Source organism: Chitinophaga sp. RAB17 (assembly GCF_052114225.1).
GTDB lineage: Bacteria > Bacteroidota > Bacteroidia > Chitinophagales > Chitinophagaceae > Chitinophaga.
Genome location: NZ_JBFREI010000002.1, coordinates 1,326,168 through 1,441,510 on the forward strand (window position 1 = coordinate 1,326,168; position 115,343 = coordinate 1,441,510).

General features: G+C 43.6%; 83 protein-coding genes and 2 tRNA genes (2 of these 85 cut by a window edge). 51 read left to right on the plus strand and 34 right to left on the minus strand.

What is annotated here, in order from left to right; genetic code table 11:
• From AB4Z08_RS11380 to AB4Z08_RS11390, 3 genes are all read right to left on the minus strand, one after another.
• Nucleotides 1-11, minus strand: the start of a protein-coding gene (locus AB4Z08_RS11380; RefSeq protein ID WP_441573851.1) for a helix-turn-helix domain-containing protein. 1,198 nt of this gene lie to the left of the window's left edge; 11 of the gene's 1,209 nt are visible here — the first part of the coding sequence; its start codon is at nucleotides 9-11; the stop codon falls past the left edge of the window.
• Between the two features lie 104 nt (nucleotides 12-115).
• Nucleotides 116-3,067, minus strand: coding sequence for a sensor histidine kinase (locus AB4Z08_RS11385; RefSeq protein ID WP_441573852.1), 2,952 nt, complete (start codon nucleotides 3,065-3,067; stop codon nucleotides 116-118).
• Nucleotides 3,060-3,857: a LytR/AlgR family response regulator transcription factor gene (locus tag AB4Z08_RS11390; RefSeq protein ID WP_441573853.1), complete on the minus strand. Its 798-nt coding sequence runs from the start codon at nucleotides 3,855-3,857 to the stop codon at nucleotides 3,060-3,062. The genes AB4Z08_RS11385 and AB4Z08_RS11390 overlap by 8 nt, the downstream gene beginning before the upstream one ends.
• Before the next feature lie 420 nt (nucleotides 3,858-4,277).
• On the opposite strand from AB4Z08_RS11390, the gene AB4Z08_RS11395 reads away from it, so the two are divergent.
• The 4 genes from AB4Z08_RS11395 (at nucleotide 4,278) to AB4Z08_RS11410 (ending at nucleotide 6,253) form a co-directional block, all read left to right on the plus strand.
• Nucleotides 4,278-4,469, plus strand: coding sequence for a class I lanthipeptide (locus tag AB4Z08_RS11395; protein WP_441573854.1), 192 nt, complete (start codon nucleotides 4,278-4,280; stop codon nucleotides 4,467-4,469).
• A 27-nt stretch (nucleotides 4,470-4,496) separates the two neighbouring features.
• Nucleotides 4,497-4,688, plus strand: coding sequence for a class I lanthipeptide (locus AB4Z08_RS11400; protein WP_441573855.1), 192 nt, complete (start codon nucleotides 4,497-4,499; stop codon nucleotides 4,686-4,688).
• Nucleotides 4,689-4,715: 27 nt separating this feature from the next.
• Nucleotides 4,716-4,898, plus strand: a complete 183-nt coding sequence (locus AB4Z08_RS11405; protein ID WP_441573856.1) for a class I lanthipeptide — start codon at nucleotides 4,716-4,718, stop codon at nucleotides 4,896-4,898.
• A gap of 152 nt (nucleotides 4,899-5,050) precedes the next feature.
• Entirely contained in the window at nucleotides 5,051-6,253 is a 1,203-nt protein-coding gene (locus tag AB4Z08_RS11410) for a lanthionine synthetase LanC family protein (RefSeq protein WP_441573857.1), read from the plus strand.
• A 217-nt stretch (nucleotides 6,254-6,470) separates the two neighbouring features.
• Here the strand turns inward: AB4Z08_RS11410 and AB4Z08_RS11415 are convergent, their stop codons facing one another.
• Nucleotides 6,471-7,757, minus strand: a complete 1,287-nt coding sequence (locus tag AB4Z08_RS11415; protein ID WP_441573858.1) for an EndoS/ChiA family endoglycosidase — start codon at nucleotides 7,755-7,757, stop codon at nucleotides 6,471-6,473.
• A gap of 749 nt (nucleotides 7,758-8,506) precedes the next feature.
• On the opposite strand from AB4Z08_RS11415, the gene AB4Z08_RS11420 reads away from it, so the two are divergent.
• From AB4Z08_RS11420 to AB4Z08_RS11460, 9 genes are all read left to right on the plus strand, one after another.
• The gene (locus AB4Z08_RS11420; RefSeq protein WP_441573859.1) at nucleotides 8,507-9,088 is read left to right on the plus strand and encodes an RNA polymerase sigma-70 factor; all 582 of its coding nucleotides are present in this window, start codon (nucleotides 8,507-8,509) and stop codon (nucleotides 9,086-9,088) included.
• A gap of 165 nt (nucleotides 9,089-9,253) precedes the next feature.
• The gene (locus AB4Z08_RS11425) at nucleotides 9,254-9,805 is read left to right on the plus strand and encodes an RNA polymerase sigma-70 factor (protein WP_441573860.1); all 552 of its coding nucleotides are present in this window, start codon (nucleotides 9,254-9,256) and stop codon (nucleotides 9,803-9,805) included.
• Nucleotides 9,806-9,916: 111 nt separating this feature from the next.
• A complete protein-coding gene (locus AB4Z08_RS11430) occupies nucleotides 9,917-11,083 on the plus strand; it encodes a FecR family protein (RefSeq protein ID WP_441573861.1) in 1,167 nt (388 codons plus the stop codon).
• Nucleotides 11,084-11,228: 145 nt separating this feature from the next.
• Nucleotides 11,229-14,660 (plus strand): TonB-dependent receptor, encoded by a 3,432-nt coding sequence (locus AB4Z08_RS11435; protein WP_441573862.1) that lies wholly within the window; start codon nucleotides 11,229-11,231, stop codon nucleotides 14,658-14,660.
• 12 nt (nucleotides 14,661-14,672) lie between these two features.
• Nucleotides 14,673-16,229, plus strand: a complete 1,557-nt coding sequence (locus AB4Z08_RS11440; protein WP_441573863.1) for a RagB/SusD family nutrient uptake outer membrane protein — start codon at nucleotides 14,673-14,675, stop codon at nucleotides 16,227-16,229.
• Nucleotides 16,230-16,244: 15 nt separating this feature from the next.
• Nucleotides 16,245-17,357: a DUF6528 family protein gene (locus AB4Z08_RS11445; RefSeq protein WP_441573864.1), complete on the plus strand. Its 1,113-nt coding sequence runs from the start codon at nucleotides 16,245-16,247 to the stop codon at nucleotides 17,355-17,357.
• A 4-nt stretch (nucleotides 17,358-17,361) separates the two neighbouring features.
• Nucleotides 17,362-18,414, plus strand: coding sequence for a DUF6528 family protein (locus tag AB4Z08_RS11450; RefSeq protein ID WP_441573865.1), 1,053 nt, complete (start codon nucleotides 17,362-17,364; stop codon nucleotides 18,412-18,414).
• Nucleotides 18,414-20,327, plus strand: coding sequence for a beta-N-acetylhexosaminidase (locus tag AB4Z08_RS11455; protein WP_441573866.1), 1,914 nt, complete (start codon nucleotides 18,414-18,416; stop codon nucleotides 20,325-20,327). Before AB4Z08_RS11450 ends, AB4Z08_RS11455 begins: the two co-directional genes overlap by 1 nt.
• A 9-nt stretch (nucleotides 20,328-20,336) precedes the next feature.
• Nucleotides 20,337-23,474 (plus strand): glycosyl hydrolase, encoded by a 3,138-nt coding sequence (locus AB4Z08_RS11460; protein ID WP_441573867.1) that lies wholly within the window; start codon nucleotides 20,337-20,339, stop codon nucleotides 23,472-23,474.
• Between the two features lie 220 nt (nucleotides 23,475-23,694).
• Here the strand turns inward: AB4Z08_RS11460 and AB4Z08_RS11465 are convergent, their stop codons facing one another.
• On the minus strand, nucleotides 23,695-25,893 hold the full coding sequence (locus AB4Z08_RS11465; protein WP_441573868.1) for an alpha-galactosidase: 2,199 nt from the start codon (nucleotides 25,891-25,893) through the stop codon (nucleotides 23,695-23,697).
• Between the two features lie 482 nt (nucleotides 25,894-26,375).
• On the opposite strand from AB4Z08_RS11465, the gene AB4Z08_RS11470 reads away from it, so the two are divergent.
• Nucleotides 26,376-27,407, plus strand: coding sequence for an alpha/beta hydrolase family protein (locus AB4Z08_RS11470; protein WP_441573869.1), 1,032 nt, complete (start codon nucleotides 26,376-26,378; stop codon nucleotides 27,405-27,407).
• Nucleotides 27,408-27,776: 369 nt separating this feature from the next.
• Nucleotides 27,777-29,993: a hypothetical protein gene (locus AB4Z08_RS11475; RefSeq protein ID WP_441573870.1), complete on the plus strand. Its 2,217-nt coding sequence runs from the start codon at nucleotides 27,777-27,779 to the stop codon at nucleotides 29,991-29,993.
• Between the two features lie 462 nt (nucleotides 29,994-30,455).
• Here the strand turns inward: AB4Z08_RS11475 and AB4Z08_RS11480 are convergent, their stop codons facing one another.
• Nucleotides 30,456-31,199 (minus strand): hypothetical protein, encoded by a 744-nt coding sequence (locus tag AB4Z08_RS11480; RefSeq protein WP_441573871.1) that lies wholly within the window; start codon nucleotides 31,197-31,199, stop codon nucleotides 30,456-30,458.
• A 545-nt stretch (nucleotides 31,200-31,744) separates the two neighbouring features.
• Between AB4Z08_RS11480 and AB4Z08_RS11485 the strand changes: the two genes are divergently transcribed.
• From AB4Z08_RS11485 to AB4Z08_RS11510, 6 genes are all read left to right on the plus strand, one after another.
• Nucleotides 31,745-32,056, plus strand: coding sequence for a hypothetical protein (locus tag AB4Z08_RS11485; protein WP_441573872.1), 312 nt, complete (start codon nucleotides 31,745-31,747; stop codon nucleotides 32,054-32,056).
• Nucleotides 32,057-32,560: 504 nt separating this feature from the next.
• On the plus strand, nucleotides 32,561-34,546 hold the full coding sequence (locus AB4Z08_RS11490; RefSeq protein ID WP_441573873.1) for a glycoside hydrolase family 2 protein: 1,986 nt from the start codon (nucleotides 32,561-32,563) through the stop codon (nucleotides 34,544-34,546).
• A gap of 75 nt (nucleotides 34,547-34,621) precedes the next feature.
• The gene (locus tag AB4Z08_RS11495) at nucleotides 34,622-36,202 is read left to right on the plus strand and encodes a right-handed parallel beta-helix repeat-containing protein (protein WP_441573874.1); all 1,581 of its coding nucleotides are present in this window, start codon (nucleotides 34,622-34,624) and stop codon (nucleotides 36,200-36,202) included.
• 11 nt (nucleotides 36,203-36,213) lie between these two features.
• The gene (locus AB4Z08_RS11500; protein ID WP_441573875.1) at nucleotides 36,214-37,251 is read left to right on the plus strand and encodes a hypothetical protein; all 1,038 of its coding nucleotides are present in this window, start codon (nucleotides 36,214-36,216) and stop codon (nucleotides 37,249-37,251) included.
• A gap of 201 nt (nucleotides 37,252-37,452) precedes the next feature.
• Nucleotides 37,453-37,617 carry a hypothetical protein gene (locus AB4Z08_RS11505; RefSeq protein ID WP_441573876.1) on the plus strand — a complete coding sequence of 55 codons (165 nt, stop codon included), beginning with the start codon at nucleotides 37,453-37,455 and terminating at the stop codon, nucleotides 37,615-37,617.
• A complete protein-coding gene (locus AB4Z08_RS11510) occupies nucleotides 37,614-39,806 on the plus strand; it encodes a glycoside hydrolase family 95 protein (protein ID WP_441573877.1) in 2,193 nt (730 codons plus the stop codon). The genes AB4Z08_RS11505 and AB4Z08_RS11510 overlap by 4 nt, the downstream gene beginning before the upstream one ends.
• Nucleotides 39,807-40,123: 317 nt before the next feature.
• Here the strand turns inward: AB4Z08_RS11510 and AB4Z08_RS11515 are convergent, their stop codons facing one another.
• On the minus strand, nucleotides 40,124-40,360 hold the full coding sequence (locus tag AB4Z08_RS11515) for a hypothetical protein (RefSeq protein ID WP_441573878.1): 237 nt from the start codon (nucleotides 40,358-40,360) through the stop codon (nucleotides 40,124-40,126).
• A gap of 56 nt (nucleotides 40,361-40,416) precedes the next feature.
• On the opposite strand from AB4Z08_RS11515, the gene AB4Z08_RS11520 reads away from it, so the two are divergent.
• Entirely contained in the window at nucleotides 40,417-42,513 is a 2,097-nt protein-coding gene (locus AB4Z08_RS11520) for a golvesin C-terminal-like domain-containing protein (protein ID WP_441573879.1), read from the plus strand.
• A 103-nt stretch (nucleotides 42,514-42,616) separates the two neighbouring features.
• A complete protein-coding gene (locus AB4Z08_RS11525; protein WP_441573880.1) occupies nucleotides 42,617-42,826 on the plus strand; it encodes a hypothetical protein in 210 nt (69 codons plus the stop codon).
• A gap of 78 nt (nucleotides 42,827-42,904) precedes the next feature.
• Here AB4Z08_RS11525 and AB4Z08_RS11530 read toward each other — a convergent pair whose 3' ends face one another.
• The 3 genes from AB4Z08_RS11530 to AB4Z08_RS11540 form a co-directional block, all read right to left on the minus strand.
• Complete coding sequence (locus AB4Z08_RS11530) at nucleotides 42,905-45,124, minus strand: substrate-binding domain-containing protein (protein ID WP_441573881.1); 2,220 nt, start codon at nucleotides 45,122-45,124, stop codon at nucleotides 42,905-42,907.
• Nucleotides 45,125-45,246: 122 nt separating this feature from the next.
• Nucleotides 45,247-45,471: a hypothetical protein gene (locus AB4Z08_RS11535; RefSeq protein WP_441573882.1), complete on the minus strand. Its 225-nt coding sequence runs from the start codon at nucleotides 45,469-45,471 to the stop codon at nucleotides 45,247-45,249.
• A complete protein-coding gene (locus tag AB4Z08_RS11540) occupies nucleotides 45,468-46,040 on the minus strand; it encodes a helix-turn-helix domain-containing protein (protein WP_441573883.1) in 573 nt (190 codons plus the stop codon). The genes AB4Z08_RS11535 and AB4Z08_RS11540 overlap by 4 nt, the downstream gene beginning before the upstream one ends.
• A 649-nt stretch (nucleotides 46,041-46,689) precedes the next feature.
• Between AB4Z08_RS11540 and AB4Z08_RS11545 the strand changes: the two genes are divergently transcribed.
• Entirely contained in the window at nucleotides 46,690-48,165 is a 1,476-nt protein-coding gene (locus AB4Z08_RS11545) for a hypothetical protein (protein ID WP_441573884.1), read from the plus strand.
• A 170-nt stretch (nucleotides 48,166-48,335) separates the two neighbouring features.
• On the opposite strand, the gene AB4Z08_RS11550 is transcribed toward AB4Z08_RS11545, so the two are convergent.
• A complete protein-coding gene (locus AB4Z08_RS11550; RefSeq protein ID WP_441573885.1) occupies nucleotides 48,336-48,599 on the minus strand; it encodes a hypothetical protein in 264 nt (87 codons plus the stop codon).
• A 239-nt stretch (nucleotides 48,600-48,838) separates the two neighbouring features.
• Here AB4Z08_RS11550 and AB4Z08_RS11555 point away from each other — a divergent pair, with 239 nt between their 5' ends.
• The 3 genes from AB4Z08_RS11555 to AB4Z08_RS11565 are packed head-to-tail and all read left to right on the plus strand — an operon-like array spanning nucleotide 48,839 to nucleotide 54,363.
• A complete protein-coding gene (locus tag AB4Z08_RS11555; RefSeq protein ID WP_441573886.1) occupies nucleotides 48,839-50,167 on the plus strand; it encodes a TolC family protein in 1,329 nt (442 codons plus the stop codon).
• A gap of 6 nt (nucleotides 50,168-50,173) precedes the next feature.
• Complete coding sequence (locus tag AB4Z08_RS11560; protein WP_441573887.1) at nucleotides 50,174-51,232, plus strand: efflux RND transporter periplasmic adaptor subunit; 1,059 nt, start codon at nucleotides 50,174-50,176, stop codon at nucleotides 51,230-51,232.
• A gap of 11 nt (nucleotides 51,233-51,243) precedes the next feature.
• Complete coding sequence (locus AB4Z08_RS11565; RefSeq protein WP_441573888.1) at nucleotides 51,244-54,363, plus strand: efflux RND transporter permease subunit; 3,120 nt, start codon at nucleotides 51,244-51,246, stop codon at nucleotides 54,361-54,363.
• Between the two features lie 106 nt (nucleotides 54,364-54,469).
• On the opposite strand, the gene AB4Z08_RS11570 is transcribed toward AB4Z08_RS11565, so the two are convergent.
• Entirely contained in the window at nucleotides 54,470-55,195 is a 726-nt protein-coding gene (locus AB4Z08_RS11570) for a LytR/AlgR family response regulator transcription factor (RefSeq protein ID WP_441573889.1), read from the minus strand.
• Nucleotides 55,192-56,271 carry a sensor histidine kinase gene (locus AB4Z08_RS11575; RefSeq protein ID WP_441573890.1) on the minus strand — a complete coding sequence of 360 codons (1,080 nt, stop codon included), beginning with the start codon at nucleotides 56,269-56,271 and terminating at the stop codon, nucleotides 55,192-55,194. The genes AB4Z08_RS11570 and AB4Z08_RS11575 overlap by 4 nt, the downstream gene beginning before the upstream one ends.
• A gap of 304 nt (nucleotides 56,272-56,575) precedes the next feature.
• Here AB4Z08_RS11575 and AB4Z08_RS11580 point away from each other — a divergent pair, with 304 nt between their 5' ends.
• A complete protein-coding gene (locus AB4Z08_RS11580; protein WP_441573891.1) occupies nucleotides 56,576-57,589 on the plus strand; it encodes a hypothetical protein in 1,014 nt (337 codons plus the stop codon).
• Nucleotides 57,590-58,314: 725 nt separating this feature from the next.
• Here the strand turns inward: AB4Z08_RS11580 and AB4Z08_RS11585 are convergent.
• The 8 genes from AB4Z08_RS11585 to nfi form a co-directional block, all read right to left on the minus strand.
• Nucleotides 58,315-58,836, minus strand: coding sequence for a cupin domain-containing protein (locus tag AB4Z08_RS11585; protein ID WP_441573892.1), 522 nt, complete (start codon nucleotides 58,834-58,836; stop codon nucleotides 58,315-58,317).
• Between the two features lie 40 nt (nucleotides 58,837-58,876).
• Nucleotides 58,877-60,352 carry an FAD-binding oxidoreductase gene (locus tag AB4Z08_RS11590; protein ID WP_441573893.1) on the minus strand — a complete coding sequence of 492 codons (1,476 nt, stop codon included), beginning with the start codon at nucleotides 60,350-60,352 and terminating at the stop codon, nucleotides 58,877-58,879.
• 31 nt (nucleotides 60,353-60,383) lie between these two features.
• Nucleotides 60,384-61,097: a hypothetical protein gene (locus AB4Z08_RS11595; RefSeq protein WP_441573894.1), complete on the minus strand. Its 714-nt coding sequence runs from the start codon at nucleotides 61,095-61,097 to the stop codon at nucleotides 60,384-60,386.
• A 56-nt stretch (nucleotides 61,098-61,153) separates the two neighbouring features.
• Nucleotides 61,154-63,037, minus strand: coding sequence for a GMC family oxidoreductase (locus tag AB4Z08_RS11600; RefSeq protein WP_441573895.1), 1,884 nt, complete (start codon nucleotides 63,035-63,037; stop codon nucleotides 61,154-61,156).
• A 38-nt stretch (nucleotides 63,038-63,075) separates the two neighbouring features.
• On the minus strand, nucleotides 63,076-63,549 hold the full coding sequence (locus tag AB4Z08_RS11605) for a hypothetical protein (RefSeq protein ID WP_441573896.1): 474 nt from the start codon (nucleotides 63,547-63,549) through the stop codon (nucleotides 63,076-63,078).
• Between the two features lie 25 nt (nucleotides 63,550-63,574).
• On the minus strand, nucleotides 63,575-64,900 hold the full coding sequence (locus AB4Z08_RS11610; protein WP_441573897.1) for a hypothetical protein: 1,326 nt from the start codon (nucleotides 64,898-64,900) through the stop codon (nucleotides 63,575-63,577).
• Nucleotides 64,901-66,700: 1,800 nt separating this feature from the next.
• Nucleotides 66,701-66,774: transfer RNA gene (locus AB4Z08_RS11615), tRNA-Asp, on the minus strand.
• Nucleotides 66,775-66,861: 87 nt separating this feature from the next.
• On the minus strand, nucleotides 66,862-67,515 hold the full coding sequence (nfi, locus tag AB4Z08_RS11620; protein ID WP_441573898.1) for a deoxyribonuclease V: 654 nt from the start codon (nucleotides 67,513-67,515) through the stop codon (nucleotides 66,862-66,864).
• 104 nt (nucleotides 67,516-67,619) lie between these two features.
• Between nfi and AB4Z08_RS11625 the strand changes: the two genes are divergently transcribed.
• From AB4Z08_RS11625 to AB4Z08_RS11680, 12 genes are all read left to right on the plus strand, one after another.
• Nucleotides 67,620-69,020: an ATP-binding protein gene (locus tag AB4Z08_RS11625; RefSeq protein ID WP_441573899.1), complete on the plus strand. Its 1,401-nt coding sequence runs from the start codon at nucleotides 67,620-67,622 to the stop codon at nucleotides 69,018-69,020.
• 10 nt (nucleotides 69,021-69,030) lie between these two features.
• Complete coding sequence (locus AB4Z08_RS11630) at nucleotides 69,031-70,689, plus strand: FAD-dependent oxidoreductase (RefSeq protein ID WP_441573900.1); 1,659 nt, start codon at nucleotides 69,031-69,033, stop codon at nucleotides 70,687-70,689.
• A 9-nt stretch (nucleotides 70,690-70,698) separates the two neighbouring features.
• Nucleotides 70,699-70,962 (plus strand): UBP-type zinc finger domain-containing protein, encoded by a 264-nt coding sequence (locus AB4Z08_RS11635; RefSeq protein ID WP_441573901.1) that lies wholly within the window; start codon nucleotides 70,699-70,701, stop codon nucleotides 70,960-70,962.
• A gap of 381 nt (nucleotides 70,963-71,343) precedes the next feature.
• Nucleotides 71,344-71,943, plus strand: a complete 600-nt coding sequence (locus tag AB4Z08_RS11640) for an RNA polymerase sigma factor (RefSeq protein ID WP_441573902.1) — start codon at nucleotides 71,344-71,346, stop codon at nucleotides 71,941-71,943.
• 47 nt (nucleotides 71,944-71,990) lie between these two features.
• Nucleotides 71,991-72,947 carry a FecR family protein gene (locus AB4Z08_RS11645; RefSeq protein ID WP_441573903.1) on the plus strand — a complete coding sequence of 319 codons (957 nt, stop codon included), beginning with the start codon at nucleotides 71,991-71,993 and terminating at the stop codon, nucleotides 72,945-72,947.
• Between the two features lie 33 nt (nucleotides 72,948-72,980).
• On the plus strand, nucleotides 72,981-76,367 hold the full coding sequence (locus tag AB4Z08_RS11650; protein WP_441573904.1) for a SusC/RagA family TonB-linked outer membrane protein: 3,387 nt from the start codon (nucleotides 72,981-72,983) through the stop codon (nucleotides 76,365-76,367).
• A 17-nt stretch (nucleotides 76,368-76,384) separates the two neighbouring features.
• On the plus strand, nucleotides 76,385-77,980 hold the full coding sequence (locus AB4Z08_RS11655) for a RagB/SusD family nutrient uptake outer membrane protein (protein WP_441573905.1): 1,596 nt from the start codon (nucleotides 76,385-76,387) through the stop codon (nucleotides 77,978-77,980).
• Between the two features lie 134 nt (nucleotides 77,981-78,114).
• Nucleotides 78,115-79,542, plus strand: a complete 1,428-nt coding sequence (locus AB4Z08_RS11660) for a hypothetical protein (RefSeq protein ID WP_441573906.1) — start codon at nucleotides 78,115-78,117, stop codon at nucleotides 79,540-79,542.
• A gap of 39 nt (nucleotides 79,543-79,581) precedes the next feature.
• Nucleotides 79,582-80,355 carry a patatin-like phospholipase family protein gene (locus AB4Z08_RS11665; protein ID WP_441573907.1) on the plus strand — a complete coding sequence of 258 codons (774 nt, stop codon included), beginning with the start codon at nucleotides 79,582-79,584 and terminating at the stop codon, nucleotides 80,353-80,355.
• Nucleotides 80,356-80,418: 63 nt separating this feature from the next.
• A complete protein-coding gene (locus AB4Z08_RS11670) occupies nucleotides 80,419-81,594 on the plus strand; it encodes a sialidase family protein (protein WP_441573908.1) in 1,176 nt (391 codons plus the stop codon).
• Between the two features lie 210 nt (nucleotides 81,595-81,804).
• Complete coding sequence (locus tag AB4Z08_RS11675; protein WP_441573909.1) at nucleotides 81,805-82,248, plus strand: SRPBCC family protein; 444 nt, start codon at nucleotides 81,805-81,807, stop codon at nucleotides 82,246-82,248.
• Nucleotides 82,249-82,513: 265 nt separating this feature from the next.
• Entirely contained in the window at nucleotides 82,514-84,892 is a 2,379-nt protein-coding gene (locus tag AB4Z08_RS11680; RefSeq protein WP_441573910.1) for an ABC transporter permease, read from the plus strand.
• 3 nt (nucleotides 84,893-84,895) lie between these two features.
• On the opposite strand, the gene AB4Z08_RS11685 is transcribed toward AB4Z08_RS11680, so the two are convergent.
• From AB4Z08_RS11685 to AB4Z08_RS11695, 3 genes are all read right to left on the minus strand, one after another.
• Nucleotides 84,896-86,050 (minus strand): TlpA family protein disulfide reductase, encoded by a 1,155-nt coding sequence (locus AB4Z08_RS11685; RefSeq protein ID WP_441573911.1) that lies wholly within the window; start codon nucleotides 86,048-86,050, stop codon nucleotides 84,896-84,898.
• 149 nt (nucleotides 86,051-86,199) lie between these two features.
• Nucleotides 86,200-87,105, minus strand: a complete 906-nt coding sequence (locus tag AB4Z08_RS11690; RefSeq protein WP_441573912.1) for a metallophosphoesterase family protein — start codon at nucleotides 87,103-87,105, stop codon at nucleotides 86,200-86,202.
• 146 nt (nucleotides 87,106-87,251) lie between these two features.
• Complete coding sequence (locus AB4Z08_RS11695) at nucleotides 87,252-88,007, minus strand: hypothetical protein (protein WP_441573913.1); 756 nt, start codon at nucleotides 88,005-88,007, stop codon at nucleotides 87,252-87,254.
• A gap of 525 nt (nucleotides 88,008-88,532) precedes the next feature.
• Here AB4Z08_RS11695 and AB4Z08_RS11700 point away from each other — a divergent pair.
• The gene (locus AB4Z08_RS11700; protein WP_133809298.1) at nucleotides 88,533-88,724 is read left to right on the plus strand and encodes a cold-shock protein; all 192 of its coding nucleotides are present in this window, start codon (nucleotides 88,533-88,535) and stop codon (nucleotides 88,722-88,724) included.
• Between the two features lie 117 nt (nucleotides 88,725-88,841).
• Here AB4Z08_RS11700 and AB4Z08_RS11705 read toward each other — a convergent pair whose 3' ends face one another.
• From AB4Z08_RS11705 to AB4Z08_RS11720, 4 genes are all read right to left on the minus strand, one after another.
• The gene (locus tag AB4Z08_RS11705; protein WP_441573914.1) at nucleotides 88,842-89,618 is read right to left on the minus strand and encodes a hypothetical protein; all 777 of its coding nucleotides are present in this window, start codon (nucleotides 89,616-89,618) and stop codon (nucleotides 88,842-88,844) included.
• A 182-nt stretch (nucleotides 89,619-89,800) separates the two neighbouring features.
• Nucleotides 89,801-90,451, minus strand: coding sequence for an immunoglobulin-like domain-containing protein (locus AB4Z08_RS11710; protein WP_441573915.1), 651 nt, complete (start codon nucleotides 90,449-90,451; stop codon nucleotides 89,801-89,803).
• Nucleotides 90,452-90,522: 71 nt separating this feature from the next.
• A complete protein-coding gene (locus tag AB4Z08_RS11715) occupies nucleotides 90,523-91,977 on the minus strand; it encodes a SusD/RagB family nutrient-binding outer membrane lipoprotein (RefSeq protein ID WP_441573916.1) in 1,455 nt (484 codons plus the stop codon).
• A gap of 28 nt (nucleotides 91,978-92,005) precedes the next feature.
• Nucleotides 92,006-95,266 (minus strand): SusC/RagA family TonB-linked outer membrane protein, encoded by a 3,261-nt coding sequence (locus AB4Z08_RS11720; RefSeq protein WP_441573917.1) that lies wholly within the window; start codon nucleotides 95,264-95,266, stop codon nucleotides 92,006-92,008.
• 1,406 nt (nucleotides 95,267-96,672) lie between these two features.
• Between AB4Z08_RS11720 and AB4Z08_RS11725 the strand changes: the two genes are divergently transcribed.
• Complete coding sequence (locus AB4Z08_RS11725) at nucleotides 96,673-97,326, plus strand: hypothetical protein (protein ID WP_441573918.1); 654 nt, start codon at nucleotides 96,673-96,675, stop codon at nucleotides 97,324-97,326.
• Between the two features lie 54 nt (nucleotides 97,327-97,380).
• Here AB4Z08_RS11725 and AB4Z08_RS11730 read toward each other — a convergent pair whose 3' ends face one another.
• Nucleotides 97,381-98,268: an archaemetzincin gene (locus AB4Z08_RS11730; protein ID WP_441573919.1), complete on the minus strand. Its 888-nt coding sequence runs from the start codon at nucleotides 98,266-98,268 to the stop codon at nucleotides 97,381-97,383.
• Between the two features lie 182 nt (nucleotides 98,269-98,450).
• Here AB4Z08_RS11730 and AB4Z08_RS11735 point away from each other — a divergent pair, with 182 nt between their 5' ends.
• The 7 genes from AB4Z08_RS11735 (at nucleotide 98,451) to AB4Z08_RS11765 (ending at nucleotide 108,622) form a co-directional block, all read left to right on the plus strand.
• The gene (locus AB4Z08_RS11735) at nucleotides 98,451-99,008 is read left to right on the plus strand and encodes an RNA polymerase sigma factor (protein WP_441573920.1); all 558 of its coding nucleotides are present in this window, start codon (nucleotides 98,451-98,453) and stop codon (nucleotides 99,006-99,008) included.
• A 140-nt stretch (nucleotides 99,009-99,148) separates the two neighbouring features.
• Nucleotides 99,149-100,114 carry a FecR family protein gene (locus AB4Z08_RS11740; RefSeq protein ID WP_441573921.1) on the plus strand — a complete coding sequence of 322 codons (966 nt, stop codon included), beginning with the start codon at nucleotides 99,149-99,151 and terminating at the stop codon, nucleotides 100,112-100,114.
• A 50-nt stretch (nucleotides 100,115-100,164) separates the two neighbouring features.
• A complete protein-coding gene (locus AB4Z08_RS11745; protein WP_441573922.1) occupies nucleotides 100,165-103,668 on the plus strand; it encodes a SusC/RagA family TonB-linked outer membrane protein in 3,504 nt (1,167 codons plus the stop codon).
• 18 nt (nucleotides 103,669-103,686) lie between these two features.
• On the plus strand, nucleotides 103,687-105,087 hold the full coding sequence (locus tag AB4Z08_RS11750) for a RagB/SusD family nutrient uptake outer membrane protein (RefSeq protein ID WP_441573923.1): 1,401 nt from the start codon (nucleotides 103,687-103,689) through the stop codon (nucleotides 105,085-105,087).
• 11 nt (nucleotides 105,088-105,098) lie between these two features.
• On the plus strand, nucleotides 105,099-105,845 hold the full coding sequence (locus AB4Z08_RS11755) for a DUF4843 domain-containing protein (RefSeq protein ID WP_441573924.1): 747 nt from the start codon (nucleotides 105,099-105,101) through the stop codon (nucleotides 105,843-105,845).
• A gap of 41 nt (nucleotides 105,846-105,886) precedes the next feature.
• Entirely contained in the window at nucleotides 105,887-107,332 is a 1,446-nt protein-coding gene (locus AB4Z08_RS11760; protein ID WP_441573925.1) for a PKD-like family lipoprotein, read from the plus strand.
• A gap of 96 nt (nucleotides 107,333-107,428) precedes the next feature.
• Nucleotides 107,429-108,622, plus strand: coding sequence for a thioredoxin-like domain-containing protein (locus AB4Z08_RS11765; protein ID WP_441573926.1), 1,194 nt, complete (start codon nucleotides 107,429-107,431; stop codon nucleotides 108,620-108,622).
• A 93-nt stretch (nucleotides 108,623-108,715) separates the two neighbouring features.
• On the opposite strand, the gene AB4Z08_RS11770 is transcribed toward AB4Z08_RS11765, so the two are convergent.
• Both AB4Z08_RS11770 and AB4Z08_RS11775 read right to left on the minus strand, forming a co-directional pair.
• Complete coding sequence (locus AB4Z08_RS11770; RefSeq protein ID WP_441573927.1) at nucleotides 108,716-109,669, minus strand: hypothetical protein; 954 nt, start codon at nucleotides 109,667-109,669, stop codon at nucleotides 108,716-108,718.
• A gap of 39 nt (nucleotides 109,670-109,708) precedes the next feature.
• Nucleotides 109,709-109,909 (minus strand): hypothetical protein, encoded by a 201-nt coding sequence (locus tag AB4Z08_RS11775; protein ID WP_441573928.1) that lies wholly within the window; start codon nucleotides 109,907-109,909, stop codon nucleotides 109,709-109,711.
• A gap of 268 nt (nucleotides 109,910-110,177) precedes the next feature.
• On the opposite strand from AB4Z08_RS11775, the gene AB4Z08_RS11780 reads away from it, so the two are divergent.
• Entirely contained in the window at nucleotides 110,178-111,251 is a 1,074-nt protein-coding gene (locus AB4Z08_RS11780; protein WP_441573929.1) for a heparin lyase I family protein, read from the plus strand.
• A gap of 1,003 nt (nucleotides 111,252-112,254) precedes the next feature.
• Here the strand turns inward: AB4Z08_RS11780 and AB4Z08_RS11785 are convergent.
• A tRNA-Asp gene (locus AB4Z08_RS11785) sits at nucleotides 112,255-112,328 on the minus strand.
• A gap of 506 nt (nucleotides 112,329-112,834) precedes the next feature.
• Between AB4Z08_RS11785 and AB4Z08_RS11790 the strand changes: the two genes are divergently transcribed.
• Nucleotides 112,835-113,677 (plus strand): rhomboid family intramembrane serine protease, encoded by an 843-nt coding sequence (locus tag AB4Z08_RS11790; protein ID WP_441573930.1) that lies wholly within the window; start codon nucleotides 112,835-112,837, stop codon nucleotides 113,675-113,677.
• A gap of 102 nt (nucleotides 113,678-113,779) precedes the next feature.
• Here the strand turns inward: AB4Z08_RS11790 and AB4Z08_RS11795 are convergent, their stop codons facing one another.
• Both AB4Z08_RS11795 and AB4Z08_RS11800 read right to left on the minus strand, forming a co-directional pair.
• On the minus strand, nucleotides 113,780-114,817 hold the full coding sequence (locus tag AB4Z08_RS11795; RefSeq protein ID WP_441573931.1) for a family 16 glycosylhydrolase: 1,038 nt from the start codon (nucleotides 114,815-114,817) through the stop codon (nucleotides 113,780-113,782).
• Between the two features lie 3 nt (nucleotides 114,818-114,820).
• Nucleotides 114,821-115,343 carry the 3' portion of a PKD domain-containing protein gene (locus AB4Z08_RS11800; RefSeq protein ID WP_441573932.1) on the minus strand. Its footprint extends 368 nt past the window's final position, so only the last 523 of its 891 coding nucleotides appear in the window; the start codon falls outside the window, past its right edge; its stop codon occupies nucleotides 114,821-114,823.

A 115,343-nucleotide genomic window follows, 5' to 3' on the forward strand; every position in this document is an offset into this window, starting at 1 on the left:
ATATACTTCATGACATCCCCGTTTATATGATGATTTTCAGGCGTGAAGCTACATAACCATTATTAAGAAATTATTACCAATGTCTTTGGGGAAAAATACCTGGTCGGGGAGGCATTTATATAATGCCTATTGTTACAAGCGCCAATGTGCCCAGTGATTCCCCATTGTCACCATTAATATTATTGATCTCCAGTGATATGGGCATGCCATACATTTCCCGTAGCTGGGTAATGCGCTGCCGGATATTTTCCAGGGCAAATGACTGATGAGAAGTAAGCATGCTTTCCTTTTGATGGTTGATGCCGACACCATTATCTGCTACTTCAATAAACAGGGTATCTCCTTTTTCATATATGCTTATCCGGACCATATTTTCGGCAGACTGCCTGGGAAGCAGTCCATGCCTGATCGCATTTTCCACCAGGGGCTGTATTAGCAGGGGAGGGACTGTAATGATATCGGTGTCTACTTCCTCGTCCACATCAATGGTATAATTCAGTAAGTTTTTAAAGCGCAGTTTTTCCAGCCGGAGATAGTTATGGAGGAGGGTGATTTCTTTTGAGACCGGGATCAGTTCTCTGCTCACGTTATGCATATTCTGGCGGATCAGGTTGGAGAAGATCTGCAGATATTCATTTGCCGGACGTTTGTCATCATTGTTGATCAACCCCTGTATATTATTCAGGCTGTTGAATATAAAGTGTGGATTCATTAGTGCATTCAGCGCTTTATACTCGGATTTCATGAACCGGATCTTTGCTGCGTGTGCAAGTTCCCGTTTGCGGACTATATATTTTGTGGTATAACGGAATATAAGCAGCAATAATCCAATGGCGCCAATGCCCAATGGCAGCAGGAACCAGGGCGTTGTCCAGAAAGGACGGGTAACGGTGAGCCGCAATGATACCGGAACGCTGTAATTGCCGGATGCACTACGGCACCTGATCCTGATCATATGGTCACCATATCCGGGGCTAACCAGGTTGATCTCTGTGCCTTTTATAGGTTGCCAGTTATCTTCTCCGCTTTTTGAAATGCTGTATTCGTAGTATATGAGTGGACTGCCAAAAGAAAGTGCAGAGAAGGTAACGGAGATGTTATCGGCATCCCGGTAGGGTATGATAAAATTGTCTGTGGTAATGTGGTGTACCTGTCCGTGGATTTTAATATGTGTAAAGAAAATGCGTTGCACGGTGTTATTATTTAACAGGAGGTTAACCGGTATGGCGGTGATTTTTCCTTCTTTAAAAAAATAACAGGTAATGGAATCAGTAGAGATATAGGATACTTGTTGTGGTATAAAGATGTTTTCTACTGTAGTAAGTGTATTTTTATTCTCCCCGAAACTAAGTATGCTGTATTGGTTATTGCTGCTGAGCAATACATGGTCTTTATCCAGTCTGTACATCCTATTCCAGATACAGGGCTGTTCCGGAAGGGTGTCTATCCTGATATTGCCATAAATATTACTGCAAACGATTAATTTGTTGTTATGGGTAATACCGGTAAGATGATCACCGAATATATAGCATCTTTTAAAGGAGATATGATTAAAAGCGGGCAATGTGATGATCTTCAGTTGATCCGTCATCACGTACATGGTGTCGTTGGTATTGTACCAGATCCGGTCATGTCGGTCCTTTGCCATTCCGTATATCCGTTGTTTTCCGTTGATGGTTGTCGGGGTTTCAAATATAGTGGTATGGCTGGTTTTAACGGCTTTCCTGTTGATACGGATAATTCGGTTGCCCGACTGAAGTGCATAAAAATATCCGGAAGTTTCCGCCATTACTTTGAACCCGGTTCCTGCATTTTGCAGATCAGGGCTATGTGAAGGCTGTATTGTATTCCTTCTGATATCGGGCAACGGAGCATGCAGGTGCTGTAGTACCAGGTGGTCGTTATTATAAAAGTTGTGGTATTCTCCATCAGCATAAATAAATCCTGCTTCATCCTGTATAGTATATTTTTTTGGATGGTACCTGTTGTAATGCAGTATGCAGGTGCTTTTCCCTTTATGGAACCGGTAGAGATTATTATCGCTGTTGGTGTAAAACAGTGTGCCATTATCGGTAAATGCAAATTTTATTTTACCGGGATAATCAGCCTGGTGGGTATTGCTGCGGATGAAATCTTTCCCGATAAGATAAATGCCTTCATTCAGGGTGGTGAGCCAGTAATTGCCGGTGATATCCTGCGTAATACCACTGAACTTGCCACTGGGAAGAACGGGAGTATGGTGATTGATAAACAGGCCCTTGTCGGTGGTGGTAATAAATACATTGCTGTCTGATAGGTGGCAGTGTGTGATGTTGTTTCTATTGATCTGCCCTGGTTTAAATGAAAATACAGGTTGTCCGCTGCTGGTAACGATGGTATGATTGCTTAGCAAGGCATATTTTCCTTCCGGCTCCTGTAGCTCTTTGAGGGGGCCGGGAATACCGGTGGGAGTAATTTTTAGTATTTGTCTGCTGGTGTCGATAAGGATAGTCCGCTTGTTGGTATATAGTTCGTAAGTACCACGGGGCTGCATTTGCAGGTTAATAACATATTCGCCGGGACTTTTATTCCAGTCAGGGAACTGGTATACGCGGCAGGTGTCATCCCTGATATTGATAAATTCATTGTTGGCCGAACGGAGAATAGTAATGGAGCTGTCTTTTTCAGTCCTGATGATGTTGACGGGGGCAGATGTTATCTTCACCCGCAGGAAGGGAGTGTTGGCGGGGGTATGAAACACCCCGTCTTTGTAATAGCACAGCTGGCCATTAAAGGTTTGTATCCAGAGGCGTTGGTGATGATCTTCCAGGATGTAGAAAATTTCATTGTCGGGTGCACCATCGAAAGTGGTAAAGGTTTCAAACCTGATACCATTGTACATGACGAGGCCTTTGTCTGTTCCGAACCACAGCAATCCTTTACGGTCTCTGTAGCTACAGTATACAATATTGGACGGGAGTCCGTTTTCCGTAGTATAATGTACTACGGGCAGGTCCTGGGCTGCACATAACAGGGAGATGCCTGACAACAGCCATATTACAATGGTTATAAGCAGGCGTTTACACATCCGGGAAGTTATTGTTCTTTAAATAGAAGAGCAGTCCTTTGTAACGTCTTCGGCCTACTGGCAGCCGGTACCTGTTATCCAGGAGTATCATCGGGGTTTCTTCCTTCAGTATTTTTCTGATATGTCTGCAGTTAACCAGATATGATTTATGTATACGATAGAATAGTGTATCGGGCAGCAATGCTTCATACTCTGAAATGGAATGACTCATCACAATGCTTTTGGGAATACTATTATGCTGAAAAAATACTTTGGAATAATTACCATTAGCTTCTATATAAAGCAGGTCTTTAAAATCTACTATTTCGATCTGCAGGTGATTCCTGAGTGTGATCTGATTAGGCTTTGCTTTGCTGGGCGCCTGTGTCTGCCAGTCATGGGCTATCTTCCTGTAGTGACATTTCTCTTTCAGTTTCTCTACAGCGTTGGTGAGTTCTGTTGTATCAATAGGTTTGAGGATGTAATCCACCGCATTAAGCCTGAATGCTTTTACGGCATATTCGTCATAGGCACTTACAAATATGACCTCGAAATTCAATGGCTTTAACCGTTCCAAAAAATGGAATGCATCTTCTCCGGGCATTTCGATGTCAAGGAAAACAGCATCCGGTTGATGCGTTCTGATCAGCTTTTCCGCTTCCTGCGTATTGTATGCCATACCTTTTATAGCAATACGCGCGTCTATATAAGTGAGTAACAAATGACGGAGGTTCCTGCACGCGTCTTGTTCATCATCAACAATAATGATGTTGATGTCCTTTTCAGGTATATCATGTATCGGGCTAAACATGGGCTGGAAGTTAAAAAAGAACAGTGGTGGTAATTACAATAAGGGTAAGCACCGGGTTAAGTTTGCTCGTATTATTTTCATAAGAATACTTTACCGATCAGGTAGCAGCGCTACATTAGCAATATAATGAATAAAGTGATAATCCGGTAGAGAATGTGATGAGCTGCCGTTAGTGAAAAATATAGTACCATTTATGGACTTTCAAAAGAAAGTGATTCCGAATCTTTTAACTTTATTTTGTTACAATATTTATCGTAAGCCCTGGACAAATAAAACCCACAGACCTGTAATTTAACCATGACAATAGCACCTTCGCCTGATCTGTAATAATGTTGTAAACACTGATACCCAAACATTTAACCTGTAATTACGGGCAGATAGCCATTTGCCCAAATTTTCTCACATCAAAAAAAGTAATGTATGAAAAAGAAAAAAGCTGATCTGAACCAGAAAATTTTCCTGCAAAAGGAAATTGTTGCAAATCTGAGTATACCGCAGCAACAGGGTATACAAGGCGGTGTTGGATTCACCCTCAATCCTCCAACTAAGATATCAATGCAGCAACCGCCTAATTGCCTTTGTTGTGTTACAGATCCAACCAGTGGTTTATAAATATCAATACTCACTTAAAAGTACAGTATGAAAAAGAAGAAAGCTGATCTGAATCAAAAAATTTTCCTGCAAAAGGAAACGGTTGCCAATTTGAGCGTACCACAGCAACAGCATATACAAGGTGGTGCTGGTTTCACAATAAATCCAATAACCGCGCCATCCAGGCAGAGCCCACCTAATTGTCTTTGCTGTGTTACTGATCCAACCAGTTCCTTATAAATAACAATACTCACTTAAAGGCATAGTATGAAAAAGAAAAAAATATCCCTGCCCACAAAACTGGTGCTGCATAAATCTACCGTTGCTGAGCTTAACAGGCAGGAACAATCGCAACTGGTTGGCGGAGCGGCCATGCAGTTTGTGGCTACCAGGTTCGTTACCTGCGAAACATATGTATCTCCCACCAGGTGTGTAAAATGCGCTGACTGATATCAGTGTTGGGAGCACTTTTATGGCGTTGCCGCTAATATACAGCGGCAGCGCTTTTTGCATAGGTAGCCGTGCGCTTTTACATGCAACAGGAATATACCTGTTCTTTTTGCCTTCCCGGATTTTCTGTTTTATTAAATCAATACCTGTTCATGAAATTAAGAGAGATACAAACTGCTATCTACAAGGATATGATAGCATTACTGGAACAGAAAAAGTATGATCCATCCTATGAAAACAGCTTGTTTAAAGGCCCATGGGGCGCATTGTTTTATTTGTTCTATTATGAGCAATATGTAGATGATAACGAAAACAATGCGGTGAACTTCCTGGAGAAATTATATGATGCTTTTGATCCGACAGCCGCTACTAATTATTCATATAGCATAGGAAATACAGGTCCGTTCTGGCTCATGCATCACCTGAGCAAACATGACTTTATTGATATCGATATAGATCATCTCTCTGCGGGTTTTATTGCTGCCGCTATCATGGAAAGTGAAGCCTGCATTGCACAGCGTAACTTCGACTTTATGCATGGAAGTGGAGGCATATGTACATTCCTCGTTGAATATGCCCACAGGAAAGAAGTGAAAGCACTCCTGGAAAAATTTGTCACCGGACTTTTGGATATCAGCAGGATGACAGATAAGGGTCGCAGTATACCTGTATTTTTAATAACGGAACCAGCCGAGAAAGCCAGTACCGATGCATTCAGTCTGGCTCATGGCGTATGCTCATTGCAGATACTGTTGCTCAGAATTCATGAAGCCGGCATTATGCAGGAAGCCTGTAAACAGCTGGTGTCGGAAAGCATCGACTTTGTCATTAGCCATAAAAACATCGCTATCCCGGATGCCCGCTGGGGCCTGTATCCAGGTATCCTGGATGGAATGAGTACCTATAGCCGCTTATCCTGGTGTTATGGAGATCTTAATGTGGCATTGGCATTATGGTATAGCGGAAAATACTTTAAAGAAGATAAATGGACGAGAGAGGCACTGGATATCATGCACTATAATATCAGGCGTAATACCGATGAAACTGCCGGTATCCTGGATTCCTGTTTGTGTCATGGATCCAGTGGCATCGCCGCTTTCTACCGGAGGTTCTGGCATGAAACCAATGATAAGGCTTTCTATAAATGTGCAGAACACTGGCATAACAATACGCTGCAGAAATTAGTATTTCCGGAAGAGAGAGGTGTTCATGGAATCCGGACCTGGCAGGGAACAGATACGCAATGGGCATATTGCTGGGATCTGTTGGATGGCAGCTGCGGTGTGGGTTTATCCCTGTTGTCGCATGATTCTGCAGCGCCTTTGCCATGGGATGAATTTTTGCTACTGTCGTAAGTAATTGAATGTCCTGTTTTCTTTTTCCGGGAATTCTCTGACAAAAGCATCATCGGTTAGCTGCTGATTACATGGTCTATTTCTTCCATCTGCGCCTGAATCAGGCCAATCGCGTTACTGAAAAAATGAAACCCGCTCATTAACTTTAAAGAAAGTCCAGGTCGCGGGTTTAGGTGAATTTATAAGGATGGTAAGAACAACATTCTGAGAATAAGCACTACTGGATTTTTACCGAACTCATTTTATCATTCGCATTGGGAGACAGTCCTCCAAGCCAGCTGTTATTACTGGTAAGTGTCCATGAGGTACCGGAAAAGTTATCATCTGCATACATGATGACAGTCCAGCCGGAAGGAATCTTTACCGAAGAAGCCCAATCATTCACCACTCCCATTGCCTGTAATTGAGATAAAGTATAGTTGCCTTTAACAATTGGCTGTGAAGCTGCGCCCCCATAGTTGGAATCCTGGTAGAATATCACTCCGGTTGTTCCACTGCCACCGCCGGCGGGGTTCATGATCTGGATCAGCTGTTTGCTTACGATGTAAGTAGGTGCATAAGCGGTGTTGTCGGTAGAGGAGGTTAATGGTGCATCTCTGTCTATCGCATAGCTGAATACGCCGCCTTTTTTGCCGGTACCGGGTTCCCAGCGTGCATAGTCATACGCACGGCCGGTACCGTTTACCGGGTAGGTTACATCATACCATACATTGGAGGGATATCCTCTTTCTTCATAAAAAGAAAAACCGGGTATGAACTGGGTTGATGTAATATAAGGAGAGAAGGTGGTCCATGTTGATTGCAGTGTACCGGCACCACGTCCATAGGCCTGCAGCCACACATAGTCCACCATTGTATATACCTTTTGGAAAAGGCTGTTGTTTCCGTTCTGATTGGTATCAAACGTGAGTAGCTTTCCAGTACCGGATTTTGGGCCAAGATACCTGGAAAGTGCCTTATATACACCGGCCATATCTGTCAGCGTTTGGCCGGACGGATTATTTTCTATATCAATGTCATACCCGTCAAAGCCATATTTATTTACCGTACTGTCCATGATATGTTTTGCAGTCATGGCATAACCAATAGAATCATGTGTAGCATTGGGAACAAGGTCTAATCCACCTGTCAGAATCACTTTGGTGCCTTTGGTATGAAGTGTATTGATCCATCCGGGTACCTGGCCTGCTACCGGAGAGCTGGGAGAGAAACAAAACAGGATTAATATATCCAGACTGTCGGGTACCTGGGAAAAATTGGTATTAAATGGGGCTGGACCATAACAGGGCCCTTCGAGGCGATAAAAAGCTGCATAAATTTCATGGGGACGGCTTTTATATGCCAGCAGGCTGTCTGAGGTAACGGAGGCAACAGCTCCGGTAGCCATGGTAAATTCACTGTGAGGTAATACTTCTGAAGAACGTAATTCTTTTGTGCAGCTGGCGCTGGAGAGCAGGATAATAAATGCGGTTACTAATTTGGACGATAAACACTTCTGTTTCATTTGGATGAATTTTATGGTGAACAATAATGTCCTGCGGTAAAATCACAACCTAACATTGATCACTTCAACACCATCTCCTTTGTGTGCTGTATAACGGGTGTGATAATTAATTGTATTTGTCTGGGTGACTGATGCCACTGCTCAGATGACTTATTTGGGCAACATACCGGTTTACATAACATTGGAATACTGGTTCTAGGCGGCACTTCAGCGATATCTATTTTGTTGTTTCTGAATGTGTAACGCCGGCCAGTGATAACGCATTGCGCTTTAATAGTTAGATAAAGCATAACAATGCCGGGTTGGGCTATACTTCATTATTCATGGAATCATTTTTATGATAACGGCTCTCTTTAAGATAGATAAAATGGGTTCGACAGATGACTGTAATTTACATTAAAATCATATGCAAATGCGCGATTATATTTTGAATGAAGAAAGTAAGATAAGCGTTCGGTAATGATATTAATTTTCAGTCGAATTAAAAAAGCGATAATTCGGCGCGAGGAAAATAGTTTAAATAAAGAGAATGCCCGTTAACGGGCGTTTTTCCTGAAGGGGCTACTGAAACATTTTGCGGAACGGAAGTAATGCTATATGCTACAGCAACTGGGTTTTTCCAGTATTTAAGGTTGCTTACGTGAATCCGGGGTAAGCCGTTAAGTATCATTTTTTCTCAATATTATTATTCTGTGTACTGATATAAAAGCTCGATTTATTTTTATATTCTTGCGTACCATACTAATTGCATGAATCGGTACCAGCAACAAACTGATGCAGACTTAATAATGCTCCTGCGCGAGGATAAGAGGGATGCTTTTGCTGAAATTTACAACCGCTATTGGAAGAAATTACTGGCTGTGGCATATCGTCATTGCAAGGATAAAATAATTGCGGAGGAAATTGTGCAGGAGGTCCTTATCAGCCTGTGGAACAGGCGGAAGGAGCTTTATATTGAGAATGTAAATGCTTATCTTGCTACTGCAGTGAGATTATCTGTATTTAAACAATATGTGCGACAGAAACGAAGGGAGCAGATAACAGCGCAAGTCGCCGATCCCATAATAACCTCCTGGGACGAAGAAATGATCTACACCAGATTTCTGCAGCAACATATTAATGACATAGTGGAAATTTTGCCGGAGAAATGTCGGCTTGTATTTAAACTAAGCAGGAACGAAGGTTTAAGTATACCAGTAATCGCCCAAAGAATAGGTGTTGCCGAAAAAACGGCAGAAGCACATCTTACCAAAGCATTGAAAATACTGAAAAACAAATTGAATCGCCCCTTTTTATGGGTGATCCTCATCTTTCAAATGCTGACTTCTTAAGCGTTTTAAAAAAAATTATTCCGCCACTAAGGGTAAAGGTGATCCTTATGGTACATATCTGTGTAACCATAATATCCATGTTATGATGAGCAATGTATTGGAGGGGATCGAAGAAGGGGTGTGTACGGCAGCAAATAACGCAGGTAGTAGAAACTTACCCGTTGTATGAGCCGGTACCAGCAACAAACAGATGCTGACTTAATGGTGTCCTTGTGCGAGGGCAATGGGCATACTTTTGCCGAAATTTATGACCGTTATTGGAAAAAATTACTGGCCATCGCATATGCTCATTGCCGGAATAAAATAATTGCGGAGGAAATTGTACAGGAAGTTTTTATCAGCCTTTGGAAAAGGCGCCAGGAGCTTTGTATCGATAATATCGATGCTTATCTCGCTACAGCAGTTAGATTGTCCGTTTTTAAACAGTACCTGCGGCAGAAGAGGAGAGACCAGATAATTGAACAGACTGCTGATCGGGGGATAGTTGCCTGGGATGAAGAAAAGATTTATACCAGGTTTTTGCAGCAACAAATTAATGGTATCGTGGAAACACTACCGGATCAATGCCGCCTGGTATTCAAATTAAGCAGAGTGGAAGGTCTCACCATACCGGAAGTTGCGCTAAAGATGGGTATTGCAGAGAAAACGGCAGAAGCGCATCTTACCAAAGCATTGAAAGTACTGAAGCTTAAGTTGAATCGTCCCTGCTTATGGTGATCATTTTTACTCAGGTGCGAATGCTATAAATCCGGCTAATAAAATATTCAATTCCGTTAAGGGTAAACGGAAAGTTATGGTACATCTCTTTATAACGATAAAACCTACACGTTGAAGGACAATCTATATCACCTGATCGAAAAATACCTGGATGGCACGATTACGCCAGCTGAAGAGGAGACGTTAATGGCCTGGTACCAGGATCATAACGAAGCCGATATTGAATGGCTGTCAGATAATGTTGATGAAGAAGAGGAAGTACGTCTGCGTATGTTCACGCACCTGCAGCAACAAATTAATTTACCGGTGACGAGGGCGATCAACACAAGGCGCCGTTGGTACTACCTGTCAGCCGCAGCATCCGTTCTGTTCATACTTGGATTAGCCGCATATTTTTATTTCCCGCAGTTGCATCGGCCACCACAGCAAACCAATATTGTTCAAACCCTTAAAGACATTGTCCCGGGAGGCAACAAAGCGATATTAACATTGGATAACGGTGATAAGGTGGTGTTGGAAGATACCAAAAACGGCGTTATCACGCGGCAGGGTAATGCCTCGGTGAATAAGACAGATAGTGGTAGCCTGTTATATGATAATTTGACCAGTACTACAGCAGCCACCATTGCTTATAATACCTTGAGTACACCCTATGGCGGCCAGTATCAGATGACCTTGCAGGATGGAACCAAAGTGTGGCTCAACGCAGGTTCTTCACTGCGTTTTCCTGCATCATTCCCTGGAGACGAAAGAAAGGTAACACTTACAGGAGAAGCATATTTTGAGGTGGCGAAGGATATAGCCAGGCCATTTTTTGTAACGGTAAATGCAGGATCAGGTACCCCTATGACAGTAAGGGTGTTAGGGACACATTTTAACATTAATGCTTACCCCGATGAACAGCACAATGTTGTTACGCTGCTGGAAGGTTCTGTAAAGGTAAACTGTGGTCCCGAAAATGCCCTGTTGGTTCCCGGTAAGGAAGCCATACTAAATAGAGCTGCCGGCAAAATCAGTATAAAAAATGGAGACACGGAAGCCGCGATTGCATGGAAAAATGGCTACTTCTTATTTGATAATGAAAAGGTAGAAAGTATTATGAGGCAGATCAGCCGGTGGTATGATGTAGAAATCAGTTATCAGGGTGATGTTTCCGGAAAAGCTATTGGTGGTAGTTTATCGCGGTCGAAAAACGTTGCTGAAGTATTAAATATGCTGGAATTAACAGGTACCGTACACTTTAAAATAAACGGAAGGAGGATCACAGTTATGCCATAAAAAGTATCTGAAAAAACAGGGAGCAATAAAAAACCGGGAGCGTTGCTGCGCCCCCGGACAGTTTGAGCTTACCCTGTGAAAAACAAGTTTCGAAAGCTAGTGTAGTCACAGTTATCTGATTATTAAACCCAAACATCCAAATGTAATGAAATTTTACATACCTGACGTGTGCCAGGTACAAGCCGGCACTATGCATAAAAAAATCCTGTTGATGATGAAACTGACCTTTGTTTTAATGATCGCAGCGTTAATGGAAGTCAGCGCCTCAAGCTATGCCCAAAAGGTAACGTTATCATCTGAACAGATTACGCTTAAAGAGGTATTCCGTCAGATCCGCAAACAAACCGGTTATAATGTTTTGTGGGACGCCGAAATTTTGAAGGATGCCAAACCGGTAGCCATACAGGTAACCAATGCAACAGTGGAAGAAGTATTGCGAAAAAGTTTTGCCGGTCAACCTTTTACTTACACCATTCATCAAAATACGATCGTGGTGACGCGTAATCCCGAACCAACGATAGTGACTGTTACCATTAAAGGGCGAGTTACCGATATCAATAATCATCCATTGCCCGGGGTGGCGGTAAGGCTCAGGGATTCCCAGATCGGAACAGCCACACAAACTGATGGCACGTATACGCTTAATATACCGGATGCCGGCGGAGTACTGTTATTTAAATATCTTGGTTATACTCCTAAAGAAGTACCTATCAATGGTCAGACTGTTATCAACGTGCAGCTGGAACAAACATCTTCGCAATTGAACGAAGTAGTAGTGGCTTACGGTAAACAAAGTTCGCGTGATATTGTGGGGTCAGTGGCAACGCTGTCTTCTGTTGATATTAAGGATCAGCCTACGGGTACCTTCGCGGAAAGATTACAGGGCAAGCTGCCAGGCGCCCAGGTGGCGCAAACCAGCGGACGACCCGGACAAGGAATGGACCTCCGTATACGGGGCGCTGCCTCACTCACCTCCAATGTACGACCATTGGTGGTAGTAGACGGGCAGCCCATGCCCGGCAATCCCGATAATATTAACAACATTAACCCGGATGAAATCGAGTCCTTTACCCTCCTGAAAGATGCCGCATCCACTGCTTTATACGGTTCACGTGCTGCAAATGGGGTGGTCATCATTACTACCAAAAGAGGAAAATCCGGCGCTACGCAGATAAATTTTAATTCCTATTACGGAAGTGCCTCATTAATGCGCGAACTGATACCATCAGTTATGAATGCTACCCAACTGGCTACTTACATGAAGGGGTTTTATGAAGATAAGATCAAATACGAAGGCTATACCGGTGGTATACCAGCTGTATATCAAAACCCGGAACAATATGGCGAAGGTACCGATTGGTTCAGTGTACTGACCAGGAATGCGCCTGTGCAAAACTATAGTCTCTCTATCAGTGGGGGCAATGATAAGGCGGCTTTCAGTGTTGTTGGGGGCTATTTTAATCAGCAGGGTATTCTTGTAAATACCGGCTATAAGCGTTTTTCCTTGCGCGCAAACGGTGATTTCAACCTTGGCAAACGTGTAAAGGTGGGCGTTAGCGTTGCGCCATCCCTGCAGCTGGAGCATAACAACAGGCAGGGGACAGGATTTAATGTGGATGGTCAGCGCGCCATTTTTGCCGCTGCCTCTATGATGCCTACCATGGGCTCACCTTATAATCCGGACGGATCACTGGCACTTGGTATTTCAGGATTTACCAATCAGTTCGTATGGGCGAATCCATTAAGACAACTGCTCGAAGTGAAGGACGATGCTAACCGGTTACGTGTATTGGCAAATGTGTTTGCAGAAATAAAACTCACAGATCATCTGACTTTCCGCACATCTGGAAGCACGGATGTTGGTAACATGACCCGCAACAGGTTTATTCCATCTACTTCCGTGGGGGGCTTTAACGCGTTGCCGATGGAAAATCCTCCGCCAGGAAATAATACTGCTTTAGGCCAGACAATGGTTAATAACGATTATACCTGGCTGAATGAAAATACGCTTAACTACCAGCAGCAATTTGGCAAAGATCATTCGCTGGGGTTACTGGGTGGCTTTACCCTGCAGCGTTCTACAGGTTTTGCAAGCGATATGGTGGGCCGCGATTTTCCGGATAACAGCGTCACTTATCTGAGTGCGGCTACCCGTTTTACTACCAATACTTCCGGCTTCAATGCCTGGACAATGGCGTCATTACTGGGTCGTTTAAATTATAGTTACAAGGACCGTTACCTGCTGCAGGCCACTATAAGACGGGATGGATCGTCACGTTTCGGAGACAAAAATAAATGGGGTACTTTCCCCTCCATAGGTGCAGGATGGGTAGCGAGTGATGAAGCCTTCCTCAGGAACGTATCACCAATAAGTTTACTGAAACTAAGGGCCACCTTTGGTTTAACGGGTATGGCCGAAATAGATAATTATACTACAGCAGCAGGTATTGGTAATGCCAATTATTCTTTTTCAGGTAGCCTGGCGCCGGGAAAAGTACAAAATTCATTGGGGAATCAACGCCTGGCCTGGGAGCGTAACCGGCAATTTGATGCTGGCTTTGACCTGGGATTGTTTAACAACCGGATCAATTTATCTTACGATTATTACAATAAACAAACAACAGGATTGTTGTTTGTATTACCTGTTCCGCAATCTTCGGGTTTCTCTACTGTGCAGGATAATCTCGGTGATATCAGTCAATGGGGGCATGAGATTACAATCAGTACTAAAAACCTGGTCGGAAAACTCAAATGGAATACAGACTTTAATATCTCGTTTAACAGAAACCTTGTCAAACGGATCGGTTTAAATAATATTTCCTTTGCCGACAATCCCACTATAACATTATCTGAATTCACTGACTACCGCACACTTGTTGGCCAACCTGTTGGGCAGTTTTATGGTTATGTGTTTGATGGTATATTCAAAACGCAGGCGGAAGCCGATGCAGGACCTAAATATTATGGAACAGGTTCCACCACGCTTTCTCAGGCAGGAACAGTCAGGTTCAAAGATTTAAATGGTGATGGCAAAATCACTTTCCCCGATGATCAAACCGTGATCGGAGATCCTAACCCCACATTTATATTTGGTCTCAGCAATACGTTTCAGTACAAAAACTTCGATATGAACATTGCGGTGTCAGGGACTTACGGCAATAAACTGAAAAATGGTATGCAGGAAAGTACCTACAACCTGGATGGTGTGTTCAACGGTCCACCGGAGTTGCTCGATCGCTGGCGTTCTGAGACTAATCCTGGTAATGGACGGGTGGCACGTACCCTTGCTAACACTACTGCGGCCTACCGTACAGACAATACACTGTTTATCCATGATGCTTCACATCTCACTATCAACAATATCACCCTCGGGTATATGCTGAGAAAATTCAGGACACCTTATATCAAGAGCTTCAGAGTGTATGCATCTGCACAAAACGTGTACATTTTTACCAGTTATCCGGGCAATCCTGAGGTAAGTGCAGGTGGACTGGCACGTGTTACACAGCAGGGACAGGACCTGGGCGCTTATCCCCTGCAAAGAACATTTACGTTTGGCTTGAACCTTGGCCTTTAAAAATCAGTAAAAATGAAAAAGATTTCCTGTTTAATATTAGTGATACTGAGTCTGACCGAGATATCCTGTAAAAAATTTCTGACCGAAGTCAATCCCAATAATGTAACCCTGGGGAGCTACTTTAAAACCCAGAGTGATTTTGATCTGGCGGTCAACGGCGCCTATAACCAGTTGCGCGGGTTTTATAATAACAAAAGTGCCTGGATCATGGGGGAGATGCGTTCTGATAATACGCACTATGACTATAAATCATCTGACCAGGCAGTAGCTACTGTGAACCGTTATGCTGTCGCCGATTTTCTGGATGATAAATATAATAACCAGACACCTGTAAAGTGGAATGCTGGTTTTAACACAATATCAGCTGCGAATGTGATCATAGATCATATCGATGATATCAGGTTGTCCGATGCCAGCCGCAACGCCATTCTGGGCCAGGTAAAGTTCATCCGCGCGCTTGTGTACTTCGACCTGGTGCGTTTTTATGGCGGATTGCCCATCTATAAACATGCGCCACTTACGCGTGAAGAGACTTATATCCCGCGTTCTTCCGTGCAGGAAGTATATGATCTTATCATAGCCGATGCCACCGATGCCGCGGCCAAGCTGGACGCACCTGCATTTCCGCAAACCGGGCGCGCTACAAAAGGTGCAGCGTTGACACTGCTGGGCGATGTATACCTGACCCTGAAAAAATATGACCTCGCGGAAGCTGCCTTAAAACAGGTCACTGCAATGGGTTATACGCTGTTCCCTAACTATGGCGATGCGTTTCAACTGAGCAACAAAAACGGAAAGGAGTCTGTATTTGAGATTCAGTTCAACACGGGCCTATCCGTGCCACAGGCTAATACAGATGCTTCTGTTTACAATTTCTTACCGCGTATGGCCAACACCACGGTGGTAACAGGTGTAAACTTCAACAACATTACAACAGTGGGTGGTTTTAACACCCCTACGCAGGATCTGATCAATGCATATGAAACAGGTGATCTGCGGCTCGATGCATCTATTGCTATTGCTGAGGGTACCTTTAATGCTACGGATGATTTTACGGCAACGGCAGTTCAATCAGCCGTAGGTTATACCGCGCCGGCAGGCAAGGTAGGGCGGCCATTTCCCAGGAAATACCTGCATACGCATGCTATCGGTAATCAAACCAATGATGACTGGCCGGTGTATCGCTATTCAGAAGTTTTATTGCTGTTGGCAGAAAGTCTGAATCAACAAGGGAAATCAGGTGATGCATTGCTTTATCTGAACACGGTGAGAGCAAGGGCCTTTGGTGATGCATTGCATAATATCACTATCACTGATCAGGCGGCACTGCAAACAATTATTTTAAAGGAAAGAAGAGTGGAACTGGCTTTTGAAAATAAACGCTGGCTCGACCTGGTGCGCACCGGTAATGCCATTAAAGTAATGACCGACTTTGGTGTTAAACAAAAGGCGCAGTATCCTTATCTGCAGGCGGGAAGCTATAATGTTACACAAGACAGGCTGCTGTTTCCGATACCTAACGCCGAAATATTATTGAATGATAAATTGACTCCTAACCCAGGATACTAACTAAAATTCATCATCATGAAAAACATCAGAAGCATAGCAGGTATTTCCTGCTTACGGGCTACCCGTGTTTATTTGACAGCATTTGTATGTTTGGTATTGGCGGCTTCCTGCACCCGGCAGGAGGAACAAAAAATGCCCGTCAAAGATAAAATACCCGAAAGCCGGCAGGTAAAAACAGAACTGGCTACCTGTTGCTGGGTCGCTATTACCAATCAATCCACGCAGAAAGTGGAGGTATATGATCCGGCAGATGCTTCCTGGACTACGCCTAAATGGAGCTGGATGCCTACTACCGCATTGTCGTATAATGCTACCAGTGAAATACCTCTTTGGGAAACGCCTACAGATATCAAGGTCCGGAATAATACCGTTTTTGCCAGCACCGCACAGGTGATCACTGCCACCTCGTACAGATTGGCCACCATTGCACGTTATACGGGCACAGGAACACGGGGGCAGAAGTTGTGGGTAATGGGTTTTAACGATACCACAAGTTTGCATGCGATGGAAATATTACCTGATGGCAATTGCGTGGTAGCCAGTGCGGGCACTGCGTGGCCGCAGGGCTGGATCCGTATCTATTCATCGTCACAGCCCTCGCCCAATCACGGGGTATATACACAATACTATTTTGCCTCCGCTCACGCGGTGCTTTGGGATGCCACGCACCAGGTGCTCTGGGCGCTGGGAAATGGGCTGAGAAAATATACTTATAATGCTGCCGGATCCGGCGGCACCATCGCAAACCCCAAGTTACATTTGGATACTTCTTATGACTCTTTGCCAAGTCCCTGGGGCCACGACCTTGCTGCCGATGTGAATAACCCGGACCAGCTGCTGGTCACCACCAATGGCGGCGTTTATATTTTTCATATATCCACCGGAACCTTCAGCGACATGCCCGGAGCGGCATATGGAACCTTTGTTAAAGCTATCAGCAGTCAACCTGGTCAGAATACGCTTGTAGAAACACGCCCCAGCACAGGTTGCCCGCTGTATCCTGCCAATTCCTGGTGTACCTCAGTCGTCAATTTTTACAACGCCGCCACTGGTGCCGCTACTGGCTCCCGTACCGTGAGCGGGGCGGCTATTTATAAAGGAAAAACATTTGATCCAAACTATTATTGATCCTATGAAAAGAATAATGTTGATGGGGGCTGTCATCTCTTTGATCATTTTTCAAATAGCCTGCAGTAAAAAAACGGGCGTGGATACAGCTCCCGGCCCCAACACTAATCCGCCGGCCGTGCAGTCCTATCCGGGGTTTCCGCTGGCCTTAACCAACGATGCCAGCAAGCAGATAGAGCTCTATGATCCCATGATGACAGACTGGAATTCCAGCAACGCAAAAAAGTGGAGCTGGTCACCAACCACTACATTGGGCTTCAGTACAAATGATATCAGGACATTTGGCGGCGGTACTGATTTCAAAGTGCGGAAGATGAAAATCCGGGAGGATGCCAGCTATGCAGCTATCAGCGATAATAGTTTTGCAGCTTTGATTGCCTATCCATCCGGACAGCGTGTATGGTCGAAGATAATCAACGGGAATCTGCATGCTGCAGAACTGCTACCCAACGGTAACATCGCCCTGGCGGCATCTGATGGTAATTGGGTCCGGGTGTACGCGTCTTCGCAGGGAGCTGATAACAACACCTATGCGGAGTTTTCTTTAGGCGCAGCACATGCCGTATTATGGGATCCGGCCATTAATGGATTATGGGTTACCGGACAGGACTTATCCAATAATGCGCACATCCTGACAGCCCTGGCGGTTGGTGGAAGCGATGCTAATCCTGAGTTAACAGAATTAAGGCAGTACCGGGTTACACTGCCTACTGCCTGGGGCCATGAAATAAGTGCATACTATGGCAACAATAATCTGCTGTGGGTAACTACCAATGGAGGAGAATATGTGTTCAATAAAACGACAAAAGCTTTCTCTATTTCACCTACCAACAACCTGACCTTTGTAAAAGGAATGGGGAATCAACCCAGTGGACAAATTGTATTGGTGCGTCCCGATGCTAATAAAAACCCGCGTCCTGCAGTCAACTGCTCGCTCAATAGCTGGTCTGCCAGCACTGTTGATTTCTATACATCAGGTGGGCAATGGCAGGGATCGAGAATAGTAAATGGTGCCTGTTTTTATAAAGTAAAAATAGTTTACGACAATTATCAGTAATGTACTTTAGCAAATACGTAAAAATATATACCTGTTGCCTGGCCTTACTGGGCTTTGGTGTGGAGAATACTGCCGGGCAGCAAAATACGCCGGCGCTGATTCCCATGCCACGTTCACTAAAGATGGATACAGGCAACTTTGTTTTCGATTCTAATACTGTGATCCGGACTGATGTCAGGGAAAAGCATGTTGTTGAGTATTTCACGGACCGTTTGTTCAGCACCGGGAAGTTCAGAAACAAGATGATAACAGCTGCGGCAAAAGCATCAGAAGTGCTCATAACTAACAGCGGTGCAGAACACCTCCCAAAGGAAGGATATCGGTTGTCGGTAACACCCGCCCGCATTACCCTAACCGGCAATAACGCTGGTTTGTTCTATGGTATACAAACCCTATTGCAGTTGTTCTCTGCACCTGAGAACGGAGCGGCTACGGTTCCCTGTCTCACCATAGAAGACGCTCCTCGTTTTGGCTACCGTGGACTCATGCTGGATGTTTCCCGGCATTTTTTTACAGTCGCACAGATTAAAGACCTGCTCGACCTGATGGCTTACTATAAACTGAACCGTTTCCACTGGCACCTTACCGATGACCAGGGGTGGCGACTGGAAATCAAAAGCTACCCTGCACTAACGAAGGTGGGTGCCTGGCGTGTGCCACGTATTGAGTTCAGTGGCAATACTTTGCCACCGCAACCTGGCGAACGCGCTACGGATGGCGGTTTTTATACCCAGGAGCAGGTGAAGGAAGTAATTCGCTACGCTGCTGAAAGACATATCGAAATACTACCCGAAATAGATGTGCCAGGACATTCTATGGCCGCCATAGCAGCATATCCTGAGTTGTGTGTAACGCACAGTGCGGATACCAGGGTGAATCCGGGAAGTCCCTTTGCTAAATGGTTCTCCACGGGTGGTTTTGAAATGTATGTAGACAATTCACTCAATCCCACAGATGAACGGGTTTACCAATTTCTTGATAAAGTATTTGGAGAAGTAGCCACTTTATTTCCATACCCCTACATTCATATAGGTGGTGACGAATGCTACAAAGGTTATTGGGAGAAGGATGCTGCTGTGCAGACCTTTATGAAGCAACATCAAATCCCTGACACTCACGAGCTGCAAAGCTATTTCATTTCAAGGTTGAACAGGATCATACTGTCTAAACAGAAAAAGCTGATTGCCTGGGATGAGGTAGCAGCAGGCAATGTCAGGGAGCGGATCACGGTGATGAGCCGCTTTGGTGAAAAGGCAGCTATTGAACAAATTGGAAAAGGACTGGACATCGTATTGGCTCCTGGTAATAACGGGCTGTATTTTGATTATGCTCAAAGTGCTTCAGATCAGGAACCATCCAGCCATGGCGGTGATCAGCCGGCACAGAATGCCTATCAGTATAACCCGGAATACCCTGCATTATCTGCGGAAGAGCATAAACATATTATGGGCGTGGAAGCTTGTATTTGGACAGAAAACATCCCCGATGTTTCCAAACTGCAATACATGATGCTGCCGCGTATGCTGGCGCTGGCGGAAACAGGATGGTCAGATGAAACGGCCAAAGATTATCCACGTTTCGCCGGCACAGCATTACCATTACATCTGGAGCGCTTCGACAAAGCTGGTATTAACTACTGTGTGCCTGCGGTTTTTCATTACACGGATACAACAATCCTGACTGATACTTTCAGGTTTGAAGTAGCGCAGCCTTCTGTGCGGGGAGCCAGAATATTTTATACGCTGAACAACCGACCGCCGGGAGACTATGATCACGAATACAAAGGACCCATAATCATTGCAATTCCCCGGGGGAAGATAATCAACCTGAAAACCATTGTTATCACTCGTGCGGGGCGCAGAAGTATCATCACGCGCACCGTACTGGATAATAGCAAAAAATCTGAAAATTAATATTCACCTATGCAAAAAAGCATCTGCCAGTTCTTGCACTGTGCCTGGATCCTCGCTGTTGTATTTGTTGCTTCCAATGTAAAAGCACAACAATCATTGGAACGTTTTGAAGAGGTGGCTGCCGGTTTTAAAAACCCCGGCAGGGATTATGGAACGGTGCCTTTCTGGGTATGGAATACGAAAGTTTCCAAAAGTAATATCGATTCTATGCTGAATGATTACCGGAAAAATGATTTCGGTGGCGTAATCATTCATCCACGTCCGGGACTAATTACTGAATACTTATCAAAAGAGTGGTTCGATTTATTTGAATATGCGCTTCAGAAGGGAAAAAAATTGGGACTGAATATCTGGATATATGACGAAAACTCTTACCCTACAGGTTTTGCTGGTGGATTGGTAGGGGAACAAATGCCGGAAGCGTACAACCAGGGACAAATGTTGTATATGGAAGAAGTAACCCAACTTCCTGCTGATCTTGCTGCATTCTTTTTCTATCTTAAAGAAGAGAACGGAACTTATAAAGATATTACCAATCATGTGCAGGAGGAAGCAGGTAAAAGCGGACGTTATCAGTTATTCAGAAAAGTAAATTATCAAAGATCGAACCGTGGCTCGGTGGCAGGCCCTATAGGTGTGTCTTATGTAGATCTGATGGCTAAAGGAGTTACCGATAAGTTCATTGATATTACCTACAAAGGTTATGAAAAAGCAGTAGGCAAGGAATTTGGTAAAACAATTAAAGGCGTTTTTTCTGACGAACCAACCATCATTAATGAAGGGCACAACAGTGTACGCTGGACTCCTGAACTATTTGATAGTTTTTATAAGAACTGGGGGTACGATCTGCGGTTACATCTGCCATCCTTGTTTAAAGAAGTCGGCGATTGGAAACGGGTTCGTCATAATTATTACCAGGTCTTGCTGGAATTATTTATTGCACGGTGGTCGAAACCTGTATCTGCATATATGAGCGATCATCAACTTACCTGGACCGGACATTATTGGGAACATGGTTGGCCAAGCCCCTACCATGGACCAGATAATATGGCCATGTATGCATGGCATCAAATGCCAGGTATTGATATGCTCTTCAACCAGTTTAATGAAGATAAACCTGTGCAGTTTGGCAATATACGCGCTGTTCGGGAATTAGGGAGTGTGGCCAATCAATTGGGTAAAACACGTACGCTGTCTGAAACTTATGGTGGTGCCGGATGGGAACTTACCTTTAAGGATATGAAACGCCTGGCCGATTGGGAATTTGTATTAGGAGTTAACTTTCTGAATCAGCATTTATCGTTTATGACGCTAACGGGAGCACGAAAATATGATTATCCACCAAGTTTCTCTTATCATGAACCCTGGTGGCCCTATTACCGTTTTATGAATCATTACTTCACACGGCTGTCTTACCTGTTATCCAAAGGACAACAGTATAATAATATCCTCGTCATTGAACCCACCACCTCGGCCTGGATGTATTACGCCAGGGATGGTGAAAACAAGCGTTTTTTCGATATCACCAAAAGGTTTAATGATTTTGTGACTTTGATGCAAAGAAACTATCTGGAATATGATTTAGGTTCAGAGCATGTGATCAAAGAGAATGGGCGTGTTGATGGGAATAGCTTTGTTGTTGGAAAACGGGCATATCGGGTGGTAGTGATACCGCCAGGCATGGAAAATATAAATAGTGCTACGTTCCGTTTGCTGAAAGAATATATCGCAGCAGGGGGGCAGGTGATCTGTTTTGAACAATTGCGATTGGTAGATGGTGCTGTCAGCAGGGAGCTTTCCACCATCACCCAAAAGATCCATGATGTAAACCGGGATGCCTTGCTGCATCTGTTCCACAATGAAGGGTTTAGTATATCCGTGGGAAAAGGCGACAGTATCGGAGGCAACATTTATCACCAACGCCGCAAACTGGCTAATGGTGAGTTATTGCTATTAACCAATGCCAGCATGACCGGGTCATCTCGGGGAAGGATCAATATGCCCGGTCAGGATGTGTTACAGATGAATATGAATTCAGGAAGTATTTCCCGCTTTAACTATTCGTTGCTTAACCAGGAGGTGCATTTCGACTTTGATATTCCCCCTGCCGGAAGCCTGATGCTGTTTGTTGCTGATAAAAAAATGCCCCGATATAAAATGGCTGCCCGACCAATGGAATGGACTAACGTGAATGCCTCAACGACAAAAGTAAGCAGACCGTCAGACAACATGCTGACGATTGATTTTTGTGATCTTCATTTACATCAGCCGGATTCAAACTATAATAATATACACGTAGGTGTAGCTTCCAATACGGCATTCAAACACCATGGATTTACAGATGGGGTGGGCAACCCATGGAATAACCGTACCCAGTTTAAAGATAACATCATTAAGCGTGATACTTTTTCTACAGGAACCGGGTACACTGTTGTGTATCATTTTACGCTGAAAGATAGTGTTGATTTCCGAAGCATTAAAGCAGTGATAGAGCAACCTGGACTTTGGCATGATGTGAAAATTAATGGCATGAACATTAAAAATGAACCAGGACAATGGTGGCTGGACCGCTCCTTTGGGGTGTACAAGATTGGCCGCTATTTAAAAGCCGGAGATAACGAATTGGCTGTAACTGTTTCTCCCATGAGCGTTTATGCGGAAATAGAACCGGTTTATATTTTGGGTGATTTTAACCTGGAATCAACACAATGTGGCTGGAGTATTGTAAAGTCGCAACCATTACAGCCCGGCTACTGGAGCAGGCAGGGATTGCCGCTGTATGGTCACGGTATCACCTATACGAAGACATTTACGGTGGCTGATCCTGCCAAATCATATGCGGTGGAATTAGGTAAATGGAAAGGTACTGTGGCCGCTGTAAAGGTCAATGATGTATTTGCGGGCATCATCATATCAGAACCCAATACACTGACTATCGGTGAATTCGTAAAAAAAGGCAATAATAAGATCGAAGTAACAGTAATCGGCAGTTTGAAGAATGTTTTAGGGCCATTTTACAACAAGCCGGCTCCTGGCCTGGTTGATCCTGGTAAATGGTATAATATTAAAATGCAGCCGTCTGGGAATGAATACGATATTTATGATTACGGATTGACCACTGATTATGAAATTAAGGTGATGCGCTAATCTAAATTACAAGGTCACATGACTATTAACTTAGATGACATCTCTCTTACTGTTGGCAGGGGAGAAGGGGAAATCTGAAATTGCAATCGTGTCTCAGTAAACGATAGGTAACCTAAATAAAGCAGCATAAAGAAGCCCGCCTGATTAATCAGGCGGGCAGAATAGTATTCGAACCTATCGGCAAATGTATTGTTCTATTGGATCAGTAGTAATTATTATTTTAAATTGCCTCCAGTTCCAGTACAGAGCTGGTTTCTATTTTCTTCATGTACCATTTCAGTCCCTGGTACATCAGGGCTTCACCACTGAAAATCTTACCACTTTCGGGAAACTGAGGTGGGACATCTTTCAATAAATTTATTTCTGTAACCCTGTAGTTTTTCTTTGGATCCAGGCCATTGAATTTCCATTCCGGCCAGGTGTCCTGCTGCATTGTTTCCATATTATAGGCAAATACCACGGCTTTGTTCTTCGTGCTGTCTACGTACATCAACGATGAAAAATTAGTAGTATAGGGAGATACGAGCCGGTACAGGGAGCCGTAATTGATCACATTTTGCAGCCGGTGATAATTGTCCACCGTTGTGTGGGCAAGTGCCAGCTCCTGATCATTTAGTTTTTTTACAACAATATCAAAACCCAGCTTACCTGCCATTGCTACATCCATTTTATATTTCAGTGATTCACGACCGGCAGCGGTTACATGTGCACATACGGTAAGAGCGGGATAGAAATAGGAAGTGGCCCATTGCAGGCGTATCCTGTCTACAGGATAAGTATTATCACTTGGCCAGAACTCCTGGAAGTACTTCATCGCACCGAATTCTACCCGACCACCACCACTGGCACAAAGCATCATATCGAGATCGGGATACTTATTGCGGATGCGTTCCAGTATGCTGTACCAGGCTTGTGTGTAACGTATATACAAACTGTTTTGGTCTTTTTTTAAATAGGGGCTATAAGCATTATCCATAGAACGGTTACAATCCCATTTTATATAGGCAATTCCCGGTGCTTCTTTCATCAGGTTGTCAACTACGTCAAATACATAATCCTGTACCCTGGGATTAATCAGGTCCAGTAGCAACTGCGTACGGTACAAATGCTGCGGGCGGTTAGGGGCTATCATCAGCCAGTCCGGATGCTGCTCATACAATTCACTCTTAGGATTTACCATTTCAGGCTCTATCCATATGCCAAACTGAAGCCCTTTGTTTGTTGCTTCCTTTACCAGGTGCCCAATACCTCCTGGCAATTTCTTTTTGTTAACCTGCCAGTCACCCAGCCCTGCGCGGGAATTATCACGTGGATATTTGTTTCCAAACCAGCCATCATCCAGCAGAAATAAATCAACACCTAATTTAGTGGCGTCGTCAAAGAGATTTACAATCGTATCCTGGTTGAAGGCAAAATAAGTTGCTTCCCAATTATTAAGAAGTGTCGATCGTTTTTGCCGTCCGTTCCAGATACCATAATCGATCGCCCAGCGATGGAAATTGCGGCTGACCTGGCCGGTACCGCTACTGGAATAGGTAAAGATGAAGTGTGGCGTTTCGAATTTTTCCTTTGGTTTTAATGCGTATGAAGACGCATACGCATTGATTCCCGGTATAATTTTTAATGTATTGCCCATATCAATATTCAGTTTCAGCGTTTCAAACTGTATATTGAAATTTCCGCTATAGGCAAGCGTTCCGGCGAAAACTTCCCCGGTATTTTCTGTAACACCTGTTGACGGCGAAATAAGAAATGATGGATTATAGTTGCAGGCGGTACGTACTCCCAACTTGGATTGTATGCTAAATATGCCCGGCTGTAGCAACGACTGTTTCATTTCCATTTCTTTTTCGTACTCACCATAGAAATAGGTGAGATGGTTTTCGGGCCATAGAATGTTGATAAAAGCAGAGGCATACCGGTTTAGAACCACTTTGTCTTCTTCTCCATGTGAAATAGTAGTCCAGGTATCAATAATATCTTCTGCCTGGAAAGATTTATAGTGCAGCGTTACGAAGAACGGGTAAGCCGGATCCTGCAGCTGTATATCTGTTTGGACAATGTCCGGTGATAAATTTTTGGACTGGTGTGAAACATAATTTAACGCCAATGACATATTTCCGTCTGCATGCATCACTTCAATAGCTGGCTCGTTCAGATAGGTGGAACCGCCGGTGGCATAGGCTGTATTCAACGTTGAATTTTCATTTCGGTAGTCCGGATTTACATCACGATATACTGATGTATTGCTTAGCCTGGGGCCGAGGTATATTTGTTGTACCTGTTTATTGGTATCTACTTCAAAAACAATGGCAGTGTGATTGGTTGTAATGGCAATGGTTTGGGCCTGACTTATTTTAAAGGAACTGATGGCCAGAATAAGAAACAAATATTGTTTTGCTGCTGCTGAAATGTGCATATGATTTGTTGTATAGAATAAACTGTTTTTGAATGGCTATTTATGATCTTTAGTTGATTTGCATAACAATCATAAAACCGTTTACATTCTTTCAAAGTGTAGGTTACGCTAATTGCCTGGTATTGACGAAAATATGCAAAGGAAATCGTACTTGCATTTAGGAGTTAAAAATTGCAAAGAATTGGTGAAAATATGATGAATGCATGCTTCATGAACGGGTTTCTTCGCTTTTCTACAGACTGGGCGGCTTTAGAAAGTAAGCGTCAGTGCCATCGTAAAACGGTCCCAAAAGTAAGTATTTCCGGAGGGGAATTAAGCAATAAGTGCGACCATGATGCAGTGCATATGGCAGTAGCCATTTTAGTGTAGATATATTGGCGGGTTGGAATTTTAAACATATTGTAAACCTTGATAAGGTTAAACCGTATAATTCCATAAATTTATGAATAGGTATCCTTTAATTGAAATTTCATTTATAGCATATGATACATAGAAAAATTCTCACCATACTATTACTACTTATTCACCTGAGTATTTTTGCGCAGCAGACACCATCCTTTAATATAGGCCAGCGCACTTTTCATTTTAAAGATGAAAAGCGTAACCGGCCTATAGTTACGGAGGTATGGTATTCAACAACGGATACACTTAAAGTAAGCGATAAAAAATATTCTCCTTTTTTACGCAATTATACGGTGCGCGATGGAAGTCTGCCAACAGGTAAGTTGCCCCTTATTATGGTTTCACACGGAACGGGTGGGAGCCGGCTTTCTTTGGAATGGCTGATACAAAATTTGGTTCAATCTGGTTTTATTGTAGCTGCTGTCGATCACTGGGGCAATACGGCGGATAATAAAATCGCGGTTGAATTTTTAAAGGGATGGGAAAGGCCGCAGGATATCAGCTTTGCGCTTACTCAGCTGCTGAAGGACAAAGATTTTAATACAGTGATAGATTCACAAAAGATTGGCGCATTGGGCTTTTCATTTGGGGGTTATACCGTGATCGCTTTGGCTGGTGGAGTAGTTGATTATCCGGTCATGTTACATTATTACCGCACCATAGGTCACCGGGAGATGGAGGTGCCCGAATTTCCGGGGTTGGGCCGCTTACTGTATGACAGTACTTTGCTGGCCGCCACTAAGCATGTTCCTGATTTAAAAGATAGCCGCATCAAAGCCTTCTTCGCCTTATCGCCAGGCACGGGACCGGGCTTTGTCCGTAAACAGCAGTTTGAAAATGTTCATGGACCTGTTTTTATTACCGGCTCACTGGCGGATAGTATGGCACCTGTTAAAACAAATGCGAGGGTATATCATCAGCTGATCAGAGGTGCTGGTTATTATGAGTTCGGCGGTAAAGTCGGGCATTATGTAATGTTGGGCGAAGCAGATAACGAATTAAAGAAAGAAGCGCCGATTCCATTTGTGGATGATCCTTCTGTAAACAGGCACCAGGTACATTTAAAAGTAGACAGTCTCGCTACTGATTTTTTTAAGAGAAATTTGAAATGATGTTTATAAGTGTAACAGGCTAATAAAAGACCATCTCTTGCCCCGCCGGTGGTTATTCAGACTTGTAATCAATCAGGCAATAAAACAAAGCCGTTTGAGTCGATTCTCATCTTATGAAACTATTTAGCATCATGCAATGAAAATAATGAGGGGTAAACATCGGGTGATATCATGAATGACAGATGGAGGGGCAATATAACATCAATGGAGGGCAAATTTGAGGTTGTTTTTCCTTTTTAGCAATTGGATATTTACATGTTTAGTTTTAGTTAAATATTTTGCCTTGATTCATTGTTGTAAATATGGTGAATCCCTGATATCATAAGTATCGTCACCTTTTTTTTAGTATATATTATTTAGAACATTGCAATGAAAAAAATTAATTGCAGGAAGCAGATGCTGATAGCATTAGGATTCCTCTTTTCTTCGCTGATACTCGCAAAGAGTACCATGGCTCAGGATATCAGGTTGTCTACAAAGTACGCGGCACTGGTGGTTAACAAAGACGGTTACATTGTCAGTATCAAAGACCGTATTACCAACAGGGAGTACAATCCAGCCGGACTTAGCTCCCCACTGCTGGCATTAGAGAAAGATAAACATACGATTTATCCTTCCGCTGCAAAGTGGTTGAAAAATGAAAACCATTTGCAACTTACTTATCCCAATGGATCTGTAGCCATTTTAAAGGTAGACTCCAAAGGAGATTATCTCCGCTTTGAACTGCTTTCACTTACTCCTGCAAATGGAGTGGATAATGTGGTGTGGGGCCCTTATAAAACCAGCATAAAGAAATATATAGGAGAAATCATTTCAGTGGCAAGAGATGATAATTTTGCTATTGGAATGCTGGGCCTCGATGATAATACAACCAGTGGGCCTCCATGCGATGGGGACATGTCTCAGGCAAGTTATATTATTCATACCCCGGATCCTGTGAAATATCCATTGCMTGCTGATTTGAAGGAAGGGCAACGGTTCCGCATCGGTGGTGATGGCAACAACGACGTAGCCTTCTATTCGCATCCAGAAGAATATTACAGGTACATGAATGGGAATGGTGCACAACTGGACCCTGCTTATGGCATCTCCATCGTCATGCATGCCCGCAATCGCAAGAAACCATTTACCATCTTCTACCCGCTCTTCAACGACTTTCCGGGTATTAAGGCGCCMCGGCATATGGAACTGACGCCGGTGAATGTAGATTATATTGGCTCTTCTATCGCATTATATGCATGCCCGGATTCACTGGGCCTGAAAGTAATAGAAAAAGTAGTGAAGAATGAAGGCCTGCCTTATGTTACCCGGAACGGCAAATGGGTAAAAGATCCATCAAATTTTGAAATTGACCTGGCCTGGTCCGGCCCACACGACAGCCTTGTATCCTATGCTAATCAGCTTGGGCTGAAAGCGGTACAGGATGAAGGGTTGGGAGAATATTATGTTAATCCTGCAGACAGATGGGCTGGAAAATATGTGCGGCTTAATAACGAAAAGCGTCCTATTAAGGATTTAACAGACCTCACCAACAAACATGGTATTGCGTATGGTCTTCATACACTGACGGAGTTTGTACAGCCTCACAGCAGTGATGTGCACCCGGTACCTAATGAGGGATTATGTACGGTATTGACCACGCAGATTATCAACCAGGTGTCGGCAGCTGATACCACTATACAAGTGGCTGATACCAGCTATCTGAATGAACGGGGTGGCTGGGATCAGAATACTGTGAATGCGCTGAGGGTTGGTCAGGAATTGATTGAATACAGGGGCGTCACTACCACGAGGCCCTATACGTTAACCGGTGTTAAGAGAGGCGCATTTAAAACCAATGCGGCGGCTCATGCGGCCGGAGATAAAATAGCGAAACTTCAGGTGAACTGTTACTCCGGCTTCATCCCGGATGCGCAATTTGGCGATGAATATGCCCGGTTTTACGCGCGGCTGCTTCACGATGGAGGTATGAATTTTATTGACTTTGATGGCTTTGAGAGTTTTACCTACCAGGGCCATGGCCAATATCCATTCAAACGATTTCTGCGTATCCTTTTCGGAGATCTAAAGCAAATGGGTGTGCCCTATCTGAGAGTGATGGGTTCCTGCGTATTTGAAGGTAACTGGCATTACATGAGCGTTTGCAACGTGGGTGGAGGAAATAATATGTTCGATCCGGTGCATAATAAGTGGGGTATTGAAGGAAAGGATATCCGTTATTCATTTAACAGTAATTACTTCCCCTGCACATTTGGTATTCAGGATATACGGAAAGACTGGAATGTACAGGTAATAGAAAATCTGCAGGCCAAGTCAGTTGCCTGGGACGCTACTTATATGTTAGGTGTCAGCCAGGGCAGTATAGAGCACAGAACGGATAAAAAAGAACTGTTTACAACCTTCAGAGTATGGGAAGAAGCAAGGAAGGCCGGCGTTTTCAGCCCGCAGTTGAAAGAAGAAATGAAATTGCAGGAAAACAAATATCACCTGGAGCAAAAGGATAAAAATACCTGGTGGATGTATGTTGTTAATACAGATGGTTCTTTAGGTAAGAAGAGAATTCTAAAACGTACCAGGACAAGTTAATATAAGCGTTTTGTTAGATCGGTTAATTTTTGATGGCAGCTTACCCATGTTATTATAACATGGGTAAGTTTTTTTATGATCCATGTAATTGCTTCCAATGCTGTTTATGTAAATTATTATTTACACCACGGCGTATTATTACTACACTCTTTTAAGATATACTGTATTAAGCCCCCATCAGTATAGTCAGCACTACCTTTTCATTATGTTGAATCCGCCTATGCTATGCTTAATACCCGCTAAGTACCTATAGTAGCACTGCAGGAGAGGTGGACTTGATGCGGGGGTGACTTCCGGATGCATAACTCCGATGAAATTGAATCAGCAGATAGATAGAGGTGAGAACCGGCCATAGGAGGGCTGCTTCAGTACCAGGGCTGTAGCTGGGGAAAGAGATAGACTATTGAAAGGAAGCAGGTATAAGGGGTTTATTTATCAAAATATCTCCGGGGCAGGAGCGCTTTATTCCAGTTGAATAACCGCTGGATAAGCGTGTGTATAGATAAGTTTGGGAAGCAGTTTCGTTCGCTTTGGATAGGTGCGTTTATTCACATATTTGGGAACCTGTGGCGCTGCCACTGCAATAATATCGGCGGCCATATATTGTTTGTTGCCCGATGAACCATCCCTGTACATGGCTCTCACCTGGAAAACCACTACCAGTGAACCCTTCCCGGGTACCTCCAGCGAAACATTTGTTTCCTGGAAAGTGGTGTCCGGCGCTATCATGAGTGTAACCGTTTCGCTACCGGCCAACTGGCGTGATGTAAAATCAATGCGTGTTGCGATCACTTTTACTTCCAGGGCGGCAATACCTTTATACCCGGCGATGGTTTGTGCGGGAATATTTAATATCCCGTTGCTGAAAAGGCGGGGGGCTACCGGGAAAAAACGATCTACCCCGGTATGCTGATTGAATCGGAAGCCAGTGATGGCGGCGTGATGATCGCCGGCAGCAATAAGTACCTTGTTCAGCCGATTGATGTGCCCGCTATCACAATGGATATCCAGGTGGTTGTAGAAGGCATGACGGATAAAAGCGCCTTTCCTGCTGGCGATGCCAAAGCGCCTGGATGCGCGGCGGGTAGCAGCCGTTTGCTGCACGCTTTCCGGCATGGAGCGCAAAAAGTATTGGCCATTGCGCTTATACCCAATGAGAGGACCGAGTTTTCCCGTAAAGGGAAGGATAGACATTTGTTTTGCCATAGGAGATTATTTTGATAAGATAAATATAAGATAATCCGGGGAACCTGTTTTCAGGATAGATGGAAGAATTGCCAGGCAATATCATCTCTTAAGGGAAATTTGTACTAATAGCTTATCCGGACTGATATTGACATCCAAAGAAATTGTTATTAAGCGATTTTAAAGCGTTTCCCAATGATTATCAAATGCCGTTATGTACCCAATCAGACATAATTGCTTCTTCTTTTTTAGGTATATTTATATATTCCCTTAACCCATTGTTACATGTACTTTATTAAAAGTTGTATTATTTTATTACTAACATCATTTGTTACAACCACGCTCCGTGCACAGACGAATATTTACTATTCCGACATCCAATTAGAGATTATATATTGAGCAACCAACTCAAGCCAACTTATGAAATGTTTTTTTAGTTTTCTCTTTCTCCTCTACCGATAACTACTTTAGGGCAGGCGTCCTTTCCTAAAGGGTTTAAATTAATACAAGGTGACAATTTAACAGGAGAAGATGATAGATACTCTAATGGAAAAGATATTTTTCAAATGCATTTCTTTTTTAGATCCTATGACGGCGATTGGACCTGGAACGATGAAAAATATAAACAACACATTGCAGAAGGTATTGGATATCCAATGTATCGGACTACAGATAGTCTCTTGTGGGGCACAGGAAAAATTAATGGATATTACTCCTACATGGTAGTAGACAGGAATGGTGAAGTATTTGAACTTTTTTCCAAATATAATGATGCAGACTTCTCTTTCTATTCGAAATGGCTTATTTCTTCTATAAGAGAATATCGTAAAAGAGGAAAAATGTTCATGTTTCGGAGGAGGTACCATTTGATTTCATGACCAAAGACTAGCTGTGAGCTATAGGATTCAGTCTGGTTATTATAAAACGGTCTTTATTTTATCGGTAAGCGGGGGGCAGTACTTGCATTGGCATGACCAGCACAGGTTATCGGACTTTAGTATTGTACAGTACATACGGGTTTGTTTCAAACCAACAGGAAAAATGTTTTCACAACAGTTAGCTTTCACCTACGCTATGTATTCTACATCCCATTATCCAACATTTAGTATTACCTAAAACTACCGTTGCAAATGTAGGGTGTTTGTTAAAACGTTGTTGTATATGTGAAAAATAATAGGGACCGGGAACGCTGCAACCGTTCCCGGTCCCTATTATTTGGGGGTACTATAAATTGTTATCCGGTTGATTACATTTGTATAATAACCGTTAGCATATAAGCTACGCAGTTTTAATCCGGGAATGCAACACTTTTATTCATTGGTGGAACATCGACTGCTGGTATGTTTTACAACCGGCTCCGAAAATGAACAATTGTCAACGTTATGAAATTATCTCTATTATTCTTATGTCTCAGTCTTTCCCTGAGTTTAGCAGCGCAACGTTCGTCTAATGATTTAAATGGTACATGGACTTTTGCCATAGATCCGCTTAAGGTGGGTGAAACAAATCAATGGTTTGATATTTCTTTCCCTGCTGATAAATTCGACAAAGTAAACGTGCCTCATTGTTTTAGTGTTGATCAGCGATATGCTTTTTATACAGGTACGGCCTGGTACTTTAGGAAATTTAAGGCTACGGCACCCAAAGGGCAACATGTTTGGTTGAAATTTGACGCTGTATTTTACAAAGCGAAAGTATGGCTCAATGGTAAACGCGTTGCGCAGCATGAAGGAGGATATACACCTTTTGAAACGGATGTTACATCATTTTTGCAGCAAGATAATATCCTCGCGGTACAGGTAAATAACGAATGGGATACGACCACTCTTCCTGGTGCTAAAACAAGTGTGCTATATGAGCCCGCCAATGCATCGCAGGTATATCCCTGGATCAACTATGGTGGTATTACCCGTCCGGTACAATTGCTCACCATGCCGGCTGTTGATATCAGCAACGCAAAAATTACGACCAATCCGGATCTGGAGAAGGGATCCGCTGTGGTACAAATCAACGCATTCATAAGAAACAGTACTGCTGAAGAAGTAATAACACCCGTAGATGCGGTTGTTTACCAGGAAAAGAATATTCTGCAGCGTCTCCGCTTCAAACAACAGCCGGTGACAATCAAACCAGGTGAAACAAAATTAGTGATGTTATCGGCCACCTTGCCGGCTAAGCAGGTGAAATTATGGAGCCAGGATGCACCGGAATTATATCGCGCAGAGATTTCCTGTGGTATGGATACTTTCACTACCCGATTTGGCATACGTAAGGTGGAGGTACGTGGTACCAGCCTGTTATTAAATGGTATCCCCATTAAGATGGCTGGGGGGAACCGTCCGCTGGATTATCCCGGAGTTGGTTCTATGGATCCGATGACCGTGCTGGAGAAAGATATGTTGCTGATGAAGCGTGGTAGTATGGAGCTCTCACGTATCAGTCATTACCCCGTTTCGGCAGACTTACTCAACAAAGCAGATGAACTGGGGTTACTGATTATCGCAGAAGCAGGTAACTGGCAAATGACGCCGAAGCAAATGAGCGATAGCATGATGCGACACAAATATAGGTCGCAGATGCAGGAAATGATAGCACACGACTGGAATCATCCTTCCGTAATCGCCTATAGCCTCGGCAATGAATTCCAGGCACAAAAGGAAGAAGGCAAGGCATGGGTGCGGGACATGCGGACGTTCGTCCGCAACATCGATTCCACGCGCCTGATCACTTTCGCCAGCAACACGGTCCAAAGCAGCCTGTTAAAAAAGCCGGAAGAGGAAGCGTCTCAGTATGTAGATTTCATCAGTACAAATATTTATGGTAATCACTTAAAAGCTTTACAGCATATTCACGAATTGTACCCTGAGAAACCCGTTTACATCAGCGAGTTTGGCTGGAGGACAGATCAGGTAGCATCAGAAGAAAATCGAATTGTTCTCTTTAAAAAAGCAATGGCTGATATCAGGCAATGCAGTTATATTATCGGTGCTTCTGTATGGACCTTCAATGATTATTTAAGCCGTTTCCCCGGTAGTGCGGCTGATGGTAGCCGGCCATGGGGACTGGTTACATTGGATAGGAAAGAACGTGGCCTGTATAAGGTCTGGCAGGAGGAAATGTCGCCTGCCGTATTGGCTATTACCGGGAAACAAGGAAATACCATAACAATAAGACTTACCGTACGTAAAGATTTTCCAGGCTATCCACTGAATGCATATAACCTGTTGTGTAATGGAGAAAATTTACCGGTGAAATATTTAAAGCCAGGAGAGTTTCAGGAGTGGACTATTGATTTAAAAGAAGGAAAAGCCATCACCGCATTGATGAAGCCGGGAGGATATACCATTTTAGAGAAAATACTGGAATAACGTGTCAACCAAATAAGGACACGGCTTTGACAACCGGTGTCCTAACATTACTTATCATATAATTTATTTTAAGCTATGCACAAAGGGACATTTACCCTTGCGGCCTTGCTATGCCTGCAGGTGAGCTACGCGCAACAGTCTTTGTCGCCATCCGGCCCGTCGGTTAAGCGAACTACGTATTACGTAGACAATACCACCGGGAATGATGCCAATGATGGTAAAAGCATGGAACGGCCCTGGCTAGGGATAGAAAAGGTGAATGCAGCGGTCTTCAAACCAGGTGATAGCATCTTGTTTAAATCTGGTGGCATATGGACGGGTACACTGAAACCGCAGGGATCCGGTTTACCCGGACATCCGATTGTAATTGGCAGCTACGGCAAAAGTACTGCCCGGCCTATCATTAATGGCAACGGGGCCTTGCTGGTAGTGCATCTGCAGAATGTACAATATGTTGAACTGACCAACTTCGAAATTACCAATCCGGTAAACCCAAATACATTGAAGAGAGGCATTGAGGTGGAAAATGTGGATCAGGGTAAACTGACACATATTGTATTACGTAATAATTTTGTGCACGACATCGCAGGCGATAATTCCAAAGGGAAGAATGGAAGTGCAGGGATATTGGTTGTAGCCCGGAGGAAAGCCGGCATGGTGCCTTCCTGGTATGATTCTGTGCTGGTAGAAGGTAATATTGTGAAAAATGTGAACCGGACAGGTATTGGCACAAATTCCGAGTGGTATTGCAGGGCAAGTGTTAATTGTAAAGGCGTGCAGCCWTATCGTCCGCATACCAATGTGGTGATCCGAAATAATTATGTGGAGAATGCCGGTGGAGATGGTATTGTGGCCAGTGTGAGCACAGGTACGCTTGTTGAATACAATATGTTGAACGGCGCAAATACTAATTCCGGACAATTCAACGCCGGTATCTGGAGTTGGGACGGCGACAACAATCTGTTCCAGTTCAACGAAGCTTATAATGTAAAAACAACAAAGGATGGAGAGGGCTTCGACATCGATTTTGGACAGGACAGCACCATCTTTCAATATAACTATAGCCACGATAATGAAGGTGGATTTATGGTAGTTTGTGCACCAGGCCCCCACCTGAATACCAATGGCATTATCAGGTACAATATCAGTCAGAATGATAGAGAGCGTATCATCCACTTAACGGGTGCCGTTAGCGGAGTGCTGATTCACAATAATACCTTTTACCTGCCGGAAGGAGAAACTACCACACCTGTATGGATGGGCAAGTGGAACAATTATCCGGTAAGTGCTTCTTTCTACAACAATATATTTTATCTCAAATCTGCCAGGCCATGGAAAACCTGGGATTCGCTTCGTACCAGCGTGTTTGAGTACAACATTATTTACGGCGCGCATACCGCGGGGGAACCAAAAGGTAAAGGTAATCTGACCATTGATCCGCAATTGATGGCTCCGGGTATGGCTACCTCCGGGAGTTTGGTGAATGGCATCATTCATTTTGGCAACGTAGAAGGATATAAACTGAAAAAGACTTCGCCGGCACTCCGGAAAGGAAAAGTGATATCCAATAATGGTTCCCGGGACTATTGGGGGAATCCGGTTTCGGCCACGGAAATCCCCAATATTGGTGCATACAATGGAAAGGGTGAACGATAAACTTTGTAGCGATGATGTTTAAGTTCCTGATTATCCTATGTCAAGTTCCGTTTTTGACGGCGGCTGCTTTCGGGCAGTTGCCGATCAACAACGGCAACGATACGGTGGTGGTCATTGGAAACAATGCCATTAAAAAAGGTGAGTTTATGCGCCGCATGCAATGGGAAAGGGCTGCCTGTTTCAATTATTTCCTGGAAACATATGGTGTGAATCATGTAGACAGCAATTACTGGCATCATGATTTTGGTGGTGTTACACCTTTGCGATGGCTGAAAAAAAGCGTGTTGGATAAGTTGCGTGAAGAGCAGGCGGAATTAGTAGTAATGAAGGAGTTGGGTGTTTTGAGTGGATTTAGTGAGACAGTTTTTGAAGCGGCATTTGAGAAGGAGAATAAAATACGCAAAGAAAAAATTGACAGGAAGGAAGTTATTTACGGCGTACAGGCTTTTGATGAAGCCACCTTTCATGCATACTTGTTCAGCAATGCACGTTTGGAAGCACAACGACAAATATTGAAACAACATCCGCCGGATGAAGCCTTATTAAAGGCTGTTTATAGGGATCAAAAGGAGCGGGAATACAAATATCCTCCCACCATTACCGTTACTGCCTGTACCATTTCACCATCGTTCATACACGATGACCAGTATTCGCAATTAATCGGGTTTTTAAAACAAAATGATATGCGGCAACTGGAAGCCTTGCGTCGAAAACGGCAGGGCGATCTGATCATTGACACGGCCGATTTTTCTTTTAGTCCGGCTACCCGTAAAACAGATGAACTAAGCTTTGGACGGGTGCTACGCGAAGCATTATTATTCAGCAAAGCAGGACAACTTAGCTCCTTGTTTACAGATGAAAATGGAGATACCATATTCCTGATATGCCGGCAGTTAAAACAGCATGGTTACTACGCTTATGATGCCGTTCGTACGATTATAAGCACCCGCTTTGCCGGCCAATATTTTGATCGTATGGTGACTGATCATAGGAAGAGGATGAAGGTGGATGTGAATGAAGCTGTGTGGAATGAATTACAGGAGATGTAAATAGGAAATACGGGGAACGTTCCCGGTCACAAAATTTCGGTAAATGGTGAATCAGTAAGGACTTGCATTAGTTTCGAATAACCAATACCACGTTTGAAGAGGAAGCACGTTTTGAATAATATTTAAGTTATCCACGCTTTATGAAAAATAGTCAGTATCCGGATTAAAGGGGGGACCAGACTGTCGACCAAAAAAATTGTATTGCTGCTAGGTATCATCGCCACAAAAGCATGGGCCATTGTGATGGTAGTTGGTGGTTGCATTATAACAGGTGCAGCGCTGATCGGATGGACCACGATGAGAAGGGATAAAAATACAGCTCCGAAAGGCATACAAGATAATGTTCAGATAAAGGAAACGGTATGATGAGAAAAATTTACCCGCTGATAGTATTGCTATGTTGTCATTTGTCATTGTTGATGGCGCAGCAACAAAGCCGGAAGCAGGAGAACTTACAGTTGATCAGCCAACGCCCTGCAACGGCCTGGCTGGAGGCTTTCCCTTTGGGCAACGGTTCACTTGGCGCCATGATTTTTGGAGGCACTGACACTGATCGTATTCAGTTTAATGAGAGCTCACTTTGTACAGGTACTACAGATTCAATAGGGTCTTATCAGCCATTCGGAAATATTTATCTCCGCTGGGGCCATAGGGATACGAGTAATTATCAGCGAAAACTACTACTCAACAACGGTATACAGGAAATCAGGTATGATAACGAAGGCATAAATTATAGCAGACAGTATTTTGTAAGTTATCCGGATCAGGCTTTTATTATGCATGCCAATGCGAGTCGCCCGGGGAAAATAAATGTAGAAATAATGCTGCGCGATGTAAGGTCTCCTGAAATACAGGTGAACGGAGCGCGGATAACTTTTGCAGGTAGCTTGAGGAATGGTATGAAGTATGAAGCCATCGTGCAGGTAGTACACGCAGGTGGACAAATACAACGTACCGATTCTTCCCTGATCATTCAACAGGCAGATGACCTAACCTTGCAGTTGGTGGCCGGTACTAGTTTTAAGCCTTTCTCTGGTTATCATTATCTGGGTGATGCACCTCATGCCAGGCTTTCCGCACAGTTGGATAAGTTGCTGAAAAAACCATTTAAGCAACTTCAATCAACACATTACCAGGATTTTTCTTCTCTTTTTAACCGGGTAACATTACATCTGGGTAACGATCTTTCAAATCCGGTAACAGAGCGACTTTCGGCCTATAGTGCAGGGAAATCGGATCTGGGGCTGGAAGCTTTGTTGTTCCAGTATGGCCGGTACCTGCTGATTAGTTCTTCCCGTAAAGGTGGACTGCCAGCCAACCTGCAGGGAATCTGGAATGATGAGCTGAAGCCTGCATGGTATTCCCAATATACCACCAACATCAATATCCAGATGAATTACTGGTTGGCAGAACCTACCAATTTGTCTGAATGCCATTTTCCTTATTTCAACTGGGTAGAAAATCTTGCAGCAGTAAATAAACAGAGCAGTGATAGTGCATTAAAAGTACCGGTAGGCTGGCTGGGCTATAATTCGGATAACATTATGGGCGGCCCAAGTAAATGGCGTTTGCATCGCCCGGGAAGTGCCTGGCTGGTGCAGCATTTCTGGGAGCATTATGCATATATCCGCGATACTGTTTTTCTGCGTCAGAGAGCTTTTCCGCTGTTAAAAGAACTTGTTCAGTATTGGGAAGGGCACCTGATCAAACGTGCGGATGGGAAACTGATTACCCCTGATGGCTGGTCACCGGAACATGGGCCGGGCAAGAACGAAGGCGATAAGCGCCCCTATCCGGGCGCCAGTTACGACCAACAGATAGTGTACGACCTGTTTAGCAATTACCTCGCTGCGGCCGCTGTTCTTAAGACAGATGAGGTAATGCGGGAGAAGGTGGCCATGCTTCGGGGGAAATTATTAGGTCCACAGGTGGGCCGCTGGGGCCAACTGCAGGAATGGATGGAAGATGTGGACGACTCGACGGATCATCATCGCCATAGCTCTCACCTTTTTGCGGTGTATCCCGGACACTGGATCACACCATTAGAAACACCAGCATGGGCGCGGGCAGCAGAGCAGTCATTGTTGGCGCGGGGCATGGAAAGTACCGGATGGAGCACCGCATGGCGCATCAATATTTGGGCAAGACTAGGAAAAGGAAACCATGCACACGAACAAATGCAACGGCTTATCCGGCCTGCAGTGGCGGCAGGCAGCGGAGAAAAAAGCGGGTTATATCCCAATCTTTTTGATGCGCATCCGCCTTTCCAGATCGATGGCAATTTGGGTTACACCGCTGGCGTAGCAGAGATGTTGCTGCAGAGTGTTGACGGGGAAATTTACTTGTTGCCCGCCTTACCGGATGCATGGCCGGAAGGATATGTAAAAGGGCTGAAAGCCAGGGGAAATGTAACGGTGGATATTTACTGGAGCGACCGCCGGTTGGAAAAGGCCGTACTCAATGCCTCCCATACCGGTATTTACCATGTGCGGTATGGTCGTATCATCCGGGAATTTTTATTAGAAGGAGGAAAACCTCAGGTGATCAATCTTTAAATGATATTTTAAATCAGTTAGCATGATGCGATTAAAAAGGCATTTATTTTTTTGGGGCAATATGCCCGATGCCATGAAAATTGTTTATTGAAATCATTCCGGAAATTAAAGAAAGTGAGTAAAATATATACTGTAATAGGAATCATTTGTATTGTACTATTGCAGACTGCGATAGCACAATACAATGCCTTGAAAAGGGTACTTGTTAATCAGGCCGGGTATAACAAGGGTGAGTCCAAGCGCTACCGGTGTGTTTCGCACTATGACCCTACTACCGTACGCTCAAAAATATATGGCAGGATATGGATACTGGGGTTTTAGGAAAACAGCAGTATTGAAAATACAATGAACAATGTAGGCATAACGACAGGAAATTCCCGTATGAAACTTTGCAACGCGCGCGCATAGTCTGTTTCACTTTGTAGTTTTTTTATTGACTGCCAGTCATCACTGGCATGCAGGCGTAGCCTTGCCCTTACTCTTTGAATGATCAGGGTATTCAATACCTGTATCTGACAGGTGTTTTTATAAAACATTCGTTGTCTGGAAACCATGTAGAAGCTGGATAAAGTTTTCTACTTATTCTTTTATAACAATTAAAAAAAATGTTATGCAACATGGTTTATCGGTCGTGTCATCACGATCAGCTATAAATGGATTTTATATCCTCTTATTGCTCTTATTTTTTGCAGGCAGTGGGTTGTTTGCCCAGGTCCCGGCGGGGTATGCACTGGCATTTGAGGATAATTTTAACAACAACAAACTGGATACAACGCTATGGTATTGCCGAGCATTTTCCAAACTGGCAAGTGGATGGAATCTTTCCGAAAATGTGAGTGTGAAAACCGTGAATGATACCGGATATCTTAGCATAAAATTCCGGAAAGATACTGATGTGAATAGTGATGGTCAGAATGATTTTACCGGCGGCGGAGTTATTTCCAAAAAAACGTTTGGGTACGGGTATTATGAAGCGCGCATTAAATTCTATAAGGATACAAGAGGCTTACATGAGTCATTCTGGACACATGGATTAGGGAAAAGTTTTACCTACAGTTCAGGTGATGATGGCTATGCAGAGGCAGCAAAGAAGGATCTCGAACCTACGGAGAATACCAGTACAGAAATTGATTGTATTGAGCTGGATTCCAAGGCCAATTTCGGGTTTACAAATTTCTTTTTCAACATACGTCCCTGTAACTGCACGACCGATTTTGGCTCCAAGCCCCATCGAAACTATACCAATAGTGATTTGAATCTGGGTAATTGGGTAACGTTAGGATTTGAGTGGTTGCCGGGTATGGTAGTATATTATCTGGACGGTGTAGAGAAGCAAAGATTTACCTATACTACTCCTGCATTCGCGCCAACTTCAGTTTGGCTGACAGCCCTGGCGGGATACGGCAGCGACCTTTCCACACCTCCTGTGCCGGGTGCAGAGATGAAAGTCGATTATTTCAGGTATTACAACAAGCCTACCTGGGGAAACCTGGTAGGTAATTATAGCTTTGAGTATAACAAAACGAACAGCGAAACCGTCAATAACTGGATTGTAAACGATACCGTTTATAATAACGAAAATACGGACGGTGCACGTGTGGTATACGATGGTACTGCGCAGGAGGGCGCCGGCTACCTCATGCAGGATTTCAAAGCAAATGGCAGCGCCCTCACGGTGAAACAGAACCTGAATTACCTACCCAATGGTTATTATAAATTCACCGCCTGGGTGAAAAGATCATCTGCAGCCGGCAATGCCAACATGCGGGTATTAAACTATGGAAGCGCCAGGTCAATTGCACTCCCGGTAACCAATACCTGGACACAAGTCACTTTGAATGATATTCATGTAACTACCAATAAATTAACACTGGCTTTCACCACGCAAAACGGTACCGGTGGGCAATTTATTAAAGTGGACAGGGTGGAATTACGGGACACCGGTTTCGGTCCCCCAGCTACTTCTTCACTGATCATCGACAATGGAGATCCGGGGTACACAGAATCAGGACTCTGGGATAATAGTAGCCTTACAGGGTATAATAATACGAATACACGTTATAGCACTTCACCTGGCGGCTATGCCAAATGGACACCTGATATTCCCGCTACCGGCATGTATGATGCATATATTTACCGGATTGTTAACCCAGCTTCGGATGGTAATTCCACGTTGACCGTAAACTATGCCGGAGGCACTGCTACTTTGTTCATCAATGATACGTTGACCGTAAGCAGCCAGTCTGGCTGGGTGTACATTGGGTGTTATCCCTTCAATGAAGGTACTACCGGTTATGTACAAAAAACAAAAAGCACCAGTGGCGCCTTCGTCAGAGCCGATGCAGTAGCTTTCACCAAACCCGGCTCCCCATTATCTGCTTTGCATCCGCCTGAAATGCTTCGTACTGCTTATGCGGTGTCGGCTCCCGTTACCGCATCCGACGAAAAGATCACCAGCATGATCTATCCTAACCCGGTATCCAATGAATGCAACGTTGTTACGCAATCAAAAAAGGGCGGCCTCAAAATAATTACCATCGCAGATCTGCAGGGAAGAATGGTATGGTCTGAAAGAAGACAGGTGTCCGCAGGATATAATAAAAGGGTCCTTGACATGAGTCACCTGCCTCCTGGGATATACATTTTGAATGTAACAAATGATGGAAAAACGAAAGTGCAAAAAATCGTAAAACTGGATAAGCAGTAATCACTATTCAGGATATTTCCGGATCTCTTTGGAATCCGGAAATATCCTGAATAGTTACTACAGCAAAATTACACGTCATGTTAAGTGAATAAAAATCAACAGAATGAAATACTTACATCAATTAATTTTTTTGTGGTGCCTCGGAGTTACACTCCTGCCAGGCAGCAGCAAGGCACAGGTACCCACCGTTGTCATTTCAGGTAAAGTAGTGGCCGAAGACGGCACTACTTTACCTGGCGTTACCGTGCAGCCTAAGAGTGGATCCGGCGCCACTATTACCAATGGTAGCTGGGCGCGCCATATACAGAAATAGCAATGGCGAGTTATATGATTTTAATTGTAGTAGCTGCATTAGCCTGGTTGTTATCCGGGGGAAAGGGGATTTGAATATTCAGGCCAGTATACTCACTCCGTTTGACATGTGAATAGGATAAAGAGTAGGACTGAATCCAAATTGTTGGAGGTAGGCAGTTCCAAGCTGTTCAATAAATTTAAAGGCAGCCGGCTTTTTTACAAGGCAAAGAACACTACCTCCAAAGCCCTCTCCGATCATTTTAGCACCGAGGGCGGAGGTTTGTTGTTGTGTCCAGTCAACCACGAAATCAAGTTCCGGACAGCTGATCTGATATGCTTCGCGCAGGGCATGATGGGTAGCATAAATACCAGCTCCAAAGCGGGTGATGTGTTTTTTATCGAGAAGCGTGGCTGACTTATCGGCCCTTGCAATTTCTTCTACGATATACTGACTTCTCCTGAAAACTGCGGGTCGCATCAGTGCTTTCGTTGCAAGCAACATACTGTTATCCACTTCACGGAAAGAACTAACAAAGGGATATTTTTCAGCGATGCATTCCAGTGCTTCCCGGCCTTCCCTTATGCGTGTATGAGATTCTGAGTGCTCTGGGCCATATTGAACACCGGTGTCACATAGTATCATTGCATACTTTTCGGTGGCAAATGGTAAGTATTCAAATTCCATTGATTGTGAATCTAACTTAATGAAACCCCCTCTCTTTCCCAGCATGACTGCGTATTTATTCATGATGCCGGTCTGCATTGCTGACTGGGTATAGTTCACCGTGTGTGCAAGACGGATCAACTCTGATTTTGTCAGTCCAAAGTTAAACAGGTTATTAATGGCAAAGAACAAACCGCATTGCAGTGTACTACCGGACGACAGTCCGGCCCTTAAAGGAATATTACCTCCAAATACCATACAGAAAGGGCCGACCGGGAAGTTAGCCTTTTGAAAGGTTTCAATAATACTAATCACCCAGGAGCACCAACTATTGGAAGCGCTTTGCAAATTTTCAAAAGGAAATTCAATCCGTTCGTCTGTCAGCAATGAGTGAATATGGCAATTGTTGTCCGGACTCTCTGATAAACAGAAATATATTTCCTTATCAATGGAAGCCGAGAGTAGGATGCCATCATGGTAATCGGTGTGGTCGCCACAGACGGTAATCGTTCCTGGCGCCCTAACAGTGATGGAGGGCGGTTCGGCAAATAAACGTTTAAAAGTATTTGCTACTGTTGATTCATTGCAGAAGCCCACATCAGGGAGTGCGTGATGTTTTTTTATATTTCTCGGAATTTCTTTCCGTGTGGAATCGCGTATGATCAGTTCTACCTGAACAAAATGTTGCTGTATGGCAGGCGGCTCCTGCGCCAGGATATCTTTTATCAATGTGGTCACCGCTAATTCTCCTGCTTTGGTGGGGTTTTGTTCTACCGTTGTAAGAGAAGGTATCACGTATTTCGACATAGTTTCATTGCCAAATCCGGCAATGGCAATTTCATCTGGTACCATGATTTTCCTGAATTCAAGTTGCTTCAGTATTTCAAGTGCGCCTCTGTCATGAACGGTAAATATAGCATCCGGTCTTTTTTCCATTGCCAGCATATTATCCAGGATGGTGAGTGTGGTTTTGCGGTCGAAATTTCCGTAGTATATGCTGTCCGGAGGAATGCTCACTCCCACGCTTGCAGCGCCTGCCTGGCAACCTTCAATCCGTAAGTTACTCATTTTCAGATGTGCCGGACCGCCGATAATGGCGATTCGGCGGCAGCCTACCTGGGCCAGGTGTTGGCCAATGGCAAAGCCGCCGGCAAAATGATCATTCTCCACCCGATGTATATCGAAACTGTTTTGCGATCTGTCGATCAGTATAAGTGGAATACCTTTGCTGATTACTTTTTCAATATGATCAAATGTTTGGGTTTCTTTGGAGTGTACCATCAGAACGCCATCTACCTGCAAACAGAGAATGGATTGCAGCATCGCTGTTTCTACAGTGAATAAATCTTTAGACTGGCATATCACTACATGAAAATCGTATTGGATGGCAACCTGCTGAATACTGCTGATGAGGCTCGCGTAATATGGTCTTTCGATATCCGGTATAATGACACCAATGATACTGGTTTGCTTTTTTTTAAGTCCCTGAGCGATAAGATTAGGTTGATATCCTGCCGCTTCCGCAAATGCAAGCACTTTATCCCGCGTTAAGGAATTAGTTTGGTGATGCCCTTGCAAGGCCCGTGAAACGGTGGATTTGGAAATACCCAGTTGACGGGCAATATCTAATATTGTTAAATGTTTTTTTTTCATAACGGCAATCACATTGTCGGACCTTAGTTAATAATTATATCAACAGAGGTTTAAATGCGGTATAGAAGATGTGGTTCAGGGATAAATTCGGTCACTATGTTATTTGCTGCGTAAAATGTCCACTATCCCATAAAGTTAGTCACTTGTTGGAGCATCGCTTTTTCTAATAAAGACTTTCTTTTGTATGAATCCGACCAATTTTGAGGAACAATAGAGTGTAAATCGATTGCAGGATTTTCTGTTGGTGGTGGTGCATTTGCGGGATTAGTCACCTGCTTTTTTTCGTGGTAATGTTGTAAATCGATTGCAGTTTTTCTTCTGACAGCAACATAGATGCGATCAGTCAATAGTACTGACTTCTTTTTCTATATTCGCCCGGAGTAAGCTGGGTTATTTTTTTAAACACCCTGGAAAAATGAGATATATTATCAAATCCAATTTCGGACGCTATTTCAGCGTAGGGTAAATTGGTAGTAGATATAAGGTATTGTGCTCTTTCAATACGCCTTGTCTGTATATAGGTCAGTGGTCTTTCTCCTGTGTGCTGGAGAAACTGTCTGGAAAAATAGTCAACATGCTGATTGGCTCTTTGTGCAAGAAATGTAATCGTGAGCGACGCACCTAAATTCATTTGGATGTAGGAGATGGCATCTATTACCTTCTGAGGAATGGGCGCGATATTTTTATCCGGATATTCAGGGTCGGTCATGAACCGCGATAACAATTGCAGCAGTATGCCCTGCGTTTCATAGTACGTTGGTGATGTTTGGTGGGTATTCATTTCCAGGTATTCCCGATAGTAATAATTCTTCTCATACACCTTTGGATTGTCTGAACGATTGATACCTCTGCCTGGATTGAGTGTCAGCATCTTTTTAAAAAGGATTATATCCATGTCCGTAGCAGCGCGCTTCATCAGAGTGCGGTTGTGGCGGAACAGTGAATTCCCATCTGGTGATTCTTCAAAAAACTGAATAAAATATTGGCTCAGGTATTCAGCGCAATACAGATTGCAAGGTGTGAAACTGGGTACAATATAAATGTAGCCGGGTTCAAGGATCAACCGGGTATGTTCATTAGATAAAAGTCCATCTCCTTCATCAATATAATATAGACGGTAGTAAGGGCTGATGATATTTTTATAATTCCATCGCCTGTTAAGCTGAATGTGATCTACATTCAGCAGAGAAAATACGTGCCTCCGCGATCTAAAATCCATAATTGCTTTAAAGATAATAAATCTGGAGTAAGGGGATGGATACTATTACTGGATGGGATATTGATCATGAAATGATTTTGGGCTATTATTGTGGAAGATTTAAACAACTATCGCGGTAGTGTTGGTAACTGCTTTTCTGTATAGCAGTTATTTTAACGCTATCCTTATTTCAATTTCCGGCTTTCAGTTTGTTTATTTTTCTATTGTGCGAAATTGTTCTGCAACCGATCCCGGTGGATAATCATTAAAAAATAAATGCCGGGTTGGCACAGCTTAAATATTAATATAGTTTCGCATTGAATGCAATTCATTTCACCACCTGCATGTATTTTTTTAAACATATCCTATGAAGAGAAGCAAGATTTTTCATTCCGACACATCAGCAAAGGTGGCACTTGTTGTATGCGTTTTCGCCTTTATCGCATTGTTATTAGCTTGTTCAAAGTCCTCTGGATCGCAGGAAGCGACTGGCATTCCTGAGCCTGCACCAGAACCAGAAGGCATCATTGTTAACGTAGATTTTGATGCGGCGAATCCCGGCATTGCTATCCCTGAAAGATTTACTGGTTTTAGTTTTTCCGCAGAAGGCCTTGCCAACGGGGATTATTTGAACCCTGTGAACCGCGGGTTCGTGAACCTGCTAAAAGCACTGGGTCCCGGTGTGATTCGTACCGGCGGCTATGTAGTGGATGGCATTCGCTGGATAGGCCCTGCCGGCAAACCAGTACCGGGTACGCTGTCTATGAATGGCTGGCAGTTAGATAACCTGTTCAATTTCGCACGTGCCTGCGGGTACAAAGTGCTGCTGGGAATGAACCTGGGGAATGGCTTGCCGCAGGAGTCTGCATCCGAAGCCAAATATGTTTGCGATAAGCATAGGGATGCACTGCTGGGTTTTGAAATTGGCAACGAGCCTAATGGCTTTAATCACAACGGTCTTCGCCCCTCTAATTACCAATACCCGCAGTTCCTGGTGGAATACAATGCACACAGGGATAAGATCCTGGAATTGGTACCTGACGCTCCACTTACAGGGCCGGGAGTTTCCACGCCAAATATCACCGCCTGGGTAAATCCTTTTGTCACTGACCAAAGCGGTAAACTGGTATTGCTTTCCAAGCATTATTACAAACTTGGGCCAGCAGAAGACCCAACTGTAACAATTGAGGCCCTCCTCAAAAACAATACGGCAGTATTGGGCCAGGCGGATGCGATGACGGTGAATGCCGGTAAAATGAACATATCCTGGCGTTTTTCAGAAATTAATTCCGTATACGGCGGTGGGAAAGTAGGGGTAAGCAATACCTTTGGTTCCGCCCTTTGGGCCCTGGACATGATGTTCGAACTCGCTAAAAAAGGATGCGGCGGCGTTAACTTTCATACAGGGGGCGCAAGCTATACGCCTATCACACGTAGTAAGGATCTTTTTAGCGGGCGTCCGCTATACTATGGGATGCTGGCATTCGCACAGGGTTCCAAAGGCCGCCTGCTGCCATCCGCCCTTAAAGCCGATAGTATTATTAATCTTACCTGCCACGCCGTACTGCAGCCGGATAACGCCATAGTAGTGACGGTCATCAATAAAGATCTGAATAAGGCAGGATTTGTGACCATCAGCACACATACGGCCTTCAGTAAGGCAACACTGCTACGACTCACAGCACCTTCACCTGATAACGTATCGAATGTTACCCTGGGTGGCAGCGCAGTGAAGAACGACGGCACCTGGGAGCCTAAGGAAATAGAAGAAGCCTATGTATCGAAAAATCTCTGTAAGCTGAAAGTGCCGGCATACAGCGCCGTCATCCTGACGTTGAAGTAAACCAGGAAGCCAAGGCATTACTACCATCCGCAGGTTGATAAATTTCATCTTTATATTTACTTTGAAGTCATCGCAAAATCTTGCGATGACTTCAAAGTAAAATACTTTATTGCAATAACTGCTTCCGGGTGATGGCATAGCTTTTACAATCTCATTTATCAACTATGCTACTAATATCCGGTATTCTGCACCAGGACAGATTCCAAAGAAATTGTTGCAGCTGCCGCCTTAAGATTGGGTGATGTAGCTGTAATTACGATTTCCCTGCTGCCACCTTCTTTACTTTGGATAATAACCTGGGCAAGTCCGTTAAATACACTTTGTTTGTTACCTTTTTCAGGCTCGTGCGAGTTAGGATTTCTATTTCCCAGGCCAATGATCACAGCATTATCGGCGCAGCCTGTTTTTTGGGTAGCCGGCAAACGCAATTTCATCTGGTACATTGATCTTTCTGAATTCAAGTTGCTTTAGTATTTCAAGTGGGCCTCTGTCCTGAACGGTCAGTATAGCATCCGGCAGGAAAATCTTATAGTATTGGAACCCGGCTTTGTATAACGCCCAACCCTGTTGGTATAGTAATCAAATTACCAATTGCGATAACTGCTACTTTAGCCCATAATCAATGAATATCCCGGTTTCAGCAGTGGTAAAATCGGATCAGTAAATAGATTATATGGGCAAAAAAATTATTCTATTATTTATATCCGGTATCTGGCTAAAAGTTAGTGCCCAGGAAAACTGGACACTGAAACAATGTATCGATTACGGGCAGAAGAACAACCGTAACAACATTATTTATGCCAACGAAAAGCGTGCAGCGGATGCAAAAGCAAAAGAGGCATTGGCCGACTATCTTCCGCGTGTTAGTCTTACTGCAACGCTCGACGACAACCTGAAGTTGCAGCAAACAGTGATTCCTGCAGGGGCTTTTGGTCCAGACGATGTTAAGATATCGATGAGCAAGCAGTTTAGCTCAAACGCCAGTGCACAACTGGATCAGGTGATTTATGACGGGGCCCTGCTCAAAGGGCTGAAGGCTAATAAATATAATCTCCGGCAGGCGGACCTTAACATGCAACAGAGCCGGGAAGCGATTATATATAATATCAGCACTGCCTATTTCCAGATCTTTGTGTACCATCAACAACTGGAGTTGTTGCAGTTCAATAAAGGCACCTATGAAAAGCAGATGGAGATATACCGTTTGCAGGTAAGTAAAGGCACGGCATTGCAAAAGGATCTGGATAAGGTCAATGTAGATTATAATAATACCATTTCACAGATACGCGTTGCCCGGAGCAATCTGCAACTGGCGGAAAACGAACTGAAATATGAAATGGGGTACCCAATCAATGATGCGCTTTCGGTGGACGCATCAAGGGACGCAAGCATTCCTGTTTCCAATGGAGATAGTACCCGAACTTTTTCTCCAACATCGCGGGTGGATTACCAGCTTTCCGAACTTAACATAAAGACACTGGAAATAGAGCAGTCGCGCATTAAGGCGCAGGCATTGCCCAAACTGAGTGCCTATGCCCGTTATGGTGCGGTTGGATTTGGCGATAACCTGAAGCAATCCTACGGGGAACTTTTACCTTTTTCTACAGTAGGACTGAAGTTGAACGTTCCCATACTCGATTTCTACAAGCGTAATGCCCAGTATAAACAAGCGAACATTAACCGGGTGAATGCAGAGGAGAAATTAAAACTCTCCGAAGGGCAGTACAGGGTGGAGTACGATAACGCCTATACGAAGTTGCAGCAGTCAACCGCAAATGTAGAAAACGACCGGCGTAACATCACACTGGCGGAGTCAGTGTTCAAGGTGACTGATCTCCAGTTCCAAAAGGGAACTACAGACCTGACTGACTGGCTGAACACACAGCACTCGCTTAGAGAAACGCAGAGCAACTATCTCAATTCGCTGTACAATTATTACCTGGCCAGAATCGACGTTGAAAAAGCGGCAGGTACATTGACAACCTTTTATAATTCACTTTAAAAAGCAATGAAAAAGAAATTTATAATAGCCATAGCCTGTGCCGGTATTGTCGGGGTGATCCTGCTCAAACTGGCTTCCAACAAAAAGAAAATCAACGAAAAGAACCAGCCTGTAAAGACAGAGAACATCCTGATACCCGTCACCATTGATACCGCCAGGGAAGTAATTCAGCAGGCAGGTATAATGAAGACGGGTATGCTGGCTCCATTCAGAGAAGCGAAAGTGTTATCGGTAAGCAGCGGGAGTATTCGTCGCCTGTTATTTAGCCTGGGCGATAATGTACGCGAGGGACAAACACTGGCCGTTATAGATACCCGGTTGCTGGAGCTGGACCTGGAGAAATCGGCGTCCAATGTATCTAAACTCCGCCGTGATCTTGAGACCTATACAGAGCTGCAGGCGGGCAACGCCGCAACGCAGGAAAAAGTCAATGAGATTCGCCAGAATTACGTAGACGCGACCAACGAGTCCGAACAATTGAAAAAACAAATAGCAGATGCAGGCATCAAGGCACCCACCAGTGGTGTTATCGGCGCCAAATCTGTCGAGGAAGGCATGTTCATTACGGCAGGTGGCGATATCGCCACCATCGTAAACCTTTCCCGGTTAAAGGTGCAGGTCAACCTCACCGAATCGGAGGTATATCAGGTAACACAAGGACAAAAGATAAAACTTACCACGGATGTTTATCCGGACAGATCATTTTTCGGTACGGTTACTTTTATTAGTCCGCAGGCCAGTCAAACGCATAACTACCAGGTGGAGATTACTGCCGATAATGATAAGGATACGCCATTACGCTCAGGGACTTTCGTTTACGCCGATTTTTCAAAGAGTACAGCCATGAAAATTCTCCTGATACCACGGAGTGCCCTAAACGAAAGTAAACAGGACGCTTCGGTATATGTGGTGAAGGAGGGCAAGGCTGTTTTACGAAAAATTAAGGTCGGTGATGAATACGGTGATAATATCCACGTCATCAGCGGGCTGCAAACCGGAGAGCAGGTGGTCACCTCCGGACAAATCAACCTGAAGGAAGGTACATTTATCAATGTTTCAAAATAAAGATCAGCCGTATGTCATTAACGGAAATTGCCATTAAGAGACCTTTGTTGCTCATTGTTATATTTACGGTCCTGATCCTTTTCGGAATACAGTCGTATCTGAGCCTGAATTATAATCTGCTTCCCAAAATAGAAGTGCCTACGGTTTCTATCAGTACTATTTATCCCGGCGCCTCGGCCGCGGAAGTACAGACAACCGTCACTAAAAAACTGGAAGATGCTTTTTCTGCGGTGGAAGGACTGGATCAGATCAGTTCCACCTCCCAGGAAAGTGTTTCGATTATCACCATATCATTTAAAAGCGGAACGAACATTGATCAGGCGGAACGCGACGTACAACGTAAGGCAGACCAGACACAGAACGATTTGCCGGATGATGCAGAACGACCAAAGGTGAACAAGGTGAACCTCGAGGAAATACCAGTTATCAAAGCAGGAATAACAGCTAATATGGCTCCCCGTAACCTGTACGATTTTGTAGATAACCAGCTAAGGCCGATACTGCAGAATGTGGCCGGTGTGGGGCAGGTAAATATCATTGGTGGTGATCAGCGGGAGATTCAGATCAATATTAACCAGGAAAAATTGCTGTCCTACGGCATTTCCCTGGCACAAATTACACAGGCCGTCAATAATGCCAACCTGTCCTTTCCTGCCGGCAGCATTGAAACGAAGAACCAGCAGCTATCCATACGTTATGACGCTAATATTACTTCGCTGGATCAGCTGCGGAACCTGATTGTGGAACAGCAGCCCATACAGGGAACTATCTATTTGAGAGATATTGCCGAAGTGGTAGATGCTACGGCCAAAACAATAGCTATCAATCATATTAACGGTATTCCTTCCATTGGCTTACAGATCATCAAACAAACGGACGCCAATGCCGTAAACGTGAGCGAGAAGGTGAAGAAGACCTTCGCCAGGATAGAAGACCAATACAAATCGCAACAATTAAAATTCAATATTTCTTCGGACCAGAGTATATATACCCTTCATGCAGCAGATGCTGTGATAGACGATCTGGTGCTGGCTGTTTTGATAGTAGGCGTTGTTATGCTGGCTTTTCTGCACAGCATGAGGAGTTCCATGTTTGTACTGCTGGCGCTGCCCTCATCGATTATCCCCACTTTTATAGCGATGTACGTCCTGGGGTTTTCGCTCAACCTGATGACGCTGATGGCTATGTCACTGGTGGTGGGTATTTTGGTGGATGATTCCATCGTTGTGTTGGAAAATATTTATCGGCATATGGAAATGGGCTCAGACAGGCGTAAGGCGGCCCTTGATGGCCGTAATGAGATAGGTTTTACGGCCCTTTCCATAACGCTGGTAGATGTGGTGGTATTCCTGCCACTGGCATTGGCCGGGGGAATGATTGGTTCCATACTTCGGGAATTTTCGCTGGTAGTGGTATTCTCCACCCTGATGAGCCTTTTTGTTTCCTTTACTATTACTCCCTTATTGGTTAGCCGGTTTGGTAAGTTGGAAGAACTGAAGGAGAATACCATTTGGGGAAAGATCAACCTTGGGTTCGAACGCTTTATCGATGCTATAAAAGTGGATTACGGAAAACTGCTGGAAAAGATACTCCACAGGAAAAGATGGCTTTTGTCGGGTACTTTGCTGCTGATCATCGGATCTATAGCCCTGATACCTGCTGGTTTTATTGGTGGGGCATTTTCCCCTCAAACAGACCAGGGTACCCTGGTACTCAATATGGAACTGGAACCCGCGGCCACCATTTATAGTACTAATATGCTCGCGCAGCATGCCGAGGCCATCATCATGCGTAGTCCGGAAGTTGAAAAAGTGTTTTCGAATATCGGATTTGTGAGTGGAAGTGTGGCAGGAGCCAGCACCAACGCCAACCTCGCAGAATTCACGCTGACGCTCGTCGATAGAAAAAAACGTATCCTGTCGGCAGATGATTTGGCTATCCGCATTCAGCAAAAGCTCAGTAGTGCCATACCAGGCGCAAAATTTACTGCGGCCACCACTTCCATCACCGGAAATGTTAGTGAAGCGCCTATACAGATTGCCATAAAAGGTGTCAATATCAACGATGTGCGTAAAGTGGCGGAAGCTTATGAAAAGATAGTGGCAGATGTACCGGGTACGCAGTTCGTGAAATTATCTGTTAAAGACAGAAAGCGGGAAGTAGACATACATCTGAACCGGGAGAAAATGAGCATGCTGGGACTTAATGCCAGCACGGTGGGCGCTACACTTCAAAATGCGTTTAGTGGAAGTGATAAAAGCAAGTACAAACAGCACGGAAATGAGTATGATATCCTGGTTGGTTTAGACAAATACAATCGTACTGATGTAAAGAATGTGCGTAGTCTCCCTTTTGCGAATGGAGCAGGGGAAACGATACTACTGGAACAATTCGCGGACGTGAACGAGTCGTTGGGGGAAACTACGCTGCAACGCATAGATCGCCTGGGAGCGATTAAAGTACAAGCTGGTGTAACTGGCAGGCCAATAGGAACCGTGACCGATGAGATCAAGACCAAAGTCAGGTCCATCCAGCTGCCGGATGGTGTAAGCGTTGAATACCTGGGGGATTCTAAAAATCAGGGAGATGCGTTCGGCAGTCTTGGGTTGGCCCTCATCACGGCTATCATACTGGTATACCTCATTATGGTAGCACTCTACGAAAATGCTGTTTATCCCTTTGTGGTACTGTTCTCCATTCCTGTGGCCCTGACTGGCGCATTGCTGGCGCTGGCGCTGACGATGGAAACGCTGAACATTTTTACCATCATCGGTATCATCATGTTATTGGGGCTTGTTTCTAAAAATGCGATCCTGATCGTGGATTTTGCGAATAAACTAAAGGCGGAAGGACGAAGCGTCAACGCTGCGCTGGTGGAAGCGGGGAAAGAAAGACTGCGACCTATATTGATGACAACACTGGCGATGGTGTTCGGCATGTTGCCCATAGCCATGGCAAGTGGGGCTGCGTCAGAAATCAAGAACGGTATGGCCTGGGTAATTATCGGAGGACTCACCAGCTCCATGATCCTGACCCTGTTTGTAGTGCCGGCGATGTACCTGATTGTTGATAATCTAATTACCCGCTTTTCTGCGGATAGGGGTGATAAGCCCGTCATTCATCCCCGGTAGACAACACGTAGCATCTGAATGAAGAGATAGCCTAAGGCTATCTCTTTTTTATTTGGTTACCACTGTTCAAGTATAAAGCTTTCACTATGGAAATGCGGTTGCCTTGCTACTCTTCCGGATGAAGAGAGCCGCCTGAAAAGGTCTTAAAGAAATCCTTTTTATATACTTCCCCCAGGGGGATCTCAAATTCGCTGAGATAGATATTGCGGTGATCAAATGAATCAATATAGTTTGTATTCACTACATAGGATTTACTGACCCGCAGGAAAAAGTGCTGTGGTAGTTTCTGGTGAATGGTTTTTAAATTCATGGCGGTAATAAGTTTCTGGTTACCTACATACATCACCACGTAATCTTTCAATCCTTCTATAAACCGGATGTCAGCAAAGTTGATCCGATGGAATTTTCGATCTGATTTAATCAGCAGGAAGTCAACTGTGTTGGATTCAACAACATTTTTTTCTGTATCATCTGAAAGTAGGTTCATGTATGCCTCTGCCTTATTGATAGCTTTTTGCAGCCTGCCTTTTTCAATAGGCTTAAGCAGATAGTCGATAGCATCCAGTTCATAACTTTTTAATGCGTACTGTGGATAGGCGGTTGTAAAAATGACAAGGGTTTGCTTAGGTAATTGTGCAGCAAACTGTAATCCGGTTACCATCGGCATTTCAATATCAAGGAAAATAAGGTCTACTTCATTTTCCTTAAGGAAATCCATAGCGGTGGGGGCATTGGAAAATTTCCCCAATATATCCAACTGGGATACGTCTTTAATCAGCGACTGCATTTGTTCTCTTGCCAGTGGTTCATCATCTACAATAATACAGTTCATATGGGAATTGTTAGTTTCACAATATATTCATTTGCGGTAGAAGCGATCTCAAGAACATAATTGTTACCGTATAAAAGTGCAAGTCGTCTTTTTATGTTCGCTAATCCTAATCCACTGCTTTTTTCTTCAGAAGGTATATATCCGGGGTCTGTTGAATTAACACAATAGAAGTAAATCTTATCATCATTAACGGCTATGTTGATCCTGATGTAAGATGCTGCCCCGCTTATATTTACGCTGTGTTTTATCGCATTTTCAACAAAGGTAGTGAAAAGATTAGGTGGCAAAAAAATGCGATGAAGGATCGAGGTGTCTGTATGGCGCTCGATACTGACGGATAGGTTGTCTCTTCTGAGTTTTTCCAGGTCGAGGAAGTTAGATAGAAAATTGATCTCGGATATCAGCAATGTTTTCTCTTCATTGTTTTCATAAAGCTGGTAGCGAAGAAATTCAGATAGTTTCATGATGACGATGTCGGCCTTCTCCGTATCGCTGTGTACCAGCGCCCTGATTCCATTGAGCATGTTAAAGAGGAAATGGGGATTGATCTGGTTTCGCAATTCGTTCAATTCCATCGTGAGGGTGATGTTGCGTAGCGCCGTGATCCTTTCGCTGTCCCTCATCCACCGCTGGATTAACTTTATCATGGTGGTGGTCAGGATGATCGGGGTCAGCATGATCATTCCCTCATAAATGCCCGCCCGATCGTTCGATTTCTGCCAGCAGGAATTCAATTCCGGGGATATGAAAAACGCTTTTAACAAATAGGACAGCAGTAATATAAATATGGCTACCAGTAAAAACAGGAGCGCCAGGTATTGAATGTATCGTCCTTTGAAGAAGAACCTGGGTGCCAACACGTTCATGTTGATATAGCACATGGATATCAAAGCTCCATATATGCATAGTAGCCGGAAGTATCTGTAGACGCCAGTGTATTGTGTGATTTCTCTGGCAAAGGAAATAATAATAAGGGTTCCAAACAACAATAGGATATGACGTAATAGCTTAAACCGATCGTCAACGATCAGCCGTATTATCTTCGTATCATTTAATTCCGGATGATCGTATTTCATGATGTTGCAGGCCCTCTTAAGTATTAAACAAAGATAAAACGATATATCTGATGAAGATCAGAAATTATACAAACACCCTCTTTTGGTATACCAAATTCCGCCCGGAAAAGATTTAATATAAAATGTAACCAGCTTGGTATAAAAAGGAAAAATCGCTATGCTATTAATGCTTTCTTTGGTTCCTGCATTATTAAATATTTATGGATGTATTAAGACGGTTCAGGGCTATGCCACGCAGATACTGGACGACTCCTTTCATTTCAATTTTTTCCTGGTCTACCATTAAAAGTATAAAATAACGAGTATGTATATCGTAAAAAATGTAGCATCATTAGTAATAGGTTTAATGATCTTGTCGGTAAAATCTTTTTCTCAGAAAAGGGATAGTATTCCAGGAAGTGTTAATATACCTAAAAAGGTAGAAGCCTATGTCGCCGACAAGTTCGCCGTTACACGTCCATTCAATGTGGAATTTATACAAACCGGGCCTTATAACTTTTCTTCGGAGAGAGATGGGAAGTCGTTGCCGGACAGTAAGGTCAATAGTTTATCACAGGTAAAAGTGAGTACGAATATTAACTTTATAAAAAGAAAAAACTGGCTTTTAGGTACCACGCTCGGTTATAGATATACTAAGGCAGATGCTGACATAGCCATGCCTGCTGTTGGTGATATCAAAACGGTAGAACGCGAATTTCATTACCTTTTTTCAGCGGTCAACTTTACTTATTTTTCCACCTTGTTCAATAAGCGAACCATCTACAGTGCCAGTGTTATGGTGGATGGCAGTGATAAGCATTTTGAAAGGGTGAGAGGGATCGTGACGGGAACAATGGTATTGAAAGCCAATCAACGTACCAAAATGACAGCCGGAATGCTCATCAGTATTGACCCAAGTGTACAGAACCCGTTCATACCGGCTTTTGGCTACGAGCATACATTCGGAAATGGATTGATAGCAGATATTAATCTGCCCAAAAGTATGTATCTCAGAAAACATGTACTAAATAATGGCAGGGTATCATTGGGCCTGGATATGGATAGAACCTCTTTTTACCTCTATGATATAGATGGTACCTCTCAAAAATATGAGTACAGACAGGTGGATATCAATTCAGGATTGATCTATGAACATCTTATCGCAAAGTATTTTGTGATCACCGCAAAAGCCGGGATGAAAATGTCTCCGCAAGGCAGATTATTCCGCAAGGAAGATTCATTTGGGTCACCGGTATTTGAGATCACTCCTGATCCGGCTTTTTATTTTAATATAGGGATATCCCTCCATCCTTTTTCTCTTATAGGAAGAAAAAAATAATCTACATTAATGACCCCTGAATATGGTAAATGTATTCAAAACAGATGTTCAATCCATAGATATAGCTGAAAAGATAAAGAATGATCTTTTGTTGATATATCCATCCTGAGGGTAACTTTTGATTTGGAAGATGAAGACAAAATATTGAGAATAGAGGGCCATTTCTTTAAGGCAGATGATGTTGTCAACTGCCTTAAAGAAAATGGTTGTTTTGGTATTTATCTCCCTATGGATTTTGATCAATAGTTGGGCAGAATGGAGAAACCTGTAATTATAATCGTATCGATAGTTAACCTTAATGAAGTACGATAAAGAAACGAAAGAGAATTAACCGGAACTCGACTAAATACCCGGCTTAAAATAGAAAACCCGCGACTATCGCGGGTTCCTTCGATATTTTGTGGGGTGGAGGAGACAATGTTCGAACCATTTTGCTGCTGACTTGGAGAAAATCCACCAGTTTATGAGGCCAACTATATGATAAAGACTACCGCCATAAATATCACTGCTGAGGTGCTATCCCTGATTTCAGAAATTGATGGATTTAGGGGTGCATGTCACCTTAGGCAACGGGCGCCAGAACATCTCACTTCATTAAAGCGGGTTGTTACAATTGAAAGCGACTCATATTGAAGGAGCGAAATTAACCGGTGTAGCCTTATGATAAGGAGTGCTGAAATAACAAATTATTTGAGCAGGGGTTTAAGATTGATTTTACCTGTCAGTTATCCACGTGTAAAATCTGTAATCATGTCCGATACTTCCGGATACTTTGTGATTAAATCCTGGCGGCGACCGATCGTATAGTCAGCAGGGTCAAACCCGGGATCCATCGTTACACCCATTAACGAATAAGTTCCTCCAGGTGTCAGCCTGGAGCCCATCCAGGTGCCACCAGGTATGACTTTCATTGGGTAGGCACCAGCAGCGATATCATTACTGAAAGTACATATTTCATACTTATTGGGAGAACCGTCCGGATAAAGCAGCAGCATTTGGACCGGGTCTCCGCTATAGAAATGATAGATCATATTACCGGTTACTTTATGCATCGCTGAAAAAGTACCGGATTCTAAAAAATAATAAATAGCGCTACACAATGCATGCTTTCCCGTGGGAGGCAGAAAACCAGGCAAAAACGTATTAGGAATCCTGATAGCCGAGGTATAAACTCCTGCAAAAAAGCCACCTTCCTCGCTGTTAGATTGCAGCTTGAACCACTGTTTTATATTTTCAGGTGTTAACATAAACTATTGTTTGGTTATTTTTAATATTTTGATGAAACACTTATGCTTTGGGTGGCAACTGTGTACGGTTTAACGGACTTAGATCTTTCAATGGTGGTGGGGGAGGATTGAAAGAAGATCCGATACTTTGCTGAAAGTGTAATAAGTTATCAGGATCAATATGCTTTTTGATCTCTTTTAGTCTTTCGTAGTTTTCACCGTAATACATTTTGGCCCAGTCGTGCAATAATGGATCAATGTAATTTACATAGGCTCCTGTTGCTTTTCCGGCAGCACTCATTGCTTCGTAGAAATCATATGCCCATTCCACATTACTCAGGGCGTCTCCAGGTTTGTCGACATCCCAGATCGATTTTACTTCCGGAACAAAACGGGCATTCCGGTGTACATAAGCGGTATCGCTGGGTTTTCTTTCTGAAATTTTGCCACCTGTCAGTGTCCAAACCATGAAGCTATCGGGAGAGGGCGCCTTATGCATAAAATCAACAATCACTTTGGCGACCTTATTATTCATTCCTCCTTTGGGAAGAATAAGAGAGCGCATGTACGCGCTACGGTTTGCCACCAGTGTAGTTGTGCCGTTAAAAAATTCCCAATCAGGCAGTGTCATGTTGCGGAGATCCGTATTGATCGGTTTAAGTTTGAGCAGGTCTTTCAGCAGTTCGATGCCTTCAGCATATTCACCATTGAATACCGGCGTTAACCCAATCGTTTTTATTTTTTTCGATTTGTCTATTGCATCCGGTTGTTGCCCCACAAAGCCGTATACAGACATTGCATCAGGAATCTTCTCTACCCATTCATTATAGTATCCCAATATTTCTTCTGTTTGTTCGAGCGGATATTTGATTTGCCCTACTAACATTTTTTCGCTAAACGGTTTATGCACCTTCATTTCCATCTCGACTACGATCCCAAAATTACCACCGCCACCACCGCAACAGGCCCAAAAGATATCCTGATCTCCTTTTAATTTACTATCCGCACTTATGTCCCGCAATACCCCGTCAGGTGTTATTATTTTGAATCCAAGCAGGCTGTCAATACTCATCCCATAGGAACGGGAAACGAAACTATAACCGCCTCCCAGCATGAACCCCGGAGGGGCCACTGTTGGGCATCCGCCACCTATCGGGATCAATCCTGTACCTGAATTAGCCATATACTCATATATATCATGCCATATGACGCCCATCTGAGCAGTAACACTTTGTTTTGTTTTATTAAACGATATCTTATTCAGGTGCTTCATATCCATTACTACCCCGTTATCATTGAGACAATATCCGGCTGCACTATGGCCCCCTCCTTTTATTGTAAAGGGAAGATGATGGGTGATTGCAAATTTAAATCCCAACACAATATCTTCCACAACAGTTGGGCGCACAATTAATCTGGGTCGAAGCTGGATGCGACCATTATCTATTTTTATCGCGTTTTCATAATCACTATCGCCGGGTTGCAATACATAGCCACTCAATTCGCGCATTAAATCATTAATTGCTGTTGAAATCATGGTTAAATTATTATGAGGGTTAATAAGAAGATTATATGCCGGAGACCAGCGGAGGTTCTGCAACGTAAGAATCGAAAATATAGGTATCACTGACCATCCCTTTGGTAGCAGGGAAGAAAGCATCATGATCTTTACTTTTCAGATAGTTGCTGTAATCATTTTTACTCTTCCATAAAATATTCATCGCCACATCATAATTTGCAATGGATACATCGCGTTTCAGATTGGCTAATTCGCCAATTGCAAATACACAAGTACCCGGATGCTCCGATAAATATTTTACGCAAATGTCTGTGAACTTTTTAATGGACGCTGCTGATTTATCTGTCAGAGAAAAATAAATACTGTGCATCAGCCGGGGAGGTTGCTCCGGAGCAGCCGGTTTATTATCTTTTCCGTAAATAAGGTGACTCAGATATGAATCATACACCCGCCGGCCGGTGCCAGGCGCCCAGCGGTTTACTTCTATCACAAACTGGCTATGTTCTTTATCGTTTGCATTGTATTTGTCAAACATTTCTTTGTTTTCGAATACCTGATTCATGGCCACATTGAAATTACGGTCGTTTTCCAGCCGAAACATATCTTCTGCAAGTTTGCAGACCCAGAAAGATAACATTCCTTCAGACTTAGATAAATAAGCGCTGCAGGCTTCCATATAACTATCGCGGAGCGCGGGTGTGCTGCCCATACTCAAACTGAAGTAGGTGCTGTGCATCATCTTTGGAGAAGTACTTTTACTCATGTTTTTTATCATTTAATTTAATGAGCATTACGACTGAAATATGAATACGCATACTTCTATTTCAAACTTTTAATGATAGCATCAGCTGCTTTAAAAGCGAGTGCTGTCATGGTTAATGTAGGGTTTGCCGTTGCCGTTGTAGGAAATGAGCCACAACCTACAATGTATAAATTATCGTGGTCCCAGCTTTTCATATCTTTATCAGTTACGGAATCATCTTTCGTAAAACCCATACGGTGCGTACCCATTACGTGACCTGCGCCCTGCGAATAGTATGTAACATTTTCATATTCAAATGCACCACCACTTCCAAGAGGTATCCCGGTTTTATTTTCTGCATTTAATGCGTCAAAAATAATTTTAGTAGCAGCAGCAGCGGCCTTGAAACCATCTTTGGTATAAGGAGCCAGGTCATAATGGATTTCGGGACGGGGTATGCCCAGGTTGTCCATACAGGTTTTTGATGGAATGATGAAACACTTCGGATCATTCTTTTCATCTGGTAATTGCTCTATGAGGAAACCGATGCGAAACTGACGTGTAAAGTTTTCCTGGATATACTCTCTGAGCAAGGAGCCGAAGATACCCCAGCATTTGTCGGGATCTTTTGGATCAGGAGCAGGGGTTACCGCGTCTATTAACTGCGTATATGGTGCTCCCGCAGGCCAGTTCCAGCCTTCATTACCAATTTCAATGCGGAAGGCAGCCCGCTTATTGCGGAAAGTGCCATCGCGTGTTCCTTCTATCCCTGATGTTGATAATGGTCCTCTTAAAGGAAATATGGGTTTAGGTGTCAGCCCCCAGGCAAGATACATGGGATGGTCCATCAGGTTTCTACCTACCTGACTGCTGGAGTTAGCGACACCGGCAGCTATCTGTTTGTTGGACATCAGTAACAGTTTTGCTGCTTCGATAGCATTTGCAGCAATGATATATCTGGAACCTGTAGCAGTAAATGTACCTGTTGCCGGTCCATCGATCGTTTGATATGTTTTATACTCAATGCCTGTTACATTCTTTTTAGCGTCATCGAGTTTAATATTGCAGGCTACGGCCTGGTAGATAATATCCACATTACCTGTCATAATCGCTTTGGACATGGTTATCGTTGCATCATATTTGGCCTGTATCGGGCAAATAGGAGTACAATTGGTATTACCCTGACATTGCCGGCGGCCATTATCATAATACTCACCATTTTTCATTTTATTAGGCACGCCGTTGCGGCCTGCTGGTGTACCTGTGACAGAGAGATCGCTGCCTTCAAAAGTCTTCCCCGTCATTTTTGCTGTCATCTCTTTATCCAGTATTGTGGGTGGTATTTTAGCCATCGGGTATACGTATCCATCGCTGAACGTGATGCCATGAATTTTTTGTTCATTCACATCAGCGGATACACCTATTTCAAATTCGGCCTGTTCGTAATAAGGGGAAAGGTCTTCATAGCTTATCGGCCAATCTACACCTACCTTATACGTTGTTTGCATTTTAAAATCATTAGGCATTAAACGCAGGCTGGTGCCAAGCCAGTGCCAGGATGTACCGCCTCCTCTGCGCTCATAGCTGCTGCCAAAGGGTATGGGGCCTTTCTGTATAAAATAGCCGTTACTATCTATTGACTCATTCGGCGGATTACAATTTTCAGTTGTACTATTGATAGGTCTTATATCCAATACGGATGGTCTTGGTGCATTATAGTTTTGTACATATGGCGATTCAGGGGTTTTAGCCATTGCCAGAAAGAATGTTTCCATAAATTCGTTACGGTTACCCGTTTCAAGCTCGTTTTCATCAGGGTTAGAGAGCAGACCATCAATAGCGATCCCTGCTTCCAGCACCAGCACTTTTTTATTGGCACTTGCCAGCTTGTATGCCAGAATACTGCCTGCCCAGCCACCTCCTACAATTACTACATCATATTGTTTATTTGAATTGCTCATTACATAAATGTTTTAATTCGGTTTGGTGTTTAACTTATCTACTTAATTGCGGGCAATGTGGGTACATTTTCCCAATAACCATAATGTTCCGTACTGAAGCCCATCGGATGCGCGCCCATTTCTCCCCATACAAGGCCATTTGTATAGGCCAGGGAGGAAATAACATGATCATTGTTGGGGAAGTCGAAAGAGTTAGGATTTTTTGTAAGGTCATACCATATGCCCACGTACCACATATAGATAATATTTTGCGCAAGGCGGGTTATCTCAATGTTTGTTATGATATTGCTGTATACTTCAGTCGGTATTTCAGACGGCGCCGAATTATCAACTATGATATTCCAGGTTTGTGTGAGCAGATTAAGCTGACTTGGAGGTATCTTGTTTTCCGGTCTGCTAAGCTCCGCATATAATGCTGCGGCTACACCCTGGGTATCACGTGCCGGTTTTAATACATCGGCCGGGTAGCCGGTCAATGCCGCGGAAAGAGCTACAAATTCATCAAGTGTCATATAATAGTTTTAAGAAGAGTAAATGTTATTGTTTGAAAGCTTTTGCTGTTTTTAAAACGAAGGTGAAGTCTGATTGCCTGCCGCCCCATGTTACAGCCGCGTTATGGCAGCCTATACAACTGGAAGAGACACCAGGGGCATAGCTCACTTTACCCTTCTTTACATTCCCCTGATCATAAGTCTCCAGTGTAGCATTGGCCATATATACAGGGAATGGGTCGCCTGTATTGTTCATTTTGGGATGTACAGGCCATTGTGTACCTACCAACTCGTAATATTGCCATACGCTCTTTGGGTTGATGGCCGTCAGTAATGTGTGCATAGAATCATTTAAATGCTGCGTGCCGGTATCTATAGGAGTAAGCCGGGCTACCTGACTTGGAATTTGTCCTGTTATTCCAGGGTTCCAGGGTTGGGCAGGTGCTTTATTCAGGGTTTTATTACTGCTGTCGTTATTGAAGAAATTGTAATGCCCGTTTGCCAAATGATGAAAGTCCGGTACATTATCTACCTGCTCAAAAGTAGACCAGATCCACTCCGGCGAGGTGAGTGTTTTTGTACCAATGTGTAATCCTACCAATCCAACCCAGGCGTCATAGGAAGTATCTCTGATGCCTCTTGATGGGAGTGCCGGCACATGGATAGTAGCGATAGCTTTATGAAACCGCGAAGTATCATCGCCGTTACCCAGTATTTTCCATGATGCTTTTACCATTACTGCACCATACAATCTTCTGTTATTATTTCCTTCGGGGAAGTCAACAGTGTCTTTAAAATTTATTTGTCCCTCAATATTATAGAGCGTATGTGTGTCTATGTAATCAAACATTTCTTTGTTCATTGCAATTTCAAAGCGGACATATTGTCTATTCTGATCGATCAGCGGACCTGTCATGAACGGCTGAAAAATAGCAGTCATATTTGGCGGAGTTTTGCCTGTTTGTGAAAGATTTTTTTGGCTGCTTTGTTGGATTATATCCCAGGGAGCCGGCCTTTGTCCACTATCCAGGAACACCTGATCAACCTTTTTCCATGATTCCCATACGGTAGCATTATCGCCATACTGGCCTATTATTTCACCTTCCTGCATGGGCCAGGATAAAGCAATGAATGAATGCCAGGAGAAGAGATCAAAACCCCGCCGTACCGTTGTTTCAAGCACCCGCTCAGGCGGAGGAGGAAGCGTGACATCGTAAGGCAATACCGAACTTAGCGGAGTAGTCACCTCATCATTAGCCGTGGTACTTTTTCTATTATTACCGCCTGTTTTATTTCCGTAAGAAAAAGAACTGATATAGATCATGCCGGCCCACAAAGCAATTAGCAATGTGATAATATTAAGCTTACTCATATATTATTATTTTAAAGATAATTTGTTGGTTTGTTTATAGCTGAAATTGAAAGAACATCTTGTTAATAATTCCTTGTTGTAAGCCTGCATTAAAAAGAGATTCTTAGATTAGTGTGGCGAGTATCATTAATAAAAACATAACGATCCCCATACCATCATTGATGGAACTTTATAGCCATGATTGTATTTTTTTATGCTACTCTTTTAAGCGTATGCCGCATCGCAGATCCCTGCATCAGGAATCTTATTTAATATTGTGGGCAAAAGCGGCTGCTGTAAAATTTTTTTTTAATCCGGGTTATAGTTTAGAAGATTCGAACGTATAAGCTTTGAGGTACTTATAAGTTCTTTTTTTATCTTTATTGGTTATTTTATACAAAATATATATTCGTCATTACCTTTAAGTATTGACAGGTCCTGTGTTTACGATTAATCATTTTAATACCATCCTGGTTGATATCTGTAAACATGTTTTATCCAAACAAAATGATCTACCAATTGTTCTGTTCTACGGCATTTTTTTTTTGATAAATAAAATATCGGTGTTGTTTCGATATTGAATAAATAAGTTCTTTGGAATTATTGCCTGTATTTGGTTTTAGCGAATTTTGGAATGGTAGCGATTTGAAAAATGTCAAAATTTACTTTATTTTAAAATATTGATAATCAATATTATTAATCAAGTCAAATATATTTTCTCCCGGATAAGAACTAGTGTCACATAAAGTCTTTACAGCTTGTGTTAATTGCTACAAAGGAGACTATAAAACCACACAATTTTCCTGCTGAAAGCAATTTCTGTGTATGGCTTTTGGTCAACTTATACATCGCGGGGCGGAAGTTGACCAAAAGAATAATGTATTCGCGATAGATGCCACCGTCATCGATGTATGCCTGTCAGCATTCAGGTGGGCACAGTTCTAAACAACCAAAGGCGCTGTCAAAGTGCATCTTCAATTAGACCTGAAAACGGCTATTCCAGAATTTATTCAAATAACTCCGGCATCTGATCAAGAGATAAATATCCTGGGTAATATCACATTTAAGCCAGATAGTTTTTATGTCGTAGACCACAACTATATTGATTTTGGAAGGCTATAGAATATCCATAGGGCCAAAGCCTTTTTTATCACTCGTGCTAAGAATAATTTTAGTTTCACACGGGTGCCCTCTGTATCTGTTAAAAACTGGATAATGTCAAGCTGAATACTGCTGGTAAAAATAGAAAGGAGGAGAGAGGGAGTATGAAAATAGACTTGAACCTACTAGCAAAAAATTGTGTCGAAGGACATTGGTTAAAGGGAATACGATACCTAATAACTATATAGTAGTTGCTGGTGGCACTGTGTCAAACACTATGCGTTCAAAAATAAAGGAAGAAGCCTGAAGATAGAGTTTTCGAATGTAGAAATTTGGAGCGGAGTTGAATTTGAAGAGCGATTGAGAAAAGATTATCCTGCTCTTATTGAAAGGTTTTTTGATGGAAAGAAGTTTCCTGATTTGAACAACTGGCAATCTTTAAAATTTAATTTCTGGTTTGATTGAGCAAATTTAATTTCAGGAAATCAACTTAAATATCGCATACTATGTGATATACGGAAATGGCTACACTGATTCCAAATCTATTTTGGCGGTATCATACTGTAAGCGGGAGAGAAGAAAAGAAATTGCCTATTTAATAGTAACTTAATAAGTGATAGTTAACCAGATTAAGGTAGCATAAAATAGTAGAGGAAAATTAAAGGGAAATCGACTTAAAATAGAAAACCCGCGACTAGCGCGGGTTTCTTCGAGATTTTGCGGACCGGACGGGACTCGAACCCGCGACCTCCGCCGTGACAGGGCGGCATTCTAACCAACTGAACTACCGATCCTTCCTACAGGCAGGCTTTTCAGCCATTCCGTATTCCCCGTTTGGGGTTGCAAATATATAAATAATAATTCCAAATAACCAAATATTTCTATTTTTTGTGTTCCAGCAATGCCAGACGCGCATAGTGATCGGCCAGCCGGGTGGTTTCCGGCAGCCGGTACTGGGTGCATACTTTGAGGACAATATCGGTGGCAGTAGCCAGAGATATTTTATGCCCCGTGGATACAAATACCGGGTTAATGCCATCCTGTGTTCTTAATGCATTCCCGATATGTTCCGGGTCCAATAGTGGGGCGATGCTCCCTCTGGCGGCTCCCAGGTCGTTATATTCACCGCAAAGTTTTGTTTTGCCACAGCCAATCACCGGTTTATCCAGGATAACGCCAAAATGAGAAGCCAGCCCGAAACGACGTTGATGCGCCACTCCCTGTCCATCGCAAATAATGAGGTCCGGATGCAGTGGTAGTTTTTCGTAGGCGCGTAACAGTGGTGGCATCTCCCGGAAGGAAAACAAGCCCGGGATATAAGGAAAGGTGACTTCCATACAATGGGAGGCAACGGCTATTACCTGTAAGGTATCATAATCCAATAGTACAATGCTGCCGGCAATCAGGTTGGAATCTTTGTCGTATTCTACATCTGTGCCGGCAATAATTTTTATCGGGTCAGGTAATACATCTGTGGTGATCACCTTTGCGCGTAACTCTTCCTGTATGGCGATGGCTGTATCTTCACTAAGCATCGAATAATGGTTTATAGGTAGCTGCCAAAGCTACAGGAAATTATTATAGTTTTGAGGTGCACTGAAAGCTTATATTTGGTAATATACCGTAATCCTTTTTTTTTATGGAACCTATAACAGCAACACAACTAAAGAATATTCCGGCGCTTAAGGATGTACCATTGGAACAGCTGGACTGGCTGCTTTCGCAGTCGGAAGAGCGGGTGGTGCCGGAAGGAGAGCCGCTGTTTAAAGCCGGTGATCCGGTGGTCACCACGGTGATTGTCATCACCGGAAAGGTGCGTATTTCCTCAACCATCAATGGTCATTACCGGGAAGTAGCAGAATTAAATGATGATAGCATCACCGGATGGTTACCTTTTTCCAGGGTAAAAAATGCGATAGGAACAGGGCTCTGTCTGAAAGAGACGCGCGTGATTTCCTGTCATGCAGATATATTGAAGAAAAATATAGAGCAGCATTACGAGCTTACGGAAGCGCTGGTACACATTATGACCAGCAGGGTACGGGATAATACTTCTTTCCAGCAGCAGAATGAAAAAATGATGGCGTTGGGAAAATTGTCTGCCGGCCTGGCACATGAATTAAATAATCCGGTGGCAGCGATTACGCGCAGTGCTACTGCTTTATTTGATAATATACGGAACCTGCCGGCTATTTTCAGGCAGATGTCGGCGATTTGTTTATCAGAAAAAGAGGCCGGCATATTAGTAGATCAGCTATTGCATATGCAGGGAAGCAGGCCGGAGAAAGCGCCGGGTATGCTGGCATTGTCTGATAAAACAAATGAGCTGGAAGACTGGCTGGAAAGCAAAAATATAGATCAGCTGGAAATAGCGGAAGTACTGGCGGAGTATGATCAGGATAAAGATGCACTGGAGAGGTTTTGTCAGCAGTTCCCGCCCCAGCATCTGCCGGTAATATTCAGCTGGATACATAGTGCCCTGGTCGCCAACAGGATGGTAACCGATTTGCAGTTATCTGCCAAAAGAATAGCTGACCTGGTAGCCTCTGTGAAAAGTTATACGTACATGGATCAGGAACCGGATAAACAATTCATCGATATACACAGTGGTATACGCAATACGCTGGCGATGTTGAATTTCAAAATCCGGAAGGGGAATATTGAGATTGTGGAGCAGTATGATACTACCTTGCCAAAGATAAAAGCATTGCCGGGAGAATTAAACCAGGTATGGACCAACCTGGTAGATAATGCTATTGATGCCATGGAAGTCAATAAAAAGGGCAGCCTGGAAATTGCTACCACCAAAGACCGGCAATATGTACATGTTACCATTACGGATAATGGTCCTGGTATTCCGGCGGAAATTCAATCGCGAATATTTGAACCTTTTTTTACTACCAAAGAAATAGGAAAGGGCACCGGCCTCGGACTCGATGTGGTGATGCAGATAGTGCAAAGGCACCATGGGATTGTAAAGCAGGTATCTGTTCCGGGGAAAACAATTTTTACTGTTTCCTTTCCTATAGAAAATAATTAACTTAGAAGTTATGAGTCTGCCTATAATATTTGCAATTGATGATGACAGACAGGTGCTGAATGCCATTACCCAGGACCTGAAAACCTACTACAGAAAATCTTACCGTATACTGAGTACGTTGTCCGCCACGGAAGCATTACAAAGCCTGATAGAACTGAAAAACCGGAATGAAACAGTGGCGCTTTTCATCTCTGATCAGCGGATGCCTGAAATGGAAGGTGTTGATTTCCTGCAACAGGCGATCGCTATTTACCCTGCAGCCAAAAGGGTGTTGCTGACCGCGTATTCTGATACGAGTGCCGCCATCAAGGCGATTAACGAGTTAAGACTGGATTATTACCTGATGAAACCTTGGGATCCACCGGAAGAGAAGTTGTATCCGGTGATCAATGATTTGCTGGACGACTGGCAAAACGGCTACCGGCCGGAATTTCAGGGGATTAAGGTGCTGGGGCATGCTTATTCATCCAAGGCTTATCGTATCAAGGAATTTCTCGCTAGCAACCTGATACCGTATCATTCTGTGGATGCCAGCGGGGAAGAAGGAAAGTTGCTGATGCAGATTAATCAGCTGGACACCGCTGTTTTGCCGGTGGTCTTTTTTGAAAATGGGGAAATGGTATCCTGTCCGCCGATTATTGATATTGCCGCCAGGATAGGTTTGAACCCTACCCTGAAAAATGAAATCTATGATGTGGTGATTATCGGTGCCGGCCCTGCGGGTTTAGCTGCCTCCGTTTATGGCGCTTCTGAAGGACTGAAAACATTGCTGGTAGAGCGGCATGCGCCGGGCGGACAAGCAGGTACCAGCTCCCGTATAGAGAACTATCTTGGTTTCCCTTCCGGTTTGAGTGGCGCAGAACTTACCCGCCGTGCCATTACACAGGCAACGCGATTTGGAACAGAATTTTTGTCGCCACAGTCGGTGAAGGAAATAAAACTCAAGGCAGATTATAAAATTGTTTGCCTGGAAAGCGGTACTGAAATCAATACACGTGCGGTAGTGATTACCACAGGTGTCGACTACCGTAAGCTGGATACTGCCGGCATAGAACAGTTTACCGGGGCAGGAATTTATTACGGGGCGGCCACTACAGAAGCGGCGTCCTGTAAGGAAAAAAGTGTGTATGTCCTGGGAGGAGGTAACTCCGCGGGCCAGGCAGCAGTGTATCTTTCCCGGTTTGCCAAAGAAGTCTTTATCATTATCCGGAAAAGTGACCTGACGGCGACCATGTCTTCTTACCTGATTGATCAGATCAATGATATTCACAATATTGTGATACTGAATCATAGCGAAATCGTGGAGGCTACCGGTACCGACAGGTTAAATAGTCTGAAAATAGAGGACCTGAATACCAAAGAAGTAAAAGAAGTGACTGCCGATGCCTTATATATATTCATTGGTGCAAGGCCATATACCGACTGGCTGGGGGATCTTATTATAAAGGATGAGAAGGGGTATGTGCAAACCGGCAGGGAAATGAAGTCGTTTGACTATTTTGGTAAACTATGGAAGCTGGACAGAGAACCATATTTACTGGAAACCAGCTGTCCTGGCATATTTGCTGCCGGCGATGTGCGCTCCGGCGCTATGAGCCGTGTAGCCTCTGCGGTAGGAGAAGGGTCTATGAGTATCAGCATGGTGCATAAATATTTAGCGGAAGTTTAAATCTTTTTTATGTCAATATGTTCACACCTGGAAGCCATTACAGATATCAGAATCGGGACGGAGCACGTATGTGAGGAATGTATAAAACACAACGGTACCTGGCTGCATTTGCGTACCTGCCAAACCTGTGGCGCCACGCTTTGTTGTGACGATTCTCCTGCACGGCATATGACACAACATTACCATGCTACCACACATCCGGTGGTTGCTTCTGCAGAACCCGGCGAACAATGGTTATGGTGTTATGTGGATAATTCTTTTGCAGAATATTAATCAGGAGATGAAAATAGCTTTACAGCAGCCGGCAGGAACGAACTCCTGCCGGCTGCTGAATATTTAGCACGCAGGTATATTTTTATAATTTTAAAAATTATAAAATATATACAAACTTTTCTCATATTCGAAAAGTAAATTTATATTGCTTCCATAAATGATTGTAATGGGATGTAACGTTATGAAATCCACATCAACTTTCAACTTTAGATAAAACCAATTCAATACAGAGGCCGTTTTTATACAATAGTTCACCGTTATAGTTACTTGTCGAACTAAGCTAAATCGATTTTTAACAGGAGTATCAGCCAGGAATCAGCAAAGTTAATATCCACGTAATATTAAGCGATTACATTTGTAGGGACTTGTTATTTTCCAACTATGTTCGGGCATAAGAAATTATCTTTCCAAAATACATCCGCTACTTCGCGTCAGCAGGATTTTGAATCATCTGTAACTGCTTACTGGGACAAGCTATTAGGCATTGCCGTGGCTAAAACCAATGCGCACGATGCGTTTGATATTGTACAGGATGTATTGCTTTCTCTCTGGGAGAAATGGGAAGAGGTGCCCAAAGATGAAACACTGGAGTTTTACCTGCTCAACGCCCTGAAGTTCCGCATATTTAAATATTACCGCACCAACGGCCGCTATCAGGCACATCTCAGAAAGCTGGAAGTATTACTGAACGATACCCTGGAAGTGCCCGGGGCACTTGCTCCGGAGGATTTACACGGCCTGAAAGAAGGCATTATAAAGGACGCGATGGAGATCCTTTCTCCCAGCCAGCGCCAATTATTTGTACTACGTGTACAGTATCATTATTCCTACCAGAAAATAGCACAACAATTGGGCATAGATCCTGCATCAGCAAGGGTTTTGTACAGTCGCGCCTTAAAGCAGGTGAAAGCACATATCAAAGAAAATCCTGCCTTGTCTGCCAGCCTCGTTTCTTCTTTTTTGTTGTTTACAATTTCTTAACATTCCCCTTAGTTAACATTTTTTGCTCTCCGGGTATTCAACTATAGATGGCACCGAAAAAATACCCAAGGGCACATGCCCTGTTAGAAAAATTTTATGCAGGTAAATGTACACCGGAAGAACTGGCCATATTAGACAGCTGGTATGACGGTTTAGGTAATGACGCAGATATGCCTGCGACAGATGCCAGCCATTACCAGCAACAGTTTCTGGCTAATTTCCGTGATGGGCTGCCCGGCGCAAAAATCGTCTGGTGGAAACAATCGGCTATTAAATGGACTGCCGCTGCTGCCAGCATTTTATTACTGGCAGGTGCAGGGTATTGGTGGATACATCAGGCCAGACAAAAAACAAATTCATCTGCAGATAATGCGGCTTTCCTGGTCACCAACGAAACCAACCACATAAAACTGGTGATACTGCCAGACAGCTCCCACATATGGCTGAATGCTGCCGCCTCGCTGCGCTGGAAAGAAGACTTTAACCAAAAAGTCCGGAGCGTACAACTGACCGGCGAAGGATTTTTTGATGTACACGGACAAACAGGTAAGCCTTTTATTATCCACACCAGGGACCTGACCATACAGGTATTGGGTACACAGTTTAACGTAGAAGCTTATCCGGCAGAAGGCTTAACACGCGTATCGCTCGTACAGGGTAAAGTAAAAGTGCGTGCAGGAAAAGATAATACCATTCTGAAGCCAGGCTATGCAGCGGTTTATAACAATGAAGAAAAAGGAATAGCTGTCAATGAAACAGATGCCGGTAAGGTAGCGGCATGGAGAGAAGGCGCATTCAGCGCTACAGATCTGCCGCTCAGAGATGCCGTAATGCGCTTGTGTACCCGCTACGGATACAATGTTCGCTGGGAAAATGCACAGGGCGCAGACAAAAATATTTCTGTGATGTTCAGAACAGACACTTTCACAAAGATGCTCGACAACCTATGCTACATCAGCCGTAAGCGATATCGCATTTCCGAAAGACAGGTTACCATTTATTAATACACGTGCGAACACTCCTGAAAAATTCAACACATGAAAATGAAATGTACCATTTCAGATCAGTACTCCCGTAGAAGCGGGCCAACTGCATCCCGTATTAAACGATTCCTTTTATTGGGATGCACCCTTTTGCCGGCTACATTTGGCTATGCACGGCAAAGCGGGTTGAACGAAAAAGTAAAACTGGATATTTCCCGTGCCTCCCTCTCCCAGGTGTTGAATGCATTGGGCTCCCAGAGTACTTTTACGTTCAACTATGTAAAACAGGATTTCGACAAAATTATGGTCAGCGATTTTAAACCGGACAACATCACGTTGAATGAGGCACTCAACCTGCTCCGGAATAAATCAGGCATAGAGTACAGCGTAAGCGATAAAGCGATCCTGCTGAGAAAAGCAGAAAAAGACCCGGTAACACAAACGACCCAGATAGCTGCCCGTAAAATTACTGGTAGAATTACTACCGAAAATAAAGAACCTATACCTGGTGTATCAGTATGGGTAAAAGGAACAAAAACAAGAACAGTGACCGATGCCGATGGCCGATATGAAATTGCCATTGAGAATGAAAAGTCAGTATTGGCATTTAGTTATGTAGGTTACGAAACAGTAGAAATGGTGGCAGGTAATTCTGAAAGCCTGAACCTTTCTCTTAAAGTAGCCAGCAGCGGATTAAATGAAGTAGTAGTATTAGGTTATGGTACCGCAAAGAAAGGTGACCTTTCTGCAGCTGTAGCAGTGATCTCGGATATGAAACCATTGAAAGAACGCCCGGTAATGGACGTTGGGAATATGATTCAGGGGCGCGTACCCGGTGTTACCGTGGTAAGCAATGGTGGCCATACCAGTGATGCCAATAAAATAGTGATCCGCGGTGTGGGGTCCGGTAGTGGTGAAAACGTATTGTATGTGGTAGATGGGGTGCCTGGTGCACCTTTTAATCCTGCGGACGTGGAATCCATGACTGTATTGAAAGATGCTGCTTCTGCTGCTATTTATGGTGCCTTTTCTGGTTCCGCAGGGGTAATTTTAGTTACTACCCGTCAGGCGGCGAAAGGAAAACCTTCTGTAGAGTATGCCGGTTTTATTGGCGCCAAAAATGCATGGCGTACACTGCAATCACTGACTGCAGAAGACGAAGCCAAAGTGTCTAACCTGGCACAGCAAAATGCCGGCCGGCCTCCACTGGAAGGATGGGATCCAGCCAAAAATCCTTATGGCGCGGTAACACGTACCGACTGGATGAAAGAAATATTCCGTACAGGTTTGATCCAGAGACATAACATCAGCGTAAATGCAGGAGGAGACAAGTTTTCTACCCTCTTCCAGGCCCGTTACGAAAATGAAGAAGGTACCCTGTTGAATACCTATAATAAAAATATTTCCTTAAGATTTAATACCATTTACGAGTTTTCAAAAAATGTAAAATTACGCCAGAACATCTTCTGGAATAATAATGATAACAGGGATGCAGAAACGGCCAGCGGTTATACTGGTATAATTACCTCTGCTATTTACATGCCTCGCTCTGCCACCCCTTACTATGCGGACGGAACATTCGGAGGAACAGGTCCACGTGATGGCGTTTATAACGGGATATATGGTGATGCGGTAAACCCGGTAGCTACCCTGCTCAGGAACCAACCTTACAACAAGAAAAGTGACCTGCAGTCTGTTACCGAAGTAACTGTATCAGACATCCTGCCGGGACTAAGCTATCTGACCCGGTTTTCTTACCGCCAGAGCAACGGCTTGTGGAAAAATTTTGAGCCTAAAAGAACAGAACCCGGAAAACCAAGTGAGCAAAATAAATTGTCTTACTCCAGCGATAAAGACTATCACTGGATTTGGGAAAATACTTTGAACTATAACAAAATCATTAAGAAGCATAACATCGGTGCCATGGCGTCTATCACGGCCCAGGAAGAATCCCACCGTAATTTTACAGCTGCTGCCATGACCTTCGAAAATGAAGCTCCCTGGGCACAGTTCTTTATCAATGCCGGTGTTTTTGACCGTACCCAACCCACCGATGATGAATGGAAAGACAGATCAGCTTCCTATGTTGGAAGAATCGCTTACAGCTGGGCAGATCGCTATTTTGTAACTGGTAGTTTCCGTTATGATATTGCCGGCAGGCTCGCGGAAGGGTATCGTGGTAAAGGATTCCCGGGTGTAACCGCCGCATGGAAGATCAGTTCTGAACCTTTCTTCCAGGTGGCTGCAGTAAACCTGCTTAAAGTAAGAGCCAGTTGGGGAAGGATAGGTAACTATGGTTCTATTCCAAACTACTACGGTTATCCAAAGCTATCAGCTGACTATACTTACCAGATCGGTAATGGTGCGCCACGTGCCAACTCTCTGGCAATGAGCAAGTCTTTTAATCCTACCCTCTCCTGGGAAACTTCTCAGCAAACAGATATCGGTATCGATATCAGCATGCTGAAACAACGCCTGAATATTACTGCAGATTATTTTGATAAACTGACTTATGACCTGATCCAGGAGCAAACTGCAGCATGGCCTAAAACCTATGGAATAGATCCTCCCATGATCAATCAGGGAAAGATCGGTAACAAAGGATTTGAAGTAGCCGTAAACTGGAATGATCGTATTGGAACAGTGGGCTATACAGTGGGTGCCAATATCGCCACCTTAAAGAACAGGGTCGTAGCTATTGATGATAATCCTAATTCTACCTGGTTACATGGTGATGCTTTCCGAGGATCTTTAACACCATTCCGTTCCACTGTAGGACAACCATTTTATTCTTATTACCTGATCCAAACAGCTGGTATCTTCCAGTCTGATGAAGAAGCAAAGGCTTATATGAAAGATGGTAAAAGGATACAACCATTTGCTAAAGCAGGCGACCTGAAATTTGTAGATGAAAATGGGGATGGTTCAATTTCAGACAATGACCGCGTATACATGGGCAATGCGTTCCCTAAAGTAACCTATGGATTTACTGCCGGCGTTAACTGGAAAAATTTTGACATGACCCTGTTCTTCCAGGGAGTAGGTGGGGTAAAACTGTTCAATGCCTTTAAGATGACTACCTTAAGCGGTTCTGAACAAGGTTACAACCGTTGGGACAAAATATTGGATGCGTGGTCACCTACCAACAAAGGCTCCAATATTCCAATTATCTCCGCTGCTGACGCCAATACAAACTTTCAGACAACTTCCGACTGGTATCTGGAAAATGGTAACTACCTGAGATTAAAGAATCTGCTCATTGGCTACACCTTTAAGAAAATGAGCTGGAACCAGGGATTGCGCGTATTCTTCAGCGGCGACAACCTGCTTACTTTCACCAAGTATACCGGTATGGATCCTGAAGTAGGTGGTTATGGACTGGATGGTGGACAATTCCCGGTTTCCCGTGTGTTCTCTATTGGTGCTAATGTTAAATTCTGATCAAACAAAAAAGTATTATGAAAGCGAGAATCAATCATATCATCATATTGGCGGCTATGCTTACGGGCAGCAGTGCCTGTAACAAATGGGTAGATACCAAACCCAATGGAGCACCTACCACGGCTTACTTCTGGCAGAGTGATAATGACCTGAAAAAAGCGACGACAGACATGTATGCAGTGATGCGTAATGAATCTACCTGGGGGCGGGATCTTTTCTGGATGCAGGATGCCAGCGATGACCTCATCGTGGGAAGGGCAAAAGCAAACGGGGAAAATATCAAGAATTTTATTCCCAGTGGAAGAGAAGGATACATGACCGAAGGCTGGAACGATTTGTACAAAATGCTGAACAGGGCCAACCAGGTTATCCAGGGGGTACCTACTTCTAAAAACACTACAGAAGGTGCACGCAACCAGGCATTGGGCGAGGCTTATTTTGTCAGAGGCTTTGCACACTTCTGGATCGCTTATCTCTGGGGGCATAAAAACCAGGGCGTACCTTTCGATGGTCCTGAAAATCCTGAGTTCGGAAAACGTATTGCACCACAACTGAAGTCTGTAACAGATAACTATGCACAGATTGTGAGCGATATGCAGAAAGCTGCTGATCTGCTGCCACTGTTCGAAACATATAGCGCCGATAACCAGGGTAGAGCGCATAAGGCGGCTGCCTGGGGATATATGGTGAAAGCATACGCCTACTGGGCACAGTATGATCAATCCAAATGGGCACTGATACCGGCTTTGTGCGATAAAATTAAAACAGAAGGTCATCGGGCACTCATTACCGGAAAAGAAAGTGCTAAAGCTAATTACAGGGCCGTATTTTCTATTGCCAACAACTGGAGCTCGGAATATATGTGGTCGGTAACTTCTGGTGTACAGGGTGGTTCTGAATTTCCAGGTGTAGTACTGGAAAATACCGGATGGGGTATTTACAACGGATGGGGATATTTTCAGCCTACAGCTGAACTGTTTGACGCATATGAAGCCAACGACCCAAGACGTGACGTAACCATCCTTAATTTTGGCGATAAATTTACTTTCTTCGGAGTGGAACGCGCTTATTATTCTACCAATAGCTTATCAGGATTCCAGATGAATAAATACATGGAGCCGTATAGCTATGGGAAAAATAATGAACCAGGCTCTAATCCAAACATTAACCAAAGTGGCGATTATCCTACTACAGCACTGAACCTACCGCTGATGCGTTATGCAGAAATACTGCTGTTCAAGGCAGAAGCGCTGATCCAGCTGGGTAAAAGTGGTGAAGCAGCAGCTCCGCTGAATGAAGTGCGCAACCGCGTAGGATTGACATCCATCGCTAATCCTACTATGAACGACCTGAAACATGAGCGCAGAGTAGAACTGGCCTGTGAATGGACCGACAGATTACAGGATCTGAAAAGATGGGGTGATTATGCAGTGATCAATGCACCGCTTCACGGTCGTATCCATGCTAACAAGTTAGATCCTGCTTCTCCCTATACAATCCAGGAAGTATGGCCTAAGCGTAATTTCGATCCTAATAAACATATGGCATGGCCTATGAATCCGGACGAAGTTGCAAAAAGCAATGGTGCTTACAAACAAACACCAGGATGGTAAAATAATTGAACTGATAACTGAAAATAACGAATGCGGCATGGTTTCATGCCGCATTCGTTATTTAAAACCATTGCTGTATTTGATCCCGCTTAAGTTAGAAATTATTACTACTTTATACGGTAATGCTAACCACCATGCCCAAAATATTGCTCTTTACCATTATACTGTTCTGTTGCACTTGTCTTGAAATGAGTTGCGCTACCTCCGGGGCAGAACAGCCCCCTGATACGCTCTCCGTGGCAGTAAAGCCCCTGTTTAAGGACTTCATGGGTATTAACGGGCATGTTACCTTCAAACCGGCTTTATATGGGCAGGTTTGCCGCCTGGTGCGTAATTATCATAACATCAACTGGGATGTAAACGCAATAGGCGATTCTCTGGCAATACCGGTAACGGTCAATCATCTCAACTGGAAGAATGATGTATACGGCCCCTGGAAAAGTGCCGGCTTTGAAACAGATATCTGTTTGCAGTTCCTGAGTTTTGGGGTGGGCTCACCGGATTACCGGCAACGCTGGGCCGGCCATGAACAGTGGGCATATGATTATGGAAAAGCCATGGCCACCTATTACGGCCCTTCCGGTAAGGAAAAGCTAAATACTTCTTTCGAAATAGATAATGAACCCGGTAACAGGTTTGATCCGGCATTATTTAAAACACTCTTTACAAAAATGGCACAGGGGATCCGCGATGGGGATTCCATGCTGAAGATTGTAACACCGGCAGTGGTAGCTGGTAAAGGGGATAATTATTCACAGGGTTTAAATAGTTTTTATGGAGATAAAGACATACTACCCCTGTATGATATCATCAATTTACATACCTATGCTACCATAGAAAAAACGCTTACCAATGACAATTCCTGGAACAGAAGTTTTCCGGAAGATAATTCCCTGCAATACCTGAAAGTAATAGATGATGCCATCGCCTGGCGTAATGAACATGCACCCGGGAAGGAGGTATGGGTAACAGAATTTGGATATGATGCCTGTACACCGGCGGCCATGAAACAACGGAAAGACTGGGCCCTGAAGCTCAACTGGCAGGGCGCCAGCGATTTGCAGCAGGCACAGTACCTGGTGCGTTCTTTCCTGGTATTTGCTGCCCGCGACGTTCAACGCGCCTACTTATACTACTATAATGATGAAGATGAAGCTTCTTTCCATGCGGCTTCCGGGTTGACACGCAATTTTAATCCGAAGCAGTCTTTCTGGGCAGTGAAGCAGTTGTACCAGACACTGGGCGACTATCGCTTCCGCCGCATTGTACAAAAGAAAGAAGGAGCGTTGTATGTTTTTGAATTTGAGCAGAGTAAAGATCCGCAGTCGCTGATATGGGTAGCCTGGTCGCCTACCGGTGCCAGTACACAGTATAAAGACAGCTATCAGCCGCATGTAATAAAAGCAACACTCGATAAGCTGCCGGGATTGCCGGAGCGTATAACGGGCATGGCTACTGCAGATACACCCGCGCCACCTGTTGCCTGGGAAAAAGCAGGTGACAGCAGCATCCGGGTAACGGTAGGCGAAAGTCCTGTGTATATTACAATCCGTAAAAAATAAAAATCCCCGGCCTTACTGATGGTTTTTTAAATTAGCGGGATGAATCACCCAAAGACCAATACCCGGCGCCCGTTTGTTTTATCCGGAGGTGGCGCCCGTGGCTATGCCCACCTGGGCGTGTTAAAAGCATTTTCCGAACATAACATTTTCCCGGAAGCCATTTCAGCTACCAGCGCAGGATCTATCGCAGCCGCCTTTATATGCGATGGCTACACCACCGATGAGGTGAGAGAAATATTTAAACAACATAAGCTCGGGCTGTCTATGCAGTGGCGGAACTGGCGTGCCGGTTTCCTGTCTCTCAAAAAAGTAGAAGAAGTACTGAAGCAAACATTACGACATAAAACATTCGAAGAACTAGACATTCCTTTATACATTACGGCCACCAATTTTGTTACCGGCGATCAAACCATTTTCAGTGAAGGTGCCCTGATTCCGGCTATCCTGGCAGCATCTTCTGTGCCGCTGCTCTTCCCTCCGGTAGAAATCGGAGGCGCCCAGTATGTAGACGGCGGCCTGTCCGGCAACCTCCCCATAGAACCACTGATGGCACTATACAGGGATATCATTGGGGTACACGTAAACCCGCTGACGCCCTATAGCCCCACCAGCGGTTTCCTGGCCAATCTGGAAAGAACGCTGCACCTGGCTATCCGCGAACCGGTGTTGAAAAACAAGTTGCTGTGCAGCTATTTTATTGAACCCACAGCATTGGGAAAGTTTGGGATGTTTGAGTTCAACCACCTGGAATCGATCTATACTATCGGTCTCGACTATACGCGAAATTTATTGCAGCAGGAGCCGGCGATGTAAGGACTTAAAATGAAAATCTAAGTTCCGTCATGTGGCTTCCTGGTATACATTCAAAATGAATCGATGAAAAAAATAATTGCAACGCTTACACTATTGATCGCCATCATGGCCGTCCATGCGCAACAAAAAGAAGTACCGGTATTCGTGTCAGGAACCGATGGCTATAAAGCATTTCGTATCCCTGCTTTTATCCGTTTGCCCAATGGAGAACTGCTGGCCTTTTGTGAAGGTCGTGTAAACGGCATGGATGATTATGGAGATATTGACATGGTGATGAAACGAAGCACCGATGACGGAAAAACCTGGTCCCCCCTGCAGGTGATAGCAGAATCAGGAGCATTGCAATTATCCAACCCCGGACCGGTAGTAGATCTCACCGACCCGGCATATCCCCGCGGCAGAATATTCTTTTTCTATAATACCGGCACGGAACGGGAAGGTGATATTATCAAAGGCAAAGGTATCAAGCGTTGTTACTATAAAACCTCGGCAGATGGTGGTCATACCTGGGACGCGCCGGTAGATATCACCTTACAGATACATCGTCCTAAACAACCGGGAATAGATCCGGCATTTAATTTTGCGGAAGACTGGCGCTATTATGCCAATACACCAGGGCATGTGATGCAGTTCCAGGAAGGGGTTTTTAAAGGCCGGATTTTTATAGCAGCCAATCATACTGCTGGTCCTGCCGTAGCACATGCAGCACACTATGTGGCACACGGTTACTATACGGATGATCACGGCAAAACATTTAAGGTGGGCAACAGCATCACAGTGCCAGGCAGCAATGAATCTATGGCAGTAGAGCTTTCCGGTAATAAACTGATGATGAACAGTCGCAATCAGAACCGGCAGGATATCCACGTGCGACTGGTGTCTATAAGCAGCGATGGCGGCGCTACCTGGGACACCACTTACCGCGATATGCAGCTCACCGATCCTGTTTGCCAGGGTAGTATCCTGAACATAGGCCGCTCCGGTAAAAAGAATATACTGGCATTCTGCAATGCCGCGGACTCACTGGAAAGAGATGACCTGACACTCCGCATCAGCTTTGATGATGGGCAAACCTGGAAAAAAAGTTATCGTATTTATAAAGGCAATGGTTCCCGCAAAGCAGGTTACGCATATGCTGCTTATTCAGACATTGTAAAGCTGGGCAGGAAAAAAATAGGCGTGCTGTATGAAAAGGATCAATATACGTCCATCGTTTTTACAGTGGTGAACTGGAAGTAATGGTAGCGTCTTATGGCCAGTAGTATCCCTGCCATATAAGTTTATTTACCTCAAATATAGGCTGGCAGCTTGTTGTCGGCCTTTTGTTTTATCCCCCCGGCATCATTGTCGCAAAGTCTACTCTATTTTGTCGTATTCCCCCTTCCTGCGTGTTGAATAGTCATGGTATGTTTGCATTAACAAAAACGATCACAATAAAAACTTATAAAAATGAACACAGCAACAAAAAACCTGATCACCGTATCTGCCATTGTAAATGCACCAGTTGCAAAAGTTTGGGATGCTTGGACAAACCCCGTACACATTATTAAATGGAACAGTGCTTCCGATGACTGGCATACGCCTAAGGCAGAAAATGACATCCGCACCGGCGGAAAATTTCTGTCACGCATGGAAGCAAAAGATGGCAGCTGGGGTTTTGATTTCGCCGGAGTATATGACGAAGTAAAAGATCATGAACTGATTGCCTATACGCTTGGTGATGGCAGAACCGTAGCCATTACTTTTGAAGGCGAAGGTAATACCACCAAAGTAACAGAAACCTTTGAAGCCGAAGCAGAGAACTCCCTGGAAATGCAGCAGAGCGGCTGGCAGGCTATCATGGATCATTTCAAAAAGTATACAGAAACATTAACGGAGACAACGATGGTATAAGCCCGCTCCTGGCGAAATAATCTTCCCTCTATATATTTTCAACAGCCGCATGAATCGTAGATTTATGCGGCCTTTTTTGTAATGACCGGAAATGAACACTGCTGTACTGAAAGTGAACATTGGAAAAGTTGTATCTGTCATAAAATAATGATTATCAATTATTATTCATCAGGTATTGTATTTGTGGAATGGATCATTCTTGTATCGTAGCTTACCGTTTTTGCAATGGACATACATTCATTTTATTCTTTTTAATAGCAGTAAAATGTTCAAAAACAATATCCGGATTATTTGGCGCAATCTCCTGAAGGATCGCCAGTTTACTTTGCTGAATTTATTAGGACTTTCTACCGGTCTGACCTGCTCCTTATTACTCTGGCTATGGATCAGCGATGAGCGACAGGTGAATAAATTCAATGAAAAAGATCAGGACTTATACCAGGTGATGGCGAATGTGAAAAGTAATGATGGTATTTATACCATGAACAATACGCCGGGGCTGTTGGGGAAAGCATTAAAGGAAGAAATACCTGAAATTGAATATGCGGTATCTGTACTCCCGGCTTCGTGGTTTCCATTCAAAGGGATCATTACCATTGGTGATACCCGTATAAAAGCAGGCGGGCAGTATGTCGGGAAAGATTATTTCAATGTATTTACCACCCATTTGATAGCGGGAGACAAAAACCAGGTATTGCAGGATAAATCCAATGTGATGATTTCTGAAGAGCTGGCGCGTAAATTTTTTAATACTACCACCGGTGTGGTGGGTAAAACACTGAAGTGGGATGCAGGGGAATTCAGCGGTTTGTATACGATCTCCGGAATATTCAAAAGCAATCCCCCTTCTGCTACAGAGCAGTTTGACCTGATGTTTAGTTACGACCTGGTGCTCGAAAAGAGGCCTGGATTATTGGAATGGGGTAATATGGATCCGAACACGTTTGTTATTGTAAAGGATAAAACAAACATTGACCAACTCAATCATAAGATTGAGAATTTTATAGCGGGCAAAAAAAAAGAGGCAGGTACTCGCTTGTTTCTTGCACGGTTTTCCGATCAATATCTGTATGGAAAATATGAGAACGGTGTACAGGCCGGCGGAAGAATTACCTATGTGAAAATGTTTTCCATTATTGCTATTCTGATATTGCTGATAGCCTGTATCAATTTCATGAATTTATCTACGGCAAAGGCTTCGCGCAGAATGAAGGAAATAGGTATTAAGAAAGTAATGGGCGCCAGTCGGGGTACCCTGATTGCACAATATATGGGAGAGTCTATGTTGATGACCTTCCTGTCGCTGCTCCTGGCCATCATTTTTGTTTTCTTCCTGATACCTGTTTTTAATGAAATTTCCGGTAAACAGTTAAATCTGCATTTCAGTATAGAACTGATGTTGACAGTATCAGGGATTGCACTGATCACTGGTTTGGTGGCAGGCAGCTATCCTGCTTTATATCTCTCCGGATTTAACCCGGTAGCGGTTTTGAAAGGAAAGCTCAATACTTCTTTTGGAGAGGTGATGGTGCGTAAAGGGCTGGTGGTATTCCAGTTTACGCTGTCTGTAGTATTTATTGCAGCAGTGTTGATCGTGTATAAACAATTGAGTTTTATCCAATCAAAGAACCTGGGGTATAACCGGGAACATTTGATTCATTTTGAAATTCCATTGGAAGAGGACTCTGTAAAAATAGCTCATGCAGCGGCTTTTGTAGAAGAGTTGAAAGCAATTCCAGGTGTGGTAAATGCCTCCAGCTATTATCATAACCTCATGGGCGCACATGGTGGAACTTCTTCGCTGAAATGGCCTGGAAAGGATCCTCATGCTGATTTCGATTTTGCAAATATTGAAGTAGGATATAATTTTCTGGAAACGGCCGGTATCAATATTAAAGAAGGACGTAACTTTTCTGCCAGCAATAATGCGCACAGGGAAATCGTCTTTAACGAAACCGCAATTAAAAGAATGGGGTTAAAAGATCCTGTTGGCAAAACCATCCGGTTGTGGGGAGAGGACCGGCAGATAGTGGGTATAGCCACTGATTTCAATTTTGAATCATTATATCAGTCGGTACAGCCCTGTTTCTTCCAGGTATACCCGGTAATGCCCAATATCATGGTGAAGGTGAGCAGCGACAGGGAGGAACAAGCGATTGCCGGTATCCGTAAAGCGTTCCAGCGGTTTAATCCGGGAATGGCATTTGAATACCGCTTCCTCGACGATGATTATCAGGCCATGTACGTCGCCGAAATGAGAATTGGTAGCTTATCCCGTTATTTTGCTGGTTTAGCTATCATTATATCCTGCCTGGGTTTATTTGGACTGGCAGCTTTTACTGCTCAAAGGCGGCAGAAGGAAATCAGCATCCGCAAAGTGATTGGTGCATCTGTGAGTAATCTGACGTTATTGCTATCCAGGGACTTTTTTAAACTGGTATTCCTGGCAGTGGTCATCGCATTCCTGCTGGTGTGGTGGGGAATGAATTACTGGTTGGGTTATTTTGCTTATCGTATTCATATAGGGCCGGATATATTCCTGATCACCGCTGGTGTTATTACAGCGATTACGTTGTTGACAGTGAGTTTTCAGGCTATTAAAGCGGCAGTAGCTAATCCGGTAAAATATTTGAAAGGGGAGTAGGTATTACTCCCCTTTTTCTGTAAGTCGCTCTTTTAATAGTCGTTGCAGCAGAGGCAAACTATCAATTTCATTGGTAAGCTCTTCATTCCGCTCGTAAATTATTTTACCGGATTTGTCGATGAGCAATAATAACGGGAGAGCCGTAGCGGCAAATGATTTTCCTAACGGCTCATCATTAAAAACTTTTATCCAACTGATCTTGTACTTCGCTACTGTAGCTAAAAATGCAGTAGAATCATCATGCACGGTATTGCTGATAATTTCCAACTGATCTGTACTATAAGTGTCCCTGATTTTTTTGATGGCAGGTAATTCTGCAACACAGGGAGTGCACCAGGAAGCCCAGAAATTAAGCAATACATATTTATTACGGTAATCCTGCAGTGCTATCTTATGTTGATAGATATCGGTCGTTATAAAATCCGGTGCCATCGCATTTTTGCGCACTTCTCTTCCTGCGAGTATTGCCAGGATGGCTGCTCCTTCCGGTGAATTTTTTAAGTTGTCTGGAAAAATGGAATGGTATAATTTTCTGAGTGTGGCTACTGTTATATGTTGATATCCGGGCGGAACGCTCGCTCCCATATATACTATTTCTGTACGAAATATCCAGAAGGAATAGTATTGTGATTTATTGTTGATGAGAAATTGCAGTTTTTTGTCTTCTACTGTTTTTATTTTATCGAAGAATACCTGTCGTTCCGGACTGTTTAAATCCATAACGGCGGCGGCATGCATTTTCCAATAGTCATCCTTATCTTTTTGAGCTGCCCCGATAAATGATTGTAGCTTTTCTTCTCCTGACTTTTTTACATCCAGTGCGTTCACTAAGCGCGGATATTTTTGCGCCGGCGAGAAACGGATGAAGGCGGTTTTGTTCGCTACCCAATAGGAGCCTCCGTTGAATTTTTCACCTTCCTTTGGATAAATATGGATCGTAGCATACCGGGAGAAATAATTACCGGAAATAGTCATTTCATGATTCACAAAATGAGGTGCTACCTTGATGACATCTTTTCCATCATCATAATCAATGACAAGGATTTTTTCATTGACGGTAGCCGGGATAATTATTTTAACGGTAAAACGTTTGTCTTCTGCGATGGAAGGGTGCAGGTATGCTAGTAGCAACAGGCATTTAAACAGGATACTCGGCATGTTTTTTCATTGTTACACCGAAAGTAGGGGATTCATTGTTTTGTTGTAGAAGAGCGTGTTGCAATTTTTTGTTAAATGTATTTTACCAGGTGCTATGTTATCTTTCATAAAAAATCTTCCTGTGTATTACCAGGAAGATTTTTATAGCCTTAGTAGTTTACATATTTTTCATCAAACGTTCCATCTGCATATAAGTCAATCAGTCCGTAACCTGGTGCGGTTTCCCGGTTGTTGCCTTTCCACCAGCTGCCGCTTACGGCGCCATTACAGAGATAGGTGACATTGTTGTAAACTACCTTATCACGTAGGTGTATATGTCCGCTTAAACACAGCTTTACATTAGGATGTTGATAAAATAATTTAATGATAGCGGCGGTATCGGTATGCATATCACCGCCCAGCATTTCCCATTTGTTCACAATGTTATCTTCAATCATCAACGTAGCGGTGAGAATAGGAATATGTGACAGTACACATATGGGTGTGGTGGGAGAGGTGTTTTTTAATTCATTCTCCAGCCAGTTGAATTGCGCTGCCCCTAATTTTCCGATGTACCAGGTGCCGTCAATATCGAGGTGCACACTATCCAGACAAATGAACTTCCAGCCATTTCTGGAAAAGCTGTAATAGGGTTTGGGTAGTTGCAGTTGTTCAAGAGCGTATTGTTTGCCGTATAGGGCCTGGGTTTTGTTCTGCTCCTGCCACCAGATATCATGGTTGCCGAGCACATAATGTACCGGCAAACTGCATTCTGCAGTCATTACCGAATGCAGCAGCTGCCATTGGTTGCGGATGGTGGTTAGTTCTTCCTTGTTCATATCAAACACAATATCGCCGCCATTCAGGATGAAATCCACTTTGGGCGTTTGTTGCTGTACATGGTGCAGGCAATCACGCAGATGCCTGGGGGCATCGAAATCATTTTTTAAGTGAATATCTGTCAGGTGCGCTATTCTTAGCGCGGGTGTTTCTTTTGAAAGCAGCCGTGAATAGGGAAGGGCTGGTGCCAGTAACAGGCCGCCCATTTTCTTTAGCAGAGATCTTCTTTGCATCATGTATGGATCCGATTAGCATTAAAAAAGCAGGCAGCTCGTTACAACTGCCTGCAAAAAAATAATTTATCAGTTAACCTTGCTGGTTATGCCGGCAAAGTTAGAAATATGTGGAAACCCTGTATATTATGATCCTGTTAAAAAACTGTTTACTCCTTTACGGGAGCCTGCGTGATGGCTTCCTGCTTTGATTTATAGATGTAGGCGGCTATTGCAGCCGCCAACAATGTTTCCACGAGCATATAGGCCAGTTGTGTGGCTATTTGCTGTGGTGTGAAGAAGATAAAACCGGATACCCCTGACAGGCGCTTGTAATATTCTATAAAAAAGAAGAGGTTCCCTAAAACGTTTCCGAAGAAATAGGAAGCGGCGGCAAATATAATGGCACTCCTGAAAATTTCATTTTTCTGGATAGATGCTTTGATACGCTGTAAGTACAGGAAGGTAATGTAGGTCATCACCGATATAGAAATCACAACGCCCACTGCCGGCATAATTATTCTTACTGAAGGCTGATCATAACTAACGATGTCGTTTTGTAGCAACATGGTATATATCTGCGAATTCAGGTCGCCCAGAAATACTACCACCAGGACTGTCTTAGCGATATAGAGGATTTTTAGATTAGTTCCCTCTGCCGAATGAGACCGGTATTGCAGCAGCAAAAAGAATAGTAGCAGGATAGGATAAAAGAAATAATTGGGAACGCCTTCTGTCTCAAACTTACCACTATATGCAATGCATTGGTCCAGTATCAGCCACAAGCTGCCACATATCCAGGCGATTACTTCGTGCACTTTACTTTTGGTATAGAAGACAACAATAGAAAATATAAGCCCTGCTAATAGTACCAATAGGATAGCGCCACCAATAATTAAGAAAAGGGAAAGGTAACCGGAGTACATATTTTATATGGTTTAACGATGAATGAAGTTCGCCGCATATTCTCACCTATTGTGTTGAACACATGACATTTATCGACATAGATACAATAAAAATGGATGTTAAGTCCGTTTTTTTGGCCGAAAGGGCATATAATATGCATGCTTCGCTGCACTTCAAGCAAGATAAAAATGGCTTATTTGGCCGTTTTTATGGCCTCGGTGTTATATTTATTATACTAATATTAATATTTTGTAATATTATAGATACGACAAGCTTATTTTATCATAACTATTTGATTGTAATGTTGTTGTGATTTAAATAAAACCTTGTGCGCGTGTATGCTGCTTTACAGAGACATATGTACGGCGATTTGCCTGAAACCTTTAATCAGTCAGTGTTTCGGAGTAAATGTAGCATTTGGGGATCCCTTAAATACGAGCTTGAAGCGAGGAGAGCAGTATAAAATAAATTTCGGGATATTTAAAACTATTTAGGTTGTTCAACTATATAAGTGTACCTTGGGCGTAATTAATAAATAAAATATAATGCAACAAGGTACAGTTAAATTTTTCAATGAATCCAAAGGATTTGGTTTCATTACTCCATCTAATGGTGGTCCAGACATCTTCGTTCACATATCCGGTATCACTGGTGAGCTGCGTGAAAATGACAGTGTAACGTATGATGTAGAAAATGGTAAAAAAGGATTAAATGCAGTTAACGTAAAAGTTATCTAATTTTATATATCTTACTCATTGAAAAAAAGTATGCTGAAAAGCATACTTTTTTTTTGTGCTTTTTTTTTGAGAAGCACCTGGCCGGTTTTTCCTGCTCTTTATAACTCAAGCTGGCTATTACATTGTATGTGGCATAGCATTTAATAAGATATACTCCCGTTGATGTCCTTTAAAATGCAGGCTGTCTGCCGACAAAGTGACTGTTCTGGTGACCAGCAATTCATCACTGATAACTACGCCATTTTTAAACGTGGTGTATCCTGTCCAGTGTGCAGGGCCAGGCACAACATCCACTTTCAGTTTTTTTGCATCTTTTTTAACAGTAATAGAGAGCTGTTTCAGGTCGTTGTCGAAGAAGCCTTCACTATTACCTTCCCGCTGTAACGTAACGGTTTGATGGCGTTCATCCAGCGCGATCACTTTTATCACCTGGGTACCAGGTCCTCCCAGTTCCCATGGTTGGGAAATGGTGTGCTGCCAGGAATCGCCTTCGTGGAGTGATGCACGGATAGGTCCCCATATCAATTCACTGTAGAGTAAGCCACTGGCACTGGTGTTCACGAATGATTTGCCATCGTAACTGTTGGTACCATTAAGGCCGATAACAGCTACTGCCTTACTTTCCGGCTGGCCGTCGTAGAGGTCTGTTTCGTTAAATACAGGGTTTGATCCGTCATTGTTGATTACTTCATACCTGCTGCTCCCACTTACCCTGTATACAACAGGCAAAAAATCATCTCCTGTATAAGCCATTGTCCTCGAATACACATTTGCCAGTGTATCTCCTTTCATCAATTTTAATGTAAAATAGCCAGGGACTTTAGTATGCTGGGCCTGACCGCTATAAGTAAGCCCCATTAATAGTAGTAAAGGGAAAAGAAGTATGTGCTTCATAAAAATGGTTTAACCCATGGAAGGTGGGAGTAAAAATGGGTTAGGGAAAATCATTTAAATGGATAGTGGGATATTTTCAATTATAGCGCTGCCCCATTCAACAGCCATTTGGGAAGGGGTCATAAAAAGAAGAAGCTGTCTCATTTTGAGACAGCTTCTTCTTTTATCAGATGTAGTGATGATTATTGTTTTACGAAGGTACGTACTGCTGTACCGAAGTTTCCATTAATGACTACATACTTAAGTGTTATAGTACTGCCGGAACGTATGATTATGGGATTTGAGATAGATAAACCACCAAGTGGTGTATTCTGCGAAGGGCCCTCAAAATGATCCACATCCGGAAATCCGATATAAAACGGAAATACGAAAGCTGGTGGAGCTCCTGCCACACCACCCACGTTATCAATGGTATATAACCCTGTACCAGCCTTTACAACATGCACAGGTTCACCATTGGTATTACGTACATAGGTGCCGCTGATATCATCGCTGGCAGGAACTGTGGTAACCAGTACCAGTCTCGCAGCGCTTGTCCGGTAGCCCCACAGATTTTTTGTGAGAAAATTAACCACATAGAAACCTGCATTAGCCGGGTCTACATTGTTGGATTCCGGTGTGAGCTGAGTGGTGGTATTAGTGAGACTATCGAACCCGGTAGCGCCAGCATCCGTATAAGTACCACCAACACTTAAGGTAACCACTGGTGCGCCTTTCAGTGTAAGTTTAGGATAAACCGGTGTCACCATTTTCGTGTACACATTTTCCGATTTTTTTGTGCAGGCGGTGAACAGCAAAGTGCCTGCAAGGAAGATATATAATAACGCTTTCATGCCAAACAATTAATAGTTAAAAGAATGTTGAGGATGAAAAGCCAGTGGTATTATCACCAACGGCTTACTCCTTAATTTGCCCACCAAACTTTGTCGTATACCAGGTGATTGGTTTTAGGGGCATTCGGATTCCTGGTCAACTCTGAAGAGGGGTACAGGAATATGCCCGGCCACCTGCCAGCACCGATAATAGACGCTTTTGAAATAGTAAAGAAGGAAGGATATCCGGTTCTTCTCCATTCTGTCCAGGCTTCTATTGTTTGGTTACCATTCATGGCTGCCCATTTTTGTGTAATAATGGCCTTTAGCTGTGTTTCCAGGGCAGCTCCGGTGGGATAAGCGATTGCTGTCTGAGCAATATAGTCAGCGGCTCCATCGACTTCATAGGCCGCAAAGTTATCGGTGATACCCTGTTCGTACAGGCTCTTTGCATCACCTGTCAGCCAGCCTCTTGCAATGGCTTCTGCCTGCAGGAAATCTGCTTCATAATCCGTAATCAGTTTTACGGGAGCCAGTGCGGAAGCGGGGTTTGTTGCATTAGCACCAGTAGCTGCGGATGGTGAAGAAACCGTAGTAGTGGGAGGATTATTGAAGCTCCCCTGTGGAATGCCTACCACAGTAGTTCCTACCGGGGCATAAAACGCGTTCAGCCTGGGGTCACTATTACCGCTGTAAAAACCAACAGCAGTGGAGCTGGCAACCAGGTTAGGTGTTTTTGACAGTACGGTACCGGCTAATGCACCATAAAGCGGATTTTGCTGACCACCGGTAGAGTTAAAGTTTTGCAAAGCTGATTCTCCGGGTTGAACAAAGTCTGCCCCTTGCAGCGATTTCACTATAGTAGCTGCTCTGGCTGGATCTTTTTTCGCCAGGCGCAAACCTACTCTTAATTTAAGGGTATTGGCAAAGCGGTGCCATTTATCCATGTCGCCTCCGTAAATGAGGTCGTCAATGTCAGGAGTGGCCTCGTCCGGGTTGATTAATTTCGTGGCGTCATCAATCATTTTTACCAATCCGTTATAAATATCACTTTGCGATTCATATTTCGGATTCAGGATCGATGTAGCGGCATCGCCCTGTAAGGCTTCACTGAAAGGTACATCGCCCCATAAATCCGTAGTAAGCTGAAAGGAGTATGCTTTCAACAACATAGCGATTGCCACATATTGTTTCTGATTGGTAGTATTTCCCTTATCAATTACTTTCTGCAGATTTTCGAGGGCATCTATCTCCAGGTTGCCCCACACGTTGCCAAAATCGCCTTCAGCAGGAGAATATTGGTCCAGGTTTTTGTATTGAGAAGAGTTGGGACTCTGCGTCCAGTATTGTGCCCAGATACCGCCATTGATTGATAAGGTATTGCCAACAGCATATGTAAGTCCCGTTTCGGCAGAAGGAAGCAGCACATTCACCGGCACATCTACCGCATTGTTGGGATCTTTATTTACATCCAGGAACTTTTTGCAACCTACTGACGAGAGCAGTAAGGTTGACAGAAAGAATAGTGCTATTATATTCGTTTTCATCAATTTAAATTTTTAGGCCCGGTTGAAATTAGAATGATACATCTACTTTAATACCCATGTTCCTGAGCGAAGGACTGGATAAGAATTCATATCCCTGTACGTTACTGGCTCCCTGCGCGTTGATTTCCGGATCAGCAAACTGGTTGGATTTAGGTACCCACAGGAACAGGTTATTGCCATAAAGTACTATACCCAGTTTGGTAAATGGTGTATGTCTTAACATAGACTGGCTGAAAGTATAGCCTATAGAAGCCTCGCGCAGTTTAACATAGCTGGCGTCTATGATGTTTTCTCCGGCTGGCAGAACACTTGTAAAGTAATCGTACGGACGGAATTTGACAGTGGTATTATTTACAAATTTACCGGTACCATCATCGTATACGGAGTTTGGAAATACATAATCCTGTCTGCCATTAACAGCCGTTTCCTTTGCATATCCACCAAAGTCAATTACGCTCTTGGTGTTTGAATAGAATACACCTCCCTGTTTGGTATCAAACAGGAACTTCAGCATAAATCCTTTGTAGGAAACACTACCGCCGAAGGAAGCCATATAATCAGGCAGGTAAGAACCATAATAGTTGGTGGCGTTGTTAAGTGGTTGCCCTGTTGTTTTGTCAACAATCACTTTGCCGCTCGCCGGATCAATAGCCAGACCGGTGCCATAGAAAGTACCATATTTTCTTCCTTTGGCAGCTACCTGTGCCATCGCAGTAGTACCACTGATACCGCCGCTAATAGCTACCTGGTCCAGTTTATCGTTGATCTCAACTACTTTGTTATCTAATTTACTGAAGGTACCAAAGAGGTCTACGCGCAATCCGTAAGAAGTATTCACGGGCGTTGCCTTTAAACCTATTTCCAGCCCTTTGTTGGTCATTTCTCCCACATTCAGCGTAATGTTATTAAACCCGGAGCTGTTAGGAATAGGAACATCTACGATCTGGTTGGTGGACTTGGTACTATAGTAAGTAACATCCAGGTTGATAATGTTTTTCAGGAAAGACAACTCTGTTCCTACTTCAAAGGAAGAGGTAAACTCAGGCTTCAGGTCAGGGTTTCCGATGAGCGTACGGCGTGCAAAGCCAGGAATAGTGTTGTTGTTGCTCGAAATTGGAAACAGGATTTCACCAAAGTCGCCATTCACATCAGTTTTGGTATAAGTGGTTTGCAAGCGATAGGGAGGAGCATCTGCGCCTACTTTCGCATAACTAACCCGTATCTTTCCGAAACTCAGCACATCTGCAAAAGACTGGTCTTTATACAACTCTGAAAATACAAAAGCACCGTTTACACTTGGGTAAACATAGGAGTTGTTATTGGTTGGCAGGGTAGAGGAAATATCATTACGGATAGTTCCACCCAGGAAGAGCATGTTCTTATAGTCGAAATCAGCTTCTCCATAAAAGCCATACAATCTTCTTTGCGTAAGTGTATTGGTAGAATTAATAGGGCCGTTGGAGTTATCCAGGTTATAGAAATCAGGCACTATCAAACCGCCGGTGGTATTGGTCGCCGAGAAAAGATTGTTATTGGTGGTCATCCTCACGTTATTACCGCCCAATAATTTCATGTTCAGGTCTTTGGTCAGCGCTTTGGTATACGTGATGATCAGGTCATGGTTGATCTGGCTGTAGTTGGTAACATCCTGAGTATATTTACCATTATCATTCCAGTTATTGTTTGCATAAAACGGATCGGCTGGCTGATAGAAGTATTTGGCGCCTTTTTCATACCTGCGATCGCTGTATATATCCGCACCTATACGTTCTGTGATATCCAATCCGGCAATAGGTTTGTAGCTCAATGAAATTGTTCCGTTCACACGCTCTACAGAGTTGTTGTTTTTATAATTCTGCAGCAGGAAGTATGGGTTTTTCGTATAGGCACCATAATATCCGTAGCGGGGCACACCTGCGTCATCTATAAATGTACCGTTGAAAGGATTGCTGAGATCTTTGAAATCAACGATAGGGGCATCCCTTGGCTGCTGGAATATGGAGTTGTAAACAGAGTTGGTTTGTCCGCCTAAAGGCAACTGGCTGGAGATATTGGTATATCCGATAGACGCCTGGCTGGAAAACTTCTCAGAAAACTCAGAAGAACCACTGAATCTTACACTATATTTATTGTAGTTGGTGGTAGGAATAATTCCTTTATTATTTAGTGCACCTACTGACAGGAAATAAGTGGATTTTTCATTACCACCGGAAACAGTGAGGTTATTATTAAAGGTTTGACCCTTGTCAAAGAAATCCTTCACGTTGTTTGGAATGGCTTTGTATTCTCTTAGTTGTTGTTTGCCATTAATAATTTGGCCCCATGGTCTTTCTTTACCATCAAAAGGCTCACCCCAACTGAAGTTTTCCCTTCTGTCATCCGCAATACCTGCGTAAATGTTACCCTGTCCGAATTCATTCTGGAAATCAGGATATTTCAGGATGCTGGACAATTGATAGCTGGTGCTGAAGTTGATCTGTGCAGGGGAGTTCTTTTTACCTTTTTTGGTAGTGATCAGGATGGCACCGTTAGACGCGATACTACCATACAATGCGGCAGCAGCTGGTCCTTTCAGTACGGTGATACTTTCGATATCATTCGGGTTGATATCATTTCCTCTGTTACCGTAATCCACCTGGTCATTCAGGAAGTCGGCGTTCCGGATATTATCATTGCTGACAGGAATACCATCGATAACAAAAACCGGCTGGTTACTACCACTGAAAGAAGTAGGACCACGCAGGGTAATCCTGGAAGAAGCACCCGGTGCATATCCTGAAGTGATACTTAAGCCGGCTACCTTTCCGGTAAGTGCATTGATAGGGCTGGTGTTGTCGCCAATGTCTTCTTTATTGATAGTGGCTACAGCATAACCAAGACTTCTTTTTTCTCTTTTTACACCCTGACCTGTTACCACTATTTCTGTTAACGAAGTGCGGATAGACTGTAAAGAAATATTGTATTTAAGACTGGAAGTAACAGGTACTTCCTTGTCGGTGTAGCCGATGAAAGTAAATACAAGGACATCGCCTTGTGATGCTGTTAATGAAAAATCACCTTTGGGATCTGTTGCAGTCCCTGTATTGGTGTTCTTAATTCTAACGCTTACACCCGGTAAGACAGATCCATCTTCCTGCGCCGTCACTTTACCGGAAATCTTTTGCTGGGCAAAAGTGAGTAAGGGCACTATTAACATAACCAGTGCCAGGAAAGCTTTGCGTAAAGCCCTCTTTGGTTCCTTATTTGCACCAGAGATGAAAATAATAAGATGAGTTGTTTTTTTCCTCATAAACTTGATTTTGGTTGTGGTTTATTTAATGAAATTTTTTAATCGTGCTGGCAAATTCAACCCGTGATACGGAGGGCCATTAGAGGGTAAAAATGTATTATAGTATGGGATCATTGATTGATCATTTAATGATGAGAGCGGTAGTATTTTTAATTAGAATTTTAGTTGTTGCACGAATCCCCATGTATAAAGGCATAGCACAGCCCTTACAGCTTTTTATTTGCTGAATTTTATACGAATGAATCTTCCGTTAGTACAGTAATACCATTAAACAAGACTATAGCCGAAAAAGTTCTTTAAACTTAAGGACCTTCCTCTTCGTATAACTCATTCTTCGTTCATTACACGTATTGTTTACATGGTGGAGGACAAAGGCGTAAACTGAGGGAATGCTTTTTACGCAAAGACAATTTTCTCATAAGCAATATTGATTTCTCATAAGCGAATTCTCATAAGCGATTCTTAAGCAATGTAGTGGCTAAACACACCGCTACCATCCTGATTACGTTCGTCATCTCTTAGGTTAAAATGGTAATAACACTGCCAGAAATTAATAGCTGATGCTTTAATGATGAGCTATTAAAGGTGTGATCGTACTGGTATTCAAATTTTGGTAGTTGTTACGCGCAGGATATTTTCACTAATAGAAACATCTTGCAGACATTAGATTTTGTTTGTTGATAATAAATTTAATCTCGTTTTTCCTTTTCTGTTGTTACTATTTTCTCAAAGCTATTTTTTAAAACCTGGGCTCTATGACAGTTTTTACTGTTGAAAGTTTAATCCGAAATTACTTGCTATTCTTAGTCAAGTGACCTCTATTTCGATACACTAAGATAAGCCTTTATTAGTAAAAAACTAATATCACAATAATTTTATCTGGGATAGCATTGAAAGAGGTGTAAAGTATTGGTTTTTAAATTATAGTGAGGGCTTGACCGTTTTATTTGACAGTGGTTATAATGGGGACAAATAGCGTCCAGGCTAAAAAAATGACAGGTAGGTTGGCTGTTGGTCATTTTCAGTGTAATGCCACGGTAGCGCAGCAGTAGCGGTAAAATTTTTACCGGTTAGCCATGATAGCAGGAGCGTATTGCAGTTGGAAAGCCGGAAAATTTTATCTTGGAGAAAATTAAGTAGCAAAAAAATGGATCAGATTAAAGCGGCTCTTATACAGTGGATCTGAGAATTGACGAAGAAAGAATATTGAGCAGTTAGGGGAAAGATAGTGGAAAAGATCACTTTATGAGTCTACGTTATTTTGTAATAACCTATAGACATTAATATTATTTTTAATTTTTAATTATTTAATAAATAAGAGATTATGATGCTTATCTCGTTGTGAATGAATTAGTGATCATTGCACATGATCAACAATAAATCAATTTTTGTTATTTTTACAGCAAATGAACAATAATGATACCCAAAAGAAACTTAGAAATATCATTGAAGGAACTATCATTGAGGGGGAAACGGATAATTGCACAGCAATCAGAAATCTCCTATGCGCAAGCTTTAGCACAAGTACAACGGTTAAAAGAGATTTCGACAGTAAATCAATCATTAAAAAAGAGCAGGCCGAATTCTTAATACAGTATAGTGTTGAAAATAACTTATGGGTAGTTAATCTGCCTAAGGAAAACAAATTTTTGGCAAAAGGAGGAGAGGCCAGAATTTATTTTAATAGTCATGGTAAAAGTGTTATTAAGTTAAATGATGCTATTTACTATGCAACATGGCTTGAATATTTTAATAGCCTTGTTATTCATAATCTACTTTTCCCAAATACTTCATATACTTTTATTGGCTTTACAGGAATGGAGAATTCTTTATGTGCAATTGTAGAGCAATTGTTTGTTACATCTGATGCGCTAGTTGATTTATCTGATGTGAGGGCCTTACTAAGATATAATGGTTTTGAGAACACAAGAAGAAATGATTATTATAATAAAGAGCTGGGTTTAATTCTCGAGGACATACATGATGAAAATGTGATTGTAAATTCTAATACTCTATTTTTTATTGATACAGTATTTTATACAGCTTTTCAAGATAAGTAATGATAGTTTGTTATTAACAAGATATTCCTCGTCATCCAATTAAGCAACATACGCTTATTCCACCGCCTCCCAATCCTGCTTCAACACACTAAAATCTCTTTGCAGGCCATTTTCCTGGCAAAAGTCATAGAGCTCTTTCAACCTTTTTTTATTATCGTACTTAAAATTCCAGAATAACTTCTTTTGACATTCAGAACAAAGGCGGTTGGGAGCGGTATCTGTTTCACTCAAACTGTTACTGCCATTCATAATACATCTGGCAAATGTGCAATGTTGAATAGCCATCATATGTCCTATTTCGTGAGAGGATATATTTATCAGCCTGCTTAAACATAGCAAAAAATTAGCGCTGTCTAGGAGTTGGTTTTGTAGTCTGTAAATAGAGCTTACGCCTACTCTTTTAGCATACGAGGCCAATCCAAATACATAGTTCCATTCTTTTTTTGGATACAGGTCTTTTGCACTGATGGCCATTAATGCGATGCCATCTTCTGGTGTTTTGCCAATAAGTAAACTGTCCAGTACATAAGGGGCCAGCAGTTGTACATGATTTTCTTGTTGCCGGGTGGCAGATGTGGGAATGATACTATCTGAAACCGCCTTCAATAACACGGTCTTCTGCTGAAAGAAAATGGCGATGTAGTCCCGTGTCAGCTGTAATGTTTTCTCCTGCAGTAGGGTAAAGTCGCCAACAGGCATTAAGTAAATGACGGACTTGCCGGTATGAGGTCTTATAGGATTGCCTTTTTTATATTCATCAAAACTTTGCCCCTTTTCCTTATGTTCAAAAAGCCATTCACCTTCTTTCGGAGGGGCAAGTTTTACATCATTTTCTTCGATAGCCCTGAAGTATTCGAGTTGTGTTAAAATGGTGGGATCTTTCTCTTCGTTGTTATGACAGGAGAAGAGAGAAATGAGGAAGATAAAAAGGAGCATTCTCATATCATGGCAGCTATTGGTACTGGGATTGGTATTGCAGGATAAATTATATGTCAGGGAGTATCAGTTTCCCCGTCACTAAAACTAAGTTAATAAAAACTAAGATTATTGGTAACATTTCCTTAAACTTGTGTTCTCCATATTATTAAGGTGTACTATCTGAATGTGCCTGCTATTGACAACGAATGATGAGCAATGATCAAATATTAATAGATAGCGCCAAATCCGGCAATGAGCTGGCTTTTCAGCAATTGTTTGACAAATACTGGCAGGACTTGTACCGCATCGCTTATCAACGTGTAAGATCAGAAGCCGATGCACAGGACCTGGTGCAGGACGTGTTTATTGCTTTCTGGAATAACATTGATAAGGTAAAAGCCGGCGAGTCAATAGCCGGATATCTGTTTACAGCACTGCGTAATAAAGTATTTGATTTTTATGAGAAGCAACAGGTACGGCTGCATTATATCCTGGAGTTGCCTTTCCATCCTGCTGACACGCCGGAGCAGCCTTTAGAGAATATCACCAACAAAGAACTCCGCAATGTGGTAGCTGCGGCAGTAGCATCGCTACCGGCCAAAATGAAAGAAATTTATCAGCTGAGCCGGGAACAACACCTGACTGTGGCAGAAATAGCCACGTTGCTGTCGCTGTCGCCCCAAACCGTAAAGAACCAACTCACTACAGCCCTACAGCGTGTACGGAACGAGGTACAGCGGTATTTTCTTTTGTTCCTGCTTTGAGATACCTCCCTTTTTGTTCCTGATGCAGGCGATCGGAGCTTTACTATTCCGGTTTTAATCATTTCCTGAAATTTTTTTTCTGCGCCCTGGTACTTCGTGGCCAGTTACCCGTTATTACCTGTAATAGACGTTATCGCTATATGGACGAACAGCTGCTGTCGCTTATTAAAAAATACAATCAGGGCACATGCACTCCGGAAGAAAAGGAGCTGCTGGAATCATGGTATCATGCTGCCAGTCTGAATAACACAGCAATAAAGCCACCGGCTGCAGGTTGGGAAGAAACGCGTAAAATCATCTGGGCGAATGTCCATGCACAAAGGCCCAAACAGCAACGACGTATCCGGTTGCTTAGCTGGCAGTCTGCAGCAGCGGCAGTTTTGGTGCTCTTTACCATTACAGGTTTGTATAGGATATGGCAGATGCAACAGCCTCAATGGACCGAGATACGTACTACAGCAGGGGAAATCAGGCAGGTGATATTACCGGATAGTTCTTCCGTGATCATGAACGGAAATGCGGTATTGCGCTACGCCAGCAGCTGGAATAAGATAAAAGAAAGAGAGGTATGGATAACGGGAGAAGCATTTTTTGATGTTAAACACCTGCATCGGAAAGGTACACCGGTAACTGATCCGGAACGCTTCCTGGTGCACGCCGGCGTGATGCAGTTAGCCGTATTGGGTACATCTTTTAACGTAAATACCCGTACCGGAATGAACAGCGTAGTACTCGAAACAGGACGCGTACAACTCAGCAGTGAAACAGGCCGTTTCCAGCCGGTAGTGATGCAGCCCGGCGAAATGCTTACTGTCAGTGGCGCCAACGAAACAGTAAAAAAGGAGAAAATCAATACGAGGATATATACCGCCTGGAAAACAGGCAAATTGGAATTGGATAAAACAAATTTTGGAGATGTCGTGAAGTTTATTGGATATAATTATGGACGTAAAATAGGTATCCGGGATACGCTGCTGTTGAACAGACAGCTTTCCGGAGGTACGGTAGATACAAATGATGAACAACAGCTTTACACTATTTTGTCAACTATTTTAAAGATTAATATTCGCCAACAAGGCGATTCGCTCATCATTTCCCACCAATAATGATGACAGCGAGAAGGATTATATCAACCAATTAAAAAGAAACATTTATTATGAACCGCTTTATTCTGCTCCTGGCGGGAGTATTGTCATTGCTATGCCCTGATAATATGGTCACCGCTGCAGTTCCTTCGCCCTTACCGGCGCCGGAGAATCCTATGCAAACGCATGCAACGCCACTGCCGTTGTTGCTAAAGAAGATACAACAGCGATACAAAGTGAGCTTTATTTATGAAGAAACCCTCCTGAAAGGGAAAGCCTGTACCTGTGATGTGTCACAAATTAAACGGGAAGAATTGGAGAGATACATGAGCAATATTTTAGCACAAATGGAATTGCAGCTCAGAAAATTCAATGACCATACCTATGCCATCATAAGCGCAGATACGCCGGGCGGTGCGCCGGCTTCTCCCGGACAACCGGTGGAAGAAACGGGACCGCATAAACAGCTGGATGCACTCCATACACCTACACCGGCAAATACCTTCAACATCTCCACAGATGATGGGCTGCAGCAACGCATCGTTATCAGTGGACGTATTGTGGCAGAAGAAAATGAAGAACCCCTGCCCGGGGCCACCATATTAATAAAAGGCACTACTATTGGCACTACCGCCGATGAGGAAGGTAATTTCATCCTGAGAGCACCGGTGGCCAGGGTGCTGGTGTTGAAGCATATCGGGTACGAACAGAAAGAGCTGTCACTCGGTGAAAAAAAGACAAATCTCATTATCCGTTTAACCGGTAAATCGAAAACTTTAACGGATGTAGTAGTAACTGGTGTATATAAACGGCCGGTGGAGAATTTTACCGGCTCCGCCAAAACTATTACCGCAGAAGAATTACAGCGGGTATCTCCCCAGAATATATTGGCTGCAATCAGTGTGCTGGATCCTTCTTTTCAAATGCCGGAAAATATTAATCTGGGATCAGATCCCAACCGGCTGCCGGATGTACAGTTAAGAGGACAAAATAATTTTCCTGTACAGTCGGGTAGAAGCAGTAGTGCGAGTTTGCGTAGCATGTATGGTGATAAACCCAATGCGCCCATGTTTGTACTCGACGGTTTCGAAGTAAGTATGCAACGCATCTTTGATCTGGATATGAACCGTGTATCGAGGATCACTATCCTGAAGGATGCAGCGGCTACCGCTATTTATGGCTCCCGTGCATCCAATGGCGTTATTGTCATCGATACCCGGCAGCCGAAAGAAGGCGCCGTAAGAGTATCCTACAGAGGTGGCATACAGGTAGAAGCGCCGGACCTCACCGGTTATGATCTGCTGAATGCAAAAGAAAAACTGCAGCTCGAAAAAGATGCGGGCAGGTATATATCCACCCGTTTCCAGGGTGATCAGCTTACGCTGGATGAAGAATATAACCGGCGTTTAAAAGCGGTTACAAGTGGCGTCAATACTTACTGGCTGTCGCAACCACTGCAAACCGGTGTAGGTAGCACGCATTCACTTTACCTCGAAGGCGGGGATAATGCGGTGCGTTACGGCGTGAATATGGGCTACCAGGATAACGTAGGTGTGATGAAAGGTTCCGGACGAAAAAATCTGAGTGGCGGCGTCACACTGAATTATCGTAGCAACAAATTACTCTTTGGTAACGATCTTTCTGTTAACTCCAATAAAGCCACTAATTCGCCCTACGGCTCCTTTAGCCAGTATGCAAAAATGAATCCCTATAACAAGGCATTTGATGAGAATGGCAACCCGCTCCGCTACCTGGATACCAGCTGGATAGGGTATACTTACAATTACTCAGACAATCCCATTTATAACGCCAACGTGGGTACGCAGAATTTCAGTCAGTATTTTTCACTCACCAATAATTTCAGGTTTGAGTGGTCGGCCTTATCATGGCTCCGTTTTAACGGTAGTTTCAGCTTTACCAAAGGAACGGAGGAAGCCAATGACTTCAAACCGGCAGCACATACCAGCTTTGATAATGCAGACTTCAGCCAGAAGGGGAGCTATCTGAAAACGAATGGCAAAAGTGACAACTATAATGCTACCCTTGGTTTTGACATCCGAAAGATGTTAGGCAAAAGCTTGTTGTATGTAACCGGCGGTGGTAACCTGAGCGAGGTACAGAATGAATCGTCCGGTGTGCTGGCCACTGGTTTTCCGAATGCAAGGATGGATAATATTATTTTTGCCAGCGGATATGCTACCAATACCAAACCCACTGGTATACAGGGTGTCAGCAGGCTGGTGAGCGCGCGCATGAACGTCAACTACTCTTATGATAACCGTTACCTTGCCGATTTTTCCAGTAGCCTGGATGCGTCTTCCCAGTTTGGAAAAGATAAAAGCCTCGCACCTTTCTGGTCATTCGGTGTAGGCTGGAACCTGCATCGGGAAGGGTTTCTGAAAAACAACCCACAAATTAATTTCCTTAAACTGAGAGCTTCCGTTGGTACTACCGGCGACCAGCGCTTTCCGCCCTACATGGCCATTACCACCTATACCTATGCCACTGAACGTTATTACCTGTCACAGTTAAGTGCTTACTTGCTGGGATATGGAAATTCCGCATTGGGATGGCAAAAAGGATTTAAGCGGAATATAGGAATGGATGCCACTTTCTGGCATAACCGCTGGAGTCTGAGCGCCGACTACTATAATAACAGCACCAACGACCTGATACTGGATATCAACACGCCTCCATCGTTGGGATTTTCCAGCTTTAAAGAAAACGTAGGCTCCCTGCGCAACAAAGGATGGCAAGCCAGCACCAATGTGGTAGTTATACAGCGCACCAAACAGGAGTTTTTCTGGAGAGTAGGTGTGTCTGCATATCATAACACCAATAAGATCGATAAAATCTCAAATACACTGAAAAAACTGAATGCTGATAACGACAAATTCACAAATGCTGACGACAAAAAACAACAACTATACCCACGCACGCGCTTCGAGGAAGGCCAGTCGCTGAGTGCCATATGGGGCGTGAAAAGCATGGGCATTGACCCTGCCAGCGGACAGGAATTGTTTATGCGTAAAGATGGCACCTATACCTACACCTGGGACCCCAATGATAAAGTAGTGCTGGGAGATAGCGAGCCGAAAGTATCAGGTACCCTCTCCACAGGTGTTGACTATAAGGGGATCAGTCTGAATATCTATCTCATGTACCGTTTGGGTGGCCAGATCTATAACCAAACCCTCGTAGACCGCGTGGAAAATGCAGATATTACTTATAACGTAGACAGGCGGGTATCGGAACAGCGCTGGCGAAAGCCGGGCGATCACACCATGTATAAAGGGATTACCTACACTACTTCTTATGGCCTGGCGCAACCGGTATCATCACCTACCTATGCTACTTCCCGGTTTGTGCAAACAGAAAATATGCTGGATTGCAGCAGCATTTCTGCGAGCTACCGGTTCCCTGATCAATGGTTCAAAGCAATGAAAATGTCGAACACGCGCATCGATTTTTATCTGAATAATCCATTCCGTATTTCAAGTATCAAACGCGAACGTGGACTGGACTATCCTTTTGCCAACACCTTCAGTATTAATATTAACACCACTTTCTTTTAACTGAAAAAAGCAGATTGTATGAAAAATATCAGGATCATATGCATATGCCTGTTGCTGCCAGGATTCTTTTCCTGTAAAAAATGGCTGGATGTACGCCCGGCTACAGAAATCCGGCAGGAAAATATGTTTGAAACAGAAAGCGGATTCAAAGAAGCCCTCTTTGGTGTATATATGAAAATGGGTGGAACATCGCTTTACGGTGGCACGCAAACGTTAACGGTAATGGACGTACTGGCACAATACTACAATGTGCAGGATTTCAGTAACAAATACGCCAATTTCGGTAAATACAATTACACCGATATACAGGTAAGAGCAACACTTGATTCGATCTGGAACGGGAACTACGAATGTATCGCCAATCTTAATAACCTGCTGACGGCCATCGATGAACACAAGCAGGTGTTTACCGGTCAGCATTATAACCTGGTAAAGGGAGAAGCCCTGGGACTGAGAGCCTTCCTGCATTTCAACCTGCTGCGCCTATATGGAGCCTCTGTGGCTACAGGGGCAGGAAAAAAAGCAATCCCATATGTTACGACTTTCAGTAAACTGGTCACACCAGTCAGCACTACCGCCGGAGCAATAGATAAGTGTTTGCAGGACCTGGACGCAGCCGATAGCCTGTTAAAAGTACAGCAGAAATTATTTTATGATGACCTGGATCCTTTCCAGTCTTATACCCGTAACCATTTCAATTACTGGGCTGTACAAGCCTTACGGGCCAGAATAAATCTTTATAAAGGAGATAAGGCAAAGGCGCTGCAGTATGCGCGTGCTGTTATTGACCAAAACATTTTTCCTTTTGGAGATCCCAATACTTTTAATGCTGCCTACAACAGCGATCGTACCTTTTCTACAGAACACGTATTTGCCATACAGGTGTCCAATTTAAAAGGATTGTATGATTATGAGTTTAAGCCGGGCAGTACGAATTCGGTCACTATCTACCAGCTACCTGCTGTGGTGGACGATATGTTTGAAATTGCCAAAGGTGGGGCTACTGATTATCGCTATCGTTATCTGACGGCCAGACAGGGAGCGCAGGTGCTGTTTACCAAATATCTGCAGGATGTTAGAGGCGGCATACAGATCCTGGGGCAGGTACCACTTATAAAACTATCAGAACTTTATTATATCGCTGCAGAAGCTGCACCTGACAAAACAGCTGCCATGAACTATCTCAACACGATGCGCAGCAAAAGAGGACTGGTGGCCTTACCGGGGGCGCTCGATGACGATGCTTTCCGGGGAGAACTAACAAAGGAATATACAAAGGAGTTCTGTGGAGAAGGACAGCTGTTCTTTTATTTCAAACGGCTTAATCGTCTGCAGATCCCACGCACCACTGTTCAGATGAGTGATGCTACTTATGTATTGCCGTTGCCGGAGAATGAAGTGGAATTTGGTAACCGTTAAATTATTTACACATGAAATTACTTTTCAGATACTTCAGCGGGTTAGTAATAGCAACGATGCTTACCTGCTGCGCGAAGGATACCCCCAGGTTTGCAGATCAGGAAGGATTGTATATCAATAAGGGAATAATGGACAGCTATAAAGACAGCGTCACCTATTCATTTGCAGTGAAACCGGATGCACTCCTGCAGGACACCGTTTTTTTACCGGTGCGTATTACGGGTGTGGCGGTGGCACATGACCGGCAGGCGCCGGTAGTAGCGATTAAAGATAGTTCTACCGCCATTGCTGGTCAACACTATGAACTTCCGGTATGTCTTATCAGAGCTGATAGTTTCAGCGCACGTTTTGCAGTAGTGGTGAAGCGCAGTCCGGATCTGAAAGGAAAGGAAGTTCGTTTGTGGTTGCAGGTATCGCCTAACACTGATTTTCCATTGAACATCACGCGCCTGGCCAGCGGATATAGCCCTTTCTACCTGGTACGGATAAACGACAAACTCACGAAGCCCGATAAATGGGAAGCGGCGGGCAGCTGGCTGCAAACATTTTTTGGTAACTACAGTGAAACAAAATTCAAATTTATCATAAAAGTAACCGGCAGGAGCAACTGGCCACCGAGAGGACGCGATGGAGCCGGCGCGCCCGTACTGAATGATATGTATAATTACTCCAGTATGGTGCATGAGGCCCTGCGTTTGTACGAAGCAGCCAATGGCCCAATGCTCGATGAAAAGGGCGACCGCGTAGTGTTTCCCTGATGTAATGCATTCGTTTATACATTAACGTTAAAATAACAGGCATGAATCTCCTGAAAAAAATAAAAGCGCTGTTGCCGGTGATAATACTCTTACTGGCTGGGTGCTACAAAGATAAAGGTAACTATACCTACACACCCATTGCTGAAATGACGATTAGCGGATTGCCGGATACTGTCAATGCTATTCTATTGGATACGCTCAGATTGCAACCCGTTATCACACAGCCCGGAGGGAGCAACGACAGGTATAATTATGAGTGGTTTGTAGTGGACTACAAAGCCAATACCCGTACTTCCGTAGCGGCTACGCTCTCATTGAAAATGCCGGTAGTTGCCGGTATTGGCAGCTACCCGCTTGTATTCCGGGTCACAGATAAAAACACCGGTATCAGCAGTACGAAGCAAGTCACAATGATCGTGAAATCATTATTAAGCAACGGTGCCCTGTTACTGGAGGAAGGACCACAGGGTGGTGATCTGAGCCAGGTAACGCCCGAATACAAAGTATATCGCCACCTGTATAGCCAGGTAAACCAGGGAGCAATGCTATCGCTACCCCTGAAAGGAATCATGGGTAGCTACAACGATAACAACCGGTACCAGCAACAGGTAATTTTCGTAAATGCCGGTGCAGATCCTGTGATGCTGGACGTACAAACTTATGTGAAGAAAGGAGGAGTATCACAGCAATTTCAACAGGCGCCGCAGCTACTGGCTCCCGGATATTATAACTGTAGTAATGATGCCTACGTTGTTAATAACGGAAAGATATACGGTATGCAGGGAGCTACTGATAACCCTATCAAATTTGTAGCACCCATGGCGGGTGATTATAAAGTGGCACCTTATCTCTACCCACTCTATAGCTGGTTTGCTGCTTTTGCTACTTATGATGAGAAGAACGGACAGTTCGCCTATGGTGCAGATGCAGGTGGAACCTTGCTTTACTATCCACCAGCAAATGGATCCGGTGCGTTTGATCTGAATAATGTGAAAAAGCAATTTGTATACGCAGCGCGCACCACTAACGAATATACGTTATGGCTGATGAAAGACAGTAATGGCAAACTGTATGTATACATTGTTAACCCCGACAGTAATACGGCGGCTGCCGCTGTCCAGTACGTGGAGGTGAACAACGCACCTGGAATGCAATCCTCTGGTACTTTTACAGTATCCACAAGAGTGCCGCAATTGTACTACGGCGCCGCCAACCAACTGTATTTATATGACTATAAAGCCAACAGCGCGAGAAGTCTGTACTCGATGCCGGCAAATGAAAGTATTACTGCTTTGCAACTCCTGCCGGATAAAACAGATAATGAATGGACGTACACCACACAAAATAAGTTGCTGGCAATTACCTGGAATGGTACGGAAAGTAAGCTGTACTATTTCGATATAGAAGATACAGGTGAGTTGAACGGAGGTAAACCAGTAAAGATGGTAGATGGATTCGGCAAAATTGTCTCCCTCTTTTATAAGTAAACGTAAAATCATTAACCAACCATACCAATTTTCCTGCTTCGGGAGCTAGTTCGCGAAAAGCAGGTAGAGATCATTCACCCATCATAAGAAACAAGTATGAAATTATGGATCCTGATTGGCCTGTGCCTCCCTTTGCTGGCACAGGCCCAGCAGCCAGCAGCACAAAGCTTTGTTATTAAAGGCAGTGTAAAAGAGACCGGCCCTTTGAACCGGCTGATCTATCTGCGTTATGAACAAAATGGTGTACAACAACTCGATAGCGCTGCTATCACAAATAATAATTATCGTTTCAGCGGTATGCTTAACTACCCGGTAAAAGCTACATTGTTTTTTGCTGTTCCCGATAGTACCGCCAGGTATTTTCAGCAAACACATTTTATCAAGCCTTATGAATGCCCGTTTTATTTAGATGCAGGGCAGCTGGATATCGAGGCCGACACATCACTGGTAGCGGCCAGGATAAACGGTTCGGCGGCACAGACAGACTACGAATTGCTGGAACAACAACTTAAAGTTGTTTACGATAAAGAGAATAAGCTTTATAACGAGGAAGGCAAACCTGCTTATGATAAAAATGATTCGGTGGCGATGGCCCGCTACCTGGAAAAAGCCTACCGACTGGATGATGAAACAGTAGCCCTGCGATGGGAATTTATGGATAAGCATCCTTCCTCCGGTATCGTTCTGGACCTATTGCAGGAATGCACCAGCTCTTTCCTGGATCCTGTAGTAGCCACGCCGGTGCTATCGCACATGTCTGCGGCCCTGCAGTTATCACCTGCCGGAAAAGCATATGCCAGGCGCCTGGAGAAAGCAAAGCTCACCGCTGCTGGTGCTCTGGCACCGGATTTTGTGTTGAACAACAACATTAGCCATCCTACACGTCTTTCAGACTTTAAAGGGAAACTGGTATTGCTGGATTTCTGGGGCAGTTGGTGTGGACCATGTCGTATGAGCAACCCCCACCTCAAACAAATGTACACCGCCTATAAGCCGCAGGGATTTGAAATCGTGGCAGTATCCTGCGAAAGGGGTGGCACCTTACAGCAACAGCAGGATAAGTGGAGAAAGGCGTTGAAAGAAGATGGGATGAACTGGGTGAATTTACTGAACAATGATGGGCCGCACGCCGAAGATGTGGCGAAGCTATATGGTGTTACTGCTTTTCCTACCAAGCTGCTGATAGACAGAAATGGAAAAGTGATCAGGCGTTTCGTAGGCAATACGCCGCTGAAGCAGGAGGAATTGGAGCAGCTGGTGAAAGAACACCTCGCCGCTTCGCAGAATTAATCATCGTGTGTTAACTTAAAAAAACTGCTGTTACAGACTAAATTTGTAACGGCAGTTTTGTGTGAATAACTCCGAAATCGCATCGCTAAAGCGTCAGGATTTCATGAGTAATTTAGCAACAGCTCCACTAATATCTAGCTTCAGGATAGTCTCCAGCCAAAGCCATTGACCCAATGGATTTACTTCGAGGAATGTATAGGCCCCATCCTCTTCTACTATGAAATCATATGCGCCATAAGCAAGTCCCATAGCCTGATGAAAGGCAAGTAGTTTTTTTTCAAACGCTGTTTCCAGTATTATGGTTTCATACCTCAAATCAAGCTGCTCTCTACGCCAATCCAGCATGGCATTGGTGTTTTCCTGGGAATATATTTTTACAGGAAAAACCTGATCGCCTGCAACGGTTATTCTCAGTTCATATTTCTTATCAACATATGTTTGAAAGATACACGGTGCTATAGATATATTTTCCTTGTGTGAGGGGAGCTCTTTCACCGATACGGAATTCGCGTATAATATTTTTTTGGGGGGCGACACAAAATAGCTAAGCGGTTTATACAATACCTCCCGGGAGGCAGAAAAATGTGCTTCTATAGCATCGTAACTATTACTGATGATGGTTCTCGGTATTTTAAACCCGAAAGATTGCGCCTGATGTAATTGAAATGGTTTACTTCTAAGCAGTTGATCAGTTTTCCGGTGGTTTACCCAGAAACAGTGATCCAGGTAGAAACTCAATGTTTCTAGCAAAAGCATCCATTCCCGCTGAATAAAATTCTTCGAGGCTACTTCTTCTAAATTCTCAGGAAACTTAGAGAAGTCAGGTTTTACTCTCCACCAAACAGCCATAATTTCCTGTAAGGTGGTGGAACTATTCCCATTTTCAATCTCTATCCTGAATGGATCATAATAGAACGACACTTTTCCCAATGCGCCATTCAGCGGATTCAAATAAAAAACGCGATATTTTTCCTTGTCGATTTTACGCACGACTTCCATCACATGGGGATCATGTTTGTCCCCAATGATTAATATCACATTTTTCATAGTTATGGAGTATAGGGTATTGTTGATTTATTTGTTCGTTTACCAGTCAATTCCGGCGTCTACGCCGCCATCTGTTAAAGGAACATCAGTAGAGTACGTAGTGGGTATAGTAGTAGAAAGGTCGCGTTCTTTGGCGCTGGTAACAGCTTTGGGTGTTTCAGATAGTTTTTCTCCCAGTGGTTTTATCACAACTGTTTGATCCGGGTCTACTTCGAGGGTAATTTTAATTTTCTTGCTCATGGGGTGTATGTTTATAATAAAAGTTACTAAAGATATTTAACATGGCAATAAAATGGAGAATTTCTGTTTTAATTAATCTACAGGTAGTGAGGATACATAACTATTTATACTGCACGCTGATAGCAGGTGTTTTTCCTACTGATGGTTTTTTTATGGCCTTCATGTTTTTACTGAATTCAGTATCTGTCTCTGTGAAGATCCTATGTGTTTGGATAAAGTGGGGGTATTATATTTAGTAAGAACAATTAACCCTTTATAAACAACCCTTATGAAAACAACACTGGCGATTGCCGCCTTCCTGTCAGCCAATATACTTGCGCTGACCAGCTGTACTAAAAGCTTACAGGACCCAAACGTAGCAAAAAGCAATGCCGTAAATGTAGCCGGAACCACCGGTAACCTGGGGATCCTTTCGCTGCTCTGGGATGGAGATGCTTCCCTGCCCAGCGCTAATGTTTGGAAGATCCTTAATTTTGAAGGTAGTGGCACCATCACCGCTGAAACCGATCCTGTATATGGCAAGGTTTGGAAGTTTTACAAACCTGCAGGCAGCCATCGTACAGAAGGTCATGGTGCGAAGAATTTCCAGGCCGCAGAAGGGGATGATATCTACATCGGCTGGCGTTCTAAACTGGATATCCCGCAAAACCAGAACACCAATGCGGTGTTTCAGTGGAAGGCATATGGCTCCGGTCAGCCGATGACACAGAACTACCCAATTGTACTCAGCACCACTACTAATGGTAACTTCCACCTCATGCATTTTGCGCCAGGCAAAATAGGAACGGAAGTATGGGTAGCTCCCTTGAGTCGCAATGCATGGAATGCGATGGTGCTGCGTATTAAAGTATCCCGGGATGGGGCCGTTGGATTTATTGAGTTTTGGTACAATGGTGTGAAACAAACATTGGTAAATGGTACGCAGCGTTATCCTGCGCGTACCCTCGATGCTGACTTTTGTGATCCTAAATTTGGGGTATATGGTGGCGATGCCGCAGAGATTACCAACTATGTTCAGGGCGCCAAAATTGCATCTACTTATGCAGAAGCTGCGCCCGGCGGTACCGGTCCTGCTTTGCAGGCGCAAGTCTTTCAGAACTGCAGTTATGGTGGCTGGTCTGCCTCCTTTGCTATTGGCAATTACAACACCGCTGCCATCGTGGCTAGCGGTGGTGTGAACAACGATGCTTCTTCCTTGAAAGTTCCTGCCGGCCTTAAAGTAACGCTGTTTGATGGCGATAATTTCACAGGTGATTCTCTTGTGCTGACTGCTGACGGCAGCTGCCTGAAGAATAATAATTTCAATGATAAGGTATCTTCTTTTAAAGTAAGTGCGAACTGATGTTAATGGATCGTGAGGCATTTTCCTATGGGAGAATGTCTCGCGATTTTATCTGACGTTGTGGAATGTGCTTTTTAAAGTAAGGATACCTATCGATCGAAAATAATATTACCGCTGATATATTGCAGTGGCAAATGCTATTTTGCAATAACTGAATTGTTGAGACTGTAGTTCTTTTATAATATCCTCTCACGTAATATTTCTTATTAAAAACCTAAAAACCCACACATGAAAAAAGTAGCACCAAAGAAAATGCGACTCTCTACCATCAGAATCGCCACACTGAGCCACACAAAGCAAGGGCAAATTAAAGTAACCGGAACATCCACCCCTTGTACAATTCTTGATCACACCTATTGTGGATGTCCTCCATCTGCAATTTGTTAATGGCCTTTGCAAATTCAAACGACAGCCCCGGCGAAATAGCGATCTTTTCTTTCCGTTTGTGATGACAGTCTATAGGAGATAGCTATATTCACGGGGCTTTTTTATTTTTCAGGCTGTTAAGTTACAGGACCTTGTTAACCCGGAAGCTTCTATACAAAAGTATTTTCAATACTTTATATTTGCAGGAACACATGAGCCCACTATGGCAGACTTCCTCCAATTCATAAACGATTTTTCACCACTTGACGAAGCGGCTACTGACGGGTTATTCCGGGGATTAAAAACGAGAACTTTAAAGAAAGGGGATCATCTACTCAGAAGCGGTACAATTTGTAGCCACCTTTTTTTTGTGAATGAAGGGCTTACAGAAATGTATTCAGAAAACAAACCACAGCGGTATTATCCGGAGTGTAAGCTTACGAATGCCCTTTTTTGATAAACACTAATAGCCTCCTCCAATAGGGAGCCCTGATGCTTTTTGCGGAGGGGAAGAGGGTGTAATTATAATTGCATTATCGTTCGTGATAGTTGCCTTAATAAGGCAACATAAAAATATAATCGGAACCCGACAAAAAAAAGAAAACCCGCGACTAGCGCGGGTTTTTAAAATTTCTTGCGGACAAGACGGGACTCGAACCCGCGACCTCCGCCGTGACAGGGCGGCATTCTAACCAACTGAACTACTTATCCTTAATACTGGCGGGCCTTTCAGCCGATCTGTATCCCCCGTTTGGGATTGCAAATGTAGCAACATTATTCTCAATCATCCAAATAAATTTTAATTTTTTTTAAAATTTGTTTGTCTACACCTTAACATCGGAGCAGCTACTAACCGCAGCTGTAAAGGCGATGGTGTTTTCATAACAATTCTCTGTAGGGAGAATAATACACTTCACTATTGCTATAATAGTGATGCATAGCTTTTACCGCAAGCCGCCAGCATCGCAGTTGGATCTTCTATACTATTTTCTTCGACGCATCTGCAATTGTAGAACATCATTTAGGCATAGCAGGTCCCGGAATATTAAAGAAAAACATTTTCCGCAAGTAAGGGCAGTCAGCCCTTTTACAGCTGCTTTTATCTGCTATTTTGATCTTGTGGGATACCATTTTTAGGCGGTAAATTTTGATATATTTGAACTATTCTACATATTGCAGGGGCGTTTGAAAACTGACCCGTAAAAATCCTCCGTTCAATGAATAATACCGGATTTATCAGCCTGGGAATCATTATTGCAAATTTCTATTTTTCGTACAAAGGATTTAAAAACCGTGTATTTTTTGACAAGTATGCTTTTGTAGTAGAAAGAATACTGCTGTTCAAAGAATACTGGCGCCTGATTACTTCCGGGTTTCTGCATGTAAGCTGGAAGCATCTCCTTTTCAATATGATTTCCCTGGCGGGTTTTAGCTGGCTGCTGGAAGAAGACCTGGGCAGCCTGAAGTTCCTGATTATTTACTTTGGAAGTTTGATTGGTGGGGACCTGTTATCCTTATTCATTCATCGTAATAATGGCGACTATAGTTCTGTAGGGGCTTCCGGGGCTATTTGCGGGGTGATCTTCGCTTCTATCGCCTTGTATCCGGGGATGAGTGTAAGTTTTTTTGGACTGTTTCCTATAGCTGGCTGGCTCTATGGTATATTGTATGTCCTGTATGCCATTTATGGTATTAAGTCGCGCAACGATAACATAGGTCATGATGCCCACTTAGGGGGCGCATTGATGGGTATGACGATTGCGCTTGTGCTGGAGCCGCAGGCAATGTGGGCTAACTTTGCCACCATTATTGCCATTACCGTACCGGCAGTGTTTTTCATGTACGTGATTATCACCAAGCCGCATGTGTTGCTGGTAGATAATTTCTTCTATAAACAGCATCATATATTCGCAGACATAGACGATAAGTACCGCTTTGACCGGGCCAGCCGGCAGCGGGAACTGGATGCCATCCTGGATAAGATCCATAAAAAAGGCATGCATAGTCTGACGAAAGCAGAGAAGGAAAAATTAGAACGGTACTCTCAACAGATCAACTAGCAAAAAAAAAGCCACCGGCCTTTACCTCTTCCTGATCAAACAAATACCCGCATCGGTATCTGGAATAATCGTGGTTAAGGTAAAAGCCGGTGGCGTGTTACATTAATTTCTGTATACCCTTACATAATCTACTTCCATAGATGCGTTGTTAAACGCCGGATCAATAGTACCACCGAAATGTCCGCCCATGGCGAAGTTCAGGATCACAAAAAAATCATGGTTGAAAGGAAGGTTCCCCGAATTGGCAAAAGAATAAAACAACTGATCATCTACATAAAACCGGAGCTGCGTAGGGGACCAGTCCAGTGTATATTTATGGAAGGCAGTGGTTTCATTTTGTATCATCACATAGCCGCCGTCTGCGTTGCCGCCTGCATGGTTAGGATGATGCACCGTACCGTATATTTTATTAGGTTCGTTACCTTTATGCTCCATAATATCTATTTCACCACAAGCCGGCCAGCCGGCAGTGGCAATGTTACTGCCCAGCATCCAGATGGCAGGCCAGGTGCCGCCGCCCACTGGTAGTTTGGCGCTCACATCTATCCTACCGTATTTGAAAGCAAATTTGTCTTTTGTGAGCATACGGGCAGATGTATAGGCGCTGCCGGAATAGTTCTCCTTAATGGCGGTGATTTTCAGGATGCCATTGGCCACACTTACGTTCTGTGTACGGTTGGTATAATACTGTGATTCAGCATTACCCCAGCCGTTATCGCCGATCCCGATGTCGTATCCCCATTTGGTAGGATCGGGTGGGCCATCAGTATTGAATTCATCCGACCAGATCAGCGCCGGCGATATGGTAACCGTAATGTTGGTTGATTGACTAACTGTGAGTCCGGTGGCGCTTTTAGCCGTTACTTTCACGGTGTAGCTTTGTTGTCCGCTACCGGTATAGGTATAATTAATGATGCCATTGGCCACGGTTTTATACACCCCATTTCCAAAATCATAATCATAGCTGACCGCATTTTCTGCGCTGGCAGTAAAGGCTACAGATCCACTGTTGTCCGCATTTACCACCGCATTCAGCACCAGGTTGGCAGGAGCTGTTTGAACCGGCTGGCCTTTCTCATTTTTTCCGCAGCTGGCAGTACTGATCAGTAGTGCCAGCATCATTCCTGTGATATATTTCATACGCTATTGAATTGCTACGATTTTTACATACCACGCACCTGGATCCTGCAGGCAGCGTAGACTCATCTGTGTATCTGTTCTTTCGAGTACCTGGTATTTATGTACACCTTTATACATGCCCAGATGACCTTTATTGGAAAAGGTGATGTATTCTGTTTTGGTAGCTTTGTCACCGTCATAGCCAAAGGTTTCCGTATAGGCGCCGGCGGTAGGTCCTGTCAAGGTATAGTCACCAGCTCCGGTAAGAGATGGATCAAAGTCTTTCAGGTACTCTTTGGAACCAAAAAGATCATTATGGGTTTCATGAGTAAATACATTACCGGTTGCGGTAAAAGTATATACATCATCATAAATACCAAGACCAGCTTTTTCATTAGGACCGGCTGCCCACCAGGCAGGCCAAAGGGTATTGGCATCAGAAACGCCGAAGTGACCCGGAGTATCTTTATCTACTCTCCATTTTTTAGTGCCGTTGTTGGTCAGCATGGTCACAAAAGAAGGATCAGGTTCATACTCCCGGTACACG

Excerpts from the sequence above, each read along its gene's own strand:
- AB4Z08_RS11470 (WP_441573869.1), top strand. The coding sequence starts at position 26,376 with ATGATACATAGAAAAATTCTCACCATACTATTACTACTTATTCACCTG.
- AB4Z08_RS11455 (WP_441573866.1), top strand. The coding sequence starts at position 18,414 with ATGTACTTTAGCAAATACGTAAAAATATATACCTGTTGCCTGGCCTTA.
- AB4Z08_RS11405 (WP_441573856.1), top strand. The coding sequence starts at position 4,716 with ATGAAAAAGAAAAAAATATCCCTGCCCACAAAACTGGTGCTGCATAAA.
- AB4Z08_RS11530 (WP_441573881.1), bottom strand. The coding sequence starts at position 45,124 with ATGAAAAAAAAACATTTAACAATATTAGATATTGCCCGTCAACTGGGT.
- AB4Z08_RS11655 (WP_441573905.1), top strand. The coding sequence starts at position 76,385 with ATGAAAGCGAGAATCAATCATATCATCATATTGGCGGCTATGCTTACG.
- AB4Z08_RS11685 (WP_441573911.1), bottom strand. The coding sequence starts at position 86,050 with ATGCCGAGTATCCTGTTTAAATGCCTGTTGCTACTAGCATACCTGCAC.
- AB4Z08_RS11630 (WP_441573900.1), top strand. The coding sequence starts at position 69,031 with ATGAGTCTGCCTATAATATTTGCAATTGATGATGACAGACAGGTGCTG.
- AB4Z08_RS11720 (WP_441573917.1), bottom strand. The coding sequence starts at position 95,266 with ATGAGGAAAAAAACAACTCATCTTATTATTTTCATCTCTGGTGCAAAT.
- AB4Z08_RS11445 (WP_441573864.1), top strand. The coding sequence starts at position 16,245 with ATGAAAAACATCAGAAGCATAGCAGGTATTTCCTGCTTACGGGCTACC.
- AB4Z08_RS11790 (WP_441573930.1), top strand. The coding sequence starts at position 112,835 with ATGAATAATACCGGATTTATCAGCCTGGGAATCATTATTGCAAATTTC.
- AB4Z08_RS11680 (WP_441573910.1), top strand. The coding sequence starts at position 82,514 with ATGTTCAAAAACAATATCCGGATTATTTGGCGCAATCTCCTGAAGGAT.
- AB4Z08_RS11415 (WP_441573858.1), bottom strand. The coding sequence starts at position 7,757 with ATGAAACAGAAGTGTTTATCGTCCAAATTAGTAACCGCATTTATTATC.
- AB4Z08_RS11775 (WP_441573928.1), bottom strand. The coding sequence starts at position 109,909 with ATGAGCAAGAAAATTAAAATTACCCTCGAAGTAGACCCGGATCAAACA.
- AB4Z08_RS11635 (WP_441573901.1), top strand. The coding sequence starts at position 70,699 with ATGTCAATATGTTCACACCTGGAAGCCATTACAGATATCAGAATCGGG.
- AB4Z08_RS11580 (WP_441573891.1), top strand. The coding sequence starts at position 56,576 with ATGTATATCGTAAAAAATGTAGCATCATTAGTAATAGGTTTAATGATC.
- AB4Z08_RS11610 (WP_441573897.1), bottom strand. The coding sequence starts at position 64,900 with ATGAGTAAGCTTAATATTATCACATTGCTAATTGCTTTGTGGGCCGGC.
- AB4Z08_RS11490 (WP_441573873.1), top strand. The coding sequence starts at position 32,561 with ATGAAATTATCTCTATTATTCTTATGTCTCAGTCTTTCCCTGAGTTTA.
- AB4Z08_RS11460 (WP_441573867.1), top strand. The coding sequence starts at position 20,337 with ATGCAAAAAAGCATCTGCCAGTTCTTGCACTGTGCCTGGATCCTCGCT.
- AB4Z08_RS11665 (WP_441573907.1), top strand. The coding sequence starts at position 79,582 with ATGAATCACCCAAAGACCAATACCCGGCGCCCGTTTGTTTTATCCGGA.
- AB4Z08_RS11730 (WP_441573919.1), bottom strand. The coding sequence starts at position 98,268 with ATGAGAATGCTCCTTTTTATCTTCCTCATTTCTCTCTTCTCCTGTCAT.
- AB4Z08_RS11550 (WP_441573885.1), bottom strand. The coding sequence starts at position 48,599 with ATGAAATTGCGTTTGCCGGCTACCCAAAAAACAGGCTGCGCCGATAAT.
- AB4Z08_RS11765 (WP_441573926.1), top strand. The coding sequence starts at position 107,429 with ATGAAATTATGGATCCTGATTGGCCTGTGCCTCCCTTTGCTGGCACAG.
- AB4Z08_RS11400 (WP_441573855.1), top strand. The coding sequence starts at position 4,497 with ATGAAAAAGAAGAAAGCTGATCTGAATCAAAAAATTTTCCTGCAAAAG.
- AB4Z08_RS11450 (WP_441573865.1), top strand. The coding sequence starts at position 17,362 with ATGAAAAGAATAATGTTGATGGGGGCTGTCATCTCTTTGATCATTTTT.
- AB4Z08_RS11590 (WP_441573893.1), bottom strand. The coding sequence starts at position 60,352 with ATGATTTCAACAGCAATTAATGATTTAATGCGCGAATTGAGTGGCTAT.
- AB4Z08_RS11640 (WP_441573902.1), top strand. The coding sequence starts at position 71,344 with ATGTTCGGGCATAAGAAATTATCTTTCCAAAATACATCCGCTACTTCG.
- AB4Z08_RS11700 (WP_133809298.1), top strand. The coding sequence starts at position 88,533 with ATGCAACAAGGTACAGTTAAATTTTTCAATGAATCCAAAGGATTTGGT.
- AB4Z08_RS11560 (WP_441573887.1), top strand. The coding sequence starts at position 50,174 with ATGAAAAAGAAATTTATAATAGCCATAGCCTGTGCCGGTATTGTCGGG.
- AB4Z08_RS11480 (WP_441573871.1), bottom strand. The coding sequence starts at position 31,199 with ATGGCAAAACAAATGTCTATCCTTCCCTTTACGGGAAAACTCGGTCCT.
- AB4Z08_RS11540 (WP_441573883.1), bottom strand. The coding sequence starts at position 46,040 with ATGAAGCGCGCTGCTACGGACATGGATATAATCCTTTTTAAAAAGATG.
- AB4Z08_RS11795 (WP_441573931.1), bottom strand. The coding sequence starts at position 114,817 with ATGAAATATATCACAGGAATGATGCTGGCACTACTGATCAGTACTGCC.
- AB4Z08_RS11525 (WP_441573880.1), top strand. The coding sequence starts at position 42,617 with ATGAAATACTTACATCAATTAATTTTTTTGTGGTGCCTCGGAGTTACA.
- AB4Z08_RS11660 (WP_441573906.1), top strand. The coding sequence starts at position 78,115 with ATGCCCAAAATATTGCTCTTTACCATTATACTGTTCTGTTGCACTTGT.
- nfi (WP_441573898.1), bottom strand. The coding sequence starts at position 67,515 with ATGCTTAGTGAAGATACAGCCATCGCCATACAGGAAGAGTTACGCGCA.
- AB4Z08_RS11695 (WP_441573913.1), bottom strand. The coding sequence starts at position 88,007 with ATGTACTCCGGTTACCTTTCCCTTTTCTTAATTATTGGTGGCGCTATC.
- AB4Z08_RS11600 (WP_441573895.1), bottom strand. The coding sequence starts at position 63,037 with ATGAGCAATTCAAATAAACAATATGATGTAGTAATTGTAGGAGGTGGC.
- AB4Z08_RS11510 (WP_441573877.1), top strand. The coding sequence starts at position 37,614 with ATGATGAGAAAAATTTACCCGCTGATAGTATTGCTATGTTGTCATTTG.
- AB4Z08_RS11420 (WP_441573859.1), top strand. The coding sequence starts at position 8,507 with ATGAATCGGTACCAGCAACAAACTGATGCAGACTTAATAATGCTCCTG.
- AB4Z08_RS11780 (WP_441573929.1), top strand. The coding sequence starts at position 110,178 with ATGAAAACAACACTGGCGATTGCCGCCTTCCTGTCAGCCAATATACTT.
- AB4Z08_RS11440 (WP_441573863.1), top strand. The coding sequence starts at position 14,673 with ATGAAAAAGATTTCCTGTTTAATATTAGTGATACTGAGTCTGACCGAG.
- AB4Z08_RS11650 (WP_441573904.1), top strand. The coding sequence starts at position 72,981 with ATGAAAATGAAATGTACCATTTCAGATCAGTACTCCCGTAGAAGCGGG.
- AB4Z08_RS11705 (WP_441573914.1), bottom strand. The coding sequence starts at position 89,618 with ATGAAGCACATACTTCTTTTCCCTTTACTACTATTAATGGGGCTTACT.
- AB4Z08_RS11565 (WP_441573888.1), top strand. The coding sequence starts at position 51,244 with ATGTCATTAACGGAAATTGCCATTAAGAGACCTTTGTTGCTCATTGTT.
- AB4Z08_RS11465 (WP_441573868.1), bottom strand. The coding sequence starts at position 25,893 with ATGCACATTTCAGCAGCAGCAAAACAATATTTGTTTCTTATTCTGGCC.
- AB4Z08_RS11735 (WP_441573920.1), top strand. The coding sequence starts at position 98,451 with ATGATGAGCAATGATCAAATATTAATAGATAGCGCCAAATCCGGCAAT.
- AB4Z08_RS11740 (WP_441573921.1), top strand. The coding sequence starts at position 99,149 with ATGGACGAACAGCTGCTGTCGCTTATTAAAAAATACAATCAGGGCACA.
- AB4Z08_RS11555 (WP_441573886.1), top strand. The coding sequence starts at position 48,839 with ATGGGCAAAAAAATTATTCTATTATTTATATCCGGTATCTGGCTAAAA.
- AB4Z08_RS11605 (WP_441573896.1), bottom strand. The coding sequence starts at position 63,549 with ATGACACTTGATGAATTTGTAGCTCTTTCCGCGGCATTGACCGGCTAC.
- AB4Z08_RS11395 (WP_441573854.1), top strand. The coding sequence starts at position 4,278 with ATGAAAAAGAAAAAAGCTGATCTGAACCAGAAAATTTTCCTGCAAAAG.
- AB4Z08_RS11755 (WP_441573924.1), top strand. The coding sequence starts at position 105,099 with ATGAAATTACTTTTCAGATACTTCAGCGGGTTAGTAATAGCAACGATG.
- AB4Z08_RS11770 (WP_441573927.1), bottom strand. The coding sequence starts at position 109,669 with ATGAAAAATGTGATATTAATCATTGGGGACAAACATGATCCCCATGTG.
- AB4Z08_RS11500 (WP_441573875.1), top strand. The coding sequence starts at position 36,214 with ATGATGTTTAAGTTCCTGATTATCCTATGTCAAGTTCCGTTTTTGACG.
- AB4Z08_RS11710 (WP_441573915.1), bottom strand. The coding sequence starts at position 90,451 with ATGAAAGCGTTATTATATATCTTCCTTGCAGGCACTTTGCTGTTCACC.
- AB4Z08_RS11545 (WP_441573884.1), top strand. The coding sequence starts at position 46,690 with ATGAAGAGAAGCAAGATTTTTCATTCCGACACATCAGCAAAGGTGGCA.
- AB4Z08_RS11750 (WP_441573923.1), top strand. The coding sequence starts at position 103,687 with ATGAAAAATATCAGGATCATATGCATATGCCTGTTGCTGCCAGGATTC.
- AB4Z08_RS11385 (WP_441573852.1), bottom strand. The coding sequence starts at position 3,067 with ATGTGTAAACGCCTGCTTATAACCATTGTAATATGGCTGTTGTCAGGC.
- AB4Z08_RS11625 (WP_441573899.1), top strand. The coding sequence starts at position 67,620 with ATGGAACCTATAACAGCAACACAACTAAAGAATATTCCGGCGCTTAAG.
- AB4Z08_RS11745 (WP_441573922.1), top strand. The coding sequence starts at position 100,165 with ATGAACCGCTTTATTCTGCTCCTGGCGGGAGTATTGTCATTGCTATGC.
- AB4Z08_RS11760 (WP_441573925.1), top strand. The coding sequence starts at position 105,887 with ATGAATCTCCTGAAAAAAATAAAAGCGCTGTTGCCGGTGATAATACTC.
- AB4Z08_RS11725 (WP_441573918.1), top strand. The coding sequence starts at position 96,673 with ATGAACAATAATGATACCCAAAAGAAACTTAGAAATATCATTGAAGGA.
- AB4Z08_RS11715 (WP_441573916.1), bottom strand. The coding sequence starts at position 91,977 with ATGAAAACGAATATAATAGCACTATTCTTTCTGTCAACCTTACTGCTC.
- AB4Z08_RS11435 (WP_441573862.1), top strand. The coding sequence starts at position 11,229 with ATGAAATTTTACATACCTGACGTGTGCCAGGTACAAGCCGGCACTATG.
- AB4Z08_RS11515 (WP_441573878.1), bottom strand. The coding sequence starts at position 40,360 with ATGGTTTCCAGACAACGAATGTTTTATAAAAACACCTGTCAGATACAG.
- AB4Z08_RS11575 (WP_441573890.1), bottom strand. The coding sequence starts at position 56,271 with ATGAAATACGATCATCCGGAATTAAATGATACGAAGATAATACGGCTG.
- AB4Z08_RS11570 (WP_441573889.1), bottom strand. The coding sequence starts at position 55,195 with ATGAACTGTATTATTGTAGATGATGAACCACTGGCAAGAGAACAAATG.
- AB4Z08_RS11595 (WP_441573894.1), bottom strand. The coding sequence starts at position 61,097 with ATGAGTAAAAGTACTTCTCCAAAGATGATGCACAGCACCTACTTCAGT.
- AB4Z08_RS11670 (WP_441573908.1), top strand. The coding sequence starts at position 80,419 with ATGAAAAAAATAATTGCAACGCTTACACTATTGATCGCCATCATGGCC.
- AB4Z08_RS11390 (WP_441573853.1), bottom strand. The coding sequence starts at position 3,857 with ATGTTTAGCCCGATACATGATATACCTGAAAAGGACATCAACATCATT.
- AB4Z08_RS11675 (WP_441573909.1), top strand. The coding sequence starts at position 81,805 with ATGAACACAGCAACAAAAAACCTGATCACCGTATCTGCCATTGTAAAT.
- AB4Z08_RS11585 (WP_441573892.1), bottom strand. The coding sequence starts at position 58,836 with ATGTTAACACCTGAAAATATAAAACAGTGGTTCAAGCTGCAATCTAAC.
- AB4Z08_RS11410 (WP_441573857.1), top strand. The coding sequence starts at position 5,051 with ATGAAATTAAGAGAGATACAAACTGCTATCTACAAGGATATGATAGCA.
- AB4Z08_RS11645 (WP_441573903.1), top strand. The coding sequence starts at position 71,991 with ATGGCACCGAAAAAATACCCAAGGGCACATGCCCTGTTAGAAAAATTT.
- AB4Z08_RS11485 (WP_441573872.1), top strand. The coding sequence starts at position 31,745 with ATGCATTTCTTTTTTAGATCCTATGACGGCGATTGGACCTGGAACGAT.
- AB4Z08_RS11690 (WP_441573912.1), bottom strand. The coding sequence starts at position 87,105 with ATGATGCAAAGAAGATCTCTGCTAAAGAAAATGGGCGGCCTGTTACTG.
- AB4Z08_RS11425 (WP_441573860.1), top strand. The coding sequence starts at position 9,254 with ATGAGCCGGTACCAGCAACAAACAGATGCTGACTTAATGGTGTCCTTG.
- AB4Z08_RS11520 (WP_441573879.1), top strand. The coding sequence starts at position 40,417 with ATGCAACATGGTTTATCGGTCGTGTCATCACGATCAGCTATAAATGGA.